This window comes from Chitinibacter sp. GC72, assembly GCF_009760905.1.
Taxonomy (GTDB): Bacteria; Pseudomonadota; Gammaproteobacteria; order Burkholderiales; family Chitinibacteraceae; genus Chitinibacter.
The window spans coordinates 1-111,748 of record NZ_VIRW01000004.1 but is presented as its reverse complement, the minus strand read 5'-3'; the positions used below and the strand labels follow the sequence as shown (position 1 = coordinate 111,748).

Annotated in this window: 119 protein-coding genes and 2 tRNA genes (1 of these 121 cut by a window edge); 55 read left to right on the top strand and 66 right to left on the bottom strand. The window is 54.9% G+C overall.

Going from position 1 to position 111,748, the window contains the following annotated elements; genetic code table 11:
• Positions 1-432, top strand: partial view of a multidrug effflux MFS transporter gene (locus tag FLS37_RS05435; protein WP_157314942.1) — the end only. Its footprint begins 783 nt before the window's first position; 432 of the gene's 1,215 nt are visible here — the last part of the coding sequence; the start codon falls outside the window, past its left edge; it ends in the stop codon at positions 430-432.
• A 235-nt stretch (positions 433-667) separates the two neighbouring features.
• Here the strand turns inward: FLS37_RS05435 and FLS37_RS05430 are convergent, their stop codons facing one another.
• From FLS37_RS05430 to FLS37_RS05380, 11 genes are all read right to left on the bottom strand, one after another.
• On the bottom strand, positions 668-1,378 hold the full coding sequence (locus tag FLS37_RS05430; RefSeq protein ID WP_157314941.1) for a DUF4253 domain-containing protein: 711 nt from the start codon (positions 1,376-1,378) through the stop codon (positions 668-670).
• Between the two features lie 211 nt (positions 1,379-1,589).
• A complete protein-coding gene (ybgF, locus tag FLS37_RS05425) occupies positions 1,590-2,324 on the bottom strand; it encodes a tol-pal system protein YbgF (RefSeq protein WP_198314495.1) in 735 nt (244 codons plus the stop codon).
• A gap of 130 nt (positions 2,325-2,454) precedes the next feature.
• Positions 2,455-2,997 (bottom strand): peptidoglycan-associated lipoprotein Pal, encoded by a 543-nt coding sequence (gene pal, locus FLS37_RS05420; RefSeq protein ID WP_157314939.1) that lies wholly within the window; start codon positions 2,995-2,997, stop codon positions 2,455-2,457.
• An 88-nt stretch (positions 2,998-3,085) separates the two neighbouring features.
• Positions 3,086-4,363, bottom strand: a complete 1,278-nt coding sequence (gene tolB, locus FLS37_RS05415; protein WP_232522498.1) for a Tol-Pal system beta propeller repeat protein TolB — start codon at positions 4,361-4,363, stop codon at positions 3,086-3,088.
• 10 nt (positions 4,364-4,373) lie between these two features.
• Entirely contained in the window at positions 4,374-5,237 is an 864-nt protein-coding gene (locus FLS37_RS05410; protein WP_157314938.1) for a TonB C-terminal domain-containing protein, read from the bottom strand.
• Complete coding sequence (tolR, locus tag FLS37_RS05405) at positions 5,237-5,653, bottom strand: protein TolR (protein WP_157314937.1); 417 nt, start codon at positions 5,651-5,653, stop codon at positions 5,237-5,239. The genes FLS37_RS05410 and tolR overlap by 1 nt, the downstream gene beginning before the upstream one ends.
• A gap of 9 nt (positions 5,654-5,662) precedes the next feature.
• Positions 5,663-6,316, bottom strand: coding sequence for a protein TolQ (tolQ, locus tag FLS37_RS05400; protein WP_198314510.1), 654 nt, complete (start codon positions 6,314-6,316; stop codon positions 5,663-5,665).
• Between the two features lie 400 nt (positions 6,317-6,716).
• The gene (gene ruvB / locus FLS37_RS05395) at positions 6,717-7,760 is read right to left on the bottom strand and encodes a Holliday junction branch migration DNA helicase RuvB (RefSeq protein ID WP_157314935.1); all 1,044 of its coding nucleotides are present in this window, start codon (positions 7,758-7,760) and stop codon (positions 6,717-6,719) included.
• 64 nt (positions 7,761-7,824) lie between these two features.
• Positions 7,825-8,418 (bottom strand): Holliday junction branch migration protein RuvA, encoded by a 594-nt coding sequence (ruvA, locus tag FLS37_RS05390; protein ID WP_157314934.1) that lies wholly within the window; start codon positions 8,416-8,418, stop codon positions 7,825-7,827.
• Between the two features lie 180 nt (positions 8,419-8,598).
• Positions 8,599-9,120, bottom strand: coding sequence for a crossover junction endodeoxyribonuclease RuvC (gene ruvC / locus FLS37_RS05385; RefSeq protein ID WP_157314933.1), 522 nt, complete (start codon positions 9,118-9,120; stop codon positions 8,599-8,601).
• Complete coding sequence (locus tag FLS37_RS05380) at positions 9,120-9,992, bottom strand: energy transducer TonB (RefSeq protein WP_157314932.1); 873 nt, start codon at positions 9,990-9,992, stop codon at positions 9,120-9,122. The genes ruvC and FLS37_RS05380 overlap by 1 nt, the downstream gene beginning before the upstream one ends.
• A gap of 133 nt (positions 9,993-10,125) precedes the next feature.
• On the opposite strand from FLS37_RS05380, the gene FLS37_RS05375 reads away from it, so the two are divergent.
• The 4 genes from FLS37_RS05375 to aroG all read left to right on the top strand — a co-directional run bounded on the left by FLS37_RS05375 (position 10,126) and on the right by aroG (position 12,601).
• Positions 10,126-10,431, top strand: a complete 306-nt coding sequence (locus FLS37_RS05375) for a c-type cytochrome (RefSeq protein ID WP_157314931.1) — start codon at positions 10,126-10,128, stop codon at positions 10,429-10,431.
• A 126-nt stretch (positions 10,432-10,557) separates the two neighbouring features.
• A complete protein-coding gene (dksA, locus tag FLS37_RS05370) occupies positions 10,558-10,974 on the top strand; it encodes an RNA polymerase-binding protein DksA (RefSeq protein ID WP_157314930.1) in 417 nt (138 codons plus the stop codon).
• Between the two features lie 10 nt (positions 10,975-10,984).
• Entirely contained in the window at positions 10,985-11,401 is a 417-nt protein-coding gene (locus tag FLS37_RS05365; RefSeq protein ID WP_157314929.1) for a Fur family transcriptional regulator, read from the top strand.
• A 135-nt stretch (positions 11,402-11,536) separates the two neighbouring features.
• Positions 11,537-12,601 (top strand): 3-deoxy-7-phosphoheptulonate synthase AroG, encoded by a 1,065-nt coding sequence (gene aroG, locus FLS37_RS05360; protein ID WP_157314928.1) that lies wholly within the window; start codon positions 11,537-11,539, stop codon positions 12,599-12,601.
• Positions 12,602-12,815: 214 nt separating this feature from the next.
• On the opposite strand, the gene FLS37_RS05355 is transcribed toward aroG, so the two are convergent.
• Positions 12,816-13,457 carry a chemotaxis protein CheD gene (locus FLS37_RS05355; RefSeq protein ID WP_157314927.1) on the bottom strand — a complete coding sequence of 214 codons (642 nt, stop codon included), beginning with the start codon at positions 13,455-13,457 and terminating at the stop codon, positions 12,816-12,818.
• A gap of 192 nt (positions 13,458-13,649) precedes the next feature.
• Between FLS37_RS05355 and FLS37_RS05350 the strand changes: the two genes are divergently transcribed.
• Positions 13,650-14,333: a TIGR02117 family protein gene (locus FLS37_RS05350; RefSeq protein WP_157314926.1), complete on the top strand. Its 684-nt coding sequence runs from the start codon at positions 13,650-13,652 to the stop codon at positions 14,331-14,333.
• Positions 14,334-14,358: 25 nt separating this feature from the next.
• Here FLS37_RS05350 and zigA read toward each other — a convergent pair whose 3' ends face one another.
• Both zigA and FLS37_RS05340 read right to left on the bottom strand, forming a co-directional pair.
• On the bottom strand, positions 14,359-15,567 hold the full coding sequence (zigA, locus tag FLS37_RS05345) for a zinc metallochaperone GTPase ZigA (RefSeq protein ID WP_157314925.1): 1,209 nt from the start codon (positions 15,565-15,567) through the stop codon (positions 14,359-14,361).
• Positions 15,568-15,719: 152 nt separating this feature from the next.
• Positions 15,720-16,322, bottom strand: a complete 603-nt coding sequence (locus tag FLS37_RS05340) for an FMN-dependent NADH-azoreductase (protein ID WP_157314924.1) — start codon at positions 16,320-16,322, stop codon at positions 15,720-15,722.
• Positions 16,323-16,420: 98 nt separating this feature from the next.
• Between FLS37_RS05340 and FLS37_RS05335 the strand changes: the two genes are divergently transcribed.
• Positions 16,421-17,332 (top strand): LysR substrate-binding domain-containing protein, encoded by a 912-nt coding sequence (locus FLS37_RS05335; protein ID WP_157314923.1) that lies wholly within the window; start codon positions 16,421-16,423, stop codon positions 17,330-17,332.
• Between the two features lie 59 nt (positions 17,333-17,391).
• Here FLS37_RS05335 and folE2 read toward each other — a convergent pair whose 3' ends face one another.
• The 6 genes from folE2 to FLS37_RS05305 are packed head-to-tail and all read right to left on the bottom strand — an operon-like array spanning position 17,392 to position 23,312.
• A complete protein-coding gene (gene folE2 / locus FLS37_RS05330; protein ID WP_157314922.1) occupies positions 17,392-18,195 on the bottom strand; it encodes a GTP cyclohydrolase FolE2 in 804 nt (267 codons plus the stop codon).
• 34 nt (positions 18,196-18,229) lie between these two features.
• Complete coding sequence (gene hisI / locus FLS37_RS05325) at positions 18,230-18,640, bottom strand: phosphoribosyl-AMP cyclohydrolase (RefSeq protein ID WP_157314921.1); 411 nt, start codon at positions 18,638-18,640, stop codon at positions 18,230-18,232.
• Positions 18,637-20,571 carry a threonine--tRNA ligase gene (thrS, locus tag FLS37_RS05320; protein WP_157314920.1) on the bottom strand — a complete coding sequence of 645 codons (1,935 nt, stop codon included), beginning with the start codon at positions 20,569-20,571 and terminating at the stop codon, positions 18,637-18,639. The genes hisI and thrS overlap by 4 nt, the downstream gene beginning before the upstream one ends.
• Positions 20,572-20,614: 43 nt before the next feature.
• Positions 20,615-21,952, bottom strand: coding sequence for a dihydroorotase (locus FLS37_RS05315; protein WP_157314919.1), 1,338 nt, complete (start codon positions 21,950-21,952; stop codon positions 20,615-20,617).
• The gene (gene yidD, locus FLS37_RS05310) at positions 21,949-22,227 is read right to left on the bottom strand and encodes a membrane protein insertion efficiency factor YidD (protein ID WP_157314918.1); all 279 of its coding nucleotides are present in this window, start codon (positions 22,225-22,227) and stop codon (positions 21,949-21,951) included. Before yidD ends, FLS37_RS05315 begins: the two co-directional genes overlap by 4 nt.
• Complete coding sequence (locus FLS37_RS05305) at positions 22,224-23,312, bottom strand: GTP-binding protein (RefSeq protein ID WP_198314494.1); 1,089 nt, start codon at positions 23,310-23,312, stop codon at positions 22,224-22,226. Before FLS37_RS05305 ends, yidD begins: the two co-directional genes overlap by 4 nt.
• Before the next feature lie 93 nt (positions 23,313-23,405).
• Here FLS37_RS05305 and FLS37_RS05300 point away from each other — a divergent pair, with 93 nt between their 5' ends.
• Positions 23,406-23,861, top strand: coding sequence for a transcriptional repressor (locus FLS37_RS05300; RefSeq protein ID WP_157314916.1), 456 nt, complete (start codon positions 23,406-23,408; stop codon positions 23,859-23,861).
• Positions 23,862-23,902: 41 nt separating this feature from the next.
• Here FLS37_RS05300 and FLS37_RS05295 read toward each other — a convergent pair whose 3' ends face one another.
• Positions 23,903-24,637: an ABC transporter substrate-binding protein gene (locus FLS37_RS05295; RefSeq protein ID WP_157314915.1), complete on the bottom strand. Its 735-nt coding sequence runs from the start codon at positions 24,635-24,637 to the stop codon at positions 23,903-23,905.
• A 174-nt stretch (positions 24,638-24,811) separates the two neighbouring features.
• On the opposite strand from FLS37_RS05295, the gene FLS37_RS05290 reads away from it, so the two are divergent.
• The gene (locus FLS37_RS05290; protein ID WP_157314914.1) at positions 24,812-26,293 is read left to right on the top strand and encodes an amino acid permease; all 1,482 of its coding nucleotides are present in this window, start codon (positions 24,812-24,814) and stop codon (positions 26,291-26,293) included.
• 97 nt (positions 26,294-26,390) lie between these two features.
• Here the strand turns inward: FLS37_RS05290 and FLS37_RS05285 are convergent, their stop codons facing one another.
• Entirely contained in the window at positions 26,391-27,230 is an 840-nt protein-coding gene (locus tag FLS37_RS05285) for an ABC transporter substrate-binding protein (protein ID WP_157314913.1), read from the bottom strand.
• Positions 27,231-27,356: 126 nt separating this feature from the next.
• On the opposite strand from FLS37_RS05285, the gene FLS37_RS05280 reads away from it, so the two are divergent.
• Entirely contained in the window at positions 27,357-28,397 is a 1,041-nt protein-coding gene (locus FLS37_RS05280) for a hypothetical protein (RefSeq protein ID WP_157314912.1), read from the top strand.
• A 128-nt stretch (positions 28,398-28,525) separates the two neighbouring features.
• Here the strand turns inward: FLS37_RS05280 and FLS37_RS05275 are convergent, their stop codons facing one another.
• Positions 28,526-28,852: a multidrug efflux SMR transporter gene (locus FLS37_RS05275; protein WP_157314911.1), complete on the bottom strand. Its 327-nt coding sequence runs from the start codon at positions 28,850-28,852 to the stop codon at positions 28,526-28,528.
• A gap of 275 nt (positions 28,853-29,127) precedes the next feature.
• Here FLS37_RS05275 and FLS37_RS05270 point away from each other — a divergent pair, with 275 nt between their 5' ends.
• Both FLS37_RS05270 and FLS37_RS05265 read left to right on the top strand, forming a co-directional pair.
• Positions 29,128-30,648, top strand: a complete 1,521-nt coding sequence (locus tag FLS37_RS05270; protein ID WP_157314910.1) for a methyl-accepting chemotaxis protein — start codon at positions 29,128-29,130, stop codon at positions 30,646-30,648.
• A 145-nt stretch (positions 30,649-30,793) separates the two neighbouring features.
• Positions 30,794-31,003, top strand: a complete 210-nt coding sequence (locus FLS37_RS05265; protein WP_157314909.1) for a hypothetical protein — start codon at positions 30,794-30,796, stop codon at positions 31,001-31,003.
• 132 nt (positions 31,004-31,135) lie between these two features.
• On the opposite strand, the gene FLS37_RS05260 is transcribed toward FLS37_RS05265, so the two are convergent.
• The 4 genes from FLS37_RS05260 to gloA all read right to left on the bottom strand — a co-directional run bounded on the left by FLS37_RS05260 (position 31,136) and on the right by gloA (position 36,933).
• Positions 31,136-31,906 (bottom strand): inositol monophosphatase family protein, encoded by a 771-nt coding sequence (locus tag FLS37_RS05260; protein WP_157315109.1) that lies wholly within the window; start codon positions 31,904-31,906, stop codon positions 31,136-31,138.
• 266 nt (positions 31,907-32,172) lie between these two features.
• A complete protein-coding gene (locus FLS37_RS05255) occupies positions 32,173-34,647 on the bottom strand; it encodes a phosphoketolase (RefSeq protein ID WP_232522497.1) in 2,475 nt (824 codons plus the stop codon).
• A gap of 431 nt (positions 34,648-35,078) precedes the next feature.
• Complete coding sequence (locus FLS37_RS05250) at positions 35,079-36,479, bottom strand: sodium:proton antiporter (protein WP_157314908.1); 1,401 nt, start codon at positions 36,477-36,479, stop codon at positions 35,079-35,081.
• Positions 36,480-36,552: 73 nt separating this feature from the next.
• Positions 36,553-36,933, bottom strand: coding sequence for a lactoylglutathione lyase (gene gloA, locus FLS37_RS05245; protein ID WP_157314907.1), 381 nt, complete (start codon positions 36,931-36,933; stop codon positions 36,553-36,555).
• Positions 36,934-37,090: 157 nt separating this feature from the next.
• Here gloA and FLS37_RS05240 point away from each other — a divergent pair.
• Together FLS37_RS05240 and FLS37_RS05235 are read left to right on the top strand one after the other, a co-directional pair.
• A tRNA-Lys gene (locus tag FLS37_RS05240) sits at positions 37,091-37,166 on the top strand.
• A gap of 19 nt (positions 37,167-37,185) precedes the next feature.
• Positions 37,186-37,258: transfer RNA gene (locus FLS37_RS05235), tRNA-Lys, on the top strand.
• A 57-nt stretch (positions 37,259-37,315) separates the two neighbouring features.
• Here FLS37_RS05235 and rtcR read toward each other — a convergent pair.
• Entirely contained in the window at positions 37,316-38,905 is a 1,590-nt protein-coding gene (gene rtcR, locus FLS37_RS05230) for an RNA repair transcriptional activator RtcR (RefSeq protein WP_157314906.1), read from the bottom strand.
• Positions 38,906-39,268: 363 nt separating this feature from the next.
• Between rtcR and FLS37_RS16740 the strand changes: the two genes are divergently transcribed.
• The 5 genes from FLS37_RS16740 (at position 39,269) to rtcA (ending at position 43,841) form a co-directional block, all read left to right on the top strand.
• Complete coding sequence (locus tag FLS37_RS16740) at positions 39,269-39,538, top strand: hypothetical protein (RefSeq protein ID WP_198314493.1); 270 nt, start codon at positions 39,269-39,271, stop codon at positions 39,536-39,538.
• Complete coding sequence (locus FLS37_RS05225; protein ID WP_157314905.1) at positions 39,516-40,652, top strand: slipin family protein; 1,137 nt, start codon at positions 39,516-39,518, stop codon at positions 40,650-40,652. The genes FLS37_RS16740 and FLS37_RS05225 overlap by 23 nt, the downstream gene beginning before the upstream one ends.
• A gap of 65 nt (positions 40,653-40,717) precedes the next feature.
• The gene (locus tag FLS37_RS05220; protein ID WP_157314904.1) at positions 40,718-41,938 is read left to right on the top strand and encodes an RtcB family protein; all 1,221 of its coding nucleotides are present in this window, start codon (positions 40,718-40,720) and stop codon (positions 41,936-41,938) included.
• Positions 41,939-41,941: 3 nt separating this feature from the next.
• Positions 41,942-42,748: a nucleotidyltransferase domain-containing protein gene (locus tag FLS37_RS05215; protein WP_157314903.1), complete on the top strand. Its 807-nt coding sequence runs from the start codon at positions 41,942-41,944 to the stop codon at positions 42,746-42,748.
• A gap of 73 nt (positions 42,749-42,821) precedes the next feature.
• Positions 42,822-43,841, top strand: a complete 1,020-nt coding sequence (gene rtcA / locus FLS37_RS05210) for an RNA 3'-terminal phosphate cyclase (RefSeq protein ID WP_157314902.1) — start codon at positions 42,822-42,824, stop codon at positions 43,839-43,841.
• Here rtcA and FLS37_RS05205 read toward each other — a convergent pair.
• The 3 genes from FLS37_RS05205 to FLS37_RS05195 all read right to left on the bottom strand — a co-directional run bounded on the left by FLS37_RS05205 (position 43,834) and on the right by FLS37_RS05195 (position 46,016).
• Entirely contained in the window at positions 43,834-44,181 is a 348-nt protein-coding gene (locus tag FLS37_RS05205) for a low molecular weight protein tyrosine phosphatase family protein (protein ID WP_157314901.1), read from the bottom strand. The two genes, rtcA and FLS37_RS05205, sit on opposite strands and share 8 nt — an antisense overlap.
• Before the next feature lie 78 nt (positions 44,182-44,259).
• The gene (gene prfH / locus FLS37_RS05200; protein ID WP_157314900.1) at positions 44,260-44,880 is read right to left on the bottom strand and encodes a peptide chain release factor H; all 621 of its coding nucleotides are present in this window, start codon (positions 44,878-44,880) and stop codon (positions 44,260-44,262) included.
• Positions 44,877-46,016, bottom strand: coding sequence for an RNA ligase RtcB family protein (locus FLS37_RS05195; protein ID WP_157314899.1), 1,140 nt, complete (start codon positions 46,014-46,016; stop codon positions 44,877-44,879). Before FLS37_RS05195 ends, prfH begins: the two co-directional genes overlap by 4 nt.
• A 364-nt stretch (positions 46,017-46,380) precedes the next feature.
• Between FLS37_RS05195 and FLS37_RS05190 the strand changes: the two genes are divergently transcribed.
• Positions 46,381-48,783, top strand: a complete 2,403-nt coding sequence (locus tag FLS37_RS05190; RefSeq protein WP_157314898.1) for a bifunctional diguanylate cyclase/phosphodiesterase — start codon at positions 46,381-46,383, stop codon at positions 48,781-48,783.
• Here FLS37_RS05190 and FLS37_RS05185 read toward each other — a convergent pair.
• Positions 48,754-49,119 carry a hypothetical protein gene (locus tag FLS37_RS05185; RefSeq protein ID WP_157314897.1) on the bottom strand — a complete coding sequence of 122 codons (366 nt, stop codon included), beginning with the start codon at positions 49,117-49,119 and terminating at the stop codon, positions 48,754-48,756. The two genes, FLS37_RS05190 and FLS37_RS05185, sit on opposite strands and share 30 nt — an antisense overlap.
• Before the next feature lie 237 nt (positions 49,120-49,356).
• Here FLS37_RS05185 and FLS37_RS05180 point away from each other — a divergent pair, with 237 nt between their 5' ends.
• Positions 49,357-49,578 carry a hypothetical protein gene (locus tag FLS37_RS05180; RefSeq protein WP_157314896.1) on the top strand — a complete coding sequence of 74 codons (222 nt, stop codon included), beginning with the start codon at positions 49,357-49,359 and terminating at the stop codon, positions 49,576-49,578.
• Between the two features lie 116 nt (positions 49,579-49,694).
• On the opposite strand, the gene FLS37_RS05175 is transcribed toward FLS37_RS05180, so the two are convergent.
• On the bottom strand, positions 49,695-49,916 hold the full coding sequence (locus FLS37_RS05175; protein WP_157314895.1) for a DUF2061 domain-containing protein: 222 nt from the start codon (positions 49,914-49,916) through the stop codon (positions 49,695-49,697).
• A gap of 302 nt (positions 49,917-50,218) precedes the next feature.
• Here FLS37_RS05175 and FLS37_RS05170 point away from each other — a divergent pair, with 302 nt between their 5' ends.
• Positions 50,219-50,698 (top strand): universal stress protein, encoded by a 480-nt coding sequence (locus FLS37_RS05170; RefSeq protein WP_157314894.1) that lies wholly within the window; start codon positions 50,219-50,221, stop codon positions 50,696-50,698.
• Positions 50,699-51,025: 327 nt separating this feature from the next.
• Entirely contained in the window at positions 51,026-52,663 is a 1,638-nt protein-coding gene (locus FLS37_RS05165) for a methyl-accepting chemotaxis protein (RefSeq protein ID WP_157314893.1), read from the top strand.
• 17 nt (positions 52,664-52,680) lie between these two features.
• Here FLS37_RS05165 and FLS37_RS05160 read toward each other — a convergent pair whose 3' ends face one another.
• Positions 52,681-53,070: a VOC family protein gene (locus FLS37_RS05160; protein ID WP_157314892.1), complete on the bottom strand. Its 390-nt coding sequence runs from the start codon at positions 53,068-53,070 to the stop codon at positions 52,681-52,683.
• 65 nt (positions 53,071-53,135) lie between these two features.
• Positions 53,136-54,290 carry an alanine--glyoxylate aminotransferase family protein gene (locus tag FLS37_RS05155; RefSeq protein ID WP_157314891.1) on the bottom strand — a complete coding sequence of 385 codons (1,155 nt, stop codon included), beginning with the start codon at positions 54,288-54,290 and terminating at the stop codon, positions 53,136-53,138.
• Positions 54,291-54,607: 317 nt separating this feature from the next.
• Here FLS37_RS05155 and FLS37_RS05150 point away from each other — a divergent pair, with 317 nt between their 5' ends.
• Positions 54,608-55,561 (top strand): serine aminopeptidase domain-containing protein, encoded by a 954-nt coding sequence (locus FLS37_RS05150; RefSeq protein ID WP_157314890.1) that lies wholly within the window; start codon positions 54,608-54,610, stop codon positions 55,559-55,561.
• On the opposite strand, the gene FLS37_RS05145 is transcribed toward FLS37_RS05150, so the two are convergent.
• Complete coding sequence (locus FLS37_RS05145) at positions 55,558-56,325, bottom strand: sporulation protein (RefSeq protein WP_157314889.1); 768 nt, start codon at positions 56,323-56,325, stop codon at positions 55,558-55,560. The two genes, FLS37_RS05150 and FLS37_RS05145, sit on opposite strands and share 4 nt — an antisense overlap.
• 236 nt (positions 56,326-56,561) lie before the next feature.
• Between FLS37_RS05145 and FLS37_RS05140 the strand changes: the two genes are divergently transcribed.
• From FLS37_RS05140 to FLS37_RS05110, 7 genes are all read left to right on the top strand, one after another.
• Entirely contained in the window at positions 56,562-56,801 is a 240-nt protein-coding gene (locus FLS37_RS05140) for a sulfurtransferase TusA family protein (protein WP_157314888.1), read from the top strand.
• Positions 56,802-56,891: 90 nt separating this feature from the next.
• Entirely contained in the window at positions 56,892-57,941 is a 1,050-nt protein-coding gene (gene pyrC / locus FLS37_RS05135; protein ID WP_157314887.1) for a dihydroorotase, read from the top strand.
• Between the two features lie 526 nt (positions 57,942-58,467).
• Entirely contained in the window at positions 58,468-58,965 is a 498-nt protein-coding gene (locus FLS37_RS05130; protein ID WP_157314886.1) for a hypothetical protein, read from the top strand.
• A 96-nt stretch (positions 58,966-59,061) separates the two neighbouring features.
• On the top strand, positions 59,062-59,814 hold the full coding sequence (locus FLS37_RS05125) for an SDR family NAD(P)-dependent oxidoreductase (RefSeq protein ID WP_157314885.1): 753 nt from the start codon (positions 59,062-59,064) through the stop codon (positions 59,812-59,814).
• A gap of 265 nt (positions 59,815-60,079) precedes the next feature.
• The gene (locus FLS37_RS05120; RefSeq protein WP_157314884.1) at positions 60,080-61,669 is read left to right on the top strand and encodes a cryptochrome/deoxyribodipyrimidine photo-lyase family protein; all 1,590 of its coding nucleotides are present in this window, start codon (positions 60,080-60,082) and stop codon (positions 61,667-61,669) included.
• A 347-nt stretch (positions 61,670-62,016) separates the two neighbouring features.
• A complete protein-coding gene (locus FLS37_RS05115) occupies positions 62,017-62,388 on the top strand; it encodes a hypothetical protein (RefSeq protein WP_157314883.1) in 372 nt (123 codons plus the stop codon).
• A 185-nt stretch (positions 62,389-62,573) separates the two neighbouring features.
• Positions 62,574-63,446, top strand: coding sequence for a hypothetical protein (locus FLS37_RS05110; RefSeq protein WP_157314882.1), 873 nt, complete (start codon positions 62,574-62,576; stop codon positions 63,444-63,446).
• A 603-nt stretch (positions 63,447-64,049) separates the two neighbouring features.
• Here the strand turns inward: FLS37_RS05110 and FLS37_RS05105 are convergent.
• The 5 genes from FLS37_RS05105 to FLS37_RS05085 all read right to left on the bottom strand — a co-directional run bounded on the left by FLS37_RS05105 (position 64,050) and on the right by FLS37_RS05085 (position 67,286).
• Positions 64,050-64,565: a hypothetical protein gene (locus FLS37_RS05105; protein ID WP_157314881.1), complete on the bottom strand. Its 516-nt coding sequence runs from the start codon at positions 64,563-64,565 to the stop codon at positions 64,050-64,052.
• Complete coding sequence (locus FLS37_RS05100; protein WP_157314880.1) at positions 64,552-64,872, bottom strand: STAS-like domain-containing protein; 321 nt, start codon at positions 64,870-64,872, stop codon at positions 64,552-64,554. The genes FLS37_RS05105 and FLS37_RS05100 overlap by 14 nt, the downstream gene beginning before the upstream one ends.
• The gene (locus tag FLS37_RS05095; RefSeq protein ID WP_157314879.1) at positions 64,862-65,956 is read right to left on the bottom strand and encodes a hypothetical protein; all 1,095 of its coding nucleotides are present in this window, start codon (positions 65,954-65,956) and stop codon (positions 64,862-64,864) included. Before FLS37_RS05095 ends, FLS37_RS05100 begins: the two co-directional genes overlap by 11 nt.
• A 23-nt stretch (positions 65,957-65,979) precedes the next feature.
• The gene (locus tag FLS37_RS05090; RefSeq protein WP_157314878.1) at positions 65,980-66,327 is read right to left on the bottom strand and encodes a hypothetical protein; all 348 of its coding nucleotides are present in this window, start codon (positions 66,325-66,327) and stop codon (positions 65,980-65,982) included.
• 572 nt (positions 66,328-66,899) lie between these two features.
• Complete coding sequence (locus FLS37_RS05085) at positions 66,900-67,286, bottom strand: VOC family protein (protein WP_157314877.1); 387 nt, start codon at positions 67,284-67,286, stop codon at positions 66,900-66,902.
• A 181-nt stretch (positions 67,287-67,467) separates the two neighbouring features.
• On the opposite strand from FLS37_RS05085, the gene FLS37_RS05080 reads away from it, so the two are divergent.
• The 4 genes from FLS37_RS05080 (at position 67,468) to FLS37_RS05065 (ending at position 70,671) form a co-directional block, all read left to right on the top strand.
• Complete coding sequence (locus FLS37_RS05080; protein ID WP_157314876.1) at positions 67,468-68,352, top strand: fructosamine kinase family protein; 885 nt, start codon at positions 67,468-67,470, stop codon at positions 68,350-68,352.
• 117 nt (positions 68,353-68,469) lie between these two features.
• Entirely contained in the window at positions 68,470-68,796 is a 327-nt protein-coding gene (locus FLS37_RS05075) for a hypothetical protein (protein WP_157314875.1), read from the top strand.
• Positions 68,797-68,880: 84 nt separating this feature from the next.
• Positions 68,881-69,405 carry an ankyrin repeat domain-containing protein gene (locus FLS37_RS05070; RefSeq protein WP_157314874.1) on the top strand — a complete coding sequence of 175 codons (525 nt, stop codon included), beginning with the start codon at positions 68,881-68,883 and terminating at the stop codon, positions 69,403-69,405.
• Between the two features lie 201 nt (positions 69,406-69,606).
• Entirely contained in the window at positions 69,607-70,671 is a 1,065-nt protein-coding gene (locus tag FLS37_RS05065; RefSeq protein WP_157314873.1) for a bifunctional transcriptional activator/DNA repair enzyme AdaA, read from the top strand.
• A 111-nt stretch (positions 70,672-70,782) separates the two neighbouring features.
• Here the strand turns inward: FLS37_RS05065 and FLS37_RS05060 are convergent, their stop codons facing one another.
• Positions 70,783-71,427, bottom strand: coding sequence for an NAD(P)-dependent oxidoreductase (locus tag FLS37_RS05060; protein WP_157314872.1), 645 nt, complete (start codon positions 71,425-71,427; stop codon positions 70,783-70,785).
• Between the two features lie 121 nt (positions 71,428-71,548).
• Between FLS37_RS05060 and FLS37_RS05055 the strand changes: the two genes are divergently transcribed.
• Positions 71,549-72,430, top strand: coding sequence for a LysR family transcriptional regulator (locus FLS37_RS05055; RefSeq protein ID WP_157314871.1), 882 nt, complete (start codon positions 71,549-71,551; stop codon positions 72,428-72,430).
• 239 nt (positions 72,431-72,669) lie between these two features.
• On the opposite strand, the gene FLS37_RS05050 is transcribed toward FLS37_RS05055, so the two are convergent.
• The 11 genes from FLS37_RS05050 to FLS37_RS05000 form a co-directional block, all read right to left on the bottom strand.
• Complete coding sequence (locus FLS37_RS05050; protein WP_157314870.1) at positions 72,670-72,903, bottom strand: hypothetical protein; 234 nt, start codon at positions 72,901-72,903, stop codon at positions 72,670-72,672.
• Positions 72,904-72,986: 83 nt separating this feature from the next.
• Positions 72,987-73,769 (bottom strand): ABC transporter permease, encoded by a 783-nt coding sequence (locus FLS37_RS05045; RefSeq protein ID WP_157314869.1) that lies wholly within the window; start codon positions 73,767-73,769, stop codon positions 72,987-72,989.
• A gap of 102 nt (positions 73,770-73,871) precedes the next feature.
• Positions 73,872-74,321 (bottom strand): GNAT family N-acetyltransferase, encoded by a 450-nt coding sequence (locus tag FLS37_RS05040; protein WP_157314868.1) that lies wholly within the window; start codon positions 74,319-74,321, stop codon positions 73,872-73,874.
• A 1-nt stretch (position 74,322) separates the two neighbouring features.
• The gene (locus tag FLS37_RS05035; RefSeq protein WP_157314867.1) at positions 74,323-74,931 is read right to left on the bottom strand and encodes a shikimate kinase; all 609 of its coding nucleotides are present in this window, start codon (positions 74,929-74,931) and stop codon (positions 74,323-74,325) included.
• 2 nt (positions 74,932-74,933) lie between these two features.
• The gene (locus tag FLS37_RS05030) at positions 74,934-75,284 is read right to left on the bottom strand and encodes a hypothetical protein (RefSeq protein WP_157314866.1); all 351 of its coding nucleotides are present in this window, start codon (positions 75,282-75,284) and stop codon (positions 74,934-74,936) included.
• A 13-nt stretch (positions 75,285-75,297) separates the two neighbouring features.
• Complete coding sequence (locus FLS37_RS05025) at positions 75,298-76,062, bottom strand: class I SAM-dependent methyltransferase (RefSeq protein WP_157314865.1); 765 nt, start codon at positions 76,060-76,062, stop codon at positions 75,298-75,300.
• Between the two features lie 12 nt (positions 76,063-76,074).
• Positions 76,075-76,860 carry an ABC-2 family transporter protein gene (locus FLS37_RS05020; protein WP_157314864.1) on the bottom strand — a complete coding sequence of 262 codons (786 nt, stop codon included), beginning with the start codon at positions 76,858-76,860 and terminating at the stop codon, positions 76,075-76,077.
• A complete protein-coding gene (locus FLS37_RS05015; protein ID WP_157314863.1) occupies positions 76,857-77,882 on the bottom strand; it encodes an ATP-binding cassette domain-containing protein in 1,026 nt (341 codons plus the stop codon). Before FLS37_RS05015 ends, FLS37_RS05020 begins: the two co-directional genes overlap by 4 nt.
• Before the next feature lie 47 nt (positions 77,883-77,929).
• Complete coding sequence (locus FLS37_RS05010; protein ID WP_157314862.1) at positions 77,930-79,291, bottom strand: alpha/beta hydrolase family protein; 1,362 nt, start codon at positions 79,289-79,291, stop codon at positions 77,930-77,932.
• 11 nt (positions 79,292-79,302) lie between these two features.
• Complete coding sequence (locus tag FLS37_RS05005) at positions 79,303-79,605, bottom strand: PQ-loop domain-containing transporter (protein ID WP_157314861.1); 303 nt, start codon at positions 79,603-79,605, stop codon at positions 79,303-79,305.
• On the bottom strand, positions 79,598-80,548 hold the full coding sequence (locus tag FLS37_RS05000) for a phosphotransferase (protein WP_157314860.1): 951 nt from the start codon (positions 80,546-80,548) through the stop codon (positions 79,598-79,600). Before FLS37_RS05000 ends, FLS37_RS05005 begins: the two co-directional genes overlap by 8 nt.
• Positions 80,549-80,657: 109 nt before the next feature.
• Between FLS37_RS05000 and FLS37_RS04995 the strand changes: the two genes are divergently transcribed.
• Positions 80,658-81,515, top strand: coding sequence for an AraC family transcriptional regulator (locus FLS37_RS04995; RefSeq protein WP_157314859.1), 858 nt, complete (start codon positions 80,658-80,660; stop codon positions 81,513-81,515).
• A gap of 120 nt (positions 81,516-81,635) precedes the next feature.
• Here FLS37_RS04995 and FLS37_RS04990 read toward each other — a convergent pair whose 3' ends face one another.
• Positions 81,636-82,148 carry a biotin/lipoyl-containing protein gene (locus FLS37_RS04990; protein WP_157314858.1) on the bottom strand — a complete coding sequence of 171 codons (513 nt, stop codon included), beginning with the start codon at positions 82,146-82,148 and terminating at the stop codon, positions 81,636-81,638.
• A gap of 243 nt (positions 82,149-82,391) precedes the next feature.
• On the opposite strand from FLS37_RS04990, the gene FLS37_RS04985 reads away from it, so the two are divergent.
• The 3 genes from FLS37_RS04985 to FLS37_RS04975 all read left to right on the top strand — a co-directional run bounded on the left by FLS37_RS04985 (position 82,392) and on the right by FLS37_RS04975 (position 84,905).
• Complete coding sequence (locus FLS37_RS04985) at positions 82,392-83,585, top strand: acetate/propionate family kinase (RefSeq protein WP_157314857.1); 1,194 nt, start codon at positions 82,392-82,394, stop codon at positions 83,583-83,585.
• Between the two features lie 172 nt (positions 83,586-83,757).
• Entirely contained in the window at positions 83,758-84,537 is a 780-nt protein-coding gene (locus FLS37_RS04980) for a BPSS1780 family membrane protein (protein ID WP_157314856.1), read from the top strand.
• Positions 84,534-84,905 (top strand): diacylglycerol kinase, encoded by a 372-nt coding sequence (locus tag FLS37_RS04975; RefSeq protein ID WP_157314855.1) that lies wholly within the window; start codon positions 84,534-84,536, stop codon positions 84,903-84,905. The genes FLS37_RS04980 and FLS37_RS04975 overlap by 4 nt, the downstream gene beginning before the upstream one ends.
• Positions 84,906-85,001: 96 nt before the next feature.
• Here FLS37_RS04975 and FLS37_RS04970 read toward each other — a convergent pair whose 3' ends face one another.
• From FLS37_RS04970 to FLS37_RS04960, 3 genes are read right to left on the bottom strand one after another with little or no spacing between them, the layout of a single operon-like run.
• A complete protein-coding gene (locus tag FLS37_RS04970; protein WP_232522496.1) occupies positions 85,002-85,412 on the bottom strand; it encodes a DUF2721 domain-containing protein in 411 nt (136 codons plus the stop codon).
• Positions 85,402-86,175: a LytTR family DNA-binding domain-containing protein gene (locus FLS37_RS04965; protein WP_157314854.1), complete on the bottom strand. Its 774-nt coding sequence runs from the start codon at positions 86,173-86,175 to the stop codon at positions 85,402-85,404. Before FLS37_RS04965 ends, FLS37_RS04970 begins: the two co-directional genes overlap by 11 nt.
• On the bottom strand, positions 86,144-87,172 hold the full coding sequence (locus FLS37_RS04960) for a sensor histidine kinase (RefSeq protein ID WP_157314853.1): 1,029 nt from the start codon (positions 87,170-87,172) through the stop codon (positions 86,144-86,146). Before FLS37_RS04960 ends, FLS37_RS04965 begins: the two co-directional genes overlap by 32 nt.
• A gap of 68 nt (positions 87,173-87,240) precedes the next feature.
• Here FLS37_RS04960 and FLS37_RS04955 point away from each other — a divergent pair, with 68 nt between their 5' ends.
• Complete coding sequence (locus FLS37_RS04955) at positions 87,241-88,740, top strand: YifB family Mg chelatase-like AAA ATPase (protein ID WP_157314852.1); 1,500 nt, start codon at positions 87,241-87,243, stop codon at positions 88,738-88,740.
• Between the two features lie 13 nt (positions 88,741-88,753).
• Here FLS37_RS04955 and FLS37_RS04950 read toward each other — a convergent pair whose 3' ends face one another.
• From FLS37_RS04950 to FLS37_RS04940, 3 genes are all read right to left on the bottom strand, one after another.
• Positions 88,754-90,811 (bottom strand): bifunctional diguanylate cyclase/phosphodiesterase, encoded by a 2,058-nt coding sequence (locus FLS37_RS04950; RefSeq protein WP_157314851.1) that lies wholly within the window; start codon positions 90,809-90,811, stop codon positions 88,754-88,756.
• Positions 90,808-91,722, bottom strand: coding sequence for an HDOD domain-containing protein (locus FLS37_RS04945; RefSeq protein WP_157314850.1), 915 nt, complete (start codon positions 91,720-91,722; stop codon positions 90,808-90,810). Before FLS37_RS04945 ends, FLS37_RS04950 begins: the two co-directional genes overlap by 4 nt.
• Positions 91,723-91,900: 178 nt before the next feature.
• Complete coding sequence (locus FLS37_RS04940; RefSeq protein ID WP_157314849.1) at positions 91,901-92,824, bottom strand: LysR substrate-binding domain-containing protein; 924 nt, start codon at positions 92,822-92,824, stop codon at positions 91,901-91,903.
• 207 nt (positions 92,825-93,031) lie between these two features.
• Between FLS37_RS04940 and yfcF the strand changes: the two genes are divergently transcribed.
• The 4 genes from yfcF to FLS37_RS04920 are packed head-to-tail and all read left to right on the top strand — an operon-like array spanning position 93,032 to position 95,076.
• A complete protein-coding gene (yfcF, locus tag FLS37_RS04935) occupies positions 93,032-93,661 on the top strand; it encodes a glutathione transferase (RefSeq protein ID WP_157314848.1) in 630 nt (209 codons plus the stop codon).
• Between the two features lie 4 nt (positions 93,662-93,665).
• A complete protein-coding gene (locus FLS37_RS04930) occupies positions 93,666-93,929 on the top strand; it encodes a DUF2917 domain-containing protein (RefSeq protein ID WP_157314847.1) in 264 nt (87 codons plus the stop codon).
• A complete protein-coding gene (locus FLS37_RS04925) occupies positions 93,926-94,606 on the top strand; it encodes a glutathione S-transferase family protein (RefSeq protein ID WP_198314492.1) in 681 nt (226 codons plus the stop codon). The genes FLS37_RS04930 and FLS37_RS04925 overlap by 4 nt, the downstream gene beginning before the upstream one ends.
• The gene (locus FLS37_RS04920; RefSeq protein WP_157314846.1) at positions 94,603-95,076 is read left to right on the top strand and encodes a DUF3291 domain-containing protein; all 474 of its coding nucleotides are present in this window, start codon (positions 94,603-94,605) and stop codon (positions 95,074-95,076) included. The genes FLS37_RS04925 and FLS37_RS04920 overlap by 4 nt, the downstream gene beginning before the upstream one ends.
• Positions 95,077-95,135: 59 nt before the next feature.
• Here FLS37_RS04920 and FLS37_RS04915 read toward each other — a convergent pair whose 3' ends face one another.
• Both FLS37_RS04915 and FLS37_RS04910 read right to left on the bottom strand, forming a co-directional pair.
• Positions 95,136-97,295: a tetratricopeptide repeat protein gene (locus tag FLS37_RS04915; protein ID WP_157314845.1), complete on the bottom strand. Its 2,160-nt coding sequence runs from the start codon at positions 97,293-97,295 to the stop codon at positions 95,136-95,138.
• Positions 97,296-97,515: 220 nt separating this feature from the next.
• Positions 97,516-101,064, bottom strand: coding sequence for a tetratricopeptide repeat protein (locus FLS37_RS04910; RefSeq protein WP_157314844.1), 3,549 nt, complete (start codon positions 101,062-101,064; stop codon positions 97,516-97,518).
• A 388-nt stretch (positions 101,065-101,452) separates the two neighbouring features.
• On the opposite strand from FLS37_RS04910, the gene parE reads away from it, so the two are divergent.
• From parE to FLS37_RS04890, 4 genes are all read left to right on the top strand, one after another.
• Complete coding sequence (parE, locus tag FLS37_RS04905) at positions 101,453-103,426, top strand: DNA topoisomerase IV subunit B (protein WP_157314843.1); 1,974 nt, start codon at positions 101,453-101,455, stop codon at positions 103,424-103,426.
• A gap of 194 nt (positions 103,427-103,620) precedes the next feature.
• On the top strand, positions 103,621-104,196 hold the full coding sequence (locus FLS37_RS04900; RefSeq protein WP_157314842.1) for a hypothetical protein: 576 nt from the start codon (positions 103,621-103,623) through the stop codon (positions 104,194-104,196).
• Complete coding sequence (locus FLS37_RS04895; protein WP_157314841.1) at positions 104,193-104,597, top strand: hypothetical protein; 405 nt, start codon at positions 104,193-104,195, stop codon at positions 104,595-104,597. The genes FLS37_RS04900 and FLS37_RS04895 overlap by 4 nt, the downstream gene beginning before the upstream one ends.
• A 3-nt stretch (positions 104,598-104,600) precedes the next feature.
• Entirely contained in the window at positions 104,601-104,837 is a 237-nt protein-coding gene (locus tag FLS37_RS04890) for a DUF6500 family protein (RefSeq protein ID WP_157314840.1), read from the top strand.
• 112 nt (positions 104,838-104,949) lie between these two features.
• On the opposite strand, the gene FLS37_RS04885 is transcribed toward FLS37_RS04890, so the two are convergent.
• The 3 genes from FLS37_RS04885 to FLS37_RS04875 all read right to left on the bottom strand — a co-directional run bounded on the left by FLS37_RS04885 (position 104,950) and on the right by FLS37_RS04875 (position 107,031).
• A complete protein-coding gene (locus FLS37_RS04885) occupies positions 104,950-105,453 on the bottom strand; it encodes a DUF1993 family protein (RefSeq protein ID WP_157314839.1) in 504 nt (167 codons plus the stop codon).
• A 54-nt stretch (positions 105,454-105,507) separates the two neighbouring features.
• Positions 105,508-106,086 (bottom strand): chloramphenicol phosphotransferase CPT family protein, encoded by a 579-nt coding sequence (locus tag FLS37_RS04880; protein WP_157314838.1) that lies wholly within the window; start codon positions 106,084-106,086, stop codon positions 105,508-105,510.
• A gap of 66 nt (positions 106,087-106,152) precedes the next feature.
• A complete protein-coding gene (locus FLS37_RS04875; protein ID WP_157314837.1) occupies positions 106,153-107,031 on the bottom strand; it encodes a hydroxymethylpyrimidine/phosphomethylpyrimidine kinase in 879 nt (292 codons plus the stop codon).
• A gap of 94 nt (positions 107,032-107,125) precedes the next feature.
• On the opposite strand from FLS37_RS04875, the gene FLS37_RS04870 reads away from it, so the two are divergent.
• The 6 genes from FLS37_RS04870 (at position 107,126) to hemL (ending at position 111,449) form a co-directional block, all read left to right on the top strand.
• The gene (locus FLS37_RS04870; RefSeq protein WP_157314836.1) at positions 107,126-107,290 is read left to right on the top strand and encodes a rubredoxin; all 165 of its coding nucleotides are present in this window, start codon (positions 107,126-107,128) and stop codon (positions 107,288-107,290) included.
• Positions 107,291-107,758: 468 nt separating this feature from the next.
• A complete protein-coding gene (locus FLS37_RS04865; protein ID WP_232522495.1) occupies positions 107,759-108,544 on the top strand; it encodes a M48 family metallopeptidase in 786 nt (261 codons plus the stop codon).
• Between the two features lie 178 nt (positions 108,545-108,722).
• Positions 108,723-109,151 carry a CopD family protein gene (locus FLS37_RS04860; RefSeq protein WP_374756831.1) on the top strand — a complete coding sequence of 143 codons (429 nt, stop codon included), beginning with the start codon at positions 108,723-108,725 and terminating at the stop codon, positions 109,149-109,151.
• 59 nt (positions 109,152-109,210) lie between these two features.
• On the top strand, positions 109,211-109,597 hold the full coding sequence (locus tag FLS37_RS04855; protein WP_157314833.1) for a DVU_2496 family lipoprotein: 387 nt from the start codon (positions 109,211-109,213) through the stop codon (positions 109,595-109,597).
• Positions 109,597-110,058 (top strand): CYTH domain-containing protein, encoded by a 462-nt coding sequence (locus FLS37_RS04850; RefSeq protein ID WP_157314832.1) that lies wholly within the window; start codon positions 109,597-109,599, stop codon positions 110,056-110,058. The genes FLS37_RS04855 and FLS37_RS04850 overlap by 1 nt, the downstream gene beginning before the upstream one ends.
• A 110-nt stretch (positions 110,059-110,168) precedes the next feature.
• Positions 110,169-111,449 (top strand): glutamate-1-semialdehyde 2,1-aminomutase, encoded by a 1,281-nt coding sequence (gene hemL, locus FLS37_RS04845; protein ID WP_157314831.1) that lies wholly within the window; start codon positions 110,169-110,171, stop codon positions 111,447-111,449.
• A gap of 34 nt (positions 111,450-111,483) precedes the next feature.
• On the opposite strand, the gene FLS37_RS04840 is transcribed toward hemL, so the two are convergent.
• Positions 111,484-111,748: transposase (locus FLS37_RS04840; protein WP_157314830.1), on the bottom strand; the 265-nt coding region annotated here is incomplete at its 5' end.

Sequence of the window (111,748 nt, the reverse complement as noted above, 5' to 3'; positions counted from 1 at the left end):
TTTGGCAGCATTGCCGCGTGCTACATCATCGCCAGCCAGTTTAATGCGCGAGCGCTGAAAAACCATTCGATTGATCAAATACTGCAGCGCTCAACGATCATGCTGGCGCTGGCCAGCGGGGTCTTGCTGCTCACCAGCCTGCTGACCCAGCCACCGTTCTGGCTGCTGGTGGGCTGCATTTATCTGTATCTGATGGCGCTGGGCTTTGCTGCCCCCAACTCAACCGCAGGCGCGCTGGCGCATCATGGCGCGCAAGCCGGCTTAGCCTCGGCGCTGATGGGCACCATGCAATTTGGCATTGCCACAGTGGCAGGGGTGCTGATGGGAATCTGGCACGACGGCAGCAGCCTGCCGCTGGCGAGCACGCTGGCGTTTTGCGGGATTGGCGCGTTTGTTGCGTATCGCTTCGGGGCAATCAAGCTGGGGAGCTAGGAAGAAGGGCAAGCAATTGCAGGACAGGTAACGCCCTGCCAGCACAGGATAAATCAGTGAATCCAAGACTAAAACACGGTTTAGCGATGCCTGGAAGTGGAAGTCGATCAGGCCTGATTCAGCCCTCCTCCAGAAAGCCATAGGGCATCGAAGAACAGCTTACATCTAGGTATTGCCCCACCAAGCAATCCAGCTTTGACTTGCAGAGCAATACCCAGACGTTAGCAATTCATTATTAATCCCACCAGAAATACCACACCGGTGAGCGCAACAGGCTGCGCGCCAGCGCCTCTACCGTCTCGGTGCCCTGATCAACAATATCGGGGCAATATAAATATTGTTCCTGCGCCAGCATCAGGGCGTCTTCCAGCGTCTGTGGCGGGCGGCTGACCGACATTTCAATCACATCGCCGGTGTAGCAGACAGGCACGGCACCATAACACTCACCCCAGTAGCGAAACAGGGCCGCATGAACCGGCGCATCCGGGCATTCATTCCAACCACCGATGCGCAGATGGCAAGGTACTTGCCAGGCCAGCCCGGCAGGAACCAGCGCCAGCGCCACTTGCTCATACGGCTTTCCGGTCATGATATTGCAATGGGCGCTCAAGCGAGCATCCGAGCCATCTTCCGGCATGCCTTCGAAGTCGCCCTCGCCCCAATCTGCTTCGTCGTCCTCGTCGGTGTCATCGGCACCAAACTCGAGCGCAAATGCCTTCGCTTCCTCGGCACGGGCTGCCAACCAGCGCTGCGCATCTTCAAGCTCGGCACGCGCCAGCAGCTCGTCCAGAGACTCTTCGGACGTTTCAATATTTTCAAACAAGGCATCGGTCTCATCCACATTGCCCAGAATAATAGGCATGACACCTGTGTCTTGCTGGAGCTCGACCAGCTTGGCCAAAGCCTGCTGGCCTGGAACAACGATCATTTTGAAATCAACTAGCATCTTCAACTCCAAAAGGTGAACAGCAATGAAAACGTGTTTGAAGCATGAACAGCGCCAGCTGCTGCGCGCTATGGCCGGTATGCGACACTCAAATTCTGGCCAGACTATTGCGACCCACCGAAGAACAAGGGGTATTGCTCTGCAAGCCAATACTAGAAAAGGCTACAGCAACACACCCATGAAACGACTATTGCAATAGTGTGCGTATCGATTAATTAGGTGCAGCCAGCGCTTTTTTGGCTTTGGCAGCGGCTTCCGATTGCGGGTAGCGTTCCAGAATATTGATCAGGTAATTGCGCGAAGATTTTTTATCACCCGTGGTCGCGGCGACGGATGCGAGGCCAAGCAGTGCGTCGGGGGCTTTTTCGTCATCGGGGGCATTTTCAACGACGTTTTTAAAGGCGATATTGGCCGATTTGTAGTCTTTGCTAAAGGCGTAGTTCATGCCCATCCAGTATTGGGCTGCCGCCATTTTTTCAGTGCTGGGGTAATCGGCGACAAAACGGCTCCAGGCTGCGCTGGCTTCCTTGAATTTCTTGCTTTGCACCAGTGCCACGGCGGCGTCAAAGCTTTCCTGCTCGCTCAGCTTGGCTTCCTGTTTGGCCTCGGCTTTGGCTTGTTCAATATTGCGCAGCCGCGCATCCAGATCGATGTATAGGTCTTTCTGGCGTTTAACGGCTTCATCCAGATTAAATTGCAGCACTTCATTGGCGCCGCGCAATTTGGCGATTTCTTCTTTTTGCGCGTCCAGCTGGCGCACCAGATCAAGGATGCGCGATTTGCTCGCTTCCAGTTGCTCCAGACGCTGGGTGTTTTGCTGTTGCAGCGTTTGCACGCTGGCAGCCAGATCAGCCACTTGTTTGCGGGCGACATCGTCATCAAACAAGCCCGCCTGCACATGCGTTGCCATCCCGGCAAAAACAAAAGCCATTAGTGCAATTTTCATTGGTTTCATCATCAACATCTCAATGGTATTGAAATACAAACCCCGCAATGGCGGGGTTTGGGGGATGGCGCACTACGCACTTCCCATGCAGGAAAGAGCGTAGGCAGAACGCCAAAACTAGGCAAGCAACTTATTTAGTTTGTTCGCCGTTATACACAATATCGGCGCGGCGATTACGCTCCCACGCTTCATCGGTATCGCCGTTTTCCAGCGGACGCTCTTCACCAAAGCTCACTGCCTCGATCTGGTTTTCGTTCACGCCCAAAGCGAGCAGCAATTTAGCCACGGCGTCGGCACGTTTCTGGCCCAGCGCCAGATTGTATTCTGCCGTACCGCGATTATCGGTATTGCCTTGCAGGATGATTTTGTAATCGCGACGCTCAACCAGGAATTTGGCGTGGGCTTGCACCATGGCGTCGTATTCGCTCTTGACGGTGAATGAGTCGTAATCGAAATACACCCGGCGTTGCGACAGGATATTGCTTGGGTCGCTCAGGCGCGGATCCAGTTTTACGCCCGTAGTGCCAGTGGCATCCACCGTGGTGATCTCGGAGCCGGTATTGCTGGTGTTGCCCGTCGTCTGGTTGGCGTTTGGATCAGTAACTGGCGCTGGCGTGCTGGCACATGCAGCGAGCAGGGCGGTCATTAAAACACTGAGTGCAATCTTTTTCATCGGTTTACTCCGTTGATTAAACAAAATGTATTTCTACTTGGCTTTGTTGACATTGGGTTTGCGACGGTAAACCAAACGTCAACAGCCCCTAGCGCAACATCGGACCCCAGGCAGGCTGACGTACTTCGCCACCCTGCGCTTTCAGCCGCTGCTTAATGCGGCCATCGGCAGAGACAATGGCCAGCGTGCCACGGCGACCCACATCGGTTTCATACAGAATCATCTGGCTATTGGGCGCAAAAGACGGCGAATCGTCGGCATTGGTATCGGTGAGCACCATGCTCTGGCGGCTGGCCAGATCCATGATGGCCACACGGTAGCCATTGCTACGGGTGACATATGTCATCGAACGGCCATCGGGCGAGACTTTCGCGCTGGCGTTATAGGCGCCCGAATTGGTCATCCGCACCGCTTCGCCGCCCTCGATGGACTGGCGATAGATTTGCGGGCTGCCACCACGATCCGACGTGAAAACAATGCTGCGACCATCGGCAAGGAAGGAAGGTTCCGTATTGATTTCACCGCTTTGCGTAATGCGGCGCGGGTTGCTGCCGTCGGCATTGATCACATAAATCTGACTGCCCAAGTCCTTGCTCAAGACCACGGCCAGTTTTTTGCCGTCGGGCGACCAGGCCGGCGATGAATTGCTGCCTTTGAAATTGGCAGCTTCAATGCGTTTGCCAGTGGCCAGCTCGTGCACGTAGACAATCGGTTTTTCTTTTTCAAACGACACATACGCCAGCTTGCCGCCATCGGGTGACCAACGCGGCGACATAATCGGCTTACGCGAAGCCAAAACAGTCTGCGCGCCGTAGCCATCCGAATCAGCCACCTGCAATTGATAACGACCCGGTGTTTTCAACACATAGGCAATGCGCGAAGCAAATGCACCCGTTTTGCCAGTGAGCTTGGCGTAAATCATATCGGCGATTTGATGTGCCAAACGGCGAGTCTGACTGGCGTTGCCGCGTTTTTCAAAGGCGATCAATTCCTGCTTGGTGGCCAGATCAACCAGCCAGAAGCGCACCGTCACCTGATTGCCATCAGGAATCACCTGCCCCACCAGCGCGGTTTGCGCGCCTTTGGCCTGCAGCGCCGGAAAATTGATTTCGCTGGACGAAAACGGTTGTGGCGCTACATCACCAGCGGGAATCACCTTGAACAAGCCGCTATTGCCCAAATCGGTGCCAACCACTGGCGTAATCGCCTGTGCCAGACCGATTTCATTTTTGAACGGTACGATGGCGATGGGATACTGCTGGCTGCCGACGCCAACCACTTCAATCGTCATATCGGCGTGCGCAGCGCCTGCAGCCAACAGCGTTGCTGCGACCAAACCACGTAAAAACTGTTTGAGCATCTTCATTGATAGATTCCTAATCAAGACGGAATTTGATATTCCACGTACGCAATGAGCCACTGAAAGTCTGGCCATCGGGCAGTGGCGGGAAACGCCCCATGCTTAAGATGGCCCGCTTGGTCGCCTCGGCATACGCCGGATCACCTGTGGCACTGATTTGTTGCAACTGGTCTTCCAGAATGGAGCCATCGGGCAGAACGATCACGCGGAATTCTGCTGTCGGGCTGCCGCCTTTGCTATACACCGTACGCGATTTGATTTGCTGGATCAGACGACCTTTATAGCTTTCCAGACCGGCTGCATTGGCACCAGAGCCCTTGCCCGCCCCGCTATTGCCCACTGCATTCGGATTAGTCCCTGTGCCGCCGGGCTTGCCGCCTGCCACTGGCTTGGTATTGCTGGAGATAGTGTTGTCCAGGGACAGCAAATCCTGCATTTCGCTCTTCTTCGGTGCCGCCGTGGCTTTAGCTTTTGGCGCAGCAGTCGGCTTGGCCGCAGGCGCATTCGTCGCCTTTGGTGCTGCGGTCGCTTTCGGCGTTGCCGTTGGTACAGGCGTTACTTTGGGCGTTGCCGTCGGTTTGGCCGTTGGTTTTGGCGTGGTTTTTACCTTCGCGGTTTGAATGTCGACTTTTTTCGGCAATTCTTCAGGCTCGGGCGGCGGCTGTTTGACTGGCTTGACTTTCACCGGTTCGGGCTGGGCTGGCTCGGGCGCAGCAGGCAGCTGCCCGCCCCAAAGCTCGACCACCACCGGCTTGGGCTTTTGCGTTTTCCACTGCACTGACAATAACAAAGCCGCAGCCAGAATCACGTGCATCAACACGGCCAGCACAAATGACAGGCCGCGTTTTTCCTCATGAGCGGGGTTGTGCATCCGATTCATTATTTAGGCTGCACCATCAGGCCGACGCGGGCGATTTCGGCTTTTTGCAAGCTATCCATCGTTTGCACGACGATTTCGTATTTGACGTTTTTATCGGCGGAAATAATCACTGGGCGCTCGGTTTCAGTACCCATTTTGGCCTTGATTGCAGCGACCAAGGTTGCGACATCGGCCTGCGGCTCGGCCTTGCTACCTTGCGCATCAATCAGGCCGAGTGCGCCTTCGGCTGAAATTTCAACGGTGATCGGCTTGGCGGCGACTTCGATATTCGATTTACCGACGCTAGGCAGATTAATCACCGAAGGCTGCATCATCGGCGCTGCGACCATAAAGATCACCAGCAGCACCAGCATCACGTCGACATAGGGAACGACGTTAATTTCGCTTTTCGCACGACGGGGGCGACGATTATTCATGAGGCAACCTTAGCGAATTTGGCGCTGCAAAACATTCGAGAATTCTTCGATAAAAGTATCAAAGCGGTTCGCGAGGCGATCAACATCATAAGCAAAGCGGTTGTAGGCCACGACAGCCGGAATCGCGGCAAACAGGCCAATCGCCGTCGCGACCAACGCTTCAGCAATGTGCGGCGCTACCGTTGCCAGCGTGGCTTGGCCGACATTACCTAGGCCTTTGAAGGCATACATAATGCCCCACACCGTGCCGAACAGACCGATATAGGGGCTGACCGAGCCAACCGACGCTAAAAACGCATTGTGTTTATCGAGGAAATCGAGCTCGCGCTGGCAGGATGCGCGCATCGCACGGCGAGTCCCTTCCATCACGTCGGATAATTCCATTCCGCCTTTTTGGCGCAATTTTAAAAATTCGCCAAAGCCCGCTTCAAAGATTTTTTCCATCCCGATGCTGCGGCTACGTTTCACTTGCTCGTACAGGCCGTTCAAATCCGAGCCGCCCCAGAAGCGGTCTTCAAATTCTTCGGTGTGCTTTTTGGCGTTCGCTAGCGTGAAATGCTTGCTGAAAATATGCCACCACGACACAAACGACAGCGCCATCAAAATCACCATCACCATTTGCACGACGAAACTCGCTTGCATTACCAAGCTAATAATCGACATATCTTGTACGCCAGCGCTGACATCCACGGGAAATACTCCAAAAATAAAAGCCTAAAGTTGGTAAACCTTAAGCGGTAAAAGTTCAGCCAGTATGAAAGCCCCGCATCTTGCCATGCGTGGCTAGGGTATTCGGATAGCTATTGTGCATAAAAAATGCCCTGGTCGGGGCATTTGGCTTTGATTTTGTATGAAATTACCAATGCATTCATCCGTTTTAGAGTGGGTTTTAAAAGTAGCGAGCCCTGTCACAACACTTCGGGTGCAGACGGAACTGCGAGGCAGTAACGCAGGAAGCGGAAAGTACGTTTTGTACATGAGGCTTCTTCAATTGTTGAGTAACTCCCGACGCGTTATCACGGGAGGCGCACCCCAAGGGTACTTCCTTCGGGGCGCAGCATTTTTAAATCTCGCTCTTAGGCGCGCTCAAACCAAAGTGCGCATAAGCCCCCAAAGTCGCCATCCGTCCGCGCGGCGTGCGCTGCATCAGGCCTTGCTGAATCAAATAGGGCTCGACGACTTCCTCAATCGTATCGGTCGACTCACCAATCGCCGCACCGACGTTATCCAGCCCCACCGGGCCACCGCCGAATTTTTCCAGAATAGCCAGCAATAGTTTTCTATCCATCACATCGAGCCCAGCGTGATCGACGTCGAGCATTTGCAGCGCGGCATCGGCCACTTCACGCGTCACCACGCCATCGTGTTTTACCTCGGCAAAATCGCGTACGCGGCGTAGCAGTCGGTTGGCAATTCGCGGCGTACCGCGCGAGCGGCGCGCGATTTCAAACGCGCCGTCGTCGGCCATTTCGACATTCAGCAAACCGGCCGAGCGGCTCACAATGCGCGTCAATTCTTCCGGCGTATAAAACTCCAGCCGCGCGACAATGCCAAAACGATCGCGCAATGGATTGGTCAACATCCCTGCCCGAGTCGTCGCGCCGACCAAAGTAAACGGCGGCAAATCGAGCTTCACCGAGCGCGCAGCTGGGCCTTCTCCGATCATAATGTCGAGCTGAAAATCTTCCAGTGCCGGATACAGAATTTCTTCGACTACCGGCGAAAGGCGGTGAATTTCGTCGATAAACAGCACATCATGCGGCTCCAGATTGGTCAGCAACGCGGCCAGATCGCCAGCGCGCTCCAACACCGGGCCCGAGGTTTGCCGCAAATTGACGCCCAATTCGCGCGCGATGATGTGCGCCAGCGTCGTTTTACCGAGGCCGGGCGGGCCAAATAGCAGCACATGGTCGAGCGCTTCGCCGCGCTTTTTTGCCGCTTCGATAAAAATTTCCAGCTGGCCGCGCGCCTTCATCTGCCCGACGTATTCGTCGAGCAATTTCGGCCGCAGCGCACGTTCAAGCTGCTCTTCATTATTCGAGAGCTTTTGCGCGGTGATCAGGCGATCAGGCGGCGGAGCGGAAAAAAGCGAATCAGTTTCGATCATCTTGATACCCTTGCAGGTATGGCTCTGAAATTAAGATTGAATATGCCCTGCGAACAAATACCCATTAGCCTTTCGCCAGCGATTTGAGCGCCATCCGGATACCGTCGCTGACTGACGCATCGGCGGGCAGCGCTTTCATCGCCAGATTGGCTTCGCGCTCGTTATAACCCAGCGCCAGCAAGGCATTCAGAATATCACTGCGATCGTCTGGCGTGGTGGCCAATGGCAACTCACCGGGCATGGAGACCAGACCACCGGTGGCCAGCTTGCCGCGCAATTCAAGCACCAGACGCTCGGCGGTTTTCTTGCCGATACCGGGTACGGCGGAGAGGCGCTTGATGTCTTCCGAGGCCACCGCCAGCGCCAGCTCATCCGCCGTCATACCCGACAAGACCGCGAGCGCGATTTTGGCGCCAATCCCCGACACCTTGATCAAGGTGCGAAAACTATTGCGCTCCTCGCGAGTCGCAAAACCATAGAGCAGCTGGGCATCTTCACGCACCACCAGATGGGTAAACAGCGTGGTCGCGTCCCCGAGATGCGGCAAGACATAGAAAGTGCTCATCGGCACATCCACTTCATAACCGACACCGCCAACATCGAGCAGAATTTGCGGCGGTTGTTTTTCCAGTAGTTTGCCTGTGAGACGACCAATCATGATGCAGCTCTGCGCCTAGCGCCAAAGTGAACGAACGTACAGTATAACGGCTTTGCGGGGCGAAAATCAAAATCGTCTGTCCGCTACCGTGCAATTCACTCATAAACAGTAGCGCGCCTCAATACATGGCAATGTATATATTTGTAGAGCAATTACAACAAGGCTTACAAGCACATACCCCTAGGCCATTCGCCCGCGCTTCATCGACATCCGGTACGCCGCAAGTTGCTTGGCTGCGCCGCCCTGGTGCTGGGCATGCGTCAGGGCGACGCCGAGCGCGTCGGCGGCGTCGGCTTGCGGTACGCCCGACAGGCGCAAATGGCGCTGCACCATCAGCCCGACCTGAGCTTTGTCGGCATGGCCATTACCCACAACGGCTTGTTTCACTTGCAACGCGGTGTAGTCCGTCACAGGTAGTCCAGCCAACACCAAAGCCGCCACAGCTGCACCGCGCGCCTGGCCCAGCATCAAAGTGGCAGCAGGGTTGACGTTAACAAAGACTTGTTCGATCGCTGATTCATCGGGCTTGTACGTCGCGACAATTTGCGCGATGCCATCGAGGATGATTTTGATGCGCTCGGGCAGCGGCCCGCCCTGGGTTTTGATACAGCCTGAAGCGACATAAACGCGATTCTGGCCAACAACGTCGATCACGCCAAAACCGGTGGTGCGCGAACCGGGGTCGATACCGAGGATGCGCATTAATCGGAGGTCAGCGTTTGGCGCTCGAAGGTCCAGGTACGGGTAATCACCAGCACCGTGGCGGGTTTGCCGCTGGAATCGAGCATGTCGGGTGGCAATCTGGAAAATGGCGCGGCCATTTTCAAAATACGCAGCGCGGCGGCATCAAGCTGTGGATTGCCCGAGCTTTTGTCAATTTGGGCGCTACGCATTGCGCCATCGGCGTCAATTTCAACTGTAACGCGCAATTGACCGTAGATTTTCTTACCTGTGGCATCGACCGGATAGGCCATGGTGCCCACTTTCTCGATTTTCTGCCGCCAGCCGTCCATATACATGGCCACACTGGTTTGCTTGGCGCGCGCGCCGACAAAGGCCTTGCGCGGCTTGCTTTGGTATTCGTGATTCTGCTTGGCAATCTGGGCGGCTAGGCCGGCGATTTCCTGCTGCTTGCGCACCTGGTCTTTGAGTTCTTCCAGATCCAGCGGCTGACCGTCAGGCTTATCCTGCACATTTTTGCTATCGGTCGCAGCTTTCTGCGGTGATTTAAGCTGCGTCATCAGCTGGTTGTTTTGCTCTTCCAGCTTTTTCAGGCGCGATTCCACCTGCTCCAGCTCCAGCTCGGTTTGCTTGGATTTGGCAGGCAGTGCGGATTTAACTCGGTGATTGGGTGCGTCGGTATTGCCGCCACCGTCCAGATCGGCCTGCGCTTCAACTTCGGCATTGCTGGGGCGGGTTGTGGTTTTCTGGTTGACCAGCACAATATCCAGCGGTTGCTGCGAAATAAACTGGCGTGGATCAGGCAGCACAAACTGAATGCCAAAAATGGGGAAGGCGTGCGCAATCAGCGATAAAACCATCGCCGCAGCCATAAAACGTTGCCCACGATCCATCTCTTGTCTTCCCAAATCAATTGTCCGCTCAATCGCGCGAGTGTAGCACAGCCGAGATAAGGGCTTATCGCAGGCGCGCATCTGCTGTGAAGCGGAGTAGAATAGTTGCACATTTTGGGAAGGAATGATGATTATGCGCAACACTTTGATGGTTCTGGCTTTGCTATGCTCTAGCTCGGTATTTGCTGCTGATGACGGTGCCAAGATCGCCGCCAAGTACAATTGTCTGGCCTGTCACTCGGTCGATCAGAAAATCGTTGGCCCCTCGTACAAAGAAGTGGCCAAGCGCTACAAAGGCCAGAAAGACGCCGAAGCAATGCTGATGGCCGAAGTACGCAAAGGCCTGCCCGGCGGGAAATGGGGCAAAATTCCAATGCCGGCCCAGCAGATTGAAGACAAAGACCTGCGCGTGATTATTCGCTGGGTTTTGGCGCAATAAAACGCTAGATTTAATACGATTGTCACGCAACCTTATTGCATTGCTCTGCGGAGTTGATTAAGCTGCGTGCCCTACTGGGTTGCTTATTTTGTAAGCGGCCAACCTTGTCAAAAAGCGAGAATAATCATGGCAAAACTCACGGAACAAGACATCCGGGACTGGAAAGGCCCCGAAGATGACTATATGAACGCGGATCACCTCGAGTTCTTCCGCGAGCGTCTGGTGCAAATGAAAGCCGAGCTGGTGGCTAATGCCAGCCAGACCACCAGCCATCTGCAGGAACAGGAAGCAACGCCTGATCCGGCTGACCGTGCCACTCTGGAAGAGGAATATGCACTGGAATTGCGCACGCGTGACCGCGAACGCAAGCTATTGCTGAAAATCGACTCGACATTGCGCAAAATCGCCGAAGAAAATTACGGCTATTGCGAAGATACTGGTGAGCCGATCGGTCTGCTGCGTCTGCTGGCGCGCCCAACGGCGTCTTTGTCGCTGGAAGCGCAGGAACGCCGCGAACGACAGAAAAAACAGTACGCGGATTGATTGCCCCCCCATGAATGACACCACACGCGCCACCGCGCGTGAACTGATCAGCAAAACCCGCGCTCGCATCACGCCAGCGCGGGTTGATATTTTGGCGGCCCTGCTTGGCGCACAGCGCCCGCTGTCGCATCTGGATATTCAGGAATTGCTCGCGCCGGGGCTTGATCGCGTTACCGTTTACCGCGTGCTCGACTGGCTGACCGCCGAAAATCTGGCGCACAAATTATCCGGCGACGATCGGGTTTGGCGCTTCTCGGCAGCCAAAGCGCCGCATCATCATGCGCATTTTCATTGCCAGCAATGCGGCCGGTTTTATTGCCTGGAAGACGTCAAAACCGATCTGCCCGTGGCGCTGCCCAAGTCATTTATCGCCGACTCGGTAGAAATTACCGTCAAAGGCATTTGCGCTGACTGCAAATCAGCCTGATTTCTCCTCCATCCAGTCACCTGCCACGCGCTTTTTGCGTTTCGTCGCTTGCCGCCAAGCGCTTTAGACGATAATCTCTTCTCTTTAAAGAATATACAGGCAATCTCTGATTGCACTTAGCCTGCAGGGAAGATCATGCATTACCAAACCGACGACGTCCGCATCCGCGAAATCAAAGAGTTACTCCCGCCCGTGGCAGTAATCGAAAAATATCCAGTGAATGAAACCGCGTCGACCTCGGTATTTGAAACGCGCCAGGCGATTCATCAAATGCTGACCGGTAATGACGACCGCCTGCTGGTTATCATTGGCCCCTGTTCGATTCACGACCCGAAATCTGCGCTTGAATACGGCCAGCGCCTGCTTAAATTGCGCGAGCAATACAAAGGCCAGCTGGAAATCGTGATGCGCGTTTACTTTGAAAAACCGCGTACCACCGTCGGCTGGAAAGGCCTGATCAACGATCCGTTCCTCAATGGCAGCTTCAATATCAACGAAGGCCTGCGCATTGCGCGTAAATTGCTGGTTGACCTGAACAACACCGGCATGCCAACGGCAGGCGAATTCCTCGACATGATCACGCCGCAATATGTGGCCGATCTGATGAGCTGGGGTGCGATTGGCGCCCGCACCACCGAATCACAAGTTCACCGCGAGCTGGCTTCAGGCCTATCTTGCCCGGTGGGCTTTAAAAATGGCACCGACGGCAATCTGAAAATCGCTTTCGATGCGATCAAATCCGCCGGTCAGCCACACCACTTCCTGTCAGTGACCAAATACGGCCACTCGGCGATTGTGGCCACTGGCGGCAATCCGGATTGCCACGTGATTCTGCGCGGCGGTAAAGAGCCGAACTACGACGAAACGCATGTCCGTGCAGCATCGGCTGATCTGGCCGCAGCCGGTCTGGCCAAGAAAATCATGATCGACTTCAGCCACGCCAATAGCCGCAAAGACTACCGTCGCCAGATGGAAGTGTGCGCTGATACCTGTGCCCAAGTATCCAGCGGCAACGACGCGATCTTTGGCGTGATGGTGGAAAGCCATCTGGTTGAAGGCCGTCAGGACGATGGCGCGGGTAAAGAATTGTGCTACGGCCAATCGATTACCGACGCGTGCATCGGCTGGGATGACACCGAAAAACTGCTGTCGGATCTGGCCAACGCCGTGGCTACACGCCGCGCACTAAGTAAGCTTTAAACTCGTCCAAGCAATCAACCTAGCCAAACTGAGCCGCCCTAAGCAGCTCAGCCCGCCTAGGCAGAAAAAACACCGGAACTGGGTGCAATGCGCTATCAGGCATTGCACTGGCTCCGGTTTTTTTGCGCCTACCCCGCAGATACACCTGGCATGTATTGCCTTGCAGACCAGTAATATATTGATCTACAAGGCAATACCCTTACGCCAAGCCAAGCTAGAAGTAATCAATCTTGGTCACGCGCTGCGACAGCTGCAATTGTGCGGCGTATTGCAGCTCGGCCTTGCCCAGCTCGCGGCTGCGGGCGGCGTGCGCGCTAAAGCGGCGGCAAAATACATCGCCGGTCGATGGCTCAAAAATCACCTGCCGCGCCCATTTCCCACCCAGATCGCTGGCGACCAAGGGTATTTTTTCGTTGCGCAACCAGGTTTCGGTAAATTCGATATTGGCCTGACCCACAGTCGGGCGCTGGTTCATATCCAGCACGTCGCCGCCGCCAAACGCTTTGGCCAGCAAATGATGCTTGAGCGCGCCCGCCTTCATCATCGCGTTGACCAGTACTTCCATCGACGCCATGCCGGAAAAGTAGCCGTCCAGATCATCCTTGCTATGACGCAGCGGCACCATGAAATGATTCATGCCGATCAGCCTGCTGTGCGGATCAAACAGGCACACCGCAATGCAGGAGCCCAGCGTGGTTTTAATCGGGCAATGGTGATGCACGGCCACTTCGCCAGCCACAATCGAGTGCGCCAGCTTGCCCAGATGGTGGGGCTGCAGATTGCCATACATCGGTTCGTGCAGGCGGCGCAGCGTTGGCTCTTCGATATGCAGCCAGGTTGGGGCGGGCAAAGTCATGGCGAATGTCAGGCTAGAGGCAATGTTTTAACTTAGCTTGCCTACCCCAATTAGGCAGCCTTTTTACCGAAAAATCCGCCGAGCTCCTCTATGTGTACTTGCGCTCAACACGCAGGCACCCACCGTAACATCGCCTGCATGGACACTGCTTTTTCCCGCATCTATGCTGCGGACTTCCAGTGTGGAGTACCTATGTTGACCCAATTCAAACGCGACTTACCCCAACACATCAGGCAGATCGGCCAGCTCATCGCTGCGCTGGCTCTGTATACACTCCTGTGCGCACTGACACCTCTGGCGCACGCAGAAACAGCACCGAATCAGCAGACCGTGTATGTGGTCAATAATGGCTGGCATACCGGCCTGATCGTGCCAGCAGCGCCATTTAAAGAGCGCTTTCCTGCGCTGCAAAAACGCTTTGCTGCGGCCAGTCATTTTGAAATCGGCTGGGGGGATAAGGGGTTTTATCAGGCCAAGGAAATCACCACCAAAATCACGTTCAAGGCCATGTTTGGCCTCTCCGGTTCGATTATGCATATTGTCGGGCTTGGCAATACCCCAGCCAAGTATATAGCTAAAGAGCATATCAAGGCTTTATGCCTAAGCAATACCCAACTGGAGCAGCTTAACGCAGCAATTAGCGAGAGTCTGGCGCTGAACGCACAGCAAGACGTGCAGCCACTAGGCTCCGGGCTGTATGGCGACAGCGAATTCTTTGCGGCCGTCGGCAACTATTACCTGCTGAACACCTGCAATAGCTGGACGGCCCAGCGGCTAGCCCGCGCCGGGCTGCCGATCTGGAGCCGTTTCAAATTCACCGCCGCCAGCGTCATGAATGCGATTGCCGATCTACCGGCGCAGTGCTTACCCGAATAGCTAAGCCCTGCGACACGGCGCTGATTTACGCCGGTACGGCCTCTGGCTCATCGGCGGCGACACCCCATGCCGGGAATGGATCGGGGTAGTTGCTCCAATCTTTGCTGGCCAATTCGGCATCGGTCAGCAGGCAGGCATTCAGTCGTGATTTGAGCAGATCTTCGTCCATCTCTATGCCAATAAATACGATTTGCTGTTTACGGTCGCCAAAATTATCATCCCAACCATCGGCAATTGCGTCGAGCGAATCATCGTCTTGCGGCCAATGCTCTTTCGGCACGCTGGCCCACCAGTAGCCGCCTGCACCATGGCGACACGCACCACCGGCTTGTGACCAGCTACCGGCAAAACTCGGGCGGCTGGCTAGCCAGAAGAAACCTTTTGAGCGCAACACGCCATCCCATTCGCTGTGGATCAAATCCCAGAAACGCTGTGGGTGCAGCGGGCGGCGCGCATTCCAGACGAAGCTACTAATGCCATATTCCTCGGTTTCCGGCACATGATCACCGCGCAATTCGGCCAGCCAGCCCGGCGCGTTAGCGGCCTCATCAAAATCAAAGCGGCCGGTTCCCAAAATCGCATTCAGTGGCACCTCGCCGTTTTCGGCGATCAATTGCACTGCGCGTGGGTTGAGCGCAGATAAAATTCCCTGCAATTGTTCCAGCTGCTCGGCGCTAACCAGATCGGGCTTGCTAATCACCAGCACATCGCAAAATTCGACTTGCTCGATCAGCAAGTCCACCACGGTGCGATCGTCGCCTTCGCCGGCCGTTTCGCCGCGCTCGGCCAGTAAATCGCCGCCAGCATAGTCGCGCAAAAAGTTAAATGCATCCACCACCGTCACCATCGTATCGAGCTGTGCCAGATCGGATAGCGATTGGCCTTGCTCGTCACGGAAAGTAAATGTCTCGGCGACTGGTAAAGGCTCGGCAATGCCGGTTGATTCGATCAGCAAATAATCAAAGCGATCTTCTTTGGCCAAACGCGCGACTTCTTCGAGTAAATCTTCGCGCAGCGTGCAGCAAATACAGCCATTGCTCATTTCGACGAGGCGCTCTTCGCCGCGCGCAAAGCCGCCCTGATGAATGAGCTCACCGTCGATATTGACGTCTGATAGATCATTCACAATCACCGCCACGCGCAGGCCAGCGCGGTTTTTCAGCACGTGATTCATCAAAGTGGTTTTACCTGCGCCCAAAAAGCCGGATAAAACGGTGACAGGTAGTTTTTTCATGCTACGGCTCCGCCCAAAAAGCCATTAGCATAGACAATTGCAACATAGTTGCGCAACTATGTTGCAAATATAGGCGTAAAAAACGGCCAATTCAAGCATGAAATTGGCCGTTTTTAATTGAATATATTAGCTTTAAACTACTTTTATCTTATTTAAGCTGCAATTGAGCTCAATTTTGCACGGGCCGCGGCCAGCGCAGGATCACGCACCTCGGGCCCCATCGCCAAGCCTTCGGCCGCGATGACGCGAACGTCGCTAATCCCCAAAAAGCCCAGCAATACACGCAGGTAATCAATATGCGCAATGCCAGTCGGCGTGCCGGCATGTTGGCCGCCCGCGGTGGCCACAATCACCGCGCGTTTACCACCCGCCAGACCTTCGGGGCCATTCGCGCCATATTTGAATGTCACGCCCGCCACGGTGATCATATCGATCCATGCTTTGAGCTGGCTCGGGATCGAGAAGTTGTACATTGGCGCGCCAATCACTAACACATCGGCCGCCAGAAACTCGGCCATCACCGCCTCGGCAATGCTAACCTGATGCGCTTGTTGTGCGTTGCGCTGTTGCTCGGGCATCCCTTTGGCGGCGAGCAAAGGGCCATCCAGATGCAAAGTCGCCGCGCTGGTCACATCGCGGTAAGTGATATTCACCGCTGGCTCGGCCAAGCGGATACTTTCAACCACTTCTTTGGTCAGTTGGCGTGATACTGAGTGATCACCCAAAATGCTGGAATCAATCTGGAGCAAGTTCATGGTGCAATCCTTTGTGGCTAAATAGTTTTGATGTAGGCATCTTATATTTGGCGCAAAATAGCCACTAGATAGCAAAATTGGGAAGGATTGTTCTACTGATGACACCAATCGGCGCAGATTTTAACGATTATGTGTATTTCGCCCGCGTGATCGAATTTGGCGGCTTTTCCGCAGCGGCACGGCAATTAGGGATACCCAAATCGCGGTTATCGCGCCGGATTGCCGCTCTTGAGGAGCGTCTGGGCGTGCGACTACTGCAACGCAGCACCCGAAAACTGACATTGACCGATGTGGGGCAAAAATTTCTGGGGCACTGCCAGGCCGTGCTGCGCGAAGCCGAAGCCGCCGAATGCGTGGTCGCCAGCCTGCGCGCCGAGCCAGCTGGGCGGGTGCGCCTTAGCGTACCGCCGGCGATGATGGATAGTCTGGCGGACATCTTGCACCAATTTATCGTCGATCACCCCAAGGTGGTGCTGGAAATTATTTCGACCACTAGACGGGTCGATTTACTGGAAGAGGGCATCGATGTCGCATTGCGCGTGCGCGCCACCGATGATGAAGACCCGCAATGGGCCACGCGGCGACTGCGCTCAACGCGCGCAATGCTGGTCGCCAGCCCGCGCTTGATTGCGCAATACGGCGGCATTACCACCCCCGGTGCACTCACGATGGCACCCGCTCTCGGCATGGTGAGTGCTGACCAGAATATCCATTGGCGACTGGTCAACGCCGCAGCAGAAAGCCGCGAATTTGTGTTACCGCCCCGACTGGTCACCGAGCATTTTGGCCTACGCCGCCAAGCGGCAATCGCGGGCCTGGGCGTCACCATGCTGCCGAGTGATTATGTGAGTGCCGACTTGGAAAACGGCGATCTGGCGGAAGTCCTCCCCGAGTGGCAGTTCCCACTCAGCCATGTGCAGGCGGTGTATGTCAGCCAGCGCGGCCTAGCCCCAGCGGTTCGCGCTTTGCTCGACGTTTTAGCCGAGAAGCTCGGCACTAGCCCGCATTAAGCTTGCCAGAGCGTGCGAGCTCCCAGTCACCAGTGTAATCCGACGCCAAATCTCATCGCTCACAAGCTACTAATCTGGGCGTAGGCCGAATGATTATGTATCGATTCAAAATTTTCAGCTTCGACGGTGTATGAGGCGATGCGCGGGTCTGATTGCAAGCTGGCTACTAGATCTCGCACCAGATCTTCGACAAATTTCGGGTTTTCGTAGGCGCGCTCGGTGACATATTTTTCATCAGGGCGTTTGAGCAGGCCATATAGCTCGCACGAGGCTTCACGCTCGGCAATGTCAATCAGCTGATTCAGGCTGATCTGCGTGCCCGCATGCGGGCGTACCGTGAGGGTGACATGGCTACGCTGATTGTGCGCGCCGTAATTCGAGATTTTCTTTGAGCAGGGGCATAGGCTAGTAACTGGCACTATCACTTGAACACAGAGTGATACCCCATGCTCATCAACCTCGCCAATCAGTTTCACCTGATAATCGAGCAAGCTGGAAACACCCGATACTGGCGCAATTTTGCGGCGAAAATATGGAAAGCTCACCTCGATATAGCCATGACTCGCTTCGAGCTTATCCCGCATTTGCTGCAGCAAAGCAGGAAAGCGCGACAACGATAAATCCACTTCGCCATCATTGAGCAAGGCCAAAAAACGTGACATATGCGTGCCTTTATAGTGCGCTGGCAAATGCACATACAGCGAGAAGTCGCCAATCGTTGGCTGCGCGATACCATCGCTGTCGCTGAAAACGATCGGATGGCGTACTGACTTCACGCCGACTTTCTGAATGGCGATATTGCGCTGATCGTGTGATGACTGAACATCAACCAGTGCTTGTGGCGGGCAAGATAAGGGATTCATAGCGATTCCAGAGGGAGTATGCAAAATAGACGTTTTAGTCCTGAGGACGACTGATGACGACGACCTGATCCGCAGCGATCTCGTTATAAAAACAATTGGACCTCAAGGTATGGCAAGCGGGGCCGTCTTGCCTGACTTGCAGCAAAATGGCATCGCCATCGCAATCAAGACGGGCCTTCACCAGATATTGCGTGTGGCCGCTACTTTCGCCTTTACGCCAGAGTTGCTGACGTGAGCGCGACCAATAGCAGACGCGGCCGGTGGCCAAGGTTTCGAGCAAGGCCTGCTGATTCATCCACGCCAGCATCAGCACTTCGCCGCTATCGTGTTGCTGGGCAATGGCGGCGATGAGTCCATCCTGATTCCACGGGATGGCCGCAATCACTTCGTGTAATGGCTGGCTCTCGCCCAGCTGGGCTTGTTCTAGATTTAGCCAGATGCTCATCCGCCAAGTACCTCCGCGTCGATGGGGACGATTTTGCTCAGGCTGCGAAGTTGCTCAATCGCCTCGGCATGGCTAAAGCTGCCCAGATTTTCACCCGCTTGGCTGCGCAGTGTCAGTTGCGATTCGGCCATTTCCCGCTCGCCAAGCACGACGAGATAAGGCACTTTTTGCAAGGTATGCTCACGGATCTTAACGCCGATTTTCTCGTTACGAACATCCAGTTTTGCCCTAAAGCCGGCTTGTTTTAATAATCGGAAAACCGTTTTGGCGTATTCGGCCTGTGCTTCGCTAATGCTGAGCACCACAATTTGCACTGGCGCCAGCCACAGCGGTAGGATGCCACTGTAGTGCTCGATCAAAATACCAATAAAGCGCTCCAGCGAGCCAAATAAAGCACGGTGTAACATCACCGGGCGTTCCCGCTCGTTATGCTCATTAATAAAGCTGATATCAAAACGTTCGGGCAGATTCAGATCCACCTGCAGCGTACCGCATTGCCAATGACGGCCAATCGCATCGCACAGCACAAACTCCAGTTTCGGGCCGTAGAAAGCGCCTTCGCCGGGGTTGATCTGATATGCAATATTCTGGCTCGCTAGAGCCCCATGCAGCGCGCCTTCGAGTACATCCCAATTTTCATCACTGCCGATCCGGTTTTCAGGCCGAGTCGAGAGCTTGACTTTGATCTCGGTAAAGCCAAATTGGCGATAAATATTGAAAATCAGCTGGATGGTTTGGGCGCACTCTTGCTGCATCTGCGCTTGGGTACAAAAAATATGCGCATCGTCTTGCGTAAAATGCCGCACCCGCATCAACCCATGCAAAGCGCCTGAAGGCTCATAGCGGTGCACTTTGCCAAACTCGGCCATGCGCAAAGGTAGCTCGCGGTAGCTACGAATCCCGCGCGCATACAAGGCCACCGCCCCTGGGCAATTCATCGGTTTTAAGGCGAAAATGCGCTCGTCTTCCGTCGTGGTGGTGAACATATGATCACGATAATTCATCCAGTGACCAGATAGCTCCCACAATCCGCGATCCATTACATCGGGCGTATTGACCTCGACATAGCCGGCGTCATTTTGCTGCTGGCGCATAAAGCTAATCAGCTGTTGAAAGAGCGTCCAGCCCTTCGGGTGCCAAAACACCGCGCCGGGCGCACATTCGTCAAAATGGAATAAATCAAGCTGGGTGCCCAGCTTGCGATGATCGCGTTTCGCGGCTTCTTCTAGCCGGTGTAAATGCGCTTTGAGCGATTTTTGATCAGCCCAGCAAGTGCCGTAAATGCGTTGCAGCATGGCGTTTTTTGCATCACCACGCCAATACGCCCCGGCCACCCGCATTAGTTTGAAATGCTCAATCAAGCCGGTGCGAGGCAGATGCGGCCCGCGACACAAGTCTTCAAATTCGCCTTGTTGGTACAGTGACAAGACTTCATCAGCTGGAATGTCTTGGATCAATTGAGCTTTATAGTGCTCACCCTTGGCGAGAAACAACTCTATCGCCTGATCGCGCGCCAAGGTGCGGCGCTGGATAGGTAAATTGGCCGCGGCCAATTCGCGCATACGCTGTTCGATCTCAAGCAGATCGTCGGGCGTGAAACTACGCTCAAACGCAAAGTCATAATAATACCCGTCATCGATCACCGGACCGATAGTGGCCTGTGCGGTCGGGTGCAGAGATTTCACCGCCATGGCCAGCAGATGCGCACAAGAGTGGCGCAGGATATCAAGGCCTTCAGGATCTTTGGTAGTAATCAGCCGCACTGAAGCATCCGACTCAATGCCAGTCTGGCTATCAACCAAAACCCCATTGACCTGTGCGGCAAGCGTGGCTTTGGCAAGGCCCAGACTGATATCCAAGGCAACTTGATGGGCAGTGATTGGCGCCGCGTATTGAATCTGGCGACCGTCGGGTAAAGTGATTTGTGGCATATAAATAAGGCGTTCGAGGTTCGGTGATGAATGAGAAAGCCGCTTAGCGATTGAAGCGCAGCGGAAGACCTTGGCAGTGCGAATTGATTTCACCGTGATGCCACGCGATCTGACCAGACACGATGGTGGTTTCAATGGTGTGATGAAAGGCATAGTGCTGAAACGGCGTCCAGCCACACTGCGCCAGAATCGGGGCACTGGCCACTGCTTGTGGCGTTGCGTGCCGCTTCACGATGGTCAGATCAGCCCAGTAGCCCTCACGTACATAGCCGCGTTGCTCGATTGCAAAGCGCTCTGCCACGGCGTGGCTGGTTTTGCTCACCAGCGTGGTGATAGGCATGACGCCATCATTCACCAACTCCAACAAAGCGGGCAGCGCATGCTGAACCAGCGGCAGGCCGGACGGCGCTTTCATATAGGTCTGCTGCTTTTCCTGCCACGTATGCGGCGCATGATCGGTGCCGATAATATCCAGCGTATTGCTCAGCAATGCCGCTTGGAGCGCGGCCTTATCGGCAGCGGTTTTGATGGCGGGATTGCATTTGATCAAATGCCCTAATTGGGCGTAATCACGGTCATCAAACAATAAATGATGCGCGCACACTTCGGCCGTAATCGATTTACCGCTTAATGGACCGCTTTCAAATAAAGCTAACTCTCTAGCCGTGGTAATGTGCAATACATGCAGCTGTGTACCATAGCGCTTAGCCAATGACACGGCTAAGCTCGACGATTGATAGCAGGCTTCATCATCGCGAATTAGCGGATGTTGATTTGCCGGAATATCGTCACCAAAGCGCGCGGCCCATGCGATTTCGCGCTGACGAATGCGCGGGGTGTATTCACAATGGGTCAGCAAAATAGTCGGGCAATTAGCGAATAAGTTTTCAAGAATCACCGGATCATCCACCAGCATATTGCCCGTCGATGCGCCCATAAACACTTTAACGCCAGAGACTTCACGCGGATCAAGTTGCGCCACTGTCGCCAAGTTTTCCTTACTCACGCCAAAGTGAAACGCATAGTTGGCCAGCGAGCTATCGGCTGCGCGCAACTTTTTCTCGGCCAGCGCCGCTCGCGTCAAGGTAGGAGGATTGGTGTTGGGCATATCCATAAAGCTGGTAATGCCGCCTGCTACCGCAGCCCTTGATTCAGAAGCCATCGTCGCTTTATTTGGAAAGCCCGGATCACGAAAATGCACCTGATCATCGATCATGCCCGGCAGCACAAAGCAGCCATCCGCATCCAGATCAATCTCGCCCTGACGCCCCTGCAAGCTACTGGCAATTTGGTGAATACGGCCATTCAGGATACGAATATCCACCATGGATTCAACCCCTTCATTCACTAAACGAGCATTGCGAATTAAGATGGGTTTCATGATTTTCTATTCCTGATATATCGATTGAAGGGCGCACGCTCTTTGCACAAATCAGAGGGCACAGGGTCGTAGCCACCGGGATTGAAGGGGTGGCAGCGCAACAAACGGCGAAGACTCAAATAGCCACCGACAAAGAAGCCATATTTCGCAATCGATTCAATCGCATAGCTTGAGCAACTGGGATAAAACCGGCAGCGTGGCCCAAGCAGCGGGCTAATTGCGATTTGATAAAAACGTAAAGCCTTTATCGCCAGAAATTGGAGTGGCTTTTTCATGCCGGGGCCGCTTGGTGCTGCGGATTGAAAAGAATATTTTGGATGTCCTCTTCAATTTCTTTGTGATCGAGCCGGTCAACAATAAACACCAAGCAAGAGCGCCATTCGGGGTCAATCACGCTGTCCAAGGTCCCCAGTGGATAAAGCTGACCGTGCACCCCTTGAATCACTTGCCATTGATCTTTACCTTCAAATTGCACAATGCCTTTGAAACGTAAAATTTGCTTGCCGTAAAAAATCTGCAGCGCTTCCATACACGTAAAAAAGCGCAGTGGAGAGAGTGATTCATTCAAGCGCAGTACGAAGGTTGAAACACCGGGGTGCTGCTCGCCTAAACTTCGACGCGTATTCGACGCCAAACTCGGTCTAAGACGGCCAAGCGGCCTGGCTTGGCCGGTGAGCCAAGTACGCGTGGCTTTGGCGGGCTGGTTGGTTTGCACGGGATTGAGCTGGCCAAACAACTGGGCAATGCTTGCCACTTGATCGCTGCTGATCTGCTGGGCAGAAGCATTCATCGTCGATAGCGTGGCCTCGATTTGGCTGCGCCGCTCATCACTCACCAAATCGGTTTTGCTCAGCACGATCAAGTCGGCCAGCGCGATTTGCTGCGCGGCTTCGGGTCTGCGCTGGATGGTGTCTAAATCCAGCTTGGCATCAACCACAGTGCAAGTGCCATCAAAACGATATCGATCTTCCAGAAAACCCTCGTTTCGCAAGGAATACAGCACCGGAGACGGATCGGCGAGCCCGGTGGTTTCGATGATTACGCGCTTGAACGGTTTGATTTCCTTGTTGGTGACGCGCATGAACAATTGTTTGAGCGTATCAACCAGCTCGCCTTGCACAGAGCAGCAAATGCAGCCCGCTGCCAGTAGAAAAGTGTGTTCATCCAAGACGTTGACCAAGTGATGATCAACACCGATCTCTCCTAGCTCATTAATGATGACTGCAGTGTCTTGAAAATCGGGCTCTTTTAGCAGCTGATTAAGGAGCGTCGTTTTTCCTGCCCCCAGAAAACCCGTCAGCACGGCTACTGGTATCCGCCTGTCAATCTGCTTTTCGGCCCCCATAGCAACTTTTCTCATTTCTAAACAATTGAATGCAATATTATAACATTGCATCAGCAACGTCTAGCGACTAGAATTTCAAGTCAAATCCGTCAGCAGGCGAGTTAAGTGATGTCCACATGCGATCTTCAATCGGCTCTTAGCGAGATCGAGACCATCTGCCAGCAAAAGGCGATCCAGCTCACCCCAATCAGAAAGCTGGCATTTTCACTGCTATTTAGCGCCCCCAATGGCTTAAAAGCCTATGAGTTGCTCGACAAAATCAAGTTACAAAAGTCATCGGCAACGCCGCCCACCGCCTACAGAGCATTGGATTTTCTGCTTGAGCATGGTTTTGCACACAAGATCTGCAAGCTCAATACCTTTGTTGCCTGCAAGCATCTTTGCCATCACGCGGACACACCCAGCTTTTTATTAATTTGCCCGCGTTGTCAGCATGTGACCGAATACGATAATGATTCGGTCAACCATAGTCTGTTGGATGCCTTAGCCGCATCAGGCTTTCGGCTGATGGAAAAAGAAATCGAAATCACCGCCACCTGCCCCAATTGTATTGCGCAAGAGTAAATGAGCGCAGTGATAGAAGCACCAGCACAGAAACTGCTTGGCTAATCGAGCGCTGCGGCGCGTTTTTTCAGTAGCTTAATGGTCTCGGGTTTGCTTGAGCTATTGATGGCGATATATAGATTGCTATCGAGTTCAAGCAAAGGATAGGCAATGCTGACACGTTCGGGTTGTTCGTTGAGCTGCGCCAGTTTGCTGTGGATACCGATTTCGGTGAGGATGGCCAGATCGCAGCGTCCGGCGAGGAGTTTTTTCAGGTTGGCCGTTGAATCGGGCGCCAGATCAATGCGCTCAAACCGCTGGCTTTGCAGGTATTCGGCCCGGTAATCGCCGCGCACGGCGCAGACGCGGTATTTTTTGGCGCTGGCCAGATTATTTACCCGAATATCGGTGCGCTCGCTAAGCCGATAAAAATAGACACTGGCATCATATAGCCGGTACAGATAAGTCAGCCGCGCTTCACGCTCCGGGGTTTTGGCAATCGGGTAAATCAGGACATTGGGCTGGCTCATCGCCTCTTTGTAGGCACGCACCCAAGGCTGGACTTTGATATCGCGGGTCGAATAGCCGATCGATTGCAAAAAGCGCTGCAGCCTAGGCTTGGTCAGGCCGCCAATCCGGCCTTGTTCGTCCACGGTGACATACGGCGGATCGTTCTCGGTATAAATGGTCAACTCGGGCAAGCCAGCTGCCTGTACCGTGCTGCTGCCATACAGTAACACGCTGGCGCCTAAAACAGCCGCCAGGCCTGATCGTAGCAGCAATATTCCAGGCAACATAAGACCTCCAAACAAACCTAAAAATCAGATCATGACCAAGCCTGAAAATCGGCTTGAACTATAGTCAGCCATTAGGGCATTCACAAGGCCTAGGGGATAGCCACAAACGACAATCCCCGCAGTTTAGGGCATCATCATTGCTTATTTTTTAATCAAATTACTGAAGCAGAAACGATGAGCACCACTTCACCTCCGGGCACTTTGCGGCGCAATTTAAAAGCGCGCCATCTTTCCATGATCGCGATCGGCGGCTCAATCGGTACCGGGCTGTTTGTGGCCTCGGGCGCCACCATTGCCCAAGCCGGCCCAGGCGGCGCGATTGGGGCCTACCTGTTGATCGGTCTGATGGTGTATTTCCTAATGACGAGTCTCGGTGAGCTGGCGGCCTATATGCCGGTGTCGGGCTCGTTTGCCACCTATGGTGCGCGCTTTGTCGAGCCGGGTTTTGGCTTCGCGCTGGGCTGGAATTACTGGTACAACTGGGCGGTAACGATTGCCGTCGAGCTGGTCGCCGCGCAGCTGATTATGGCGTTCTGGTTTCCCGATGTGCCTGGCATTTACTGGAGTGGCCTGTTTTTAGCCGTGATGTTTGCACTCAATGTGATCTCGGTACGCGGCTTTGGCGAGGCTGAATTCTGGTGTTCGCTGATCAAGGTGGTGACAGTGATCGTGTTTATCGTCACTGGCGTACTGATGATCGCCGGCATTATGCATGGCGGCGAGCAGGCGGGCTGGCATAACTTCACGACGGGCGACGCGCCTTTTGTGGGTGGTTTACCGGCGATGATCGGTGTAATGATGGTGGCGGGGTTTTCATTCCAGGGCACCGAGCTGATCGGCGTGGCAGCCGGGGAAGCCGAAAACCCGCACAAGGCGATTCCGCGCGCAATTCGCCAGGTGTTCTGGCGCATTCTGCTGTTTTATGTGATCGCCATTTTCCTGATCGGCATGCTGATTCCGTATACCGATCCGCATTTGCTCAAGAACGACATCGCCGACATTGGCCTGAGCCCCTTCACGCTGGTGTTCCAGAATGCCGGTTTGGCCTTCTCGGCGGCGCTGATGAATGCGGTGATTTTGACGGCAATTATTTCGGCGGGTAACTCGGGCATGTATGCGTCAACGCGCATGCTCTACACGCTGGCAACGCAAGGTCTGGCGCCCAAAATCTTTGGCAAACTGGCCAATAATGGCGTGCCGCGCAATGCGCTGTATGCCACCACTGCAGTCGGCATGCTGTGCTTTCTAACTGCGCTCGGCGAAGATAAAACCGTCTATCTGTGGCTATTGAATATGTCGGGGATGACTGGCTTTATTGCCTGGCTCGGCATCGCGGTGAGCCACTATCGCTTCCGCCAAGGGTTTCTGGCACAAGGCCATTCACTTGCAGAATTGCCGTATCAATCGCCATTCTTCCCCTACGGGCCGCTGTTTGCTTTTGCGCTGTGTGTGCTGGTGATGCTGGGGCAGAATTATCAGGCCTTTGTCGCGGGCCATATCGACTGGATCGGCGTTGCGGCGACGTATATCGGTATCCCGATGTTTTTTGCGATCTGGTTCGGCTATCGCATCAAGTACAAAACGCGCTTTGTGCAAAACCATGAAATGAGTTTTGCCGATGCCAACGAAGCGCTGCTGCACGGGGAAAAACGCTAGGATCTGATGTTGTGATTGTTGTTCGAATTGGTCTGTAGGTATATGGATCGAGGAGATATTTAGAAGCCCCGCATTGCGGGGCTCTTGGCATTAGCGCTTAGTTGCCTTCGGGAACCTTGGGCATTTCAATACCATAATATTGTTTGTACAGTTTTTCGGTAAAGCCATCTTTACCGAGCTGTAATACCGCTTGGCTAAAGCGCCCGAGTAGCGAGTCGGGAGCGAGCTTGATGGGATCATTCCCAATAGAAATTTCGTTGAATGGATCAAACTTCGGATTGGGAATATAGCGAGCGTTTTTGGATTTGCGTGAGAGCCCCATCGTGAAATGGCTCGCACCGCCGCAACAATTGGGATGCAGCATCAGCTTATCTTTTTTTGCATAGTTGTTCAGATAAAAACTCAAGGTACTTAACTCGTCAACATACACATCTCCCTTTCCTTCTTCGATAAACTCGATACCTTTCTCTACCTCTAGCTCGGGTGGGGTGCGCACATTGATGCCATATTGAATAGCATGCTTGTAAGCGCCGCCCATGGCCATAATCAGCGTTTTACCACGCATGCTTTGCAATGAGTTCATTAATGGTAAACCACTGCGGGTGAGTGCTACCTGCTGCGAGGGCAAGCCATTTGGAGCAAAGAAGAAATCTTTAGCACGCTCTGGGGAAAAAATGAGTCCCGGATAAAAATCAATCCTGCCACTTTTTACTGACTCCATGATCCGATTTTTCGGCTCACGGATGACTTTGAGCTGGCAGCCAATACGCCGGCTGGCCTCGGTATATAAATCGAGATAAAGCCCTGAGTTGTCAGGCGCAGCCTCAATATAAGGTAGTCGATCCGTGGTGCGATAACCCATGATCATGGTACAGCCTTGTGCAGTCCCCAAGGAGGAAAGGGTTAAAGTAGTGAAGAAAATCAAGCTGCGGTACATGACTATTCCTCCTTGCACGTCAATTTGATCAAGACTTGCATAGTAGAGATCAAGTTTAAACCTGATTTATCGGCTTGGCATGGCTTATGCATGGCATCAACTTCTACCCCCGTCAGGAGTGTTGTCATGCATATTCTGTCCAGCCAATTGCAACTGAGCAGCGCGCACGAGGAGCAGAGCGAGCGCTGGCTCAGCAGCGAAATCGCACTGTCGAAACAGCCCAGCTTTAGCAGCCTGCTGGCGCAAGTCAAAGCCGAAATAGGCAGTAACCCGGCCACGCCTGCGGCCGAAACCGAGGCCGCGCTGGAAGCCAAGCGCAAGCGTTTTCAGTCTTTGCTCGCCCTCCTGTTTGGCGATCACTCGCCATGTCAGGCCAAGCCCATCACCCCGCTCCCAGCCCCCGACCTCAGCAACACAGGCACAGCACCAGCAACGCCACAATGGCTGGAGACCACCACCCGGGTGCATGTGCGCGAAAGCGAATCGTGCAGCATGAATGCAGTCGGCAAAGTTTGCCTTGCCGATGGCAGCCAGCGGCAATTTGCAGTGGATTACACACTGCGGCGCGAAGCGAGCTATAGCAGCGTTAGCAGCACCCATAGCGTCCTGCGCGATCCGCTGGTGCTTGATTTTGGCGCACCCGGCATGGCGCTCAATCAAACGCGTGTGAATTTTGATCTGGATGCCGATGGCCAGGTCGAAGCGCTGCGCCTGCCGCAAGCCGAGCTGCTGTTTGTGGATCGCAACCAGAATGGCAAAGCGGACGATGGCACAGAGCTGTTTGGCGCACAAAGCGGCAATGGCTTTGCCGAGCTGGCGCGGCTTGATCGTGATGGCAACGGCTGGCTCGATAGCGGCGACGCGGCGTTTGAGCAGCTCAAGCTGTGGCATAGCGGCAGCGATCAGGTGCGCAGCCTGCATCAGGCTGGCGTGGGCGCGATTTCGGTGCAGTCAGTGGCCACGCCTTTTAGCGAAAAAGCCGCCGATGTCGTGCTGGCTCAACTGCGCGCCAGCGGCATCTGGCTAGGCGAGCAGGGCGGCGCTGGCACGGTGCGGCAGATTGATTTGAATACCGATCTGGATCAGCCATTCACGCGCGATACGGCGGCCAATCTAGGCGGGAATCCTGCCCCGGATCAACCAACCCATTTCACACACAAAACCTAAGCGCTACGTCATCCATCACCCTGATGGATGACGGCCCCTTCTTCAAGCCTCGTTTCACCAAGGGGTATATTAATACAGACCAATCTAGATAAAGCCTACACGTCAATACTATGGCTAGTATATCGAGACTAAAGTCCGGCGCTTCTGGAAAACAGATTAATCACCAGCACCCCACTGATAATCAGCGCAATGCCCACCATCGCCGGCAGATCCAAGCTTTGGCGATACAGCAGCCAGCCGACAATGCTAACCAAAACAATCCCTATCCCAGACCACAGCGCATAGGCCATCCCCAGCGGGATACTGCGTAGCGTGAGCGACAAAAAATAAAACGCCGTGCCATAGCCTACCACGACCAGCAGCGACGGTAATAGACGGCTAAAGCCCGCCGTGGCCTTGAGCGCTGAAGTGGCGATCTCCTCGGCAATAATCGCAATAGCCAGATATAAAACCAATTTATAAGCGCTCCTGATTCACCCTGCACACAGATGCGATTATTCACGGTATATGGCTACATTTCACGCAAATACTGACATTGCCAGCAATACCCAAAGCAGTATCTGGCGACACCATCCCACTAACACGATTCACTCCACTCGATGTGCAGATGGTGACAGCTGGGCTGTGGCTATCGTGGCACGACTCTGTCAGCAAAAAGTAGCGGATTTTCTATACTCCATGAGCGCTTGCTAATCCGGGTAGCGATCGCAATCAAACTAAGGGGTTTTGTATGGCATGGTTTTCCAAACTTCGTCTGATGAGCAAACTGATCGTCTCCTTTCTGGTGGTGGCCACCATCGCCTTGCTGATTGGCGGCATCGCCGTCAAGGAGCTGAAGGTCATGACGCAATTGATGTCCAGCATGTACGCCGACCGGCTAGTACCGATTCGTGATTTGTCCAAGGTAGAGACGCAAAATCTGCACCACTATCGCCGCCTCTACGTGGCCATCATGTTTCAGAACAAAGAACGAACACTTGATTTGCTCAAGCAAAATGCTGCCACCGAACAGGCGCTGGACAGCCTGTTTACCGCCTATGAAAACACCCTGCTGATCGATGAAGAAAAGCGCCTGATCACCGAATACAAACAGCAATTGCCCGCCTATCGTGCGTCAGCCAAAAAAGTGACCGACCTACTGCTGGCGGAACAAGTCGCCGACGCACAGCACGTCATCAGCAATGAAACCCGACCTCTGTATGACGCGCTGGCGGCGACAATCGGCAAGCTGATCAAGGTCAATGACGACTACGCCACGCAGATGGACCAGGAGTCCCGCAGCACCGCCGAGCAAATGGTGCAGCTGATGATCGGCCTGATGCTGGGTGGTTTTGTGCTGGCGGTGGTGATCGGCCTGTTTGTCACCCGCATGATTATGCGTCAAGTGGGTGGCGAGCCCAGCGAAGCCGTAGCCGTGCTGCAGCGGGTGGCAGATGGCGACCTGACTGTACGCGTGAATCTGAACGCCAACGATCACAGCTCGATGCTCTTTAGCATCCAGCAAATGGTCAGCAAGCTGACCAGCGTGATTGGTGAAGTCACCCAGTCGGCCAATGCGCTGGCGTCAGCATCCGAAGAAGTCAGCGCATCGGCGCAAACCCTGAGCCAGAATTCGTCCGAGCAGGCGGCCAGCGTTGAGCAGACCAGCGCGGCGGTCGAAGAAATCAGCTCAACCATTTCGCAAAACGCCGACAATGCCCGCATTACCGACGGGATGGCGAGCAAATCGGCCAGCGACGCTGGCGATGGCGGCGAAGCGGTAAAGAAAACCGTCATCGCCATGCAGCAGATCGCCAATAAAATCAGCATTGTTGATGATATTGCCTACCAGACCAATTTGCTGGCGCTCAATGCCGCGATTGAAGCAGCACGCGCTGGTGAGCACGGCAAAGGCTTTGCGGTGGTCGCTGCCGAAGTGCGCAAGCTGGCCGAACGCAGCCAGATTGCGGCCCAGGAAATCAGCGAGCTGGCGAGCAATAGCGTGACGCAGGCGCAAAACGCCGGGCATTTGCTCGATGAAATGCTGCCGTCGATCCGCAAAACGGCTGATCTGGTGCAGGAAATCTCCGCCGCCTCACGCGAGCAAAGTAATGGCATCGACCAGATCAATAGCGCCATTAGCCAGCTGGCGCACACCACCCAGCTTAATGCCTCGTCATCGGAAGAGCTCTCGGCCACCGCCGAAGAGATGAGCACGCAGGCGATCCATCTGCAGGAAACGGTGGGCTTTTTCCGCGTCGGCACCCTCTAAACCCGGAGCCTGCCTCCAGCGCCCATTTCGCGGCCACGCGGTTGGCGGCTCTGGAGCGCAGCGCAGCAAACCCGGCCGCCGTCGCAGCACGCTGGCCGGGTTTGCTACGGTCAGGTTTGCTACAATCACGCCAAAGGAGAACAGCATGGGCATTAATCAGGCCAAGCAGGATGCCAAGGCACTCAAACAGGCGATGCAGGAAGCCGGGCATATGGAAGACGAGCTGATCAATTCGCAGCGGCGCAAAGCGCTGAACGAAGCACTGAGCCAGCGCAAACAAAGCGGCCGCGAAGCCGCCGCGCAGCGCTATCTGGATAAACAGGAAGTCGAACAGCTTAAACGCAAAAAGAAATAAGCCGCCCGCAGCGCTGACGCACACACTGCGCTGGCCCTGCGAAATGGCTTAGGCCAGTCAATCGAATGGAATCATCAAGGCTAAGGGTATATAGCCAGAGAGCGTAACCAGAAAGACCTTCAAGACCATACCCTACTTGTTTTTCTGCACCCACGCCATCCAGCTGGTGAACAGGCTGGGCGTGCGCGCGGCGATGGCGCTGCGGTGCCACGGATTTTCATCCCAGTAATCATCGTGAAACAGCGCGCCGACCTGGCCGCCCGCTTCAAGCAGAATCAGCACGCCCGCCGCGTAATCCCACAGCTTTTGCGCGCCATGCAGCATCACATCGGTGCGCCCGGCGGCCAGCCAGCACCAGTCAATGGTGGAGGCGCCAAAGTTGCGGTGGCTGTGATAGGGGTTAACAGTCACGACGCGCGTGGCCAGATGGCCAGAGAGCCATTTGGTCTCAATCGACGCCATCGCGTGTTTGAGCACTTTATCATCGCCCAGTAGCGGCAGACGCTCGCTATTAAGCCACGCACCCTGCCCGGCTTCGGCGGCAAAGCATTCATCCAGCACCGGGATATATACCACGCCCAGCACCGGTCTATGGTCGCGATATAAGGCAATCGAGACGGCAAAGTAGGGCAGGCCATGCGCGAAATTGCTGGTGCCATCGATCGGATCGACAATCCACAGCCCGGCCGGATGCGCATGCCACAGCGCTTCCTGCTCGGTCTGGCTCATTTCCTCACCGAGTACCGGGCAATCAACCAGCTGGGGCAGCAGGCGCTGCAAGGCGGTTTGCGCAGCCAGATCGGCTTCGGTGAACAGGCTGCCATCGTGTTTGAGTTCAGCCACTACTTTTTGATAACGCGGCATAATCTCGCTCGCGGCCACTTCGCGGGCGATCTGGATCAGGGCTTGCAATGAGGGGCTGGGAACTTTATTCACGAATCATCTCTTTGTGAGTGCAACAGCAAAAGCGCCCACGCAGTCCCGCCTTGCGTGGCGGGGTGGCCTTGGAGCAACACTTTTGTTCATCTACTGCCGGGGTACGACCTTGTAAAGGGATAGTTTACGGGGAATGCAGGCCAAAAAAAACCCGCGCTGATGATTCAACGCGGGTTTTTCTATTTTCAATGACCTCATCTGTAGGGCGGGTTTCTTAACCCGCCGCATTCAGATTAATAAGGCCATTTCCAGTCTTTCACTTCTGGCATGTCATCGCCGTATTTCGCGATGTACTGAGCGTGTTCAACCAGTTTGTCAGTCAGTTTTTGACGAACATGGGCACCGATTTTTTGCAGTTTAGGTACACGGTCGATCACGTCGATTGCCAAGTTGAAGCGGTCCAGCTGATTCACCACCACCATGTCGAACGGCGTCGAAGTAGAGCCTTCTTCGATGTAACCACGAGCATGGATGTTAGCGTGGCCGTTACGACGGTAAGTCAGACGGTGGATCAACCATGGGTAGCCGTGGAAAGCAAACATCACTGGTTTGTCAGTCGTGAAGATCGCGTCAAATTCGCGGTCTGACAAGCCGTGAGGGTGCTCTTCTTCAGGTTGCAGCGTCATCAAATCGCACACGTTAACGAAGCGGATTTTCAGATCCGGGAAGTGTTGACGCAGCATATCAGTTGCAGCCAAAGCTTCCATCGTCGGGATTTCACCCGCACACGCCATCACTACATCTGGCTCGCCGTCTTGGTCATTAGATGCCCAATCCCAGATACCCAGACCTTTAGTTGCGTGTTTGATCGCTTGGTCCATAGTCAGGTATTGCAGCGCTGGCTGTTTACCGGCTACAACCACGTTCACATAGTGACGTGAACGCAATACATGGTCAGTCACCGACAACAGTGTGTTCGCATCAGCTGGCAAGTAAACACGGATCACTTCAGCTTTTTTGTTAACCACGTGATCGATAAAGCCTGGATCTTGGTGAGAGAAGCCGTTGTGGTCTTGACGCCATACGTGTGAAGTCAACAAGTAGTTCAATGACGGAATTGGTTTGCGCCAGTTGATGTGACGCGTGGTTTTCAGCCATTTAGCGTGCTGGTTAAACATTGAATCGATCACGTGGATGAACGCTTCGTAGCAGCTAAAGAAACCGTGACGACCCGTCAAGTTGTACGCTTCGAGCCAACCTTGGCAAGTGTGCTCAGACAAGATTTCCATGACGCGGCCATCTTGTTGCAGGTTGTCATTCTTGTTCACGCCGTCCACTTCGAAGTGGTTAGCCAACCAGGTTTTACCAGAGTACTCAATCGTTGCATTCCAACGGTTAGATGCGGTTTCATCCGGGCCAAAGATACGGAAGTTTTTCTCAGCTTCGTTCTCTTTCATGATGTCGGCGAGGAAGTTACCCATCACGCGAGTCATTTCAGCGTTTTCAGTACCTGGCTTGGCAAACTTCACTTCGTAGTTACGGAAGTCTGGCATTTTCAGGTCTTTAGAAACCTGGCCGTGTACGACTGGGTTAGAGCCGATACGTTTGATGCCTTTTGGTGCCAATGACACGATGTCTTCTTTCACCGAACCATCCGCATTAAACAATGTGTCTACATTGTATGAACGCATCCAGTTTTCCAGGTTGATCACATTCTCGCCGTCGATATCAGAGAATGGCACCTGGTGGCTGCGCCAGTAGTCTTCTACTTTTTTGCCTTTGATTTCTTTCGGGCCAGTCCAGCCTTTTGGCGTGCGCATTACAATCATTGGCCAACGTGGGCGAGTGACTGGTTTGCCAGCGTCTTTTTCAGCAATCGCAGCAGCGCGGATTGCAGCGAATTTATCCATACACAAGTCCATTGCCGCAGCCATGTCTTGGTGGATTTGGACGAAAGTTTCTGGTTGGTCGTTGAAGGTTTCGTTTTTCAATTCAACGAAGATTGGCTCATAGCCGTAACCCGTGAACAGCGCAGTCACTTCTTCTTTGTCCATACGGGCAAGAAGCGTTGGGTTGGCAATTTTGTAGCCGTTCAGGTGCAAGATTGGCAATACAAAACCATCATTGATCGGGTGGATGTATTTAGTCGAGTGCCAAGAAGCAGCCAATGGGCCAGTTTCAGCTTCACCATCACCCACAACTGCGATCACAACTTGGTCTGGATTGTCCAAAGCCGCGCCGTAAGCGTGTGATACTGAGTAACCCAACTCGCCACCTTCGTGCATAGAACCTGGCGTTTCAGGAGCTACGTGCGATGGGATGCCGCGTGGGAAAGAGAATTGTTTGAACAGGCGTTGCATACCTGCTTCAGTACGGTCGATGCTTGGGAAAAACTCTTCGTAAGAACCTTCCAGCCAGGTATTCGCAACGAAACCAGGGCCACCATGGCCAGGGCCAGTGATGTAGATCATGTTCACTTCACGCTCGGTGATGATGCGGTTAGCGTGAGCAAAAATGAAGTTCAAACCAGGTGTAGTACCCCAGTGGCCCAACAAACGTGGCTTGATGTGCTCGCGTTTGAGCGGCAATTTCAGCATTGGATTGTCGAGCAAATAAATCTGACCAACAGACAAATAGTTCGCCGCCTGGAAGTAGCGGTGCATTCTATCTAATACGCTTGGAGATAACGGTTGAGCCACGGTAACACCTCTTATATGGGTTGTGTTTGTGATTGCTGGGTAAAAGGCTTTTGCTTGCTTTCCCTTCACCCGATGAAGCCAGTATACGGAGTGTTGGCTGGCCGCTACTGATACAAATCAAATCCTGCGTCGGCTTTTAGGCCCCAGAAGCTCGAATGCTTGATACAGCGCAAAAATCCGGGCGATTTCTGTAATTTTATTACTTGGCCAGTGGCGTTTTTTGCCACCAGATACAACAAATTGCACCAATACCCATCCTGCCAAAACTGCCCAATCTCGATGGGTGTAAAGGTAGGGGCAAGCGCAGCACCAAGCTGGGAGCACGAAAGCCACCTACAAGCGGCCCACTCTATCTTTTACATATTTCACTGCGATTGCTGTCGTAGAATACGAACTAAAATTGCAAATAGGCAAGGTAGTATTGCCACGCATAAAAAAAGCCCACCATGGCTGGTGGGCTGGGCTGAGCATAACTAGAGCGGGCTGGCCCGCTTAAACGCTTAGTAGTGGAAAAAAACCATCGTCATAATCACGCAGACCGGCAGCAACAGGCAAACTGACCAAGCCATATAGCCAAAGAAGCTCGGCATTTTGATCCCGCGATCTTCTGCCACGGCTTTGACCATAAAGTTGGGCGCATTACCGATATAACTCATCGCGCCCATAAAGACGGCACCGCAAGAAATCGCCAAGAGCGTTGAAGCATATGGGCCCATCATATGCGCGGCATCGCCGTGCGCCAGATTGAAGAACACCAAATAGGTCGGCGCATTGTCAAGGAATGCCGATAGCAAACCGGTCATCCAGAAATACATTGCATCATGCGGCGTGCCATCCGGATTGCTCACCAAAGCCACCAGGCCGCCCATTGCACCATCAGTGCCAGCCCGCAAAATCGCAATCGCTGGTGCCATGGCGATAAAGATCCCGGCAAACAGCTTGGCCACTTCCAGAATCGGTCCCCAGTTAAAATCATTGCCCGCACGTACTGGTGCCGGGGTGATCTTGAGCGAGAGTAGGCCAATCAGCAGCAGGCCAAAATCGCGAACCAGGTTTTGCAATTGCAGATGCGAGCCCAGTACTTCAAAGCTCACGCCAGGCTTCCAGATGCCGGACATCACCACCAGCGCGATAATGCCCCCCAGCAGGAAGAAATTGCGTTTGCCATAGATTTTCAAGGCACTATCGGGTGTTTTATCACGCGGCAAAACGCCTTCTTTGTTGAAGTAGTAGCTATCAATCGCGTAGAACATCGCCAGCAGCAATACACTCATCAGTAGGACAGGAGCCGCCATATGCTCGACCGTCCACATGAAATCCACGCCTTTCAAAAAACCCAGAAACAGCGGCGGATCGCCCAGTGGCGTTAAACCACCGCCCACGTTAGCGACTAAGAAGATAAAGAAGACTACCACATGAACGTTATGCACCCGGTTATCATTGGCTTTCAAAATCGGGCGAATCAGCAGCATCGCCGCGCCAGTCGTTCCCATTACAGATGCCAGCACCGTACCCAGCGCCAAAATACCGGTATTGAGCTTGGGCGAGCCATGCAGATTACCCCAGACCAGAATTCCGCCCGACACGGTGTACAGTGCAAACAGAATCAAGATAAAGGGGATGTATTCTTCCAGAATCGCATGGGCAATCACCCCTGTTGTTGGCCCGACACCCGCGTACAACGCAAACGGCAGCACAAACAAAGCGCCCCAGAATGCCGCGATCTTGCCAAAATTTTCGTGCCAGAAATGGGGCGCGAAAATGGGAAACAGCGCTATCGACAGCAACAGGCCGGCAAACGGAATGACCCAGGTTAGCGACATGCTGCTGCCATCCAGCCCAGCCGCCATTGCCACGCCGGGCAGCAGGCTGAGCAAGAGCAAAGCTAATTTAAGCTTCATCTAATTTCACCTATTAAATAAACAGGTATATATCCATAGGCCATATTAATAAAGGCCTACAAATATATACCCATTAGGGTTGAATAAACTCGATTTTGTAACCATCCGGGTCTTCGACAAAAGCAATCACCGTGGTGCCATGTTTCATCGGCCCCGGCTCACGAATTACTTTGCCACCCTTGGCACGTACCGCCTCGCATGTTGCCACAATATCGTCGGTTTCCAGTGCAATATGGCCATAACCAGTGCCCAAGTCGTAAGCCGGCGTATCCCAGTTGTGAGTCAACTCCAGCACCGTTTGTTCCGCCTCCGCGCCATAACCGACAAAGGCTAGCGTAAAACGACCCTCCAGATAATCCTTGCGCCGCAATAAGCTCATCCCCAGCACCTCGGTGTAAAACGCAATCGAGCGTTCCAGATCACCAACGCGCAACATCGTATGTAAAATCCGCATGATTTTTCCTTTTTTTCAACAATAGGGCGGTAGTTTACCGCGAGCCAGCGCGGCTAGTCGCGCGGCATAATGCCAAAGCCGGGCAAAATTTCTGCAGATTAATCGTTGACAGGCGCGAAAATAACCTTATAATGCGCATCTCTGTATGTGACGACGCGGGTCGGTAGCTCAGTCGGTAGAGCAGCGGACTTTTAATCCGTTGGTCGAGGGTTCGAATCCCTCCCGACCCACCATCGCACACACAAGACCTCTGGGTCGGTAGCTCAGTCGGTAGAGCAGCGGACTTTTAATCCGTTGGTCGAGGGTTCGAATCCCTCCCGACCCACACGAATTAAGCAAAAAGCCTCAACTTCGGTTGGGGCTTTTTGTTTTTCCGCGCCAGTCAGCGCGTACCTTTCACGCTCGCCCAATCCAGCCCAAACCGCGCCAGATATTTGCGTAGCCGGTCGGCGTCATTGCTTTTGGCTTTTTCCTGCCGCGAGATATTGAACAAGCGCCGCCCGGCGTCGGAGAGCGAATCGGCGGCCTGGCACACCTGAATCACCCGCTCGAGTTGCAGCCGGTCAAACAGATCAAGCTCGCTAGCGCGCTCACCCAACACTACATCAATCACGCCTGGCGAGCTAAGCTGCCAGGACAGGCGCAGCCGGTCGATTTCCTCATCGGCCTGCGCCAGCGTAATGCGGCCATTTTCTGCCAGCGTCGCCATCCGCGTCACCGCGGCCGACAGTTCGCGAAAATTGCCCGACCATTTAGCTTCCGCTGAAGCAGCAAATTTCAAGAACCGCTGCTTAGCTTCTGAATTAAACCGCACTTGCTCGCCCTGCTCTTTGGCAAAGCGGAGCAATTCAAAATCCAGATTGGGCTCCAGATCTTCGCTGCGCTCTGCCAGACCGGGTAGCTCGTACAGCCACAAATTAATCCGCGCATACAAATCCTCGCGAAATTTACCCTCAGCCACCCACTGTTTTAAATCGCGCACCGTCCCGGCAATCAGCTGAAAATCACTGGTGACTTCCTTATCACTACCAAAAGGGAAAAAGCGCTTTTCCTCGATAGCTTTGAGCAGCATGGCCTGCTCGTCCAGACCCAGCTCGCCGATTTCATCCAGAAACAGCAGCCCGCCGTCAGCACTGCGCAGCAAGCCTGCGCGCTCGGTTTGTGCGCCGGTAAATGCGCCTTTCACATGCCCGAACAAAGTCGACATCGCGCTATCGCCGCGTAGCGTGGCGCAATTGACTTCGACAAAGCGCCCGCTGATTTGATGGCGCGCCACCTTCATTTCATAAATTCGCCGCGCCAGAAACGATTTGCCTGCGCCCGTTGGCCCGCACAGCAAAATCGGCGCTTTCGAGCGTATCGCGACGCGCTCGATCTGCTCGATCATCCGGTTAAAGCGCGGGTTACGCGTGGCAATGCCTGATTTTAAAAACGACACCGCTTCGTCGCGCACTTGGGCAAAGCGGCTGGCAATTTTGTTGTAGCGCGATAAATCCAGATCAATCAGCGTGTATTTGCCCGCTACGCCATCGGTTTCGCGCTTGCGCGGCGGCGAAGTTTGCACCAGCCGCGCGGGGAAGTAGCAGGCCTCGGCCAGCAGGAACCAGCAAATCTGCGCCACGTGCGTGCCGGTGGTGATGTGGATCAGATAATCCTCGGCTTCAACATCAAACTCATAACTGCGCCCAAAATCGTGCAGGCAGGCATACACCTCCTCGAAATCCCACGGATCGCTCAGATTCACCTCAACACTCACCACCTCGGTTTCGGGCGACACCTGCGCAATATCCTGCTTCAGGCGCTCGAACAGGCTTTTGCTGCGGCTATCGTGCAGCAGCTCGATCCGGCTGATCAGCACATCATCGTGCTGGCACAAACCGATTGTTGGCCGCCACTTTTCCCAACGCTGACTACCCCGCCCGGCAAAATCCAACACCGTGCCAACAAAGCCAAACACCACTGTGCGCTTCATATTTTTATCTTTTTAGATAAATGACGATCTGATTATATCGTCATTCTCCGATCAATCCAGATGGAAATATGAGGCCAATGCTAGATCAAAACGGATATTTTCATTAAAAATCAGTGCATTGAATAAATTAAAAATCCAAAAATCCAAACTGGCACAGCCGTTGCTATTAATTAGCCATGCAGATCGGCTCTGACCGGCAACAGGTAGCGGCTCTCACCCCGCTCCGGTACTGCTGGCGTTTTGCCAGTGGGTATACCGCCCGATGATCTCCTGCATAACGGTGATGGCAATGGTTTGCGTTATCCGGGTTCGATTCCCGGTTCACCACCTCTGGATAGCTCAGACTGGATAGAGCCTCGGTTGATGAAACCGATTGTCGCGGGTTCGACTCCCGCTCCACGCCTGCAAGGGCATACGAACGAAACACGCAGTACCCGGTGTGGCGCATTGAGCCACCGCAGCAATGCCGCCGGTGTCCGGTTCTCCGCGCATCAGCGGGAACAACAGGAAATGCCGCAATCTTGGGCTGCTCCCCTTGTTCCTGCCCATGCGCTGGTCAACCGCACATCCGCACTGCGCTGCAGCCGGGTTTTAAATAAGGAGAATAAAAATGTGGCAACGCTTTCAAGTTAAAAAGAACGAACGTGGCCTGTTGCTGCGCAACGGAGATGTACAAAAACTGCTGGAACCCGGTGAATTTCATCTGTGGAACTGGCCCAAACGCTATACCTTGCTGACCTTTTCGCTCGACGAGGCCGCCTTTACCCACGCGCTGGCCGATTATCTGTGCCGTAATGAGGCCGCATTGGTCGAGACGCATTTCCAGCGTGTCGAGCTGGCCGACCACGAAGCGGCGCTGCGCTATGAAAATGGCGTACTGGCTGAAATCCTGCTGCCCGGCTCACGCCAGCTGTACTGGAAAGCCGCCGCGCCGCAAACTTTTGAGCGCATCGACTTGCGTACGCAATTTGAATTGTCGCCTGCGGTGCTGGCAACGCTGACGCAGGCCGCGCTGCGCGCCAAAACCATACGCAACAACAACACCGTGCTGCAGGTGCAAGTGCCGGAAAGCCATATCGGCCTGCTGCATAGCAACGGCCAATTCCAGCGCCAGCTCAAGCCTGGGCGTTATGGCTTCTGGCGTTTTGGCCGCGAGCTGGCCGTTGAGCTGGTCGATACCCGCCAGCAAACCGTCGAAGTGAGCGGGCAGGAAATCCTGACCCGGGACAAAGTTTCCTTGCGGCTCAATCTGGCGGCCAACTGGCAGTTGACCGATATCGAGCTGGCATTTACCCAGCTGCCCAAGCCTGTGGATTTTCTGTACCGCGAATTGCAGTTTGGCTTGCGTGCAGCGGTGGGCACCCGCACGCTGGACGAATTGCTGGAAAACAAACAACTGATCGACGACGTGGTCGCTGCGCATATGCGCACCCGGCTGGCCGGATTGGGGATGTGCATACACAGCGTGGGCGTGAAGGATATTGTGCTGCCCGGCGAAATGAAAATGCTGCTGGCACAAGTGGTCGAGGCCGAAAAAGCCGCGCAGGCCAATGTAATCCGCCGCCGCGAAGAAACCGGCGCGACGCGCTCGCTGCTCAATACCGCCAAAGTGATGGAAGACAACCCAACCGCGCTACGGCTGAAAGAGCTGGAAACGCTGGAAAAACTGGCCGAACGGATCGATAAAATCTCGGTTTTTGGCGGGTTTGATCAATTGCTCAACGGCATGATCAAGTTAGGTAAATAGGGGTATATCCCTGCAGGTATTACCCGAAATAAGCCACAACAATATACCCCTACAAAGGAAAGAGCATGAGCAAGTTTGATATTTTGCAAGTACAAAACGGTAAGCCCATCAAGCTGTGGACCAGCGGCGTTCCGGTCGAAGACGAAGCACGCGAGCAGTTGATCAACACGGCCAAAATGCCGTTTATTTTTAAACATCTGGCCGTAATGCCCGACGTACATCTGGGGAAAGGCTCCACCATCGGTAGCGTGATCCCCACGCACGGCGCAATTATTCCTGCCGCCGTTGGTGTTGATATCGGCTGCGGAATGATGGCGGCGCGTACCACGCTGACTGCCAGCGATTTGCCCGACAATCTGGCCGGATTGCGTAGCGCGATTGAAGCCGCTGTACCGCATGGTCGCACCAATAGCCGCGCGGGCCGCGATAAAGGTTCGTGGGATACGCCACCCGCGTCGGTCGACACGATGTGGGGTGAGTTGCATGAAGGCTTCAAGCGCATTACCGATAAATACCCGCGCTTGAAAAACACCAATAACCATAAGCACTTGGGGACTTTGGGAACGGGAAACCACTTTATCGAAGTGTGTCTCGATGAAGAAAACCGCGTCTGGTTTATGTTGCATTCCGGTTCACGCGGGGTAGGGAACGCGATTGGAACGCACTTTATCGAATTGGCGCAGGCCGATATGCGCTCGCACATTGCCAATTTGCCGCATCGCGACTTGGCTTACTTCACCGAAGGTAGCCAGCATTTTGACGATTACGTCGAAGCCGTGGGTTGGGCGCAAGATTTTGCGCGCCGTAACCGTATGGTGATGATGCAAAACGTCATCGCAGCCGCGCGCAAAATCATCACCAAACCGTTTGCTGCCGATGTGGAAGCGGTGAACTGCCACCATAACTATGTACAGAAAGAAACGCACTTTGGTAGCGAAGTACTGGTAACGCGTAAAGGCGCGGTGTCGGCACAGAAAGGCCAGCTGGGGATTATTCCGGGTTCGATGGGAGCGAAAAGCTTTATCGTGCGCGGGCTAGGAAATGAAGAATCATTCTGTTCCTGCAGCCACGGCGCCGGTCGCACGATGAGCCGAACCAAGGCGCAGAAACTGTTTACCGTGGAAGACCAGATCAAAGCCACCGCGCACGTCGAATGCCGTAAAGACGCAGCCGTGATCGACGAAATCCCGATGGCATACAAAGACATCGACGCCGTGATGGCCGCGCAATCCGATCTGGTCGAAGTCGTGCATACGCTGCGTCAGGTGGTGTGTGTGAAAGGATAGAAAATGAAAATACTGAGTGAACATCCAATCGATCCGGCAATCGCAGAGCGCATCCAGCTCGAACTCGCAGCCATTGAAGCGCGTCACAATGTCACGATTCTGTTCGCTTGCGAATCGGGCAGCCGTGGCTGGGGCTTTGCTTCGCCCGATAGCGATTACGACGTGCGTTTTGTCTATGTTCATCGCCTTGATTGGTATCTCAGCGTCACCCCGCAGCGCGATGTGATCGAAGTGCCGATCAGCGATGAGCTCGATATTTGCGGTTGGGAATTGCGCAAAGCGCTGGCCTTGCTGGGCAAATCCAATCCGACCTTGTTTGAATGGCTGGATTCGCCAGTCATTTATCAGGAACAGGCGACGCTCACCGAGCCATTGCGTGGTTTGATGAGCGACTATTTTTCCGAACAAAAAGCACACTGGCATTATGTGTCGATGGCCAAAAAGAATTTCCGTGGCTATCTGCAAAGCGAGTCCGTGCGGATGAAGAAGTACCTGTACGTGTTACGCCCCTTGCTGGCCATGCAGTGGATAGACGCAGGCCTGGGCATGCCACCGATGAAGTTTGCCGCTTTGGCCGAAGTCATGCTCAAAGATCAGCCTGAGTTGGTACGTGAAGTCAATGAATTACTGGCGATCAAAATGCGCTCAGGCGAGGCTGAATATGGCGCGCGCTTTCCATTGATTCATGCGTTTATCGAGCACCAACTGGCGGAGCAGCATAAGACGAGTACCGACTTTCGCAAGCCCAATGGCCAGCAGGCTTTGCTGGATCAGCTATTGCGCCAAGCGGTGCTGCAACACAGCAATTAGAAAATCGCAGCGGCTGTACGTCTTCATCAATGGCACGGCAGCACTGCGGTTTTAATATGAAGTGAAAATAATAATGAACAAACAACTCATTGAAATCGACGGCGCTAGCGGCGAAGGCGGTGGCCAGATTTTGCGTAGTGCGCTGACGCTGGCAATGATCACGGGTCAGGCATTCCAGATTAAAAATATCCGCGCCAAGCGCCCCAAACCCGGCTTGCTACGCCAGCATTTAACAGCGGTTGAAGCTGCGGCGGCGATTTGCGGGGCGCAGATGACCGGCGCTCAGATCGGCTCAACGTCGCTCAGTTTCAAGCCCGGCGCGATTCGCGCTGGCGATTACCATTTTGCGATTGGCACCGCCGGTAGCTGTACGCTGGTGCTGCAAACGATATTACCTGCGCTGTGGTTTGCCGATGCGCCCAGCTCTGTGTCGGTGAAGGGTGGTACGCACAATAAAGCCGCGCCGCCGGCCGATTTTCTAATTCGCGTTTGGCAGCCGCTGATGGCGCGCATGGGCGTGCAGCAAGAAATCACACTAAAGCGGCACGGTTTTTATCCGGCGGGCGGTGGCGAAATTTGCGCGACAGTGTCGCCGTGCCCATCATTGCAGGGTTTCGATCTGTGCCAGCGCGGTGCTTTGCGCAGTATTAGCGCCACGGCGCTGATTGCGGGTGTGCCGGCCAAAGTCGCGCAGCGTGAGCTGGCCGAAATCGAGCAAAAAATTGCTGGCGTCAGCACTGCGGTACGCGGGCTCAGCAACGATCAAGGCCCCGGCAATGCGGTGCTGATTGAAATTGAGCATGAAAATATCACCGAAATGTTCACCAGCTTTGGCGAAAAAGGCGTCAGCGCCGAAGCGGTCGGCAAGCAAGTCGCACATCAGGTGCAGCGCTATTTGCATAGCGGCGCGGCAGTGGACGAGTTTTTGGCTGATCAGTTGGTGCTGGCTTTTGCGCTGGCAGGGTCGGGGCGCTTTACGACAACGCACGCGTCAGCGCATTTGCTGAGTAATATCGACGTGATCAGGCAATTTCTGCCCGTTAATATCACGCAAACGCAGGTGGAAGGCGGCGTAGAGATAGTTGTTAGTTAAGGTCAAGAATGCCAGCCACCGATTGCTCCAATAGATCGATCAGCTCTGGCGCCATAAATTGGTAGTCGTCGGGAATATCGAGCACATGGATGGGTTTGTTGCTCAGCAAGCGACTAAATTGCGCGCGCAGCCGTGATTGGTGCTTTTCTTCCATCACGCAAATCACATCCGCCCAGCGAATATCATCGACCGACACCGTATGCCGCGCATTCGGGCTGGTGCCCGCCGAGCGCGTTTGCAGCCGCGGATGCTGGCGCCAAAGCTGCTCGGCCGTCGGGCTGCGCCACTGATTGCGGCTGCAAATAAACAGGACCTTGGTGCGCTCTGATTTTTGTGCCATTGCTTCACTCCCAATCTTTAATCTGCAGGGTATTGCCATGCAAGCCATATCCAATATGAGCTACATGGCAATACCCAATCAGGCTAAGTTTTCAATAAATTGCTCGCCCTTGAAAACCCGTTTCGGGCTGCCGCGTTCTAGCTGGTAGTGCTGCAAGCGTCGTTCTGCGCGCTGTGCGCCCAACTCATCCGCAGCGCGGCTGGCCAGACGGTGGGCGATTAGCTGCTCGGCCAGCCGTTTATTGGCATGCTGGCTGCGCTCGGTTTGCACTTTCACCGTAATGCCGCTGGCGATATGCGTGGCGCGCACTGCCGATTCGGTTTTATTGACATGCTGCCCGCCGGGGCCAGATGAACGCGTCGTTTCAAAACGGATTTCATTGGCCAGATCGCTCGCAGGCGTGGCGCAGCGAAAAACACCAATAAACCAATTTTTGCGCAGATGCCGGGGGCGATACGGGCTGGCGCAAATCCACTGGATCGTACCCTCCCATTGCCGGATCAGTTGATCTGCGCCTTCGCCATCAATACTGAGCAATACCGAGCGCAAAGTACCAGCTTTATCGCCAGCTTCTTGCTCCAGCAGATCCAGCACCAGCTTGCGCTGTGCGGCCTCTTCAATCATACGGCCGAGCGCTTTGGCGACCGCCAGCTGGCATTCCTGCGGCCCTTGCGCGGCGGAGATTTGCATTAAACTCATTCGCAGCACTCCCCACGCGTTTTGTAGGTGAGCACGGGTTTGAGCCGCGCAATCACTTTGACCAACCCTGCGCCGACCAAGGTAGCAATGATATTGCTGGCCGGTTTGTAGGCCTCCGGCGCTTCCTCGTAAATCAGCGCGCGATCGGCGCAAATCACCTGGCTGCCGAGCTTGGTGCGGCTCAATTGCGCGACGGTATAGCGGCCACTCAAGCGGCCTTTGCATTCGCTGCGCATCCACTTGCGACCCGCGCCATGCGCGAGCGATTGCAGGCTGATGTCGCTGGGCATGGGTTGAACCAGATAGCTGTAATCACCGCGCGAGCCGGGAATCACCACCGCGCCTTGATCGGCTGGCGTTGCGCCTTTGCGATGTATCCAGCCTGGCTGGCCGTGCATCTGTGCTGGCAGCACCAGATTGTGATTCACATCGAGAATTTGCGACCCATCGCAAGCCAGTTTCGCCAGAATGCGCTGCGCAATCAGATGCCGGTTTACTTCGGCAAAACGCACCGCCTGATCATGCTCGGCCAGATACGCCCGGCATTCCTTTGAGTCGGCCAGCAAACCCTGATGGCCGTGCTGGTCAATATGCTGGCGCAAAATATGCTGCCCCAAGCCACGCGAGCCGCTGTGTACCAACAGTTGCAGCTGCGCTTTGTTCAGCCCCAAGGCCGCAAATGCTTCAACATCGTGAATCTCGTCGAAGCACTGCAATTCGGCAAAATGATTGCCACCGCCAATAGTACCCAGCGCTTGCCGGAAACCAATTTCGGCAGGTAATTGGCTGGCAATCACAGCCTGCCATTCTTCGTCCAAGGGGCCATCGATATTGCCGATTTTCTTTTCCAGCTTGCTGAGGCTGACTTTTCTGGCGTCCAGATTAGTTTGCCAGAGCGCCATACCGCAGCCGATATCGCCACCAATCAGCGCCGGGTAAATGTATTCAGTAGAGAAAAAAGCCGCACCAACCGGATAGCCGCGGCCAGGGTGTAAATCCGGCATGCCGGAAACGTATTGCATGCCGGGGAGTTTGGCGGTGTTTTGGAGCTGCTGAATCGCATCGCCTTCGATCCAGGTGTCTGCTGCCGCGATTAAATTAACGCGCGCAGACAGATTTTGTACGTTTGTGCCCATGATAAATCCATATCAATTTTTGAAATATTTGATGTGGCAGGCCGCAGCCCTGGGCAAGACGAAGGATTTACAGCGAGGAAATCTCGATCAAGCTAGGCGCGGACTGCGGAGAATGTGGTGGTGTTTTGCATGATTTGTTTCTCCTTTACAGTACGGTTGATCAATAGAATGGTCTGCAGCATATATGCGGCGAGGGACAAATCAAAGCACGGCGTTGTTGCGGGATGTAACCTTGCACCGCTGATGAACGGTTAATGGCAAGGCGCATCCTTTCTGCAGCTCTGCTCATTACTTAATTTGATTTGTATATTCAACAGTTTGGTAGTAAGAGTAATAACTGGAATCATCCCGGTGACGATCAATCATGTGGCATGCCATTCGCAGCTTTTATACCAGATTTTCATCCGCGCAAAGCGTGCGTGGCCGTGTTTCTACGGCAATGGGTGTGGCTGGTATTGTGCTGGGCATTCTCCTCACCGCCGTCATGCACTGGCGCTGGGAAGACAGCGTGCGCTCGGCCGCCCAGACCCGCCTGCAATTAACCGCCCAACGCGCAGCCGACGCCTTGCTGGAAAATCTGGGCAATCGCCAGCTGCAGATTCAGCAGCTGGCCGATGTAATTTCCCTGTCACCGCAGCCAGAGCCCGCCAGTATCCGCCGGCTGTTTGACCAGCTACAGCAGCGGCAGGCCGATTACGCCTGGATCGGGCTGGTCGATGCCGACGGGCTGGTGCAAGTATCAAGCCGTGGCCTGCTGGAAAACAGAAACGTGGCGCAGCGCTACTGGTTTCAGGCCGGTTTGCGCGGGCCATTTTTTGGCGAGCCGCATGAAGCCGTGCTGCTCGCCAAGCATTTTCCGGCCAGAGCGGATGGCGAGCCTTTGCGCTTTATTGATGTCGCAGTGCCCATACGCAACGCCAGCAATCAACTCACCGGCGTGCTGGGCGCGCATCTGTACTGGGACTGGGCCAAATCCATTGTCCACAGCGTCAACGAAACCGAGGAGATCGAAGTTCTGCTGGCTGACCAGAAAGGCAACTGGATTATGAAGCCGCTGGCCGAGCCTTCGCACAATCTGGCGCAAATGGCGGCGCAACAGGATCCGGAACGCTATCTGTCAGCACAAACCACGCTGCATTTTCAGCACTCGATCGAGCAAGTCCGCTGGACTGTGGTGGTGCGCGAGCAGGCACAGCATGTTCTGGCACCGATCAAATACACGCGCAATCTGATGCTGCTGCTGGTGATTACCGGAGCGGCGATCTTTGCGCTGGTATCCTGGAGCATTGCCGGACGGGTGGTACGCCCGATTGTGGCGCTGGCCGAGCTGGCCAGAATGTACCCGGTCTCTGGCAGCGAAACACCCGCCAAACCGGAACAAAACCAGCGCGATGAAGTGGGAATGATGGGGCAGGTGATGCACCAGCTGGCGTATTTTGACCTGCTCACCGGGCTGGCGAACCGGCGGCGGGCGCGCGAATATTTAAACACCGCCCTGCAAAAACAGGCGCAGCACGCACAGTTCGGTGCCATTGTGCTGATTGATCTGGACCATTTCAGCCATCTGAACGACACCCTAGGCGATGAAGCGGGTGATCAGCTGCTGATTGAAATTACCCGCCGGATGCAGGGCATTGCCGTGCCCTGCGATATGCTGGCGCGGCTGGGTAGCGACGAGTTTGTCGCGCTGTTTTCAGCGCCGCACAAAGAGCAGGCACGCCAGCTGGCCGCCGACTGGGCGCAACAGGCCCTCACACGAATCAAGCAGCTTGTTGATCTGGGCGGCAAGCTTTATCACTGCCACGCCTCGGTGGGCATCAGCCTGTTTGGCGAGCGCAGCATCACCGCCAACGAGGTATTCAAGCAGGCCGAAGTGGCAATGTTTGACGCCAAAAATTCGCATCACAGCAAAATTGTGTTTTTTGACGAAGCCATGCAGGCCAGCCTGGACGAGCGCGTGCTGATGGAGCGCCTGCTACGCCAGGCCATGCCGGGCGAAATGTACCTGCTGTATCAGCCACAAATCGACCAGAACGGCCATATCCTGGGAGCCGAGCTGCTGGCACGCTGGCAGCAACCGCAGCTGGGCATGATTTCTCCGGCGCGCTTTATTCCATTGGCCGAAGAAACCGGGCTGATTATCGTGATCGGGCACTGGGCGCTGGAAGAAGCGTGCAAACAGCTCAGGCGCTGGGCCAGCGAGCCGGAGACGGCGCATCTGGTGCTGGCGGTGAATGTCTCGGCACAAGAGTTTGTCTTGCCCGATTATGTCGAGCGCGTCGTCAGCGTGCTGGAAAAAAGCGGTGCCAATCCTCGCCGTCTGAAGCTGGAGCTTACCGAAAGCATTCTGGCCTCCGATGTCGAGCAAGTGACTAGCAATATGCAAATGCTGCGCAACTATGGGGTGAGCTTTGCGCTGGACGACTTTGGCACCGGTTTTTCTTCGCTGTCCTACCTGAAAAACATGCCGTTTGACCAGCTCAAGATTGACCAGTCATTTGTGTGCGATATGACGGTGAATCCCAGCGACGCCGCGATTGTTAAAGCGATTGTCGCACTGGGCCACAGCCTGAATCTGGACGTTATCGCCGAAGGCGTTGAAACCGAGGCGCAGCAGCAGTTTTTGCTGGAAAACCACTGCTACCGTTTTCAGGGCTATCTGTTTGGCAAGCCCATGCTGATGGCCGAATTCGAGCAAGCCTGCCGTCTGGACTGGCAATCGCGCAGCCCGCAAGATTTACCGCTGGGCGTCAATATCCGCCAGTGATTCCTCACCCTTGGCGGTGATAAAGTACCCGACTTCCCCTTCGCGTGTTTCCAGATGGCCTTTGCGCAGCAAAAAAGCCAGCGCCTCGCCATTCACTTTAACGCAGGGGTCGGCTTTCAGCTGGCGCAAGCAATCAATGCACAGCGTCATGAAAATGGTCTGCTTGCCCAGATCGGTAATTTGCAAAATACCGGTTTTGCGCTCGTAGGCCGCCAGCTTCTGGCTAGTTAGCGCTTTCACGTTTTTAAACACCTTGTGGCTTAGCCGCGTGGTTTTTAGGCCGCGTGCCACTTCTTTTAATGCGTCCATTTCGTCTTTGGTTAATTTACCGCTCATGCCGCTGTCCTGTCTTTCGATCAAATTTGCCCGCTATGGTACGCGCCCCGCGCGCAGATGGGAAAATTTGCACGCCTGAGCGGTCAGCCGGGCGGCCTTTGCGCTGCATCAAGCGCCGAACAAATGATAACGATTTGCAATTGCATTTATATTCGAAAGCAGCTAGATTGAGTCCATCATCGTTCAATCGGCAGGCCTGCGGGCTGAAGCCTCCCAACACTGACAGGAAAGCAAGCCATGACGCATTCACCCCTTTGGGCTGGTGCCCTCAGCTTGGTGCTGATCCACACCGAAACTGGCTGTAATCACGCGGCGCAACAGGCCGCAAACCTGCTGGCCCATCTGGCCGAAGACGAGGCAATGGAATACGAAACCCGCGCCCTGTGCGAAAGAGCCTGCGAGCGCCTGCGCAGCGCCGCCGAGCGCACTGCCATGCCTGCCACAGCACGCAAAACCTGATGATTACTGCCCAAGGGTATAGGCATGCAGCAATTGCTGAAAAAAGCGTACAGGCATATACCCTAGCTCTGTGATGATCTGCATATCAATCACCTCTTGATGGACGCGTATTTATCTCAAGCCAGCATGCCAGTTTCGTGGGTGGCATCGCTCTGCTGCGCAGCCTGTGCACCACGATAGGCGTCCCACACTTTTTCATGGAAAAAATACGCCACGGTGTTGACCATGGGTTCGATCAGCGCCAAGGCGCTGGCAATGCCAAAACTGCCGGTCAACACATAGGCAACGGTAAAGGCCACGGTGAAATGCACCACCGCAAAAGTAATTGTTTTAGTCATGATGAGCTCCTAGAGTGGCTGTCGTTTCGAGTTTTCACGCCAGCTAATTAGGCGGGGAAACGCTGGCCTCTGAATGCATTGATCATCACAGGCTTGAGCTGATAATAATCATTCTCAATCACAAGATAAAATTGATTGTATTCAGCACATCAATAGACATTCACTATCAATCCGCAAGCCTGATTCCCGGCACGCACCGTTCAAACCCCGCTCATGCCCGGCGTGCCAGCAACAGCGTGGCGCGGGCACTAGACTGAAGTATTCCCTCCAACTCAGCGCCGCAGGCCGGCAAGGAGTTCATCATGTATCAACATATACTTGTTCCACTGGATCAGGGCGATACGGCAGCGGCGGCGTTCGAGCATGCGCTGGAAATGGCCGCGCTGTGCAATGCCCGCCTGTATCTGGTGCATGTCCTCGATATTGCGCCCGCCGTGATGGCGGCCGGGGCTTTGCCGGGGCTGGATTACCCGGGCTATGGCGTAGCGCGTGAAACGCAGGCGGCCGCCAGCCGCGAGTTTCTGGAAGCCTATGCCGCACGTGCAAAAGCCTGCGATCTGGCCTGTGAAACCCGGCTGATCGAGCAATGGGGCGGCGATCCGGCACGCACCCTGCTCAGCGCCGCCACCGATTGCCACGCCGACCTGATCGTGATGGGCACGCATGGCTACTCGGGTTTTATGCACCTGATTTTTGGCAGCGTCGCCGAAAGCCTGCTGCACCACACCACCATCCCGGTGTTGCTGGTGCGCAAAAACGACGACGATGATGATGACGAGTAAACCACACCTCAGCTGCTGGCCAGTCTGATCGCTTGGCTATTTGGTCCGATCTGGCCAGCGTGGCTACTGGCCGCCACCGCTGTTGTGGCTTGGTATTGGCGGCACAAATCACTAAAGGGTATATTGCTGCAGATCAACCATCACAAGACACCTCAGCATATACCGGCAACAGTATCTATCCTGTCCGGCTTGAGATGGCTGTAGACAAGCTACACATCGACCCACAAACAACGGTGTGGCCGAGCATGACGGCATCCCGATTGCATATACTTTCCGTACTTGATACCCTTGATTCAACATCAAGAAAGACAAATTACGGAGCTGTCAATGCGCCTTTTTCACCGATTATCCCTGTTTACCCGCATTCTGCTCTGGCTACTGGCGGTTCAGCTGCTGGCCATTCTGGTATTCAGTGCCAGCAGTTACTACGGCAAAATCGCCGATGTGCGGCACAGCATGGACGCCCGGCTGGTGGCCGCGGCCAATTCGGTGCCGTATATGCTCAGCACCGACTACATCAGCCGTGCCAGCCAGGCTGGCAGCATTGACGAGAAAGAATACCGTGCACTGGTGCTGCGGCTGGGCGAATACTCGCGCCGCGTGGGTCTGGCTTACTGCTATGTGCTGACCGTACGCGACGGCAAAGTGTATTACCTGGGCGATGGCGCGCCCGAAGTCGAAGTGGCCGCTGGCAGCTACGCCAAATATTTCGAGCACTACAGCGATGCCGACCCGGCGATTTTAACCGCCTGGCAAGGCAAGCAGACGCAGTTTGCCGAATATCGCGACAAATACGGCGAATTCCGCTCGGTCTTTATGCCTGTGACGCAAGGCAATCAGCAATACCTGATCGGTGCTGACGTCACCACTGCGCAGGTCGCACAAGCGCAACGCGACGAGCTGATCCACATCGTCGAGCTGGCCTTGCTGTGCTTGGCACTGGGCAGCGTGCTGGCCTGGTTTGCCGCCCGGCAAATGGCGCGCCGTCTGCAAAGCTCGGCGCAGCGCATTGCGCAGATGGCTACGCAACGCGATTTGCGCCAGTCGCTGCAGGAAGAGGGCGCAGATGAAATTGCAGCCATGATGAATCAGCTCAATCAGCTGCTGCAATTGCTGCGTGACACGCTGGCCAAAGCGGGCAGCAGCGCCACCAGCAATGTGGTCGCTGCCAGCCAGTTTCACGGCCTCACCGAAAACATGAGCCGCAATCTGCAACACAGCACCCAGCATATTGAAGCGCTTAATCAGGATGTACAGGCCATTAGCCGCAGCGCGCAACATTCGGCCACTCTGGCCGGCGCAACGCGCGACCGCGTGATTCAGGCCGGCACCCGCCTGCAAAGCGCGGGCACCAGCTTTGGCAATATGTATGACGCGGTTAACCACAATGCCGGCGCAACGCAAAATCTGGCACAAGAGCTGGACCAGCTGGCGCAAGCCACCGGGCAGATTACCCGCGTGCTCGACGCAATTGGCGCGATTTCGGATCAGATCAATTTGCTGGCGCTGAACGCGGCCATCGAAGCGGCGAGGGCAGGTGAAGCCGGGCGCGGCTTTGCCGTGGTGGCCGATGAAGTGCGCAAGCTGGCCGGGCAAACGCAGCTCTCGCTGCAGGATTCACGCACGGCGATTGCCCGCGTGGTTGACGGCATCAGCGTCACCGCCCGCGATATGAGCGGCATGTCCGAGCGCGCCAGCCAGCTGGTCACCACCGCCGATCAGGCCGTGAGCCAGATTCACGAGCTGGTCACCATGATGCACCAGACCGCCAGCGAAGCGGGCGAGGCAGTGAGCGAGGCCGAGCAGATCGAACAAGCCGTACACCATATCGTCACCGAAGCAGCGCAAGCCAATCAGCAGCTGCACAGCACCGCGCAGCATTCACAGCAGATTCACGCCATCGCTCGCCAGATTGGCGACGCCTCCAGCGATCTGCAGCGTCAGCTGCAGCAATTCAATACCTGATCGTGGGGGCTGTGGCGCTAGACCATTGGCGTGCACAGCTCCACCAGCGTGCCATCGGGGCAACGCAGATACGATACCGTTTGCCCCCAGGGTTTCTGGCCGGGTGCGGCCAGCTCGCTGGCACCGTACTCGAGCGCGAGCTGATGCGCCGCGTCGATGTCGGTGGTGACCAGTGCAATCTCTACGCCCAATGGCTGAGCGGACGCGTGAGCGGTGAGCACACCGCCCGCAAAATGGCTGCCAGCCAGCTCCTGCTGGGCGAAGGCCAGCGTGGTCTCGCCGGTGGCCAGCTCTCCGTACTGGCCGGATTCATGCAAAAAGCGCAGGGAAAAACCGAAAGCGCGCGAGAAAAATTCGAGCGATGCCGCAACGTCGGGCACATAAATAATCGTATAGCCAAATTTCACTTTATACCTCCACAGGTATTGCCCGCTAAGCTAATTCGAACAAGCTCTAGCGGGCAATACATCCATCAAGCCTTCAGCACATTCGTCAGCGCATTCATTAGCAATGCCACATTCTCACGCCGTGCGCCGTAGCCCATCAGCCCGATGCGCCAGGCCTTGCCCGCCAGCGCGCCCAGCCCGGCACCGATTTCCAGATTGTAATCATTGAGCAATTGCGCACGCACCGCCGCATCATCCACGCCCGCCGGAATATGCACGGCATTGAGCTGCGGCAGCCGATATTCGGCATCCACAACAAATTGAATGCCGAGCTTTTCTAGGCCATCACGCAACAATTCATGCATGGCGGCGTGGCGCGCCCAGGCGTTTTCCAGCCCTTCATCGGCCAGCAAGCGCAATGATTCATGCAGCGCATACAGCGCATTCACCGGCGCAGTGTGGTGGTAGCTGCGTTTTGCCCCCGTTGCATTGCTCCAGTAGCCCATCACCAAGGTCTGATCAAGAAACCAGCTTTGCACCGGCGTAGTCCGTGCCTTGAGCTTTGCTACTGCCGCCGGGGAAAACGATAGCGGCGACAAGCCCGGTACGCACGACAGGCATTTCTGGCTGCCCGAATAAATGGCGTCGATACCCCAGTCATCAACGCGCAGCTCAATGCCGCCCAGCGAAGTCACTGCATCAACAATGGTCAAGCAGCCTGATCTTTTGGCCAGCGCGCACAAAGCCTGCGCGTCCGAACGAGCGCCGGTAGAGGTTTCGGCGTGGACAAAGGCCAGAAATTTCGCGTCCGGATTGGCTTTAAGCGCCGCTTCCACAGCCGATACGTCAACGCACTTGCCCCATTCATTGTCAACCAGCACGGCCACTGCGCCGATGCGCTCGACGTTTTGCCGCATCCGCTCGCCAAACACGCCGTTGCGGCAGACGATGACTTTCTCGCCAGGCTCGACCAGATTAACAAAACACGCCTCCATCCCGGCCGAGCCGGGTGCCGAGACGGCCAGCGTCATCTCGTTGCGGGTTTGGAAGGCGTATTGCAGCAGCGTTTTAACTTCGTCCATCATGCCGACAAACAGCGGGTCCAGATGCCCTAGCGTTGGTTTGGCCCCGGCGGCGAGCACACTGGGATACACATCGGACGGCCCCGGGCCCATCAACGTGCGGCGAGGCGGGTAAAAAGGTGCAATCTTGGGTCGAGCGATGGCGAGGCTAGCGGACATGGCAAACTCCAGATGATACAGCGATCGGTGATATGCAAAAGCGCTCACGCCAGGCACAAAGCGGCAGCGTAAACCTTTTGCCTTTGTAAACCATTATGGCGCTGCCTTGAAACAAGGTCACGATTTTGCTGCAGCCGCACAATATTTCGGCCACACCGCGCCCGCCGGGCGTCATAAAGCCCGATTGCCACCACCGGCAATGCCGACTAAGCTCCTAATCTGTTTGATTCCGTATAAACCCTATGCCGCTCGCCGCCATAATCCGTGCGCTTTGCCTTTTTGCCGCGCTCATCCCGCCCTGCTTGGCTGCCACCGGGATGAGCAAAATCCCGGCGCAGGCGGGCCGCCCCGAAATCACCGTGTTTTATCCGGCGCTGGGGCAGAATGTGCCATTGACGCAGGACGAGGTCAGCTTTGCTGCCTTGCCCAATGCGCCGCCCCAGCCGGGCAATGGCCGCCTGATCGTGATTTCGCATGGCTCGGGCAGCGCGGCGTCGTCCTACGCGGATCTGGCGCGCACGCTGGTTGAGGCCGGATTTGTCGTTGCGCTGCCGCAGCACAAGGGCGACCATCGTGGCGACAACAGCGCGGCAGGCCCGGAAAGCTGGAAAACCCGCCCGGCTGAAATCTCGGCAGCCATTGATGCAATGGCCGAAGATCGGCGCTTTTCACCGCATTTGCGCCTTGATCGTGTTGGAATGTATGGTTTATCAGCCGGTGGGCACACGGCGCTGACACTAGCGGGCGCTCGCTGGTCGCCTGCACGGCTAGTCAGCCATTGCGAGCAGCATATCCGGCAGGATTTCAATGCCTGCGCCGGGCTGGTGTTTGCCCAGCGGGGCAACTGGCTGGATGAGGTTAAAACCGCCATCGTGCTGCAGGTGCTGCGCTGGCGGTTTAGCGAGCGCCGCGAATACAGCTATCACGAGCCACGGATTGCGGCCATTGTGGCCGCCGTGCCGTATGCCAGCAATATCCTCCCGCAAAGCCTGGCTCCCGCCAAAGTACCATTTACGCTGATTACTTCGCGGCAGGATCAATGGCTGCACCCGGAGTTTCACAGCGACCCGATTTTGCAGGCCTGCCGCCGCTGCAGCCTGCTGCATGATTTTCAGTACGGCGGGCACGGTGCGATGCTCTCGCCCATCCGCGCCTACCGTGACCCGCTGCTGATCAAGCTGATCGCCGACCCGCCGCGTTTTGACCGCCGCGAAACCGCCACGGTGAACCGGAAAGTGGCGGCGTATTTTCTGGCGCAGCTGGGCAATTAGCCAATAATACTGCGCAGGCGGCTTTCCCAATCAACGCTTTGCCAGTCGTGCCCCATCAGCAGGGCGCGGTAGCTATCGCCACTAAAGCGGCGATCGACTTCAATCAGCACATGCACGCCTTCGCTGCGTGGAATGCAGCTGATTTCCACTTCCTGCACCCGGCCAAAAAAGCCTTGTGCTGGGCGGAATTCAAACTCCTGATAGCAACCCAGACTGCTGTAAACATCATTAACCCGCACCGAGCCCAGCTCGACATCGCAGCTGGTGTGCGCATAGCCCAGCACACCCATCGCCGCGATCAGGCGCTGCATTTGCGGCAGCGGATGAACATCCAGATAATCACGATCCTGCGCATCGACAGCCGAGGCAATCGCCAGGTCGGTATGCACCCACACCGCAGCACGCACCTGGGGTTGATACGGATACCCCGGGGTTGAGAGCGCAATGCCATTGTTCACCGGCGTCTCCAGCGGCAGCGAGAGAGAAAACGGCAGGCGCAGGGTTTCACCGGCTTTGACCACCAGCGCGCCAGAGGCCTGAAACTGGCCAATCGGCTGCGCCACCCGCGCCTCGCCATGCTCGGTATCGCGCTCAGCCTCGGCCATCAGCACCAGCCGGATGTGTTCGATTCGCTGCTCTACGCTGCCGCCCTGAACTTCCACATGGCCGCTTAAAGTGCCGCCGGGGTAAACGCTGGCATTGTCCAGCACTGTATTCACCGTCGCGCCGCCGACGCCAATGGAAGCAAACAATTTTTTAAACATGATTTCTCTCGAAGAAGGACGCAGCCAGTGCTGCGTGCAATCAGATGGCGGGCAAAGCAGAAAGTTTCAAGGCCAGGCCGACTAATTTGCTGCGATTATGGATGAGGTATAAGCCCGAATGAGCCACCCCCATTCAGCCAGCGGGCCATACCCTGATTACCCTGCGATTGGCGCTGCCCGTCTTTGACAGGCTTGGTACAATATCGGCATTCAACCATGCCGCAGCCGAGCCGTTTATGTCCAATCGCCCCGAAGCCAATCTGCAGACCGATTTATCCGGCCTGAATTGCCCCTTGCCGATTTTGCGCACCAAGAAAGCACTGGCCGCGCTGGAAAGCGGCCAATTGCTGCAAGTGACGTGCACCGACCCGGCCACGCCGACCGATTTTGCCGCCTTCTGCAAGCAAACCGGCAACGAGCTGGTCGAGCACTGGCAAGCCGATGGCAAATTTCTGTTTCTGATCCAAAAAAGGTAAGGAGCGAGGTGAAAGGAGTAAGGTGAAAACCTTGACCCCGAACGCCCTTGCCCCTCACGCCCAACCCCTTACACCTCACTGGAAATCATCATGACCCAAACTTTAACGATTGCCCGCCCTGATGACTGGCATTTGCACCTGCGCGATGGCGCAGGCCTGGCTAGCGTATTGCCACATACTGCGCGTGAATTTGGCCGCGCTATTGTGATGCCCAATCTGAAGCCGCCAGTGACCAATGCCAAGCTGGCAGGCGAGTATCGCGAGCGTATTTTGGCCGCGCTGCCAGCCGGGGTTTCGTTCCAGCCCCTGATGACGCTGTATCTCACCGACAATACCACCCCGGAAGATATCGTCGCGGCCAAAAACAGCGGCTTTGTGCACGGCGTAAAATTGTATCCGGCGGGCGCCACCACCAACTCGGACGCAGGCTGTACCGATGTGAATAAAGTGCTGCCGACCATCGCCAAAATGGCCGAAGTCGGGCTGCCGTTTCTGGTGCACGGCGAAGTGGTCGATAGCGAAATTGATATTTTCGATCGCGAAGCGGTGTTTATCGACCGGATTATGCTGCCATTATTGGCGAAATTTCCCGATCTTCGCGTGGTTTTCGAGCATATCACCACCAAAGATGCGGCTGAGTTTGTCGCCAGCGCAGGTCCAAATGTGGCCGCGACCGTGACAGCGCACCACTTACTAATGAACCGCAACGCCATGCTGGTCGGCGGCATTCGCCCGCATCTGTACTGCCTGCCGATTCTGAAACGCGAAGTGCATCGCCAAGCCTTGGTGCGCGCGGTGACCTCGAGCGACGTGGCCATTCGCAGCAAGTTTTTCCTCGGCACCGACAGCGCGCCGCACGCCAAAGGCGCGAAAGAATCATCTTGCGGCTGTGCTGGTATGTACACCGCACACGCGGCTTTGCCGCTGTACGCCGAAGTGTTTGAGGCGGCCAACGCGCTCGACAAACTCGAAACCTTCGCCAGCAACAACGGCCCGACTTTCTACGGCCTGCCCGTGAGCGAAGAAAAAGTGACTCTGGTGAAAGAGAGCTGGACAGTACCGGCCGAATACCAGTTTGGCGATAGCGTCGTCGTGCCACTGCGCGCAGGCGAAACCATCGCGTGGAAATTGCAGGATTAAGCAGGCAATACGGCGGTGTTGAGGGTCGGCTTATGGCTGTTCCCCGATGTCCTTGATGTGAGAAAAAGCTAGCACAGTGATGAATCAAGCACCTCAACACCGATCAAGCAGCCCGCTAGGAAATGGTGATGTTCTCAATACGTGTTGATCCGAGCTGCGCTGCTGGATCTGGGGCTTAAAATCCCCTGTCGCCCATCGCCGAGGGAGTGGAGCGAGACAAATGGCTTTATCGTTTGGCTCGCGACCGACCGAGGCGTGGCGGAGCTTGGCAACTTGTTGCCTTAGCGTAGACCGTGGCCTAAGGCTTATAGCCCGGAGGGCCGCAGGCGGGGGTCGCCTTCTCTTGCTTACCTTCTCTTGGCGAAGCAAAGAAAGTGAGTCCCCGTCGCGGATTGCGACTGTAAAACATCGCGCCGAAGGCGCTAAAAACAATCAACTCGAATTGAGAACATTGCCAAAAAATCAGGGTATTGCCCTGCAGAGCAACCTCAAACTAGCCTTCAAGCCAATACCCAAAGGATAAATCATGATTATTCATCGCAGCACCAGCAGCCCCGGCTGGTGGCTTTCTGGCGCAGTTCTGCTGGCGCTGGCCTGGTGGGGCAAACCACTGGTGCTGTCCGACCAGTTTGAAAACCATTTTTATGGCCTGTTTTACTACTCGATCCTGGCTGGCATGGCGCTATTCTGGGCTTTGCCGAGTGAGCAGCGCTTTGCCAAAGGGATATTCGAGCGCCGAACCATGCTATTGGGCCTGATTACGCTGCGTACACTCAGCGAGCCAGTCAGCGCATTTAGCGAAATCCGTCTTGAGCAAGACCCGAATCTGTTTCGCAAAGACACCATTTGGCTGATGATCTGCGGCCAAAAAGGCGATGGCGAGCAGGCCGGGCAAGTCGAGCGCTTTGCCTTTGCCAACTGGCCCGCCACCGCCCGCAATCTGGCCACCGCCCAAGCCACCGCCGCCGCACTATCCCAAGCCAGCGGCCTGCCGGTGATCACTGCCGAGACCCGCGCCGAATAAATCACAGCCCACAAGCAGGCCACTCGACAATTACCAACCAGTAGCGCAATATACCAACTGGTAACTATTCGCGCTGCAAGGTATCGGGAGGTCTGCATGGCTCACACTGCTTGGATTACTGGCGCCAGTGGCGCTATGGGTAGCGCGCTGGCGCGGCGGCTTAGTCAGCAGGGCTGGCGGCTAGTGCTCACCGCGCGCGACGAGGGCGCACTGCTGGCTTTGGCCAATCAGCTACCCCAGAGCGCGCTGGTGCTGCCCGCCGATCTCACGCTGGCGGACACCGCCGAGCAAACCATCCAGACCGCCATCCAGCTCGGGTTTATCCCCGATCGGCTGGCGCATTGCGTTGGCAGCACGCTGATCAAACCGCTGCATTTAAGCAGTGCCAATGATGCACAGCAGGTATTCGCCGCCAATTATTTCAGCGCCTTTTATACGCTAAAAGCCTTTATCGCCCTGCAACTACGGCAAAAAACCCCAGCCAGTGCAGTATTGGTCGGCTCGCTGGTCGCCAGCGCCGGATTTCCCAACCACGAGATCATCGCCAGCGCCAAAGCCGCCGTCGCCAGTCTGGCACAAACCAGCGCCGCCACCTATGCCGAGCGCGGCATACGGGTGAACGCGATTATGCCGGGGCTAACCCGCTCGGCACTGACCGCACGGATGACCGGCACCGACGAAGCCTGCGAGCGCAATGCCAAGATGAATCCGATGGGCCTGATCGGCAGTGGCGACGACAGCGCTGCGCTCATCGCTTTTTTGCTCAGCGACGACGCCCGCTGGATCACCGGCCAACAAATTGGCGTCGACGGCGGCCATGCGGTCTTGCATCCTTTGCCGAAAATCTAGGGTATTGCTATCTAGCCTAATAATATCAATACATACAAAGCAATACCCACATCAAAATGGTAATTTTCAGATTACGTGTTGATGGCTTTTTGAGCCGTGGAATTGCTTTTGTTCCCTCTCCCTTGACGGGAGAGGGCTAGGGTGAGGGTGATATCTTGGATTTATCGTCAAATCAAGCATTTTCACCCCCATCCCAACCTTCCCCCATCAAGGGGGAAGGGGCTAGTTCAGTTCATTTTCAACCATATCAACACAAAATCTGAACATGCCCATCAATACCCCCATCCATCTGGTCTGGTTTAAAAAAGACCTGCGCCTGCATGATCACTGGCCCCTGTGGCAAGCCAGCCAGCGTGGGCCGGTGTTGGCGTTGTATTGCATCGAGCCTAGCCAGCAAAGCCAGCCCGACTACAGCGCAGGCCATTGGGGGTTTGCGCGCGAATGTCTGCAAGAGCTGGCGCATGATCTGCAGCGCTGCGGGCTGCGGTTGTATCTATTTCATGGCGAAATGCGCGATGCCTTGCAATGGCTGCACAGCCAAGTGCCGCTGGCGGGGCTGTATTCGCATGAAGAAACCGGCAATCTGGCAAGCTTTGCGCGTGATCGCGCAGTGGGCGACTGGTGTCGGCAGCAAGGCCTACCGTGGCAAGAATGGCCACAAAATGGCGTAGTGCGTCGGCTACGCAATCGCGACCACTGGCATGGCTACTGGAGCGAGCGCCTCGCCGCCGCTACCGCGCCCAAAGTCACCAGCGCCCAAGACGCCGCGCTAGCGCACTGGCCGCACCCGACGATTGAGCAAATCGACCAAATCCCGCTGCGGCTGTGGGACAGCGACTTTGCCGCCCGCCAGCACGGCGGCCGGCGCGCTGCGGTGGCCACGCTGCAGGCGTTTTTATTCGAGCGCGGCGGACAATATCGCGGCGGCATTTCCAGCCCGCTCAAAGCCGTATCGGCCTGCTCGCGGCTATCGCCGTACCTGAGCTTTGGCTGTCTATCGCTGCGCGAAATTGTGCAAGCCACGCGGCGGCGCGTCGCGCAATTATCGCCCGAACAAGCCGCCGAGCAGCGTTGGCGCACCTCGCTGCGCAGCTTTGAAAGCCGGCTGCACTGGCATTGCCATTTCATGCAAAAACTCGAAAGCGAGCCCGAGCTGGAAATCGCCCCGCAGCACGCAGGCTACGCCGGCCTGCGCGAAGCCGACTTCAACCGCGCGCATTTTCAGGCCTGGGCCAATGGCGAAACCGGCTACCCGCTGATCGACGCCAGCATGGCCATGCTGCGCCACACCGGCTGGATCAATTTTCGCATGCGCGCCATGCTGGTCAGCTTTGCCAGCTACAACCTATGGCTACACTGGCCACAACCCGCCGCCCGGCTAGCGCGGCTGTTTCTCGACTACGAGCCGGGCATTCATTACCCGCAAGTGCAAATGCAATCGGGCGTCACCGGCATCAACACGCTGCGCATTTACAACCCGATCAAACAAGCCCAGGAACACGACCCTCGCGGCGCATTTGTCCGCCACTGGCTACCCGCGCTACGCCGCGTGCCCGACTGGTGCATCTTCGAGCCATGGCAAATGCCGCCGGCGATTCAATTAGAAGCCGGCTGCATCCTCGGCCGCGACTATCCGTGGCCGGTGGTAGATTGGCAAACCTCGCTGCACGCCGCCAAGCAAAAAATTAGCGACTGGCGGCGCAGCCAGCCCCAACTGCGCGAACAAGCCAAAGCCGTCTACCAAAAACACGGCAGCCGCAGCCCAGCCCGCCACGGCCAACGCCGCAAAACCCAACGAATCACCCCCAGCCAAACCCAGCCGGATTTGTTTGGCGAGCTGGAGGCGGAGGAATAATTGAGCTGGCGGGAGGTGATGGGTATTGGCGCAGAAGCCATATTCATACTGAGTTTCAGCCTGATACGTGACAGGGTATTGAGCAGGAGTAGGGTGCACTGAGCGCAGCGAATTGCACCGCTGAGGATGGGGGAGTGGCCTGTAGGCAGAAAGGTAGGGGGTATTCGACGCAACGCGGCAATACACCCAGTGGCGACCAAGCAAACGGCAGTGGCGCTTATTACAGGCGGCGTACCGTGCTAGACAAGCCACAGCCAATACGCTACTAATGTGCTGGACTGGTGGCCGAAAAAAGCCCCAAAAGCCCAAGCCTTACCTCACTCACTACCCAAATTGTGGACGCCAACATGACGCTGTATTTCACCCTGATCGGCTACGGCTGCATTGTGCTGGCATTATGGCTATTGGCCTACCGGATCAGATTTGTCCTCACCGCCACCCACATCACCGGCACCGTACAAGCCGTGGTAACGCGCAATTCGCTCACCGAAGGCACGAAATCCAGACATCTCAAAATCGCCTACCGCAGCCCCGGCCAGCATGAAGCCGAATATATCGCCGACAACTCACTGCTGGTGTATCTATACCGAGCGGGCGAACCGATCAAGCTGGCGGTCAAAAACCAGCGCGTCATCGTCAACACCCCGTTCAACCTGCTGGCCGCGCCCACCGTGATTTTTGCCATGGGCGCAATCACGCTGCATACGCTGCTGCCGTAAACCCGGCACGGTAGGGAATATTGAACGCGAAACGCAATACGCCCAGTGGCAGCCAGGCAAACGGTGGTTGCGCTTATTGCATGGGGCAGTTCGCCGTACTGCAGTCAGAATCAGCCAAATATTGACCTATAGCTTTCACAAAGACATCCGATACAGTAGGGATCAACGATAAAGGTGGCCCTGCGATGAACCCGATCCAATTCCAGCTCAAGCCCTTGCTCACCCAGCTTGCCCGGCCCGACAATCAGCGCGATACCCGGCAGCAGGGCGAAAAAGGTGGGGCCAAGCTAATTGGGCTCGATTTTTTCTCGCGCGCAAAAGAGATCAACACCCAAGCCGTGCAAGACCGCAAAAGCGCCGCCAAAGCCCGCATGGCCGAACTCAAACAGCGGATTGAAAACATGATGCGCTTTGCTGGCATCGGCAAAGGCAATCCGCGCCTGGTGGCCGAGCTGGCCAAAGAGCTCAAAGCGCTGGTGGCGCAATACGGCGGCAGCGCAGGCGCGAGCATGACCGCCAGTGACAGCGCCAGCAACACAAGCAATACCAGCCAGAGCGCCACCGCCGGGCAAGCGGGCAGCGAGCCAGCCAGCGCAGCCGCCGAGTTGGCAGAAAGCAGCACATCAGCCAGCGAGCAAACCAGCAGCGACGAAAAAACCAGCGCAACACACAGCGAACCATCCGGCGAAAAATCCACCGAGAAAACCGACAGCCAGCGCGCCGATGGCACACAAAGCCCGGCAGAGCGGCGGCCAGGTGGGGCAGGTGATGCGGGTGATAAGGAATTTTTTGCCGAAGTGAAAAAGCTGAGCAACAAACTGAAGCAATTGCTGGCCATGGAAAACCGCCAGCTCAAAACCGAAATGGATCAGCGCGAGCTGCGCGCGGCCAAAAAAAGCCTGCAGGACATCACAGAAGCGGTACAAAAAGCCGAAGCCAGCGTGGCCGATGAGCAAGCGCAAATTGCGATACAGCAAGGCGGCGCAATCTACAGCGCCAGCGGCGAAGCCAGCCTAGCCAGCCTAGCCAGCAGCGGCAATCTATCGGTGTTTGCCTAAGCACGGCAGGGAGCATTGAACGCGCAGCGCGATACGCCAAGTGGCAGCAGGCATGCCTTAGAGAATGTCTTTGCCTGCGGCGATACATCCTACGCCGTATCACGCGCACCACCTTGCCCAAACAGATTGACGCCGCCACACCGCAACAGCCAACACAGCAACCCAGGGTATAGCCATGCAAGACATATAGATAAATAGCTACAAGCCAATACCCACCAGTGCTTTAACAAGAAACAACCCTAGCCCCACCCACACACCACCGGCAAATAAGAAAGCGGTAGGGCGTGGTTAGCCGAAGGCGCGCCCCAAAGGAAGTCCCCTCGGGGGATAACCCGCCATTCAGCCCGAGCACTCACGAATAACAATCTTTTTTAAAATCCGTATAAGAATCAAAAAGATACGAAATTCTGGGTAATGTAGTGGCACGTTTTAAAACAGCTCTTAATAAAATCAAGGATTTACGTCGCCAACAGTCGAACTCGGGCTGCCTGATCACAAACTACAAGCAAAGAAAAACCGCCATGACTGGCGGTTCATACATCGCATTGGATGTTGGATTCAAATTGATTCTGTGCGTCTGTACAGAATACCAGCAGGTAAACATCAGTTTGAAAAAGAGAAAAAATCTCTTACACCATTGATCACATACGTTCTTAAAATAACCTCGTCAATATGAGTTTCAATATCTTTAATTTTCAATTTAATATTCAAATGAATCTGATCACGAGCATCAAGTCGTTTAAAGTTAGCCGTCTCAAAAAACTGGTTATTAGTAACCGCACCCCTCAAATTCAAAACCAGAAACTCATTTTTGAAGTTTTTATTGATTTTTGACATACCACAAAAACTCGTTTCAATTTTATCCAAAACCGTCTTAATTTCGAAAGCCAGCTGATATCTTTTATCTTCATCCTCTACAGATGAGAAATATTGATAACACTTTTCCGAAAGAACTTCGCCTAATTTACCTATTTCGGATGAAATACCTCTAAGCTCTTTTCTCAACTCACGTCTATTATTGTCTCTAGAAACCAATAACCATCCAATAACAACCAAGACAATAGCAATAGTAGGTGCAATCACAGAGCGATATAAATCAAACCAACTATTTTCCATCATTATTTGCACCATCGATATATGACCATGCGGCATCAACATAAGATTGATGTTTACACTCAATTATCAAATAGGAGTGTAAATAATCTTTCTTAAATCCCTTTCTGATCAAGCCACCAAATGCTTCCTCCAAAAAAGATGAACCTAAACCTAGTGTGCCATCTAAATTAACAGTCACCAATTCCATTTTATGTTGCTCAAGTTTAGGAACAAGAACTAAATCTCGAAAAGCTTCACCAGAGCAGGGCCCATCAGTCTGATAACGACCAGCAGCAAATGGTGAAAAATCCTTAGCTATATTAATCAGCATTTTCTGATCCTAAATAATCACTTGTATTAAATCCCCATTGCACAATAGTGCCTTGGATATTACTTTTATGGTCAAGAATAATTTCAGAGTTTATTTTCTTGCTAAAGCGGTAAACACCCTTATTACTCAATATATCCAAACGGCCATTCTCACACAAGCTCGCAACATGTTTCATGTCATGTAAACCTTTCCCTCGATTACTAAGTCCTGTTCTGGTTGCACCCAACATAATTGCCGCCTTTATGTGCTTAGCATCGAGATCTGTATTTGCACCCAACTTTTCAAGCGTTTCATCAAAAATTTGTTTTGGCCATGGCATTTTTCTCGGCAATGATCGACGAATCCCGATGCCTAAGTCACAGATTGCTAATGATACCTGACCTTCCATGTGCTTTGCAAAAAGGAACCATTTTTTACTTGATGCATCGAAGCCATCTCCACGTTCCTCAATATATGCATGATGAACCGTATTAGTAATCGCTTCTTGTATGCCTGTGAATAATGCAAAACTTCTTTCTTCACCCAATTCAATATCTAACTTATCTTTTAAGCTTTTTAACCCAGACAAATCAACAAGATCTCCTTTACATAAAGTCCAGTGTTTTACTGTTTCATGCTGAACAACAACATTACTTCTGCAACCAAGTAAGTCTAAAATACCTACATGTTTAAATAGCTGCTCAACAATCTTATCTTTCGGCAAAGTACAAGTAACCCGCTGTTTATTGCCTTTCAGCTCAATAATCCTCATTAATTCAGCAATAAATAAAATTGTACCACACGGATTCAATCTCTTTACATGACTAAAATCTATTCTGATTGAAGCATTTGCTTTAATCGCTCTTTTTATCTCATCAATAAAAACTATTAAATTTTGCCTACGTGCGGCCTGATACAAGTTAAATGATATTGGAGCCACAATTTTCACAGTAACATAAGAGCTTCTTTTCTTTTTAGCAAAACCAGTACCATTGAGTATGTAGCCAATTAATACTTTTTTCTTTATTCTAGAACTCTTGTGATTAGCTCTAATTTTTGCCAAACGGATTAATCTTTGTTTATTACACCTACTTAGTCGTTTCATTCACTCGCTATCCCAGAATCACTTTAAAAATCATTCACTGCCGCCAACCCGCGATTCACCACTTCCATACACTGCTTCTCATCCAGAATCGTCTCAATCGATCCCTGCTTATCAAAGCACTTGCATGAAGTACGCTTCGCATTGGTCGCGCAGCCACTAATATTCGCCAAACGCTGCTTGCGTTTGGCGTCCGCTGCGTTTTGTTTCATTCGTTTGTCGTTGTTATCGAGCATTTTTTCAAATGCTTGCGCTGTTCCTTCGTTTATGCCCTTGGCAAAACCGCGCCCAGCTTCGCGGGTGGTTTGCTCGACCACGCCAGCTTGGGCGCTGGCCATCGCGAGTAATGCAATCAGCAATAGGATTTTTCTCATTTTGCGATCCAGACTTGATTTAAGGGGTATGTCGCTGAAGGCCATATCGATTATCGGCTGCCACCCCATACCCACTGATGTATTTTTGCCCTGATGACGTGCTGATATCGTACCGATCCAACTACCGTATGTCAGCTAAATTTAAAGTGATTTCTGATTATTCTTAAGCCGAATCCATCGCTTCCTTTCAAAAAATCCCGCGCCAATAACTCGCACCAGCCTCATTGAGAATGGCTACCAGCAAGCAAACAAAAACCCATTGTGGGCATGATCAATCCCAGAATGGATTTCAATTCAGGCGCTACAACGCCAGCCATTAAGATTTATTCGTGTAACGACACCGCAGCAGCATAAATAAGTGCAGAAATCCCCCTAGCCCCCCTTCGGCGAAGGGGGGAACAAATGCGAGAACTGGGTATAGATAGCCATGCCCGAGAAGCCGAATAGGGCAGTAGCGACCTGCGCTGATCGGTGCTATTGAATCGCATGCTCATTGGCGGGTTATCCCCCAAGGGGACTTCGTTTGGGGCGCGCCTTCGGCTAACCCGCCCGACGAGACTTTACGATCCCACTTATTGCATTGAATGAAGGCCAATCATATTGCCTTCGGTATCGACCACCATCGCGATAAAGCCATGCTCGCCAATCGACATTTTGTGCTTGAAGATTTCGCCGCCATTGGCAGCTGCTCGTGCGGCCTCCACGGCACAATCCTCACACGCGAAATAAACCATCGTGCTGCCGCCAGATGGGCAGCCCGCCATTTTTACGAGTGCGCCAGCGGCACCAGAGTCTTCCATTGACATTGGAAATGCCCACATTTCCATCTCAGGAAACCCTTCGGGATCAGGATTCTTTAATTCCTCCAATGAGCCTTGGAATACCGATTCGTAAAATGCCTTGGCACGGGGCATGTCTTGAACATAAATTTCAAACCAAGCAACTGGATTACTTTTCATTCGGCTTTTCCTTTTAATCGTCAATCAAACTGAGTCAGCGAGCGGTAATTATGGGTTGATGCAGGAGAGAAAAACAAGGCTTGCCACACGATGCCCACCCAACATCTTAGCCTGGCGCAAAACACGCTCAACACCCGCGCACTACAATCACTGCATCCCCATCTTGCTGGCGACGGCCACCATGCCTCATTTGATTTCCGACCTCGAATCCGCCATCTCCGCCACCACTGGCGCGGTGTTTCACGTGAAGCAACAGCGCAGCGTGGGGGGCGGCTGTATTAATCAGGCCTTGGTGATCAGTGATCGCGCCAACCCAGCGCGGCAGTATTTTGTGAAGACCAATCGCGCGGCGCTGCATCACATGTTTGTCGCCGAGGCGGCGGGGCTGGCGGCGTTGGGGCAGGGGATGCGCGTGCCGCAGCCGATGGCGCATGGGGTGAGCGGGGCGGCTACGGCGTGGCTGGCTTTGGAATATTTGCCGCTGGCGGGCTCGCCCGACCCTGCGGCGATGGGCGCAGCCTTGGCGCGCGTGCATCGGATTGCTCCGGCGGGTGCGCCGCGCTTTGGCTGGGAGATGGATAACACCATCGGCAGCACGCCGCAAAGCAATCGCTGGCACGATAGCTGGATTGATTTCTGGCGCGAGGAACGATTGCTGCCGCAGTTCAAGCTGGCACGGCAAAATGGCTGTGATTTTGGCGCGGCGGGTGCAAAGCTACTCGATAAAATCCCCGAATTTTTCCGCGACTACACGCCACAGCCGAGCTTGCTGCATGGCGATTTGTGGAGTGGCAATGCGGCGGGGCTAGCGGACGGTACGCCGGTGGTGTTCGATCCGGCCTGCTATTTTGGCGACCGCGAATGCGACTTGGCGATGACCGAGTTATTCGGCGGCTTTGGCTCGCGCTTTTTGGCCGCCTATCACGCCGCGTGGCCGATTGATGCGGGCTATGCGCAGCGCAAAACTTTATATAACTTGTATCACATCGTGAACCATGTGAATTTATTCGGCGGCGGCTACGAGGGGCAGGCGCGGCAGATGATTGCGGATTTGCTGCGCGCCTGAATATACATGCCCATGTATTGTGCATAACATCATGATTATCAATACTTTCGGATGTATACCCACCATAGCGCCAACCCCATCAGTGCAGTCCAGCCAGAACCATCACCGGATTTTCAAATGCAAGTGATTGAACACCAAGCCCACAGCTGGTTTTTACTCAGCCACGATGGCCAGCTACTGCTCGACATCCAGTGCCACAGCCCTTTGGTCAGCTATGACTTCCTGATGGTGCTCAGTGCCGACGAGCTGGCCCATTATCAGCAATTTGGTCGCGGCTATCTGGATCAGCTGGCGGCGGCGGTCAATGATTCTGCGCCGTTCGGGCCGCAAAGCCCGTATCAGCTGCGCAACGTAGCCAGTGCGTATTCGGCCAGCGTCCTTGACGCGGTATCACGGTGGCGATCTTTGCCACCAGTGGCGTGCGCCACACCCGCAAACGAATAAAGCAGGGCCAACCCCCAAATCGGCCACATTGATTTATGATTTTGGCCTTCACCATCTATCACCTGAGCGCCCGATATGCTCACCATGAAAAAACGACTTTTGCTACCAGTTGGCCTGCTTGCAACGCTGTATCTGGCCGGGGCGGCTTATAGCTTGCACCGGCTGGATATCGAGCAAGCGCTGGTGTGCGCCGATGAAGGCGGGCTGCTGATTCCGGCTGCGGCGCAAGTGTGCCGCGCTTATGTTTTCCAGCTGCGTGGTACGACGGACGATATTGCCCGGCTGCAGGCAGGGGCGGGCATGGGCTTTGTGGTGCAGGGCCGCGCCAGCGCGCAGCACAAAGCCGAGCTGGTGGCTTTTTTGCAGGCGCGCGGGCTGGATGTAAATCAGCCGGACGCGCAGGGCTGGCTGCCGCTGCATGCGTCGATTCTGGCGCGCCAGCCCGATGAAGTGGCGATCTTGCTGGCGCACGGCGCAGACCCGCTGCGCGTGAATGATCAGCAGCAAACCGCGCTGGCTTTGGCGCAGGCACTGCAGCAGCGCAAGCCCGATGCCCAGTTGCAGCGCATTATTGCGCTATTGCAGACGCCACCAGCAGCGGGGCGCTAATACCTTGGCATCTACTTAAGCTGATTTTCAGTCAGTTGCCGCCCTCTGCTAAAGGCAGCTGGCGCTGCCCAAACGATGGAAATATCGCGTTAAAAAATACTTGTCCAGTTTTCGGTTGTTGTGCAGCGGGTGTTTTCCGTATTGTTGATCCATTAGGCTGGATATGGTTGACGTGATAGTGATTCGGACAGGGATTTAACAATGCGGATAGTGGATGAAGAGCAAATTGATCGCTTTTATCAGGCTTTGCTTGATCGCTCGCCCGAATATGTGGGCAGCTTTTTTGTTGGCGTGAAAACCACTTCGGTGTTTTGTATTGCCACCTGCCGGGCCCGCAAACCCAAGCGCGAAAATGTCGAGTTTTATACCGGTTTTAAAGACGCGCTGGATGCAGGCTACCGCCCGTGTAAGATTTGCCGTCCTACCGAAAACGCGCATTCAGCACCGCCGCAGGTGGAGCAGGCTTTGCAACTGCTGCGGCAAAATCCAAAGCAAAAACTGAGTGACTTTCAGTTGCGCCAGCAGGGAATTAGCCCGGAAATTTTGCGCCGCTGGTTTGGCCAGCACTATGGGCTGACTTTTCAGGCTTTTCAACGCATGCTGCGCATCAATACCGCACTGGAAGAATTAAAAACCGGCAAACGGGCGCTGGAAACCGCTTACGAATCCGGCTACGAGTCACTCAGCGGCTTTGCCTACACCTATAAAAAGCTCACTGGTGCGAGCCCGATGCACAACTGCGATTCGGCCGTGATCCTGATTCACCGCTTTACCACGCCGCTGGGGCCGATGTTTGTTTGCGCCAGCGAGCAGGGCGTGTGTCTGCTGGAGTTTGTAGACCGCCGCATGCTGGAAACCGAGTTTCAAGATCTGCAGCGCCGTTTGCAAGCTAAGATCATCGCCGGGGAAAACCGGCATACCCGACAGGCCGAGCAGGAAATCAACGAGTATTTTGCCGGCACGCGGCAGACTTTTTCGGTGGCAATTCATGCGCCGGGCACGGCGTTTCAGCAGGCGGTATGGCAGGCTTTGCTCAATGTGCCGTATGGCACAACAGCTTCGTATCAGGCTCAGGCCAATGTGATCGGCAAGCCACAGGCAGTGCGCGCAGTGGCATCTGCCAATGGCTGCAATCGCATTGCGATTATTATTCCCTGCCATCGAATTATCGGCAAAGATGGCTCACTGACCGGCTACGCAGGCGGGCTGGAGCGCAAGCGCTGGCTGATTGCCCATGAGCTGGAACACGCCAGCCAGCCCGGCTGAGTACCACCAATCCAGTATTTCAGCCCACCGCGGCTTGCGCTGCAATCAGTGAGCGACCCTTGTGGGTGACATCTGGATCAGGCTGATACCGTTCTGCCACCCTCAGGCGTTTTACACACTGGCAACGGTAAAGCGTTGCTGGATGTGTTTTGGCGTTTCGATTTCATCCACAATCGCCACGGCCAGATCGGCGACCGAAATGCCAGCCGGTTGTTCACCCGCAAACAACACATCGTCACCGCCCAGGCGATACTGGCCGCTGCGCTCGCCGGGGGCGAGAAACACCGGTGGCGATACAAAACGCCATTGCAGGCCGCTCTCGGCACGCAGCAGGTTGAGCGCTTCGCGTGCGCCCAATGCACCTTCTTTCCATTCCGCCGGAAATTCGGGCGTGTCGATCAATTGCACGCCCGGTGCGATATACAAGCTGCCCGCACCGCCGACTTCGAGAAAATCAGCCACGCCAGCGGCTTTTACGCCCGCCACAATCGCATTGTGGCCTTGCAAAAATAGCGCCTGAATATCGGGCTTGCCCCAGCCGGGGTTAAACGCCGAAATCACGGCATCATGCCCCGCCACTGCGGCAGCCATATCGGCCGCATCGTAGGCATTGCTGGCGCGGGCCGTGACTAATTCGTGGGCGGGTACTTTGGCGACATTACTCACCAGCGCCGTCACCTGATGGCCACGGTGGATGAGCTCTTGCAGGATGGCCGAGCCGACAAAACCTGTTGCACCGATCAGAGCGATTTTCATATTGTTTCCTTTGCATGGATGAATGATTAAATAGTGAGATCATCATAATCACTTGCTTTATGCGCGATAAGCCGCCAAAAATGGCATTCATTGTTTAGCAAAACTTAATAGTTGGTGTGGAATGGATACATTGCGACGAATGGCGATTTTTGCGCGAGTGGTCGAGCTGGGCTCGATGAACGCCGCCGCCAAGGCATTGGGTATGACGCCATCGGCGGTGAGCCAGCATTTAAGCAAGCTGGAAGCGCAGCACAATGTCACCTTGCTGCACCGCACGACACGCAAGCTAACGCTCACCGAGGCGGGCAGTGTGTTTTATCAGGGCTGCGCCGATATGCTGGCGGCGGCGCAGCTGGCCGAACAGCGCATTAGCGAGCTACGCGATGCGCCCGTGGGCGAGCTGCGGCTGTCTGCCCCCACCGGCTTTGCTGGCCCGCTCATCAGCCAGGCGCTGGCACCGCTGCTCACCTTGCACCCCAAGCTATCTTTACGGCTGTTTTTTCATGACGAAATGATTGATCTGGTCAGCCATCGTATCGATCTGGCGCTGCGCGCAGGTGAGCTGAAAGATTCCAGCCTGATTGCCCGCCATCTGGCCGATTGGCCCAATGTACTGGTGGCCGCGCCGCAATATCTGGCTAGGCAAATGGCGATCAATCACCCGCAGCAATTGAGCGCGCTGGACTGGATCGCCATCGAGGCAGGCCGTAGCGACTATGCGTTTTTCCACCCCGGCGGCGAGGTTGCCAAACCGCCGATCACCCCGCGCATTATCAGCAATAACATCGTGTCGGCACGCGAATTTGTGCTGGCGGGCATGGGGCTGGCGATTCAACCCGAGCCGGAAGTACGCGGCGCGATTAAGGCAGGCCGCCTGATGGTGGTGCTGCCCGAATGGCGGCTACCCAGCATCGCCATCTACGCCGTAACCCCACGCCGCGAAGCGCAACCGGCCAAGGTGCGCTACGCGATTGAGGCGCTAAAAGCGCAGCTGGCTTTGTAATGGCCGCTAAAGCACTGGAAAAGCAGCAATTTTTATCCACAATACTTATCCACACGCCACACTCAGCACCAAGGCAAACTCGCTAAATCGATTTTGACCGAATTCCACACCGGCCAAATCCGGCGATTAGCCCACTCTGCTGACCAGGCAGCGCGGCTATCGAGCAGAGCAGCACACGGGTGGAGGCGTTGAGTGCAAGTAGTTAAACAATCATTTATCTTTTGGCTGCCATTGCATGTTCAACCCACAGCCTGCACGCGCCGCATGGTTCGGCTGATGCCTTCGGCGTCGCGCCAGAGTAGCTCGCCGTTATCCTGCACGGTAAATTGCTCCGGCAGAATGCTGGCCGTGGCGCACCATTGCTGATCGTTGATGGCCCACAAAGGGTAGCTGACTGGCACGCCAGGCGTCGATATGTTGCTGCAGCCGCGCTGCTCGTGGGTGTGTGTTCGTGTGTGTTCGTGTGTTTTCATACTCAATACCATGCCGATCAGCCGCGCTTGTCTGCCGAAGGCTCACTTACCCAAAAATAATCCACAGATTTTATCCACAAGCTTTAACCACCTGCGCCCGCCCAATGCCGCATCCCCAACTTCCATTGCCAGTGCAAGGCATACAGCGAACCCGCAGCGATCAGCCCCATCAGCGCAATCGTGCTCCAGACATTGGCATCACGCAGCAACGCCAGGCTAGGCCACCAGACTATGCCTGCCAGCGGCAACGCCATAAAGGCGTAGCGTGCGATTTTGGGGAAAAGTTCGAGCGGATAGCGCGACATATCGGTCAGCTTGCCGACGGTGACCTGCATGGCAAAAGATTCGCCAAACCAGAAGCAGCTCGATACTGCCATCATATTGATTGATAGCAGCACAATCGCCGCAAATGGCAGCATGATGGCGAATTTTAGCCAGAATAGCCAATCCGTTAAATAGGGCGTATTCCACAGCCCAAACACGCAATACGCCAGGCCAGTGAACAGGCAGATAAAGCCCTGCGGGTGGAATTTTTCCAGCATCAGCAGCAAGAGCGGGTGGCCGGGGCGAGTGTAAAAGCGCGTGAAATTGCCATTTTTCAGCCAGACCTCAACCCAGTACATGGCGTTAAAACAGCTGCTTTGCGGGGCAAAAATGGTAAATACAAAGCCTTGCATAAAGATGATTTCGCCACGACTCCAGCCCATCACGGTGCCCGAAGCGCCCAGCATAAAGTACACCGTGAGCATGCTGGCGAGCGATGTTGCGATGACGCCCAGCATAATCAGGCCAAAATCAGCGCGATTTTCCATTTTTGCCGCTGCGTCGGCGCGCGCCATACGCAGGTAGGCGGTGGCAAAAGTCATACTACCCTTCCTGTGGATAAGTTTGTGGGCAAATACTTAGCAAGCTGTGAGCCTGTTGTTAGCCCAATCTGTATAAGCGATGAATAAATCGGTATAAATTGCTCAAGCAGGTGTCCGGCTGAAATCGATCCCACCCGGATTTTCCCGCACCATCATGCGCTCCGGGCTGGGATAAATCTGAAATCCAAACTGCTCATACAAGCCGTGCGCATCACCCGTGAGCAAAAAGCAGCGAGATACCTCGGCTAGTATTGGCTCAGAGAGCAATCTAGTAATGATCTTTTTCGATATACCCCTACCTCGATGCAGCTCGTCAACATACACATCCGCCAGATAGGCAAAGCGCACCGTATCGCTGATTACCCGCGCATAGCCCACCTGCACGCCATCAATAAACGCGCCAATCACCACCGTTGAGGCACGGGCGGCTTGCTCGACGTAATGCTGGCTAATCCCCGGCGACCAGTACGAGCTGGCCAACCAGGCCGTAATACGCGGCCAGTCCATCGTGGATAAGTCGGTGCTGAGCATAATATTCGCTGCGTTTTTCATCTCAGGCCTGCACTACCTCAGGTTGCACCCTGTCAGGCGCAAACAGCTGCGGCCAGCGCGCCATAATCTGCTCGGCAGCCTGCCCGGGCTGATGCTGTTCGGTATCAATCAACATCCAATCGTCGGGCCATGGAAATTGGCCTAGACTTTGATCCTGATATTGCGCCGCAGCCTGCTGCAAATAGCTGCGCGCCGAGGCTACATCGTGCTTGGCGGGCTTCATCTGCAAGCGCTGCGGCGTGCCTTCGCGCGCCAGACGGGTGGACAAATCGGCGCTCAGCTCGACAAAGCGCACACGGCAGCCATGCGCCAGAAACAGATCGCGCAAAGCGGCCATACACTCGCCATCCTCGGCCACATTGAATGCCCAGACAAAAGTAAGAATCACGCCAGGGTGAGCAGCATCAGCGAGCGCCGCGCGAAACAGCTGCATGCGCAAAGACCAGGTGAGCGCCGCAAACTGCGGATGATCCCAGCCCAATAGCTGCGCCACCGGATCAGCCGTCAGATGATTATGAAACAGGCGAAAGCCGGTTCTGGCCGCCAAAGCCTGCCCCACGCTGGCTTTGCCCACCGCACCGGGGCCAAAAATCACAATTAAATCGGCCATGCCTACCCCGCAATCCGCCGCCAGATTTCATACTCCACCTGACGCCCATCCTCAAAACGGCGGTTATGCCACAGATCGCCGTCGATCTGATACTCAAACACATACGCTTGCCCCACCATAGGCGCGTAGGACGCCATATCCGGCCGTTCGGTATAACGTGCACCATCGATGGTGTAAGTGCCGCTGGCCGACGAGTAAAACGCGCCGTCTTTCAGCGTTAAGAACATAAAATGCTGCTCGCCAATGACCTTGCGCGAGCTCAACAAGCTCATGTCATACGCCTCAACCACCTGCCCCGGTTCGTCACATTCGCCGGAAACCAGCTGCCAGACACCAATAAAGGGATTGCTCATTACTTGCTCCTGTTTAATATTTGCGGGCATACACCATCGATACCCGGTGCGGAATGCACAGTGGATCATCGTGAAAATCACGCGCCAGTAGCGCGGCCAGCTCTTGGTCAAATACCGCAACTGCGGCGGGGCTGAGGCTGGCGGCAACGCCAGCACTGGCGCGAATTAGCCCGCGCCAGGCTTCGTGGCTGTAGCTCACCGGAACATCAAACGAAAAAGATTCCAGCTCGACAAAACCGGCCTGAGCCAAATCGGCAAAATGCGTGGCATGAATGCCTGTTCCACCCGCGCCTTGCCAGCTGGGGTTGTGCTGCAAAATCAACTGCTCGGTCGCTTCAACCACATTGCCGCTGAGCGGCACCCAGTCAAAATGCGCAATTGCCATGATGCCGCCACGTCGCAACACCCGAAAAGCTTCCTGCGCCGCTTTGGCGCGATCAAACCAGTGCCAGCATTGTCCGGCACTGACCACATCAAAACTGCCCTCGCCAAATGGCAGCGCTTCGGCTTTGCCCTCGTGATATGCAATCTGCACATCGGCCTGCGCATCCATACTGCGTGCCTGCTCCAGCAGTGGCGCAGCCGGATCCAGCCCCGTCACTTGCGCACCACGCAGCGCAAAACCCCGCGCCAAAGAGCCGGTTCCCGTACCAATATCAAGCATCTGCTGACTGGCGAGGCCAACGCCCATCGCAGCCGCCCGCGCAAAAAATGCCTCGGGAAACCCAGCCCGATGCTGGCGGTAATCCTGCGCTGTTTTGCCAAAATCAACCTTCATTGCGACTTCCTTTTAAGCGCCAAAAATCACCAGCTTGCGCTGGATAATGCGGCTGGCCATGTGTGCTGCCAGCACAAACAGCACGGCCCAGACCGCTTGAATGAGTAGCGGCGTGATGTCGCTGCTTTGTCCGGTGAGATAAGCCACTGGCGTATTGAAAAAATGTGCAAATGGCAGCCAGTACAGGGCGGCTTGCACGCCAGCGGGCAGGAAGGCGAGCGGGATGAGTGCGCCGCCGAGAAATTGCACCACCACATCCTTGCTGGCGGTGATGCCCCATAAATCGGTCGCGATAAAGCCCGCCAGACCAACGACAAAATCAATACAGAACAGCAGTACAAAGGACAGCATGATTGACGCAATCGCCAGCAGCCACGAGCTGGGCGTGAGGCGCAAACCGGCCCACAGCAGAAACACGCCAAAGGCGGGCAAAAAATACGCCGCTTGCGCCAGCACGCGCCCGAGCGACAAAGCAGCATGGCGCAGCGGCAGCGAGACCGGTTGCGTCAAGGCGGTGGCCACTTCTCCCGAACGAATCTCTCGCGCCAGCCGCCAGTCGCCAAAGGCCTGCAAGATGGCAAACAGCGTTTGCGCCGTCACGACATGCAGCAAGGCAGTAGCAAAACTCATCCCGGCATGCCGATCATTCCCGGCGTACAGCGCCTGCCATAGGTAATACAGCAACCACATGCCCAGCAGATAACCCAGGGTGAGTATGGCTCTGCCGCGCTTATCTGTAGCGACGATGCGGGCATTACCCCATGCCAGAGCAGTACAGGCTTTCAATCTGTGCTTCATACCGTGACATCCTCGACTACATCGGAGCGCAGCTGTTTGCCGACATAAAACCCATGCAGCAAGTCTTCAAAACTTTGCTCGACCGGCTTGATTTCATGCACGGTAAATGGGGCAAGCGTCTTGACCAAATCAGCAAAGGGCAGAGCGTCGTCGTGGCGGGCGATTTCCAGCCAATCGCCATGGCTGCGCACAGCCAGTGCCGCCGGATGCGCGGCCAAGACTTCATTCGCAGCGGCGATCTGGCTGGCGTCAACGCGCGCCGCCCACCAGCGCCCATCTCCGGCGTGGGCACGGAAATCGCTCAAACTGCCGTCAAAACGCAGCGTACCATGGTCGATCAGCAGCAAACGGCGGGTAAGTCGCTCGATATCGCCGACATCGTGCGAGGTAATCAGCACCGTTGTTCCGGCTTCCTGATTGAGTTTGCGGATCAGCGTGCGCATGCGCGATTTCATTTCCAGATCGAGGCCAATGGTCGGCTCGTCGAGAAAAACCACTTCGGGCGCGTGCAAAAATGCCGCGGCGATTTCGCATAACATGCGCTGACCCAAGCTCAGCGTGCGCGCAGGTCTATCCCAAAATTCATCCATGCCGCCATCGGCGCGGAATAGTTTGAGCTGCTGTTGATACACGGCGTCGGGTACGTCGAACAGCGCCTGCAAAATCGCGAACGAGTCGCGCACCGGCAGGTCTTGCCACAGTTGCGAGCGCTGACCAAACACGACGCCAATCCGCTTAACGTAGTCCTGCCGCTGCCGCATCGGATCGAACCCCGCGACAGAGACACGGCCGCTCGATGGCGCCAGAATGCCGGTCAGCATTTTGATCGTCGTCGATTTCCCCGCGCCATTGGGGCCGACCAAGGCCACACATTCGCCACGCGCGATGTCAAAACTCACCTCGCTGACCGATTTGTTTTCGTCGTATTGTGGCTGCAAAAGCTGGGTAAAGCGCTCCTGCCAGTTGCTCGCGGCACGCGGGGTTTTGTAAATGCGGCTGAGGTTTTCGGCTTGGATGAGCATCGTGATTCCTGTTTATTTCTCAAAATAAGGACTTAAATACACCTGCATTAAATCCCGCCATAAAACCGCAGATAGCGATTTAAGCGTTCTTCATTCCAGTAAAAGCTGTCGTGCCCACCCGCGCCGGTGCTGAATTGATACTGCGCGCCGCGCTGTTTGAGCTGGGCGGCGAAGTCTTTGCTTTCTTTCAGGATTTCAAAATCCTGCTCACCGGCATCCAGCCAGAATTGCATCCCGTCCAGCGGTGCGTTTTTGACCAGCAACATCGGGTCGCGTACCAAGCGTGTTGCTGCGTCAGGGTAGAGCCAGTTGAGGACAAATTCGCCAAAACGGTAATTGGCGCGGCTCGCGCCCAAGATCGCCGGGCTATGGCCGCCGACGCGGCTAAACAGCGTCGGATGGCGCAGCGCCAGCGCTACGGCGCCGTAGCCACCCATTGAAATCCCGCCTATCCAGCGCGCAGCGGGCCGCGCATCGACGGCAAACTGCTTTTCAGTCCACGGAATCAGCTCGTCGAGCAGATAGTCTTCATAACGGCCTTGGCCAAAACGATCGCTGCGGAAAGTGCGCTCGGACGGCGCGCTGGCGGTATTGGTGTACCAGCTATTGTCGGCCTGCGGCGCGACGATAATCATCGGCTGCAGCTGGCCTTTTGCGACCAGCTCGTCGGCAAGGCCACCGAGGCCGCTGTTATATAGCGCGTCGCTTTCGCTGTTATTGAACGCAGGCAACCAATACAGCACCGGGTATTTTTTTGCTGCGTCATAGCCTTGCGGCAGATAGACCTGCACGCGCATCTGCTTTTGCAGCGCCTTGCTTTGCAGCATGAGGTTACGGTAATCGGTGCTCGCACCCGCGGCCATCACGCCGCCTTTTTCATCGAGTGCGGCCAGCTCGATGCCTGCAAAATGGACAGTGCCGACCGCGCCAGCCGACTCGACCCAATGCTCAAGCACCAGATGAAAATTAAACGCGGCATCGACCGTTAAATCGTAATGCTGCCATTGATTACTATCGCGCAGGGAGTGCGGGAAACCCGCCGCCGTTCCCGCCAGCCAGGTCGTCCGACCAGGGAAGTCGGACGAAATACCGATCACGCCACCGCAGTTTTTTGCCGGGCAAGTGCCCAGATAGTCAAACGACAGCCGATATTTGCCCGCCTTGAAGCGCGTTTTCGAGAAAAAATCGCCGCCCATGACTTTCTTGTCAAAGCGCAGCACTTTTTTATCGCCACCTAAAGGGTCGGCGACAAATTGCCCAAACAGCGGCACGCTGCCATCGCCTTTCTGGCCTATCCACTGGCTGGTGTCCGCGTCCATGTTTTCGCGCAGCAGCACGCGCTCGGCGGCGAAGAGGTTGGCGGCCACACAGTTGAGCGCGAAAAAAGCCAAGAGTGCAGATCGTTTCATTTCATCTCCTTTTATTCACCCGTACGGCGGCGATAGAACAGCACCAGTGCGACCGTCGTTAAAACACACAGCATCGTTGCACTGCTGGAGATCAGCAGCGGCCACGTTTGCTGATTGATTTGCCATTGCACCAGCGCGTAGCACAGCGCAAACAGCGATGAAACCGTCCAGATCAGCCAAGCGCGCAAGGAAATATCGTGCGCCGAGCGGGTGCGGAGAATTTTTTTCCATTGCGGCAGATAGGCACTGAGCGACAGCAGCGGCACACAGATCTGCAGCAAATTAGCGGTTTTGAGCAGCCACGGTTCAGGCATGGCTGGCTTCTTTGCTGCCAAATTTGGCAAAAGCAGCGTCCTCAAGGGCCAGCTTCGCCAGTTTGTCGTCAAACCATTGCACGTCGTACCAGCGCAGATTGCGGCTGTGTTTGGCGTCGTCCCACAGTGAGAAAAACCAGCGCCGCGCGGCAAAGCCGGGTGGGGCGGGGTAGTGCTGTAAATAGGTTTCGAGCAGATTGAGCTCGGGCGCGACGTCGGCCAGATGGAAAATATCCTGTTCACGATGACGGAAGGCCACATCGCACGGATCGAGCGCGGCGAGGAGTTCGCCATTGTTCGCATCAAACAGAAAATTGCCCGCGTGCGGATCGTCGTGCACCAGACTCGATGGCATGCCCGCCAGCGGCGCGAGAAAGCGTTGGCGTTCCTGCCACAGCAGCGCATAGGCGAGCTTCTGTTGCGGCGTAAACGGTGAAGCATCACTTTGCACATAGTCGTGCAAGGGCAAAGTCCAAGCCTCGAAGGCGCTCAGTAGCTCATCGACAAAACCAGCATCGGGCAATTCAAAGCCGCGCTCATCGCTGACGGCATGCCAGCCAAGCAAGACATCGACGACTTGCTGCGCGGTTTGCTCAGGATTCGCCCACGGCTTGGCAACATCCCACGGGGCGACGCCGGGCAGGCGGCTTAAAATCAGCACATCGCGCTCTGCGCCCAGCACCATCATCGTGCCGCGCCAGATCACATCCGGCATGGCAACACGGCAATGTGGGGCAAGCCGGGACAAGCCGATCACTTCCTGCTCGGCGCGGGCGCTTTGCCAGCCAAATTTCACCACCACATCACCTGCGCTACCGCTCAGCAGCAGGGCACAGCCATAAAAACCGCTAATTTCACGATCCAGCGTGGCCACGCCGCCGCATTGCGCCTGATAGCAGGCCAGTGCGGCGGTGGCGTATTCAGAGAATGCTGACTTTTCCATCTTAATCACTTACTCATGGCTGATGAATTTACATTTAATCAGCTTGCAGATTGGATGGGAATGCTCGAAGATTACTTGCTATTTGTCCAAATCTCTCATAGAAACCGCCATGGCACTGATTTACTACGAACGCTTCGATTGCGACGAGCAGGGCTGGAATCGTCAGGTGGGCGCGCATGTGTTTCACAAAGCCTCGCACCCGGCGATCCGCGAAAAGGCGATTTTTATGTGCGGTGTCTCGCAAGCATGGGGCCAGTGCGAAATCGAGCGGATCGACTCCAGCTTTCATGTCCTGGTGTTTTGCCTGGGCGGGCAGGGCGAGCTGTTTGAAGGTGATACCCGCTGGCCCTTCAGTGCCGGGCAAATGGCTTTTCAGCCCGCGCGCGGGCAGCGCGGCTATCGGCGCACCGGCGATCAGCCGCTGCATATCGCATGGCTATTACTCAGTAACGATATTCGCTGGGCGCATCTGGTGCAGCCACATTGCTATGTTAAAGACAGCGATGCAGGCTGGCATATTCACGATGCCATCTCCCTGTATCAGCGTGAAGCCCAGCTGCACAATGATGGGCAGCGCTATACCCTGGTGATGCAAGCGCTGGAAATGCTCAGCCTGCAGCTGGAGCGCGCCGTGGGCTCGGGTGAAACGCGGCTGGGCTGGCCGCAGCAATTGCACGCGTTGTTCAGCGAAGTGGCCAAAGCCCCCGCGCAAGACTGGTCGGTGGAGACTCTGGCGCGGCAGTTGCAGATCACCACCGCCCATTTGCACCGCCTGTGCCTGACACATCTGGGGCAAGCGCCGGGGCAGCAGGTGTTCAGCCTGCGCATGCAGCACGCCCGCCAGTTGCTGGGGCAAGGCCTAAGCGTGGGCGAGGTGGCCAGCGCGGTGGGCTATCAGGAAATCGCCAGCTTCTCGCGGCGCTTTCGCCAGCACTTTGGCGTATCCCCCAGCCAGATTAAAACTTGAAAAACCAAGCGATTGGTATATGTATGTAGGCCATATATATACTTGGCTACAGCCATATACCCAAGCAGTTCTTATAATCAACAACAATCAGCTTTGAATTCGCCGAAGACAGGCTTGCCACTAAGCCAGCAATTTGCGGATTTTGCCCAGTGTGAGCAATTCCTGCCGGGCAAATTCGAGGACGGCATCTTCGTCGATCAGCGCCTCCGTACTCAAGCGATTCAGATCAACCCCCAGCCTAGCGGCCAGTGTGGCAGCAGCAGGGCTGACGGCCAATTGCTCGGCAGAGGGCGTCGTCGCGGTGACAGGAGGTGGCGCGGCCGTGATGGTGTGGGCTGCGGAAGTATCTTCGGCGTCGAAGTCAAGCAAGGCAAAAGCCGATGGTTTTTCGGCAATTTCCATCAGCAGTAGTAAATCATTGCTGTTCACAAAATCGCCATGTTCAACCATCAAACTGCCAATCTGGCCCTCGTCAGGCGCATGCACCTGCCATTCCTGATCGGCAGCCAGCAAGGTCATCAGCAAGGTGTCCGCTCCGACAAACTGTCCCGGTTTCACGTGAAACACCAGCACCTCGGCAGCTTCGGGTAAATCGGGCGCACAGATCAGATGCGTGGTATAGCTGATTGTCATTATTTACGATCCAAATAGTATCCAAGCATTGATATTCGCCAATAAGATGTGCGCCCACGCAGACTATGCTGCGTAACATAGCGAAAAGAAACCGTTTTCACGCAGCACTATCGCGCCACGACTTGTACGGCCTTCGGTCTGATGCTGGCGTGATAAATTTTGCTTAGTATTATTTATACACCGCATCGCAAGCAAGGCACACGCTTGCACTGCGGCGATTTTCCATGAATTGAGGAGTTTTCCATGAGCGATCTGGTCTTGGTCATTAATGCAGGGTCTTCCAGCATCAAGTTTTCTTTGTTTGAAACCGCTGGCTCGGCCGACCCGCAGGTGCTGTTCAAGGGGCAAATGGAAGGCCTGTATGTAGAACCCAAATTCACCGCCAAGGACGCTGCCGACCAGAAAGTGGCCGACGAAGTGCTGCCTGCCGATGTGCCGAAAAATCACGATTACGCACTGCGCCATATGCTGAGCTGGCTCGAGCAGCGTCTGGGCGGGCGCGAAATCAAGGTGGTGGGCCACCGCGTGGTGCATGGCGGCACGCAATATTCCAAACCCGAGCGGGTGACCCCGGCGCTGATCGCCGGGCTGGAAGCGCTGATTCCGCTGGCACCTTTGCACGAGCCACATAATATTGCACCGATCAAGATTTTGCAGGATCTGCTGCCCAATGCGCCGCAAGTGACCTGCTTTGATACGGCCTTTCACACCACCCAGCCCGAACTGAACCAGCTGTTTGCCCTGCCCTATGAATTTGCACAGAAAGAAGGCATTCGCCGTTACGGTTTCCACGGCCTGTCATACGAATACATCGCCAGCGTGCTGCCACATATCGATACCCGCGCAGCAGAAGGGCGTACCGTGGTCGCGCATCTGGGCAATGGCTCGTCCATGGCGGCTTTGCTCGGTGGCGAATGTCAGGCTACCACCATGGGCTTTACCGCACTGGAAGGCCTGCCGATGGGCACGCGCTGCGGCAGTATTGATGGCGGGGTCTTGCTGCATCTGATGAACCATCTGCAGATGGACGCCAAACAGATTGAAACGCTGCTGTATAAAGAATCGGGTCTGCTGGGTCTCTCGGGCGGTATTTCCAGCGATATGCGCGCGCTGCAATCATCTAGCGAGCCTTTGGCCAAATTTGCCATCGACTACTTCGCCCGCCGTATTGTGCGGGAAACCGCGTCGCTAGCAGCGGCGATTGGCGGCCTGGATTGCTTGGTGTTCACCGCCGGGATTGGCGAAAACGACGCCATCACCCGCGCCAATGTGTGTCACCAGCTACGCTGGCTGGGCGTGGAAATCGACGAAGCAGCCAACGCCGTCCGCTCAGGCGAACCGCGCCGAATCAGTCTGGCCGACAGCAAAGTGGCGGTGTACGTGATTCCAACCAATGAAGAGCTGATGATCGCACGTCAGGCACTGGCCACTATTTAAGGCCACTTTGGCCAATCAGGCCGCTGCACGATCTGATCGATCGGCAGCGGTTTTTTATTTGTGCGTGCAGATGCCAATACTTAATGCGCCCTTAATACTGCCATTGAAAAATGTCCGCAAGCCCAAACGAGCTGCTAGCATTAGGGCATTTTGTCATTACTCTGGATTTAGCATGTCAGAACACAATCCGATGATTGATCTTGACGCCGTGATTGATAGCGCCATCGAGCCGCGCAGCGTAGCCACAGCACAGGGCTGGGCGTGGATCGTGCAATCATTCCGGCTGTTTCGTCAGGCGCCAACGGCATGGGTGGGCATGACGGGGCTGTTTATTGTCATTATGCTGGTCAGCAGCCTGATTCCGTTCGTTGGCGGCTTTCTCAGCACCTTGCTGGGGCCGGTCTTGCTCGGAGGCCTGATGCTGGCGGCGCAGCGCACCGATCTGGGTGAACAGCCCCCCATCGCAACACTGTTTGCCGGTTTTCAAAGCTACACGATTGATCTGATCAAGGTGGGGGCTTATTACATGCTGGGCACCATTACGCTGATGTTTCTGCTCTCTGCGGCGATCGATGGTCTGGCACTGATCGGCGTGATTGAGGCGCTGCCCAAAGAAATCAGCCAATTTAGCCAGATCAGCCATTTATGGCCGCTGGGCTTGTTGATGCTGGGCTGCTTTGCTGTGGTGTATAGCGCCTATTTTTATGCGCCTGCGCTGGTGATGCTCAATCAGATGAGCGCGACTGATGCGATGAAAATGTCATTTTTAGCCTTCTGGCGCAACTGGTCGCCCATCCTGCTGATGTCCTTGCTGGGCGGACTGCTACTCTTGCTGCTGATGCTGCCCTTCTTTTTGGGCTTGCTGATCGGCTTGCCAGTCGCGCTGATTAGCAGCTATGTGTGCTATGCCGATGTATTTTCCAACCCTGCAGTAACAGGAGAGCAAGCGTGAGTGAAAGCCCATTTAAAGGCAAAACAGGCATCAAGCGGATATTCAATGCACTAGGTTATTCAATTGATGGTCTGCGTGCTGGCTGGCAAAACGAGGCAGCTTTTCGCCAGGTGTTGCTACTGGCGGTGGCCGGTATTCCCGTCGCCCTGTATCTGCCCGTACCGATCTGGGGCAAAGCCTTGCTGATTGGTAGTCATCTGGCCTGTGTGATTGTCGAATTACTCAATTCGGCCATCGAAGCGGCAGTCGACCATACTTCGCTGGAAAAACACCATCTGGCCAAACGCGCCAAAGATCTAGGCAGCGCAGCACAACTGATCGGTCTGCTCAATCTGGCCATGATGTGGGGTCTGGTTTTACTGGCATAAAGACAAAGGCCATGGGTATATCCCCATGGCCTTTTTTCCAATTGCCTTTCTGACCAATACCGCGCAGGGTATCTTGATACTTCAATACCCTGCAGCTCAATGCTGCCGTATCTCGTCTTCAATATCAGCCAGCAAAATTTTCAGCGCGGCATCGGACACCATCACTTCCAGCAGACACAGCACCAGCGAGCCGACCATCAGAATCAGGCTACCGACAAACAGCAGCTGCGCCCAGTCGGCATGCGAGATCGAAACCAGCACCATCGAAACAATACACAGCAACAGACTGCTAATCCCCAGTGCCTGCATATAACGGATTAGCCAGACCCGCATTTTCAGATTATTCAGCTGGCGCAGGATGTTTTCGTGGGGGTTGGCGCGGTGATGTTCGTACAACTGGCGGATGATGCCGGAAATCGCCAGGAAGCGATTGGTATACGCCAGCATCAACAGGGAAATGGCCGGAAACAGCAGGGATGGGGTGTTGATACTGAAATTATCCATCATGGCCTTTCTTGAATTCTTTGATCACGTGTTGCTGACGCCGGCTCACCGGCAAGCGCTCGGGCACATCACGCAGAATCACCACCCAATGCCCATCACTGCCATTAATCGTCGCCCGCTCGAATCCGGCAATACTATCGCGGGAAACCAGACAGTTGCGGTGTATTCGCACAAACTTTGATCCAAATTCATCTTCCAGCTTGGTCAGCGAGTCTTCCAGCAGATATTCCCTGTCGTGCGTACGCAAGGTGATGTACTTTTGCTCCGCTTTCAAAAAGCGCGCTTCGGACACCGGAATCAGGTGGACACGGCCGCGCTCGGACACGCTGAAGTGACTGCGGGCGCCATCATTCACTGGCGCAGCTGCGCTGGCTTCGCCCGGGTTATGCCGCAATTCAAGTACACGCTTTAATGCCGCCAGTAAGCGCTCGGTGCGGATGGGTTTAAGCAGGTAATCAACTGCACGGACATCAAACGCCGCCACGCCATAATCTTCAAATGCCGTCGCAAAAATCACCATCGGTGGACGTGACAGATTCAGCAGCTTGCGGGCTACTTCGATGCCGCTCATTTGCGGCATCTGGATATCCAGAATCACTACGTCGATTTCGTGTTCGGCAATCTGCGGCAAGGCGGTAATGCCATTGGTGGCCGTGCCAACAATGACGTGCGGGCACTCTGGCGCGCAATCCCCGAGCAGGTCTTGCAAGCGCATCAGGGCTGGCAATTCATCATCAACTAAAAACAGGCGCAACGGTTTGTTCATTGTTTAGCTCCCTAAAGGGCAGCACGATATGTACTTGATAATAGTCATTTCCACGCTGAATGCTCAGATTTGCCTCGGCATCGAAATATAACAACAACCTTTCTCTCACATTATCCTGAGCCATGCCATTACCGATTCTCTGTACTGCGTGATTAATCATCGGATTACGAATATCAATATGCACTTCATTGCGTGAGCGGAAGATATTGATCTGAATAATGCCGGTCTCAATGCTGGGCTCAATACCATGGTAGACGGCATTTTCCAGCAATGGCTGCAAAATCAGCGGCGGAATCGATGCCTTGCCCGGCATTTTGTCGACATGCCATTCAACATGCAGTCGCTCTCCCAGCCGGACTTTTTCAATTTCCAGATAGCCCTGCGCCAGCTCGACTTCACGCTGCAAAGTGGACAGTGCCGACTGGTTGCCCATGGCCACGCGGAATAATTCGGACAGATTTTGCAACAGCTGTTCGGCCAGCCGAGGCTGGCTGCGAATTAAAGATAGCACTGCATTGAGGCTATTGAAGAAAAAATGCGGCCGGATACGCGCCTGCAAAGCCAGCAGCCGCGCTTCGGCCAGACGTGGCGACAGCGTCTTGAGCCAGAGCTGGTAGTGCCACATCATAAAGCTGGTCGTCATCAGCGCCAGCAGCTGCATCTGGAGCAAATCGGCCCGCAAGGCATCAAGCATAATGCTGCTAAAAACCTGATAAACCAGCAGCGTCCAGAGCATAACCAGCGCATAGACCAGCATCAGGCTGCGCCGGTAAGGCCAGCGTCGCAGCTGCGGCGCGCACAGCGCCAGCAAAGCCATCACGCCCATCAGCACCGGCTCGACCCAGAATGCCGCATCAGTCAGCCTGAGCGCCCATTCCGACCAGGCATTCATTTCCGCTAATGCATACAGCAGCATGCCCAGATGCACCAACATCAAAGCCCGAAATATGACGCCAAAATTACGAAAATCCGGCATTACTGGTTTGTTCTGTTCCATCTTTCCATTCAATCCTTGCCAAAGCTGCATACACTGTAAATTCAGCATAGCATCGGCAAGGATCAAACATGTCATTGGCAGTGGTGTATTCGCGCGCTTTAGACGGTATGCACGCTCAATTGGTGACGGTTGAAGTGCATCTGGCCAACGGCCTGCCTGCCTTCAATCTGGTCGGGCTAGCCGACACCGAAGTGCGCGAGGCCAGAGAACGGGTGCGTGCGGCCATTCAGGTGGCGGGGTTTGAATTCCCGGCGCGGCGCATTACGGTCAATCTGGCACCGGCCGATTTGCCCAAAGGCGCAGGCCATTACGATCTGGCGATTGCTATCGGAATTCTGGCTGCCAGCGAGCAAATGCCGATTGATCGGCTGACTGAGTTTGAATTTGCTGGCGAGCTGGGCTTGACCGGGCAATTGCGCGCGGTTCGTGGCGGTCTGGCGCTGGCCATTGCCGCCCGGGATGCCCAGCGCACGCTGATTATCAGCCAGTGCAGCAGTACGGAAGCGGCATTGATTAATGATGCCAGCGTACTGGCTGCCGAACATTTACTGCAAGTGTGCCAGCACTTCAGCACACAGCAACACGAATCCCTGACGCCAGCCAGCGCTCCCGAATCACTCCCGCCAGCCAGTTACCCTGATCTGGCCGATGTCAAAGGCCAGCTGGCAGCAAGGCGGGCGCTGGAAATCGCAGCGGCGGGAAATCATTCGCTGCTGCTGATCGGCCCGCCGGGCACTGGCAAATCCATGCTAGCACAACGCCTACCCGGGCTATTGCCGCCGCTGACCGAACACGAAGCACTGGAGGCGGCCACGGTGCAATCACTGGCCGCCAAAGGGTTAGACCCCAGCCGCTTTGGTCAGCGCCCCTTTCGATCGCCGCACCATACCGCATCCAGCGTTGCGCTGGTTGGCGGTGGTAGCGTGCCGCAACCCGGAGAAATCTCGCTGGCGCACCACGGCATCCTGTTTCTTGACGAGCTGCCCGAATACGATCGCAAGGTGCTCGAAGTGCTGCGCGAGCCGCTGGAGAACGGCAAAATCCATATCTCGCGCGCAGCGCATCAGGCGGAATTTCCGGCCCAGTTCCAGCTGGTTGCCGCGATGAATCCCTGCCCGTGCGGCTATCTGGGGCATCCGAAAAAAGCCTGCCGCTGCACGCCCGAACAGGTAGCGCGTTATCGTGGCCGCATCTCGGGGCCGCTGCTGGACCGGATTGATATGGTGGTCGAAGTGGGAGCACTAGCCGATGATGTGCTGCTGAGCCGCGAGACGGGCGAAGCCAGTGCGCCGGTCAGGCAGCGGGTCACTCAGGCGCGCCAGCGTCAGCTGCTGCGCCAGCACAAACACAACGCAGCGCTATTGAGTCAGGCCGTTGACGAGCATTGCCAGCCCGATGCCACAGGCCTGGCCTTGCTGCAAAATGCCGTCAATCGCCTCGGCTGGTCGGCGCGTGCTTATCATCGCGTTTTGCGGGTGGCGCGCACCGTCGCCGATCTGGCGGGCAGTGACTCGATTGGCAGCCAGCATATTGCCGAGGCCATTCAGTACCGGCGCGGGATTGAGTAGCCAGCTGATTGTTTCAGGCGGCTTTGGGTTCAAACAGGATGCGGGTTGGCGGCAGCGCTTCAAATTCATGCACTGGCAACGGCCGGGCCAGATAATAGCCCTGCAATTGATGGCAATCGAGGCTGGCCAGAAACTGGGCCTGCTCTTCGTTTTCAACGCCTTCGGCGATCAGTTGCAGATCCAGATTCTGGGCAATCCCGATAATCGCCCGGACAATTGCTACATTGCTGCTGTTCTGTGGCAGCCCGCGGACAAAGCTCTGGTCGATTTTCAGATAGTCGAGCGGAAACGAGCGCAAATAGCCCAGATTTGAATAGCCCGTGCCAAAATCATCCAGCGCCAGCGTGAATCCGGCCTGATGCAATTGATCCAGAATGGCCGAGATGTCTTCATCGGCCTTCATCAGTAAAGTTTCGGTGATTTCCAGCTCTATCCATTCAGCGGCAATCTGGTACTCAGCCAACACTGCAGTCATTTCAGCCACCAGACGATGGCTAAATTGCCGTGGCGACAAATTGATGGCAATCCGCTCCAGCAGCAGCCCCTGTTGTCGCCATTGCGCCAACTGTCGGCACGCTGCCTTGAAAACCCAGCTACCAATCGCCACGATCAGACCGGTTTCCTCGGCGAATGGGATAAATTCATTTGGCGGCACCAGACCGCGCTGCGGATGCCGCCAGCGGACCAGCGCTTCGGCACCGCAAATCAGCCCGGTTTTGGCGCTGACCTGCGGCTGGTAGTAAAGCTCGAATTCATCGCGTTCCAGCGCATGGTGCAGATCAGTCGACAATTTAAGCCGCGCCAGCGAGCGCTGATTCATTTCGCTGGAGTAAAACAGCGCGGATTGCCGACCCTGTTTGGCTCTGTGCATCGCAATCGCGGCCAGATTGATCAGTTTATCGGCATCGCGGCCATCTTCGGGAAACACGCTCATCCCGATATGCGCCTTGATCACGATTTCTTCCTGCTGGATATAGTAGGGCAGCGCCACAGCGGCCATGATCCGTTCGGCCACAATCGCGGCATCTTCGCGCTGGCGGATATCAAACAGGCCAATGCAGAATTCATCGCCGCCAAAACGTGCCAGCACGTCTTCATCGCGCAGGCAGCTGCGGATGCGCTCGGCGACAACGACCAGAATCTCGTCACCGCCGCGATGCGTAAACGAGTCATTAATCGCCTTGAAACCGGCAATATTAAAACACAGCAATGCGCCACTACTTTGCTGGCGCCGCGCCTCGCTCAGTGCTTGCTCGAGCAAGGAAAACAAATGACTGCGGTTGGGCAAGCGGGTTAGCGTATCAAAATAGGCCAGCCGGAAAATCTGCTCCTCGGCGGCTTTGCGCTCGCTAAGATCAGCCATCACGGCAAAATAATTGAGCAGCGATTTTTCCCGGCCATGCACCGCACTTAAACTGAGCCAGGCGGGGAAAACATCACCATTGCTGCGGCTTAGCCAGAGCTCGCCTTCCCAGTGACCCATGGTTTGCAAATGCGCGTCTATCGTTATTTTGTCTGCACCTTTGCGGCCAATTTCTTCGCGCATAAAACTGGGTACTTTGCCCAACAGCTGGGGCAGCTGATCGCCCATCATGCCCAGATACGCTGGGTTGCATTCGATCAGCCTGGCGTTTTCATCGGTAATCACAATGGCGTCAGGCGTGTGCTTGAACACTGATGCAAGCAGGCGCGAGCGGATCTGGTCGCTGATCTGGTCGCTAATATCATGAATAAAACCCACCATACGCAATGGCCGGCCGGCCTCGTCGCGCACCACATTCAAATGGATCTGCACCCAGAATTCACGGCCATCCTTGTGCCGGCGTTTGACTTCCAGCGTGGTTTCGCCCGCACTGATCACATGGTTGAATAAATCGGCCTCGTCCTCGGTTTCTTCGGCGTACAGCGTCAGCACATGCTGGCCGAGTATTTCGTCGCTACCATAACCGAACAATCGCTCGGCACCGCCGTTCCAGCCGGTGATATAACCTTCCAGATCCAGCGCTATCAGCGAAGCATTGATATCGCCCAGAATACGGATGGCCGGTTCAAGCTCGTTGCCAGGGGTCATCGCTGCAAACCTTCGGCCAGCAGGGCCACCCAGCGATAAGCATCGACCTCGGCTTTCATCCAGCTTTGCTGCTGCAACGGGTGGATAGCCCAGACAGTATCATCGAGGTATGTCTCCATATGGATTGCCTGTGCTAGCGCCTGGCCTAATACCCCCTCTTTATTTAATAAAGCTGCTTTCATGCTATCGCTGAGCGGCAGGCTAGCCAGCAGTTGTGCCAGTGGCTGCTGGAATAACTGGTCAAGCAATGACAGCATGCCCAGCAAAAAGGCCGAATCCGGGCTGGCAGAGAGCCAGCCGTGTTCGGCCCATCCTTCCAGTCGGCGCGCGCGCAGCAGCGCAGCGAGCAATAAAGGCGAGATGCTCCCCGATTCGGCAAACTGTTCGGCATACATCAGCAACTGCACCCAGCGCTGTAGCTGATTGCGTCCCAGCACCGTAATGGCATGGCGAATACTGGCTATTTCCACTCGTGAGCGCATGCCCACCGAGTTCACCAGTTTCAGCAGGCGAAAGGTCAGATCCGGCGCGCGGGAGAACACCAGCTCCAGCTGATCAATCTCGGCATCCGAGGTTACCAGTGCCACCAGCTCGAGCAATTCGGGCTTAGCTGGCGCGCAAACAGCCGGGGCTGCCTGCGTATACCAGCTGCCAAACGCCAGCTGCTGCTCGCCCAGCGCGGCCAGCGCACCGACGTCATTCACGCCCAGCAGCAATTGCTGCTCGTCAAAGGGGCGAAGGGCTTGCGCCGATGCCAGCGCCAGCTGGCTATAGCAGGTCAGGTGGGTGGAAATTGGGAACTCGGCCAGCATACGGTCGAGCTCGGCCAGCTGCTCCTCGGGGCCGCTGGCCAGAATACCTTGCCATTGCCGGGAGTGATGCCAAAGCGGGGAAAGTTGCAGCAGTTGCATGAATTTATCTCACAAGACGTCATACCAAACTAGACTGCGACAAGCTTGGCAGCAAGATTTAAAACGCACCGCAACAACGGCTTATACCTGCTTGCAACACAGGCCCGGAAATAGCACTTTCTTATCCAATCTACCTTAAATACCCAGCACCGTATAAACCCACAGAGCCTATTAAATATTATTCAGCTGAATATACCCCATCAATATACGCCTGCATCTGCTGCTGGCTTTGTGCAGCGCGCTGCGTAATCCACTGCATAAAGTGATGCAGCTTAGCGCTGCCGTCAACGCGTGGCGCCCACACCAGCCAGTAGCGATTGGGATGAGGCGCAATCACATTGCCCACCAGTTGCAGGCGGCCATCGACCAGCTCGTCCAGCACCAGCGACAGCCGCGCCAGCGCTATCCCTTGCCCCAGCCGCACAGCGGTGAGCGCCAGATTATTATCATTGCAAAACAAGCCAAAAGTTGGCGACCAGTCGCCCAGCTGAGCTTCCTTGACCCAGCTGCTCCACTTTTCCAAGGTCCCAATGATTTGCAGCTTTTCCAATCCAGCCAGTTCAGCGAGCGTTTTCGGCAGGTGCGGATAATGGGGGGCGGCCACCACAACCAGATAATCATCAAGCAAATGCTGCGTTTTCAGCCCTTCCCAATCCCCCGCGCCCATGCGGATGGCCAGATCAAGCTGGCCGGTGTGCAGATCGTCAAAGCCCAGGCTGGCGCGAATATCGATGCGGTATTGCGGAAAAAGCGCCTGAAATTCGGGAATCCGTGGAATCAGCCAGCCCAGACCAAACGATGGCATCGTCGTCAGCTTGATTTCATTGGGCTTGGGTCTGGCACGCACCGTGCGCGTCGCCTCGGCCATATCATTGAGCGCCATGCGGATTTGCAGCGCGTAATTGCGCCCGTCTTCGGTCAGCGCCAGCTTGCGCCCGCTGCGCTCGAATAGCGGCAGGCCCAGATAGTCTTCCAGCGCGTGAATCTGGTGGCTAATCGCGCTGTGCGTCACCGACAGCGCATCGGCGGCTTTCACCACGCTGCCCAAGCGGCTAACCGCTTCAAAGGCGCGTAATGCGGGAAGGGGCGGTAAGGGATTCATAATGGCCTTGTGTGAATTTTGTTCACATATTCAGATAGAAAACATCAGCGATCAAAGTGTAATCATTCGATATAGTGAATACAAATGACATACATAAAAGCCAGAAATTTCCACGCAAGGCACAAAGCCGAAGACAGTACATAAACATGTACGGCGAGGCGCAGTAACGACGCGGGGGAATTTTTGCCTTCTGATTAGGAGAGCACCATGCACACTGATTCCTTACACCTTTATGTGGATCAACTCTACACCAGCCCATACGCGATGTCGGTGTTTGTGGCACTCACCGTCAAGCAGCTTCCATTCACGCTGCATACCGTCGATCTGGCTGCTGGCGCACAGCACGCGGCGCAATTTGCGCATGATTCGCTCTCGGCACGCGTTCCCATGCTCCAGCATGGCGATTTCTGTTTAAGCGAATCTTCGGCCATTAGCGAATATCTGGACGAAAACTGGGGTGGAGCGCCGCTATACCCGCGCGATGCCCAGCAAAAAGCCCGCGCCCGGCAGATTCAGGCCTGGCTGCGCAGTGATTTATTGCCGATCCGGTTAGAGCGCTCCACCGAAGTGATTTTCATGCAGCCCAGCGATCAGCCTTTAAGCGCTGCCGCGCAGCAGGCCGCCAGCAAGCTGTTTGCCGCCGCCGGGCAACTGATCGGCGACGAGGGTGGGCCGATTTTTGGCGACTGGTGCATTGCCGATGTGGATTTAGCGCTGATGCTCAATCGTCTGCTGAAAAATGGCGACGCCGTGCCGGAAAAACTCGCCCATTACGCGCAGCAACAATGGGCTCATCCGGCCATCGCCCAGTGGCTACAGTTTCATCAGCGGGGATAAAAGCATGGAACGCTATCTGAAATTGCAGCTGGAACATCACGAATTGCTGCTTGCCCGCCTTGGGCGCGATGCCCAGCTGTGTTGCGACAGCGGCCAGGTCTGGCTGGCGAGCAATCGCCACCCGCAGGATGTGGTGCTGCGGGCGGGCGAACAATACCTACTGGGCGCCGGGCAGATTCTGATCGAGGGGCAGGGCGAGCTGCGCTTTTGTGCCGACGAACTGGATATCCGGCCATATTTCCAAACTTTGCCACACCGGGAGCAATGATGTACCACCTTTATATTGGCTATCAAAACTACTCGTCCTGGTCGCTACGGCCCTGGCTATTGCTCAAGCATTTTAATCTCCCGTTTACGCAAACCGTGGTGTGCGTAGACGGTAAGGGCATCAAAGCCAGCCATCGCGCGTATTCGGATAACGGCCTAGTTCCATGCCTGCACGATCAAAACTTCAGGGTATGGGACTCTATGGCAATCTGTGAATACCTTGCAGAGCAATACCCCGCAATGTGGCCAGCAGACCGCCAAGCCAGGGCACGGGCGCGCAGTATCTGCGCCGAAATGCATTCGGGCTTTGGCGCGCTGCGCAGCCAGCTGCCGATGAATGTGCGCCTGCGCGCCAAAGGCAAAGCCAATACACCGGAAGTTGCCGCCGATCTGGCCCGGATTTTCGCCATTTGGCGCAATGCACGCGAAATGGCCACCAGCAATCAGGTGGCGGGAGATTACCTATTTGGCGAATTCTCGATTGCCGACGCCATGTATTCACCCGTGGTCTGGCGGCTTTACAGCTATGGCGTGCAGCTACCCGATGATATTGCGCGCTATGTTGATACCATGCTGGCACATCCGGCCATGCAGGAATGGGAGCAAGCTGCACAGCAAGAAGACGTTTTTTTATCTTTTGACGAACTGATCGAACAATTTGGCGGAGTTCGCACATGAGTCACTGGCAACTGGCCCAACTGAATATCGGCCGCGCCATCGCGCCGCTGGACAACCCGCTGATGGCGGGCTTTACCGAACAGCTGGATGCCATCAACCAGCTCGCCGAACAAAGCCCTGGCTTTATCTGGCGGCTGCAAAGCGACAGCGGCAATGCCACCGACATCAGCTACGACGCCGATCCGCTGATCATTGCCAATATGTCAGTCTGGGCATCGCTGGAAGACCTGCAGCGCTACGTCTACACCGGCGAGCATCTGGCCTTGCTAAAACAGCGCAAAGCCTGGTTTGGCAACATCGACGGCCCAGCGCTGGTGCTGTGGTGGATACCCGCAGGGCACATCCCCACACTGCTTGAAGCCAAAGCCGCGCTGGAATTGCTGCGGCTCAATGGAAGCACTCAACATGCATTCACTTTCGCGAAGTCTTTCCCGACTTATGAGACACAGCAGCTACACACGGTGATTTAACAGCCGGACACAGTAAAACCATTGTCCAGTTACACGAGATGTATACATAGCCAGCATTATCACGATGCCCAATCCACTCTGATTGCTGGCGGATAACGGAAATCGGCACCGTCGCAATCCTCGAACGAGATATTGGCAAACGCGCTAGAAAGATGGCTTGCCCGTTGATGCATGGCCTTAGCAGCTTCGAACTCTCCGAGTTTGTAGTGCGCCAGTCCTGCCAGCCAGTGATACACATCCGCACCCTGCCAATAGGGAGATAACTCGACAGAGCGCACCAAATCATCACGCGCCTGCACCAACTCGCCACGCTTAAGATACGCCTCACCGCGCACGCGAAAGCTCAACCTGCGAGCTTTCAAACTATCCTCACCTTGACTATGACTGATCGAAGCATCCGCCACCTTAATGGCCTCGTCCCAACGCGCCAAGCGCAATAGGCACAGCGCCAGCGTATTTGCGGCATCGCTATGTAGATAACGCAGTTTTTTCGGCATTAGCGCCACGGCACGTTCAGCATACGGAATGGCCTGTTCTAAGGCATTTGCCCAATACAATGCATCCGCCGCCCCGATCCAGGCCAACTGGTAATTGGGTGCGACCCCAATAGCCGCCTTGAAATGTTCGAAGGCTTGCTGGTACTGTCCTTGCTGAAGTGAAGTACGTCCCTGATTCATCAGCGGCAGGCAATCTGCATCAAAACCGTCAATGAAGATTGATTTTCCCGCGGCCATACACGACTCCCAAGCCTCAAGATTCCACGTTTGCGTATCCGACCATTTCGCATCCGGGCCGTAACTGAGCTCCACACGTTGTGCCATCAGGTCATCGTGCCAGTAAAACCAGCGCGGGTTGTCCGGCACTTCAAAGTCATTGTCGCTACACATCATGTGCAAGATCGCATCTTTGTTTAGCGAGATTTCGCGCCAGTCGTGAAACCAGAACAGCGCATGAGGCGTCTTAACCTGACCCTGAAAGCCGCTGTGTAGAGTCTCGTCGTCCTCTCCCAAAAACGCTGCATAGTAGCGCGCAATCAAGCTACCGCCGATGACTGGTGGATAGCTGGGCGTGATCTGCACACCATCGCAGACCAGATCACCGAGCACATACGCCAAGCCTTCGTAATAACCGCCGGGCAGCGTGCTGCCGGAGTATTCCAGATTGCCCAGCACGACCAACGAGAGTGCCTCGCCTTCATGTTCTGCGCACAAGGCTCTCCATTCATCACGATTTAGCCGCGCATCGCCGTCGAAGAATACGCAAAGCGATTCCATATCACGCTCGCTCTCGTAGTATTCGTCATCGCCACGACGAGCCAAAAACTGTAGCCGATCAAGCTCGGCTAGCGGCTGAAAAGCGGGGTTAGTCCAAACCTCACTTAATGAGACGATCTGGTGATCGGCAATTGTTTTGCTGTGCACAAAAGTGTGCGGGTGCTGCATCGGCTGGAATACACAGGCCTGATTCATCGGCGGCAAGCAGAGCGGATCAAAGCCTTCGTTAAAGATGGATTCACCCGCCACCATGCAGTGACTTATTGCCACCAGATCCCAGCTCTGCGCATCCGCGACACCGCAAATCAGTTCCTTGCGTAGCGCCTTCACGTCATCACGCCAGTCAAACCAGTATTGATGATCTGGCTCTTCAAAATCACTTTGCTCATGCCGGAGATGCAGCACTGCTTCTAGGTTGAGCGTGATATCGCGCCAATCATGAAAGCAGAAAAAAGCGTGCGGCGTATTCACTTGGCCCTGAAAGCCTTTGCGCCGCACAGAATGTTCATCAGCCAAAAAGGCCACATAGTGCCGCGCCGTGAGACAGCCACCGATGACAGGTGGTCTAGCAGAGGAAATCCACACGCTATCGCAACATACATCGCCGTTGGTAAAAATCGGCGCGTGATCAGTACAAAGCAGGTGGCCTCCAGAGAATTCCAGATGCCCCATCACCACCAGCGCCAGCTTACCTCCGTGCTTGGCACGCAAGTGCTGCCATTCCTCGCTACTTAGTTTGGTATGTCCGCAGAAAAATGCGCAGGGCAAGCTCATATCGCGTGCTCTGGCGTAGGCCTCTTCATCTTCTTCGCCACAAAAGGCATAAAACTGCGCACGATCCTTCTCCAGAACGATTCGAAACAGGAGGCCCAAATCAATGAAAATGTCGCCCAGCGACATAATTTGGTGGTCTTCAACAGTCAAAAAATCCGCAGCGAGAGTCATGCCGTTGCCTTGTATTCAATATTTAAAACAATAATTTGATTTGGCTTTCTATATAGGTATTGCCACATACGTTAATAAAAATAAAACCTACAGAGCAATACCCTATTAAAATCTAACGATAGATTGGAAATTTCCACTCAACTCGGATCACTGCCTGCATCCAGTCATAACGAAGGGCTATATGAGCTGAGTGGGCATGGGATGGTGGCCAAGCGAGCCCTCAACTCGGTGCTATCGCCTCATCCTCCAATGCGGCCAGTGCCGCCAGCACGCGCGGGTCGCTGATCTCGCCGCGTGCCTTGGGCTTGAGCGCGGCCAGGCGTTTGACGATGCGCTGGGCGGCGGCGAGGTGGCGGGCCGGGTCGAGTTCGGCGGCGCGCAGCAGGACGCGTGCGGCGGTTTCCAGGAAGGGGTCGGTGACCGATTTATCCTCGATGGGCGCGTGCTCCAGTGCGGCATTGGCGTAGTTCACAGCCAGTTCGATCTCGGCCGGGTCGTCCGAATCGGCCAGCGTCCAAGCCAGGGTATTGCTGGCGGCTCGGCGGGCTGCGCGCAGGATGTTGTCAGCCTCCAGGTAAGGCCAGGGGAGGACATTGGCCAGCCGATCCAGAATTTCGCGGCACAGGCGCTGGTTCTCGTCGAATAAGGCCAGCTCGTAGGTAATGAAGCGCAAATGGTCGAGCACAAAAGCCCATAGATGCGGATCGGGGTGTTGGGCGACTTCCAGCAGTGCTCTGGCCTGCAGCGTGAACTCAAGCGCCTCGGCGTAGTTGCCGTCCTGAATGGCTTGCCCGGCGGCACCAAGATAAGCCTCGTAGTGCTGCAGCGAGAATTCCACTGCATCATGCACTTCGCTGCGCGAGAAGTGTTCAAGCAGCTCGTGATACGGCTGGTCCATTGTTGCCATGACGCCTCGCATGGCGTCCAGCTGGCCCTGCTGCTTGTAAACCCAGGCTTTGTAGAGACGGGCATCGTTCACGTCTTCGTCATTAAAATCCTCGGCTTGCCCGCGTGGTTTTTTGCTGCCGAATACGCTCGACAGCAGCCCCGGTTTGTCCGTGGTGTTCTGGCCGCGGGCAATGACGGTATCAAAATCTGCCAATGCCTGATCCACGAGCCCTAGCGTGAATGCCCCCAAGCCGCGGCGGCAGAGCATGCGCCCCACGCTCATGTTGTTTCTGCGACTATTGTTTTTCGCACTCGCACCGAGCAAGGTGTCGTACACCGCGTATTCCTGCGCCAGCGGGATGAAGGCCGCGTTTTCTGCATTGTGCAACAGGGCGGTGATGCAGCTATTCTGGTCGCGCAGCGCCAGCGGCACATGGCGGAAATATCCGCCCTTGTCCCGGGAATGCTCGGCGGCCAGCTGGCAGACCCGCTCACTGCGCAGAGGAAGTGGCACATCATGCAGCCTATCGGGATGGGCCCTGGCGAAATGCTCGGCCATTTTCTGCGTGATAAAGGTGCGCGGAATGCTGCCAAGATGAATGGGGTCACGGGCAAACGCCGCGTCGGCAATCTGCTGCGTGTACTTGTCGGCCGGAATCTCGAAAGGAGAGAGGTGGTCGCCATCGTTATTGATCTCGGCCAGGATGAGTTCTTCATCCCAAAATACTGCCCAGCAATCCTCGGCACAGTCTTGCCCGTGGCCGAGCTTGCGAAAATCTCGCCCATGTCGGGTGATCAGCTGCGCCCAGAGTGCGGGATCTGGGCATTGTGTCTGCGCATGCTCAAACACCGTTTCATCGACCAGCTTGCCGGGCAAGTGCTGAATCAGCCCGAAATTGATAGCCAGTGCCCTGCAGATCATGTCCGGCTTGAGATAGCGCTGTGGGATGCGATTGCTGATCCACCATTGACTATCTGCCCAAGCCAGCGCGGTAAGATAAAAAGTCTCGTCCTTGAATTTGCCGGGGACGGTTTCAATGGCGCGAACTTCATGCCGCACGGCATGCAGGCACAGCGCATGATCGAGCCATTCGGCTGGCAGTGAATTGGGCGGCACACCTCGCTCGACGAGCTTGTAGCACAGCTCGGAATCAAGCAGTTCCGAAGACACCAGCGCCAGATCGAAAGCGCCTTGCGTGGCCTGCAATAGCAAGGTTTTACTGATCAAGCGGGGCGGAATATAGCTGAGATTACGTGCGCTGCACTCAATCAAGCGAGTGGCAACAGTGGCGTCAAATGCGTCTGCGGGGAAATGTTTGGCGACCCAGATGTCGGTGTCGCCGTGGCTGGCCTTGGGGCAGTGCCTTATGGCTGCCAGGCAAAATTCCGGCGTAAGGAATTCCGCAGGAATGGCGCGGAAGCATTTTTCACTGTCAAACGCCTGCGCCTGCAGATAGCGCAGCCAGTAATCCGTATCGCGTACTTCTTCCGGCTGCTCGGCCAGTGTTTGCGACTCCCAATCGACCCGCGTCGGACGCGCATAATAAAAATCGGAGCCGCGCAGTTCTTCATATTCCTCATATTCGTAACTGCGCTCGGCAAACTCGCCGGAGCGCTGCCGTAGCGTTTCGGCGGCGTCATGGCTGCCCAGCTGGTAATGCGCCAGGCCAGCCAGCCAGTGGCAGAGGGTGCCGAAGTAGGACATTTCGGAAGCCTGGAGCAGATCGAGCCTTGCCGGCTCCAGATCTCCGCGCCGCAGGAATGCTTCGCCGCGCACACGAAACAATACGCGACAGGTTTCCAGATTGCCTTTTTCATGTTTCTGGCAGTCCTCAATCGAAGTCGTGGCCACGGCAATCGCCGCATCCCACTGTCCAAGTCGCAGCAGGGACAGCCCCAGAATAACGCTGGCTTCGTTGTTGACATGGCGCAGCTGTGTGGGCAGCAAGGCCACAGCACGTTGTGCGTAGGGGATGGCCTGTTCCAGCGCATTGGCTTTGTAAAGCGCATCCGCCGCGCCAAGCCAGGCGGGCTGGTAATCTGCTGCCAGCGCGATGGCGGCCTTGCAGTGCAGGAAGGCTTCCTTGCATTGCTGATGCTTGAGGTGGCTGCGAGCCTGGGTCAGCAAGGGTAGGCAGGCGGGGTCAAAGCCTTCGATATATACCGATTCCTTAGCCGCCATGCGGCTCGATAGCGCACTGAAATACCAGGTCTGCTGGGTATTCCCCCAGGCGGAAGGCGCCCAGAACAATGTGGGGTGCAAAGCCAGCAGATCGTCATGGCCGAAAAACCAGCGCGGCGAATCAGGCTCGACAAAATCGCTGCAACCGCACTGAATGTGCAGCACCGTATCGTCGTTCAGTGTGATGTTGCGCCAGTCGTGATACCAGAAAAAGGCATGTGGCGTGTCCACCCGGCCTTGAAATCCGCGATGGATTGCTTCGTCATCCCGGCCAAAGAAGGCTGCGTAGTGCCGTGCCGTCAGATTGCCGCCGATGGTCGGCTGCTCGGTTGGGGAAATTGCCACGCCATCGCACTGTACATCACCGGTTACCCAGGTCTGACCACTGTAATAGCCATTCGGCAGGGGGCCGCCGTGGAAGTCCAGATTGCCAATGACTACCAGCCAGAGCGATTCATCATTTGCCTTGCACAGCACTTCCCACTCGTCGCGGCTCAGACTTGCATCGCCATCGAAGAAGATACAGCGCCGTGCCATTTCTAACTTGCATTCGTACACATCATCTTCATCGTCATATTCATCATCCCCGTAGTACTCGGTTAAAAACCGCGTCCGTTCGGCCTGGCGTAATTTCTCGAACGCAGCGGTATGCCAAATATCGCCAAGCTGGATGATCTGGTGGTCTGTAATGGTGAGCATTTCTTAAATTCGCAAAAGTCAGATAAAAAACAGTTTATAGTAAGTAAAAACCCCAATCCAGACCGGAGTAATAAATGACAACTTATATTGCTCTAGGTCCTTGCACGATAATATCTACAGAGATACGCCTAGCTATGACATAGACGGAGTGGTACGAGGATGCTTCATCAACGAGGTATGAACATGTAAATCAATCCAGAAATGCTTCGCATCAATATACCCATGCTAAAAAGTTGTTGATTTTAGCTTTCCGCTGCACATTGCGAGGCCAATGAAAGGTGAAAGTAAATCGGCATTTCTCTTTCAACTTCAAAAGAAACACAATCTCCAGCTAACGCTTTCTCTGCTAGACTTAGCCGCAATTCATCATCTGGTTTCACGTGAAACAATGGCAGCTCCTAAATACGACGAATCGTCGGTCAAGGTCTTAAAAGGCCTTGACCCTGTCCGCCACCGTCCGGGCATGTACACCCGCACCGATAATCCACTGCATATTTGCCAGGAAGTCATCGACAATGCTGCCGATGAAGCACTCGGCGGCTACGCCACGCAGATCGAGGTGACGCTGTACCGCAATCAATCCATGCGCGTCATCGACAATGGCCGCGGCATTCCGGTGGGTTTACACCCAGAAGAGGGCGTACCAACCGTCCAAGTCGTTTTCACACAGTTGCACGCTGGCGGTAAATTCGACAAGAAGGACGGTGGCGCGTACGCGTTCTCCGGCGGTTTGCACGGAGTTGGCGTTTCGGTGACCAATGCCTTGGCAACGCGCCTTGAAGTTGAAGTGCGCCGTGAAGGCCAGATCAATCAACTGGTGTTTGCCGGCGGCGAAGTGATTTCACCGCTGACCGTATTGGGAACCACCACAAAGAAAGACACCGGCACGCGCGTGTTTGTGCAACCTGATGCGCAGTATTTTGATAGCCCAACGATTCCACAAGCCGAACTCGAACACCTACTCAAATCCAAAGCCGTCTTGTTACCCGGCTTGGTGGTGATTTTGAATGTCGAGCAAGCGAACGGTGAATTGCTCGAAAAACGCTGGTGCTACCCCGATGGTCTGCAGGGCTATCTGAACGAGCAAGTAGCGGGCTACACGCAAATCGTGCCGATTTTGCAGGGCGAGAAATACATTGAAGGCGAAGACGACACCTTCAGCCGCGGCGAAGGCTGCGCGTGGGCGCTAACGTGGACCGAAGATGGCCTCGTCAACCGCGAATCGTACGTCAATCTAATTCCAACACCAGCGGGCGGTACGCACGAAAGCGGCCTGCGCGATGGCGTATTCCAAGTCGTCAAAACCTTTATCGATTTTCACAATCTGCTACCCAAGGGCGTCAAACTGCTGCCGGAAGACTTATTCAGTCGCTGCTCATTTGTCCTCTCCGCCAAAGTGCTCGACCCGCAATTCCAAGGCCAAACCAAAGACAAACTGACCAGCCGCGATGGCCTGAAACTCGTCTCGGCGATGGTGCGCGCGCCGTTTGAACTGTGGCTGAACGAGCACGTTGATCTCGGTAAAAAACTGGCTGAGTTGGCGATTCGCGCCGCACAATCGCGGCAGAAAAACGCGCAGAAAGTCGAAAAGAAAAAATCGTCCGGCGTCGCCGTATTACCGGGCAAGCTAACCGATTGCGCATCGGACGAAACCGAACGCTGCGAATTATTCCTCGTCGAAGGTGATTCGGCCGGCGGCTCGGCCAAGCTCGGCCGGGATAAAGACTTCCAAGCCATTTTGCCGCTACGCGGTAAAGTGCTGAACACGTGGGAAGTCGATAAAGACCAGATTTTCGCCAATAACGAAGTGCACGACATGGCCGTCGCGATCGGCGTCGACCCGCACACACTCGACAGCACCGTTGATTTATCCGGCCTGCGCTACGGCAAAGTGATCATCATGTCCGACGCGGACGTCGATGGCTCGCACATTCAGGTGCTGCTACTCACGCTGTTTTACCGCCATTTCCCACAGCTGATCATGAATGGCCATATCTACGTTGCGCAGCCGCCGCTCTACCGCGTTGACGTGGCGGGCAGTGGCAAAGCCAAGCCGCCGCGTAAATTCTACGCACTGGATGAGGGCGAGTTGACCGCGATTCTGGATAAACTGCGTGCTGAGAAAATCCGCGAAGGCGCGTGGAGCATTTCGCGCTTCAAGGGTCTCGGGGAAATGAACGCCGAACAATTGTTCGACACCACCATGAACCCCGACACCCGCCGCGTCATGCGCGTGTCGATTCCTCAGGACGTCAGCGCCAATACGCGTGATTTGATGAATATGCTGATGGGCAAGGGAGAAGCGAGTAGCCGCCGCGCATGGCTGGAAGCGCGGGGGAATGAGGTGGAAGCGGATTTGTAATACTTATGCAGGGTATTGCCATACAGTAATTAGTTTGATTGAACTTGATGGCAATACCCAAAAACACACTTCAAAGAAAATCAAGTCATACTCAGTACATCATTGCCACATCGATGTGAAACGCAGCCTCAAAAGCTGCTATCAACTTAATTTTGAGTTACGATTGCTTTTTAAAATTGTAATGAAAAATAGAAATGGCTATCTATCGCTGCAACAAATGCGGGCATCTTGAAGAACTACAAGATCTTTACATCGGCACTAACGCAAATTGCACGGCTTGTGCTACTCCAACACCGGTGTATGCCACGACTAAATTTGTTCAGCATTTACTCGCTAAATATTTCTCCGCAAACAAAGAAATTTCTGTTCTAAAACAAGCCTTATCAGAACAAGAAGAAGACACACCTACTGAGAATGAAAATCTTGAGGTAAGAAATACAAGAGAACTTGCGACCGCAAGCCAGCATGAACCAATCGCAAAATGGTTAGCGCAATTTCAAGTTAAGCCTGACTTCGATTTTTCAGCAGTCGACACCAGCGGCTTTTTTGATGAAGGAGCAGAAATCTTGGGGGAGCACTACCCAATGATGAGAGAAGTCCTTGATCGAGTGAAATTCAATCAGCGTAAAGGCTATGACTCCGTCTTTTTCGAGCTTGCAGAACGTAGCCAGAAAGAGGCACAACTGTTCAATGAATTGTGTCGCAAGTTGTATGGCTATTCATTCTTTTCACGATACAACTACAACAAACAAGAAAAAAACTGCGTTTGAACCTGCAAAGCGCCCCTGCAATTAAAAGCTTTTTTAATGGCGAGTGGCTTGAGTGGCATGCAATGATGCAATCGCTCAAAATCATCCAGCAAAAGAAACGTGCATTCTCCATCGCCCGCAGCATGAAGGTTCAATTTGCCAACGAAGATCTACATGAGTTTGATGTATTCATACTGGCTAATGGCAATTTACCTATCTGTATTGAATGTAAATCAGGCGAATTTAGAGAAAGTATTGCGAAATACACCCGCTTGAAAAAACGCCTGAATCTTCCAGCTTCACGTTTTATCTTATGTGTCGCAGGGCTAAATGCAGAAGAAGAACTAGGTTTGAGTAGCATGCATGACCTAACGTTTGTCTCAGAAAGCAGCTTGGTCAAACATTTAGCGACGGTTTTATAATCCGTGCGACCCACACTCCAACAAAAAATCCTCGCCGTCTGCGAGCAGAAAATCGCGCTGAAAGGCGAGGGCGTAGGTTTGTCGTTTTATGCTTTTTTCGCCAATAAAAACGACGATCCTGAGTTGCTGATGGAAGCGGCGACATGGTGGATACAGACGCACAAGCTGGATCATTTTGAGAAAGCACTGAAAATCAGGCACATGGTGCTGGCCGAACAAAGCCAGGGTATAGCTCTCTAGCCTAGATAGGCAAAATGCTACACGCATATACCAAAACCCCCGTAATGGGGGTTTTGTTTTGAGCTGCGTTCCTGGCCAAACGTATTTCTGCCGATTGGCTGATCCGCCACAATCAGCCAATCGGCCCCAGATAATCGTTTTTACCCAGCTCGACGCCGTTGCTGCGCAGCAGTGCGTAGGCGGTGGTGAGATGGAAATAGAGATTCGGGGCAACAAAGGATTGCAGGTAGAAATCGGCCTTCATCGGTTTGTCCGGCATATACGACAGCGTGATGATTTTGCTGTCGGCTTGCGCAAAATCGTCGGGCGGGATGCTGTTGATAAATTCGAGAGTGGCGGCGATGCGGTTTTTGAGTTCGGCCAGCGTCTTTTCGCTGTCGTCGTGTTTGGGCGCGGTATTGCCCGATAGGCGCGCAACGCCGAATTTGGCCGTGTCACAGGCAATCTGGATTTGCTTGACCAGCGGCAGCATATCGGGGGCAAGGCGCAGACCCAGCATGGTTTCGTCGCTGACTTTCTTGCTCAGCGCAAAATCGGCGGCTTTATCAAGCAGGTGCGCCAGCTGCGTGAGCGCGCGGGTGTAAACAGGGACGGTGAGTTGGTAATAACTGAACATGGCAGGCTCCGAGGTGGGCGATAATTCGCGTGAATTCCCCACTAGCATTGGCGCTTAGCCCAGCATATTCAAGTGCGCCAGCGTATCGATTGCGCCATTCAAGATACATCCATCCTGTATATGCTTGTAGATCAATTTGGCGTTATCTTCTGGCGATATACCCTCGGTATTAATTTCCAGATCGTAGCTGAGTTCCTGATGCACGCGAGTCAGCTCCCAGGCGGCCAGCCCGGCGGGACGATTACTCCGCAGCTGCTCGCGGCGGTTTAATTCGGCTAAATCGCAGTGCACCCCGACCAGCAGAACACGATAGCCAGCCAGCTCGGTCAGTAGCTCGCGCTTCTCGGCGCGCTCGCACCAGGCATTGTCGATCATCAGCTGGCAGCCTGCCTGCAGCAAACCGGGCAGGGCGTAATGATAGGCGCGCACCAGCTGCGCAAAATCATGCCCACTACGCTGTACCGCTGCGCCACTTTGCAGCTGGGCCAGATCGCTGCACGGCAGGCCATCAAGCAGCGTATCAAGGCTGAAATTAAGAAACTGCTGCGGCAGCAATTCCTGCAAGGCGCGCGCAATGCTGGTTTTACCCGCACTGCTGCAGCCGTTCAAAATAATGACTTGGGGTAGGGACATCACTCTTTCCAGCAGCGGCCATCAGCAAGCGCACTGCGCTTCAATCCGGCTCAGACTCAATATGATTTATTGCACCGATTTGGGCTCGGCATCATCGGTGGCGTCAAACTCGATCACCGTTGGCGGTATTTCATCGGCCGGTGGGCGGGCCCAGAATAGCCGGTCGGGAATCATTTGGCCCATGCCGGGGCGATAGCCGTTGGAAATGGCCTGGAAGGTGTATTCCTGCGCTTCCTGCATGGCGGTGGCCACATCGGCACCATTGGCCAGCGCGCCAGCCAGCGCCGAAGCCAGCGTGGCACCCGCGCCATGGAAGCTGCCGGGCAGGCGTTCCCAGTTATCGCTGCGCACACGGCCTAGCGTGCTGTACAGGGTGTTGACGACTTTGGGCGTTTTTTCATGCGTGCCGGCAATCAGCACATACTCGCAACCGCATTGCAAAATGCGCTGGGCGGCGGCGTCCAGTGGCAGATCTTCTTGCTCTTCCGGATCATCCGAACCCAGCTTGCGGGCATCATCGCTATTGCAGCTAACCAGAAAGCTATGCGGCAGCAATAGCTCGCGCATGGCGCTATACAGGTCTTCATCGGCCAGCTCTTCGCCACGGCCCATACTGAATACCGGCTCCAGAATCAGCGGAATATCCGGGTAATCCGAAGCGATTTCGGCAATGACGGCCAAGTTTTCCACCGTGCCCACCATGCCCACCTTGATGGCGTCGATTTTGATGTCTTCCAGGATAAAGCGTGCCTGCTCATCCAGAAACTCGCTATCGACAGACTGAAAGCTTTGTACCCCTGCAGTATCCTGCACCGTCATCGCAGTGACCACCGGCAAGCTGTGGCAGCCCAGCGAGGCCAGCGTCAGTACATCGGCCATCAGGCCAGCGCCACCCGATGGGTCGTTGGCGGCAAAAACCAGTACAGTCGGCGGAGTGGAAATCATAAGTGGAAATAGCCCAGAATAAGTTTAAAATCCGAGGGCGCTGTTTCTAGCCCCAGAACCCGAATTCTAAACCACTCTGTATAGGTTTACGCTGATGAAAAAATATATGTGCCTGATTTGTGCGTTTATCTACGACGAAGCCGAAGGCCGTCCCGAAGACGATATTCCCGCTGGCACGCGCTGGGAAGACGTTCCCCCGAACTGGACCTGTCCTGATTGCGGCGCACGTAAAGATGATTTTGACATGATAGAGATCTGATCAGCCCTGTTGCCATGGGATTTAACCGGGCTCAGGTTTTTTCTGCTTAATCAGCATGATGGCGTGAATTGATTATCTTGACCAATCCTTCAGCCATCATTCATGCATAGACCTTGAAGGCCAGCCAAGCACACGATCGCATACAGGGTCTATGTGCTGAATCACAATGTTGTATGGATAACTTTCCCGATCAATACCGCTCATTTTTTTCGTTATTTGTCAGTTTAAAATCAGTACAATAGGTTTTTTCAAACCGGAAAGCCAACTGGCTCTGCCTATGCAGTTATCGCTACTGCTAGGTGTGCAGGATGTTTGGATTGGTTTGAATTACCAATATTTCTTGAATTTAGAAGGTCAATAATGAAAGTTACTGTACTGATTACAGCACTCAGCTTGTCTCTGCTTGCAGGTTGTCAGCAAGTCAACACAACCCAGGGTGGCGCCATTGGCGCTAATCGCAAGCAAAATATGAGTACTTTGCTTCCTAGCGAGCAAGTCGAAAAAATGGCTGCAGCAGCATATAGCGAAACAATTGATGAAGCGCGCCAGAGACGCGTATTGCTGCCAGCAAATCACCCGACCAGCGTACGGGTGAAAAAAATTGCCAATAAACTCATACCGCACACTAGTGTATTCCGCCCGGAAGCGGTGAACTGGAAATGGGAAGTTAATGTCGAGCAAAATGACCAGCTCAATGCCTACTGCATGGCAGGCGGCAAGATCATGTTTTTTACCGGCATTATTGAGCAGCTCAAACTGAGCGACGATGAAATTGCCCAGATTATGGGGCATGAAATCAGCCACGCCCTGCGCGAGCATAGCCGCGAGCGCATGAGCGAGGAATACAACAAGCAAATGGGGATGCGCGGTATTTCTTTTGCAGCATCGATCCTGAGTGGTGGTAAATATTCAGGTTTAACGGATACGGCATTAGGCGTAGGCAGTCAGGCTTATGATCTGGCACTGGCACTGCCCAATAGCCGCACCCATGAATCAGAAGCCGATGTAATGGGCTTGGAACTCGCTGCCCGGGCTGGTTATAACCCACAAGCTTCGGTAACACTATGGCAAAAGATGGCTGCAGCCAGCAAGGGTTCAACGCCAGAATTTTTGTCAACTCACCCGGCCAGCCAGACCCGGATTGCCGAATTGCAATCCAAAATCCCGCTAGTCCAGCCTCTGTATGAGGCAACACAAAAGTCTGCACCAGCAGCAGCTCCAGCCAAAAAAAGCGGCAAAAAGAAAAAGCGCTGATTTCAACTGAATTCAATATCAGTTCAGTTTGATGCCCACCACGCATGTAGCGAAACTCCCTTAAAAACAAGCGTGGTGGACATCAGCATCAAAGACAACTGACACCACATGCGGTATGGTTTTACGTTTTGGCGCTGCCAGATACAGTGCAGCTCTCTCACCCAATCGTTGGAATCAAATCATCATGCTGTGGGTTAAAGCGTTTCACCTAGTTTTTGTGATTAGCTGGTTTGCCGGGCTGTTTTATTTGCCACGGCTGTTTGTCAATCAGGCCATGGCCACCGAGCCAGCTGAAATCGCACGGCTCAATTTAATGGCAGGCAAACTTTACCGCTTTATGACGCCAATTGCCGCACTGGCACTGATTTTTGGCATCTGGACTTGGGCTTATTACGATTTTTACAGCGGGCCGGGCTGGGTGTGGATGCACATCAAACTCACACTTGTAGCGTTCTTAATTGCTTATCACGCCTGGTGTGGCAAAATCTATCGCGATTTTGCCGCAGGCAACAATACCCGCAGCCATGTCTGGTACCGGGTATTTAACGAAGTACCCGTGCTGGTGCTGATTGCCGTGGTGATTCTGGTTATCGTCAAACCTTTTTAATCGCCGTGTTGCGTGCACAGGCCTTGATTGACTTCACTTGATATGAACTTGAGAACCCTATGAAAACCATCATTCTGGCCGCAAGCTTCGCGGCACTCTTGTCGGCCTGTGGCGAGCCCAAAGCCCAGTGCGGCGTATATGCCATTGGCCCCAATCAGATCAAGGAATTTCTCAAAGAAAACAAAGCCGAACCCGCACCGGGCCGCACCGAAAAAGCCAAGCTGCCCGCCGATTTTCCAGCGCAATTGCTCGATAAAGACGGCTATTACCGTGGCATGCAGGTTTTTTGCAAAATCGACGAGGCTAAAGCGGCCATCAGCAGCCAAGGACACCAAGATTGGGGCGTCTACGAGCTCAATACCGAATGGGATAAAGGCGTGTATCTGGCCGATGATCAGGCCTATCACTTGAAGGATGTCACAATCATCAAGCAGGCCGTTGAATAATGGCGATTGAAATCGAAAGAAAATTCCTGCTCAGAAATGGCAATTGGCGGGATCTGGTTTCCAGCAGTACACGCATTGCACAAGGCTATCTGAATGCCGAACCGGCACGTACCGTTCGTGTGCGTGTTAAGGGCGAAGCCGGTTTTTTAACCATCAAAGGCAAGAACGACGGGATTAGCCGCCTGGAATTTGAATACCCCATTCCCGCTAGCGACGCGCTGGACATGCTTAAGCTCTGCCCGAATGTGCTCGATAAAACCCGGCATTTGGTCGCAATCGATGGATACACCTTTGAAATCGACGAATTCCACGGCGCAAACAGCGGCCTGATTGTGGCTGAAATCGAGCTGAGCAGCGAAACAGAGGCTTTCCCGCAGCCCGCTTGGCTGGGTGAAGAAGTCTCGGGAGATGCGCGATATTACAATAGTGCGCTGTCGGAAAAACCTTTTTCAAGCTGGTAAAATATCAATATCACAGGGTCAGCAGCGCTGACCCTGATTCATTTATAGGGGTATATTAATGCAGAGCTCATTAATATTGACCTACCAAGCTATACAATCCAGAGGTATCTATGACAACTCGCAATGAACAACTCTTTGCCGCAGCACAGCAACACATCCCTGGCGGTGTGAATTCGCCAGTACGCGCTTTTGGTTCAGTTGGTGGCACGCCGCGTTTTTTCAAAAAAGGCGAGGGCGCATATGTTTGGGATGCCGACGGTAAAAAGTATATTGATTACGTTGGCTCTTGGGGCCCACTGATTCTGGGCCACGCGCATCCAGCAGTGATCGAGGCGGTAACGCGCACCGCACAAAACGGCATGAGCTTTGGCGCGCCGACCGAAGGCGAAATCGACATCGCTGACCTGCTATGCCAAATGTTGCCCTCAATGCAGCAAGTGCGCTTAGTGTCGAGCGGCACCGAAGCGACGATGAGTGCGATTCGCCTTGCCCGTGGCTTTACTGGCCGCGATAAATTGATCAAATTCGAAGGCTGCTACCACGGCCACGCCGACAGCCTGCTGGTTAAAGCCGGCTCGGGTTTGCTTACTTTTGGCAACCCCTCATCAGCCGGTGTACCCGCTGCGGTCGCGGCTGACACGATTGTTCTGCCATACAACGACGTCGCCGCGCTCGAAGCCGTATTTGCCGAGCAAGGCGACAAAATCGCCGCACTAATCGTCGAGCCGATCGCCGGCAATATGAATTTGGTGCAGCCAAGCAAAGAATTCGTCGCCGCTATGCGCAAATTAACGCAAGACCATGGCGCAGTGCTGATTTACGATGAAGTGATGACGGGGTTTCGCGTTGGACTGCAATGCGCACAAGGCCTGCATGGCATTACCCCCGATTTAACTTGTTTGGGTAAAGTGGTTGGCGGTGGTTTGCCACTGGCGGCATTTGGTGGCCGCGCCGACATCATGGCCAAGCTCGCGCCGCTCGGTCCTGTTTATCAAGCCGGCACTTTATCGGGCAACCCACTCGCTGTCGCCGCTGGTATGGCGACCTTGCAGGAAATCAGCAAACCCGGGTTTTTTGAAGCACTCAGCGCCAAAACCAAGGCTTTTACCGACGGACTGAACGCGATTGGCCAAGCTTTGCCCGCAGAAAAACGGATCACCGCCCAATCAGTCGGCGGCATGTTCGGTATTTACTGCAGCCCAAACATCCCACACAGCTACAACGACGTCATGAACAGCGACCGCAGCCGTTTCAACGCCTTCTTCCACGCCATGCTGGCCGAAGGCGTCTACCTGGCACCATCGGCGTTTGAAGCCGGATTTGTCAGTGTAGCGCACAGTATTACCGATATTGAAAATACCCTCTCAGCCATGCAAACGCGTTTGGAATAAAATCTAAACGCCAACAAATAACAAAGGTAAGTAGTTACTCATAACTGATATTAAATTTAGAACCGAAGCCGGATAAAAGGGTGTGGACTTCTTCGACCAATTTATCCTTGCTCCACGACTTGAAGCTACGCCAAAAATGCTTGGCGTGTTTCCACACGATCTCGATCAAATTGAGCTCAGGGCTATACGCTGGCAAGTACATCACCACAAAACGATGATCCACCAACCAACGATTGACCACCTCTTCATCAAAATGGTGATGCACTGTCGCGTTATCCATCACCAACACCGTTAACCGC

Coding starts and splice junctions, on each gene's coding strand:
- FLS37_RS05430 (WP_157314941.1), bottom strand. CDS start 1,378: ATGCTAGTTGATTTCAAAATGATCGTTGTTCCAGGCCAGCAGGCTTTG.
- ybgF (WP_198314495.1), bottom strand. CDS start 2,324: ATGAAAATTGCACTAATGGCTTTTGTTTTTGCCGGGATGGCAACGCAT.
- pal (WP_157314939.1), bottom strand. CDS start 2,997: ATGAAAAAGATTGCACTCAGTGTTTTAATGACCGCCCTGCTCGCTGCA.
- tolB (WP_232522498.1), bottom strand. CDS start 4,363: ATGAAGATGCTCAAACAGTTTTTACGTGGTTTGGTCGCAGCAACGCTG.
- FLS37_RS05410 (WP_157314938.1), bottom strand. CDS start 5,237: ATGAATCGGATGCACAACCCCGCTCATGAGGAAAAACGCGGCCTGTCA.
- tolR (WP_157314937.1), bottom strand. CDS start 5,653: ATGAATAATCGTCGCCCCCGTCGTGCGAAAAGCGAAATTAACGTCGTT.
- tolQ (WP_198314510.1), bottom strand. CDS start 6,316: ATGTCGATTATTAGCTTGGTAATGCAAGCGAGTTTCGTCGTGCAAATG.
- ruvB (WP_157314935.1), bottom strand. CDS start 7,760: ATGATCGAAACTGATTCGCTTTTTTCCGCTCCGCCGCCTGATCGCCTG.
- ruvA (WP_157314934.1), bottom strand. CDS start 8,418: ATGATTGGTCGTCTCACAGGCAAACTACTGGAAAAACAACCGCCGCAA.
- ruvC (WP_157314933.1), bottom strand. CDS start 9,120: ATGCGCATCCTCGGTATCGACCCCGGTTCGCGCACCACCGGTTTTGGC.
- FLS37_RS05380 (WP_157314932.1), bottom strand. CDS start 9,992: ATGGATCGTGGGCAACGTTTTATGGCTGCGGCGATGGTTTTATCGCTG.
- FLS37_RS05375 (WP_157314931.1), top strand. CDS start 10,126: ATGCGCAACACTTTGATGGTTCTGGCTTTGCTATGCTCTAGCTCGGTA.
- dksA (WP_157314930.1), top strand. CDS start 10,558: ATGGCAAAACTCACGGAACAAGACATCCGGGACTGGAAAGGCCCCGAA.
- FLS37_RS05365 (WP_157314929.1), top strand. CDS start 10,985: ATGAATGACACCACACGCGCCACCGCGCGTGAACTGATCAGCAAAACC.
- aroG (WP_157314928.1), top strand. CDS start 11,537: ATGCATTACCAAACCGACGACGTCCGCATCCGCGAAATCAAAGAGTTA.
- FLS37_RS05355 (WP_157314927.1), bottom strand. CDS start 13,457: ATGACTTTGCCCGCCCCAACCTGGCTGCATATCGAAGAGCCAACGCTG.
- FLS37_RS05350 (WP_157314926.1), top strand. CDS start 13,650: ATGTTGACCCAATTCAAACGCGACTTACCCCAACACATCAGGCAGATC.
- zigA (WP_157314925.1), bottom strand. CDS start 15,567: ATGAAAAAACTACCTGTCACCGTTTTATCCGGCTTTTTGGGCGCAGGT.
- FLS37_RS05340 (WP_157314924.1), bottom strand. CDS start 16,322: ATGAACTTGCTCCAGATTGATTCCAGCATTTTGGGTGATCACTCAGTA.
- FLS37_RS05335 (WP_157314923.1), top strand. CDS start 16,421: ATGACACCAATCGGCGCAGATTTTAACGATTATGTGTATTTCGCCCGC.
- folE2 (WP_157314922.1), bottom strand. CDS start 18,195: ATGAATCCCTTATCTTGCCCGCCACAAGCACTGGTTGATGTTCAGTCA.
- hisI (WP_157314921.1), bottom strand. CDS start 18,640: ATGAGCATCTGGCTAAATCTAGAACAAGCCCAGCTGGGCGAGAGCCAG.
- thrS (WP_157314920.1), bottom strand. CDS start 20,571: ATGCCACAAATCACTTTACCCGACGGTCGCCAGATTCAATACGCGGCG.
- FLS37_RS05315 (WP_157314919.1), bottom strand. CDS start 21,952: ATGAAACCCATCTTAATTCGCAATGCTCGTTTAGTGAATGAAGGGGTT.
- yidD (WP_157314918.1), bottom strand. CDS start 22,227: ATGAAAAAGCCACTCCAATTTCTGGCGATAAAGGCTTTACGTTTTTAT.
- FLS37_RS05305 (WP_198314494.1), bottom strand. CDS start 23,312: ATGAGAAAAGTTGCTATGGGGGCCGAAAAGCAGATTGACAGGCGGATA.
- FLS37_RS05300 (WP_157314916.1), top strand. CDS start 23,406: ATGTCCACATGCGATCTTCAATCGGCTCTTAGCGAGATCGAGACCATC.
- FLS37_RS05295 (WP_157314915.1), bottom strand. CDS start 24,637: ATGTTGCCTGGAATATTGCTGCTACGATCAGGCCTGGCGGCTGTTTTA.
- FLS37_RS05290 (WP_157314914.1), top strand. CDS start 24,812: ATGAGCACCACTTCACCTCCGGGCACTTTGCGGCGCAATTTAAAAGCG.
- FLS37_RS05285 (WP_157314913.1), bottom strand. CDS start 27,230: ATGTACCGCAGCTTGATTTTCTTCACTACTTTAACCCTTTCCTCCTTG.
- FLS37_RS05280 (WP_157314912.1), top strand. CDS start 27,357: ATGCATATTCTGTCCAGCCAATTGCAACTGAGCAGCGCGCACGAGGAG.
- FLS37_RS05270 (WP_157314910.1), top strand. CDS start 29,128: ATGGCATGGTTTTCCAAACTTCGTCTGATGAGCAAACTGATCGTCTCC.
- FLS37_RS05265 (WP_157314909.1), top strand. CDS start 30,794: ATGGGCATTAATCAGGCCAAGCAGGATGCCAAGGCACTCAAACAGGCG.
- FLS37_RS05250 (WP_157314908.1), bottom strand. CDS start 36,479: ATGAAGCTTAAATTAGCTTTGCTCTTGCTCAGCCTGCTGCCCGGCGTG.
- gloA (WP_157314907.1), bottom strand. CDS start 36,933: ATGCGGATTTTACATACGATGTTGCGCGTTGGTGATCTGGAACGCTCG.
- rtcR (WP_157314906.1), bottom strand. CDS start 38,905: ATGAAGCGCACAGTGGTGTTTGGCTTTGTTGGCACGGTGTTGGATTTT.
- FLS37_RS16740 (WP_198314493.1), top strand. CDS start 39,269: ATGAAACCGATTGTCGCGGGTTCGACTCCCGCTCCACGCCTGCAAGGG.
- FLS37_RS05225 (WP_157314905.1), top strand. CDS start 39,516: ATGTGGCAACGCTTTCAAGTTAAAAAGAACGAACGTGGCCTGTTGCTG.
- FLS37_RS05220 (WP_157314904.1), top strand. CDS start 40,718: ATGAGCAAGTTTGATATTTTGCAAGTACAAAACGGTAAGCCCATCAAG.
- FLS37_RS05215 (WP_157314903.1), top strand. CDS start 41,942: ATGAAAATACTGAGTGAACATCCAATCGATCCGGCAATCGCAGAGCGC.
- rtcA (WP_157314902.1), top strand. CDS start 42,822: ATGAACAAACAACTCATTGAAATCGACGGCGCTAGCGGCGAAGGCGGT.
- FLS37_RS05205 (WP_157314901.1), bottom strand. CDS start 44,181: ATGGCACAAAAATCAGAGCGCACCAAGGTCCTGTTTATTTGCAGCCGC.
- prfH (WP_157314900.1), bottom strand. CDS start 44,880: ATGAGTTTAATGCAAATCTCCGCCGCGCAAGGGCCGCAGGAATGCCAG.
- FLS37_RS05195 (WP_157314899.1), bottom strand. CDS start 46,016: ATGGGCACAAACGTACAAAATCTGTCTGCGCGCGTTAATTTAATCGCG.
- FLS37_RS05190 (WP_157314898.1), top strand. CDS start 46,381: ATGTGGCATGCCATTCGCAGCTTTTATACCAGATTTTCATCCGCGCAA.
- FLS37_RS05185 (WP_157314897.1), bottom strand. CDS start 49,119: ATGAGCGGTAAATTAACCAAAGACGAAATGGACGCATTAAAAGAAGTG.
- FLS37_RS05180 (WP_157314896.1), top strand. CDS start 49,357: ATGACGCATTCACCCCTTTGGGCTGGTGCCCTCAGCTTGGTGCTGATC.
- FLS37_RS05175 (WP_157314895.1), bottom strand. CDS start 49,916: ATGACTAAAACAATTACTTTTGCGGTGGTGCATTTCACCGTGGCCTTT.
- FLS37_RS05170 (WP_157314894.1), top strand. CDS start 50,219: ATGTATCAACATATACTTGTTCCACTGGATCAGGGCGATACGGCAGCG.
- FLS37_RS05165 (WP_157314893.1), top strand. CDS start 51,026: ATGCGCCTTTTTCACCGATTATCCCTGTTTACCCGCATTCTGCTCTGG.
- FLS37_RS05155 (WP_157314891.1), bottom strand. CDS start 54,290: ATGTCCGCTAGCCTCGCCATCGCTCGACCCAAGATTGCACCTTTTTAC.
- FLS37_RS05150 (WP_157314890.1), top strand. CDS start 54,608: ATGAGCAAAATCCCGGCGCAGGCGGGCCGCCCCGAAATCACCGTGTTT.
- FLS37_RS05145 (WP_157314889.1), bottom strand. CDS start 56,325: ATGTTTAAAAAATTGTTTGCTTCCATTGGCGTCGGCGGCGCGACGGTG.
- FLS37_RS05140 (WP_157314888.1), top strand. CDS start 56,562: ATGTCCAATCGCCCCGAAGCCAATCTGCAGACCGATTTATCCGGCCTG.
- pyrC (WP_157314887.1), top strand. CDS start 56,892: ATGACCCAAACTTTAACGATTGCCCGCCCTGATGACTGGCATTTGCAC.
- FLS37_RS05130 (WP_157314886.1), top strand. CDS start 58,468: ATGATTATTCATCGCAGCACCAGCAGCCCCGGCTGGTGGCTTTCTGGC.
- FLS37_RS05125 (WP_157314885.1), top strand. CDS start 59,062: ATGGCTCACACTGCTTGGATTACTGGCGCCAGTGGCGCTATGGGTAGC.
- FLS37_RS05120 (WP_157314884.1), top strand. CDS start 60,080: ATGCCCATCAATACCCCCATCCATCTGGTCTGGTTTAAAAAAGACCTG.
- FLS37_RS05115 (WP_157314883.1), top strand. CDS start 62,017: ATGACGCTGTATTTCACCCTGATCGGCTACGGCTGCATTGTGCTGGCA.
- FLS37_RS05110 (WP_157314882.1), top strand. CDS start 62,574: ATGAACCCGATCCAATTCCAGCTCAAGCCCTTGCTCACCCAGCTTGCC.
- FLS37_RS05105 (WP_157314881.1), bottom strand. CDS start 64,565: ATGATGGAAAATAGTTGGTTTGATTTATATCGCTCTGTGATTGCACCT.
- FLS37_RS05100 (WP_157314880.1), bottom strand. CDS start 64,872: ATGCTGATTAATATAGCTAAGGATTTTTCACCATTTGCTGCTGGTCGT.
- FLS37_RS05095 (WP_157314879.1), bottom strand. CDS start 65,956: ATGAAACGACTAAGTAGGTGTAATAAACAAAGATTAATCCGTTTGGCA.
- FLS37_RS05090 (WP_157314878.1), bottom strand. CDS start 66,327: ATGAGAAAAATCCTATTGCTGATTGCATTACTCGCGATGGCCAGCGCC.
- FLS37_RS05085 (WP_157314877.1), bottom strand. CDS start 67,286: ATGAAAAGTAATCCAGTTGCTTGGTTTGAAATTTATGTTCAAGACATG.
- FLS37_RS05080 (WP_157314876.1), top strand. CDS start 67,468: ATGCCTCATTTGATTTCCGACCTCGAATCCGCCATCTCCGCCACCACT.
- FLS37_RS05075 (WP_157314875.1), top strand. CDS start 68,470: ATGCAAGTGATTGAACACCAAGCCCACAGCTGGTTTTTACTCAGCCAC.
- FLS37_RS05070 (WP_157314874.1), top strand. CDS start 68,881: ATGAAAAAACGACTTTTGCTACCAGTTGGCCTGCTTGCAACGCTGTAT.
- FLS37_RS05065 (WP_157314873.1), top strand. CDS start 69,607: ATGCGGATAGTGGATGAAGAGCAAATTGATCGCTTTTATCAGGCTTTG.
- FLS37_RS05060 (WP_157314872.1), bottom strand. CDS start 71,427: ATGAAAATCGCTCTGATCGGTGCAACAGGTTTTGTCGGCTCGGCCATC.
- FLS37_RS05055 (WP_157314871.1), top strand. CDS start 71,549: ATGGATACATTGCGACGAATGGCGATTTTTGCGCGAGTGGTCGAGCTG.
- FLS37_RS05050 (WP_157314870.1), bottom strand. CDS start 72,903: ATGAAAACACACGAACACACACGAACACACACCCACGAGCAGCGCGGC.
- FLS37_RS05045 (WP_157314869.1), bottom strand. CDS start 73,769: ATGACTTTTGCCACCGCCTACCTGCGTATGGCGCGCGCCGACGCAGCG.
- FLS37_RS05040 (WP_157314868.1), bottom strand. CDS start 74,321: ATGAAAAACGCAGCGAATATTATGCTCAGCACCGACTTATCCACGATG.
- FLS37_RS05035 (WP_157314867.1), bottom strand. CDS start 74,931: ATGGCCGATTTAATTGTGATTTTTGGCCCCGGTGCGGTGGGCAAAGCC.
- FLS37_RS05030 (WP_157314866.1), bottom strand. CDS start 75,284: ATGAGCAATCCCTTTATTGGTGTCTGGCAGCTGGTTTCCGGCGAATGT.
- FLS37_RS05025 (WP_157314865.1), bottom strand. CDS start 76,062: ATGAAGGTTGATTTTGGCAAAACAGCGCAGGATTACCGCCAGCATCGG.
- FLS37_RS05020 (WP_157314864.1), bottom strand. CDS start 76,860: ATGAAGCACAGATTGAAAGCCTGTACTGCTCTGGCATGGGGTAATGCC.
- FLS37_RS05015 (WP_157314863.1), bottom strand. CDS start 77,882: ATGCTCATCCAAGCCGAAAACCTCAGCCGCATTTACAAAACCCCGCGT.
- FLS37_RS05010 (WP_157314862.1), bottom strand. CDS start 79,291: ATGAAACGATCTGCACTCTTGGCTTTTTTCGCGCTCAACTGTGTGGCC.
- FLS37_RS05005 (WP_157314861.1), bottom strand. CDS start 79,605: ATGCCTGAACCGTGGCTGCTCAAAACCGCTAATTTGCTGCAGATCTGT.
- FLS37_RS05000 (WP_157314860.1), bottom strand. CDS start 80,548: ATGGAAAAGTCAGCATTCTCTGAATACGCCACCGCCGCACTGGCCTGC.
- FLS37_RS04995 (WP_157314859.1), top strand. CDS start 80,658: ATGGCACTGATTTACTACGAACGCTTCGATTGCGACGAGCAGGGCTGG.
- FLS37_RS04990 (WP_157314858.1), bottom strand. CDS start 82,148: ATGACAATCAGCTATACCACGCATCTGATCTGTGCGCCCGATTTACCC.
- FLS37_RS04985 (WP_157314857.1), top strand. CDS start 82,392: ATGAGCGATCTGGTCTTGGTCATTAATGCAGGGTCTTCCAGCATCAAG.
- FLS37_RS04980 (WP_157314856.1), top strand. CDS start 83,758: ATGTCAGAACACAATCCGATGATTGATCTTGACGCCGTGATTGATAGC.
- FLS37_RS04970 (WP_232522496.1), bottom strand. CDS start 85,412: ATGATGGATAATTTCAGTATCAACACCCCATCCCTGCTGTTTCCGGCC.
- FLS37_RS04965 (WP_157314854.1), bottom strand. CDS start 86,175: ATGAACAAACCGTTGCGCCTGTTTTTAGTTGATGATGAATTGCCAGCC.
- FLS37_RS04960 (WP_157314853.1), bottom strand. CDS start 87,172: ATGGAACAGAACAAACCAGTAATGCCGGATTTTCGTAATTTTGGCGTC.
- FLS37_RS04955 (WP_157314852.1), top strand. CDS start 87,241: ATGTCATTGGCAGTGGTGTATTCGCGCGCTTTAGACGGTATGCACGCT.
- FLS37_RS04950 (WP_157314851.1), bottom strand. CDS start 90,811: ATGACCCCTGGCAACGAGCTTGAACCGGCCATCCGTATTCTGGGCGAT.
- FLS37_RS04945 (WP_157314850.1), bottom strand. CDS start 91,722: ATGCAACTGCTGCAACTTTCCCCGCTTTGGCATCACTCCCGGCAATGG.
- FLS37_RS04940 (WP_157314849.1), bottom strand. CDS start 92,824: ATGAATCCCTTACCGCCCCTTCCCGCATTACGCGCCTTTGAAGCGGTT.
- yfcF (WP_157314848.1), top strand. CDS start 93,032: ATGCACACTGATTCCTTACACCTTTATGTGGATCAACTCTACACCAGC.
- FLS37_RS04930 (WP_157314847.1), top strand. CDS start 93,666: ATGGAACGCTATCTGAAATTGCAGCTGGAACATCACGAATTGCTGCTT.
- FLS37_RS04925 (WP_198314492.1), top strand. CDS start 93,926: ATGATGTACCACCTTTATATTGGCTATCAAAACTACTCGTCCTGGTCG.
- FLS37_RS04920 (WP_157314846.1), top strand. CDS start 94,603: ATGAGTCACTGGCAACTGGCCCAACTGAATATCGGCCGCGCCATCGCG.
- FLS37_RS04915 (WP_157314845.1), bottom strand. CDS start 97,295: ATGACTCTCGCTGCGGATTTTTTGACTGTTGAAGACCACCAAATTATG.
- FLS37_RS04910 (WP_157314844.1), bottom strand. CDS start 101,064: ATGCTCACCATTACAGACCACCAGATCATCCAGCTTGGCGATATTTGG.
- parE (WP_157314843.1), top strand. CDS start 101,453: ATGGCAGCTCCTAAATACGACGAATCGTCGGTCAAGGTCTTAAAAGGC.
- FLS37_RS04900 (WP_157314842.1), top strand. CDS start 103,621: ATGGCTATCTATCGCTGCAACAAATGCGGGCATCTTGAAGAACTACAA.
- FLS37_RS04885 (WP_157314839.1), bottom strand. CDS start 105,453: ATGTTCAGTTATTACCAACTCACCGTCCCTGTTTACACCCGCGCGCTC.
- FLS37_RS04880 (WP_157314838.1), bottom strand. CDS start 106,086: ATGTCCCTACCCCAAGTCATTATTTTGAACGGCTGCAGCAGTGCGGGT.
- FLS37_RS04875 (WP_157314837.1), bottom strand. CDS start 107,031: ATGATTTCCACTCCGCCGACTGTACTGGTTTTTGCCGCCAACGACCCA.
- FLS37_RS04870 (WP_157314836.1), top strand. CDS start 107,126: ATGAAAAAATATATGTGCCTGATTTGTGCGTTTATCTACGACGAAGCC.
- FLS37_RS04865 (WP_232522495.1), top strand. CDS start 107,759: ATGAGTACTTTGCTTCCTAGCGAGCAAGTCGAAAAAATGGCTGCAGCA.
- FLS37_RS04855 (WP_157314833.1), top strand. CDS start 109,211: ATGAAAACCATCATTCTGGCCGCAAGCTTCGCGGCACTCTTGTCGGCC.
- FLS37_RS04850 (WP_157314832.1), top strand. CDS start 109,597: ATGGCGATTGAAATCGAAAGAAAATTCCTGCTCAGAAATGGCAATTGG.
- hemL (WP_157314831.1), top strand. CDS start 110,169: ATGACAACTCGCAATGAACAACTCTTTGCCGCAGCACAGCAACACATC.